General features: G+C 66.4%; 107 protein-coding genes, 1 tRNA gene and 1 riboswitch (2 of these 109 cut by a window edge). Of the genes, 44 read left to right on the forward strand and 64 right to left on the reverse strand.

The genetic code is table 11. The features are described 5' to 3' along the window. A protein-coding gene (gene metH / locus CAL26_RS24530; protein ID WP_094849268.1) for a methionine synthase crosses the window boundary here: on the reverse strand, nt 1-2,209 show its 5' portion. The gene continues 1,568 nt to the left of window position 1, outside the view; the window shows 2,209 of its 3,777 coding nt (coding positions 1-2,209); it begins with the start codon at nt 2,207-2,209; its stop codon lies off the left edge, out of view. Between the two features lie 86 nt (nt 2,210-2,295). Then, nucleotides 2,296-2,527: riboswitch (cobalamin riboswitch) on the forward strand. A gap of 103 nt (nt 2,528-2,630) precedes the next feature. Between metH and CAL26_RS24535 the strand changes: the two genes are divergently transcribed. After that, on the forward strand, nt 2,631-4,574 hold the full coding sequence (locus CAL26_RS24535) for a TonB-dependent receptor domain-containing protein (protein WP_094849269.1): 1,944 nt from the start codon (nt 2,631-2,633) through the stop codon (nt 4,572-4,574). 7 nt (nt 4,575-4,581) lie between these two features. Continuing rightward, nucleotides 4,582-5,463: a cobalamin-binding protein gene (locus tag CAL26_RS24540; protein WP_094849270.1), complete on the forward strand. Its 882-nt coding sequence runs from the start codon at nt 4,582-4,584 to the stop codon at nt 5,461-5,463. Nucleotides 5,464-5,553: 90 nt separating this feature from the next. Here the strand turns inward: CAL26_RS24540 and CAL26_RS24545 are convergent, their stop codons facing one another. Further along, on the reverse strand, nt 5,554-6,900 hold the full coding sequence (locus CAL26_RS24545; protein ID WP_143277494.1) for an XAC2610-related protein: 1,347 nt from the start codon (nt 6,898-6,900) through the stop codon (nt 5,554-5,556). A gap of 327 nt (nt 6,901-7,227) precedes the next feature. Here CAL26_RS24545 and CAL26_RS24550 point away from each other — a divergent pair, with 327 nt between their 5' ends. From CAL26_RS24550 to CAL26_RS24560, 3 genes are read left to right on the forward strand one after another with little or no spacing between them, the layout of a single operon-like run. After that, nucleotides 7,228-8,016 carry a thiazole synthase gene (locus CAL26_RS24550; protein WP_094849272.1) on the forward strand — a complete coding sequence of 263 codons (789 nt, stop codon included), beginning with the start codon at nt 7,228-7,230 and terminating at the stop codon, nt 8,014-8,016. After that, entirely contained in the window at nt 8,013-8,822 is an 810-nt protein-coding gene (gene thiD / locus CAL26_RS24555) for a bifunctional hydroxymethylpyrimidine kinase/phosphomethylpyrimidine kinase (protein ID WP_094849273.1), read from the forward strand. The genes CAL26_RS24550 and thiD overlap by 4 nt, the downstream gene beginning before the upstream one ends. A 57-nt stretch (nt 8,823-8,879) precedes the next feature. After that, a complete protein-coding gene (locus CAL26_RS24560; protein ID WP_094849274.1) occupies nt 8,880-9,560 on the forward strand; it encodes a protein-L-isoaspartate O-methyltransferase family protein in 681 nt (226 codons plus the stop codon). Nucleotides 9,561-9,603: 43 nt separating this feature from the next. On the opposite strand, the gene rfaE2 is transcribed toward CAL26_RS24560, so the two are convergent. The 6 genes from rfaE2 to ubiE form a co-directional block, all read right to left on the reverse strand. Continuing rightward, a complete protein-coding gene (gene rfaE2, locus CAL26_RS24565) occupies nt 9,604-10,089 on the reverse strand; it encodes a D-glycero-beta-D-manno-heptose 1-phosphate adenylyltransferase (protein WP_094849275.1) in 486 nt (161 codons plus the stop codon). A 70-nt stretch (nt 10,090-10,159) separates the two neighbouring features. Beyond that, nucleotides 10,160-11,071 carry a ferritin-like domain-containing protein gene (locus CAL26_RS24570; protein ID WP_256988580.1) on the reverse strand — a complete coding sequence of 304 codons (912 nt, stop codon included), beginning with the start codon at nt 11,069-11,071 and terminating at the stop codon, nt 10,160-10,162. 231 nt (nt 11,072-11,302) lie between these two features. Beyond that, the gene (gene ubiB / locus CAL26_RS24575) at nt 11,303-12,859 is read right to left on the reverse strand and encodes a ubiquinone biosynthesis regulatory protein kinase UbiB (RefSeq protein ID WP_094849276.1); all 1,557 of its coding nucleotides are present in this window, start codon (nt 12,857-12,859) and stop codon (nt 11,303-11,305) included. 3 nt (nt 12,860-12,862) lie between these two features. Continuing rightward, entirely contained in the window at nt 12,863-13,570 is a 708-nt protein-coding gene (locus tag CAL26_RS24580) for a ubiquinone biosynthesis accessory factor UbiJ (protein ID WP_094849277.1), read from the reverse strand. A gap of 324 nt (nt 13,571-13,894) precedes the next feature. Beyond that, entirely contained in the window at nt 13,895-14,908 is a 1,014-nt protein-coding gene (locus CAL26_RS24585; RefSeq protein WP_094849278.1) for a Tim44 domain-containing protein, read from the reverse strand. Nucleotides 14,909-15,144: 236 nt separating this feature from the next. Continuing rightward, nucleotides 15,145-15,933 (reverse strand): bifunctional demethylmenaquinone methyltransferase/2-methoxy-6-polyprenyl-1,4-benzoquinol methylase UbiE, encoded by a 789-nt coding sequence (gene ubiE / locus CAL26_RS24590; protein ID WP_094849279.1) that lies wholly within the window; start codon nt 15,931-15,933, stop codon nt 15,145-15,147. A 205-nt stretch (nt 15,934-16,138) separates the two neighbouring features. On the opposite strand from ubiE, the gene phoB reads away from it, so the two are divergent. The 3 genes from phoB (at nt 16,139) to serA (ending at nt 19,531) form a co-directional block, all read left to right on the forward strand. Beyond that, nucleotides 16,139-16,852, forward strand: a complete 714-nt coding sequence (gene phoB / locus CAL26_RS24595; protein ID WP_086067177.1) for a phosphate regulon transcriptional regulator PhoB — start codon at nt 16,139-16,141, stop codon at nt 16,850-16,852. Beyond that, nucleotides 16,849-18,153 carry a phosphate regulon sensor histidine kinase PhoR gene (gene phoR, locus CAL26_RS24600; RefSeq protein ID WP_094849280.1) on the forward strand — a complete coding sequence of 435 codons (1,305 nt, stop codon included), beginning with the start codon at nt 16,849-16,851 and terminating at the stop codon, nt 18,151-18,153. Before phoB ends, phoR begins: the two co-directional genes overlap by 4 nt. 178 nt (nt 18,154-18,331) lie before the next feature. Then, on the forward strand, nt 18,332-19,531 hold the full coding sequence (gene serA / locus CAL26_RS24605; RefSeq protein WP_094849281.1) for a phosphoglycerate dehydrogenase: 1,200 nt from the start codon (nt 18,332-18,334) through the stop codon (nt 19,529-19,531). Here the strand turns inward: serA and CAL26_RS24610 are convergent. After that, entirely contained in the window at nt 19,528-20,391 is an 864-nt protein-coding gene (locus tag CAL26_RS24610) for a LysR family transcriptional regulator (protein ID WP_094849282.1), read from the reverse strand. The genes serA and CAL26_RS24610 overlap by 4 nt on opposite strands. Before the next feature lie 129 nt (nt 20,392-20,520). On the opposite strand from CAL26_RS24610, the gene CAL26_RS24615 reads away from it, so the two are divergent. Genes CAL26_RS24615 through CAL26_RS24630 form a run of 4 tightly spaced genes read left to right on the forward strand, consistent with a single transcriptional unit; the run spans nt 20,521 to nt 23,609 of the window. Then, complete coding sequence (locus CAL26_RS24615) at nt 20,521-20,952, forward strand: VOC family protein (protein ID WP_094849283.1); 432 nt, start codon at nt 20,521-20,523, stop codon at nt 20,950-20,952. A gap of 13 nt (nt 20,953-20,965) precedes the next feature. Next, nucleotides 20,966-21,748 (forward strand): 5-oxoprolinase subunit PxpB, encoded by a 783-nt coding sequence (pxpB, locus tag CAL26_RS24620; protein WP_256988581.1) that lies wholly within the window; start codon nt 20,966-20,968, stop codon nt 21,746-21,748. A gap of 31 nt (nt 21,749-21,779) precedes the next feature. Next, nucleotides 21,780-22,817, forward strand: coding sequence for a 5-oxoprolinase subunit C family protein (locus CAL26_RS24625; protein ID WP_094849285.1), 1,038 nt, complete (start codon nt 21,780-21,782; stop codon nt 22,815-22,817). A gap of 12 nt (nt 22,818-22,829) precedes the next feature. Beyond that, the gene (locus CAL26_RS24630; protein ID WP_094849286.1) at nt 22,830-23,609 is read left to right on the forward strand and encodes a LamB/YcsF family protein; all 780 of its coding nucleotides are present in this window, start codon (nt 22,830-22,832) and stop codon (nt 23,607-23,609) included. Between the two features lie 118 nt (nt 23,610-23,727). Here CAL26_RS24630 and CAL26_RS24635 read toward each other — a convergent pair whose 3' ends face one another. From CAL26_RS24635 to CAL26_RS24645, 3 genes are all read right to left on the reverse strand, one after another. Beyond that, nucleotides 23,728-24,420 carry a GntR family transcriptional regulator gene (locus CAL26_RS24635; RefSeq protein ID WP_094849287.1) on the reverse strand — a complete coding sequence of 231 codons (693 nt, stop codon included), beginning with the start codon at nt 24,418-24,420 and terminating at the stop codon, nt 23,728-23,730. Nucleotides 24,421-24,556: 136 nt separating this feature from the next. Continuing rightward, nucleotides 24,557-28,522, reverse strand: coding sequence for a DUF3683 domain-containing protein (locus CAL26_RS24640; RefSeq protein WP_094849288.1), 3,966 nt, complete (start codon nt 28,520-28,522; stop codon nt 24,557-24,559). A gap of 174 nt (nt 28,523-28,696) precedes the next feature. Further along, the gene (locus tag CAL26_RS24645) at nt 28,697-29,227 is read right to left on the reverse strand and encodes a YqaA family protein (protein ID WP_094849289.1); all 531 of its coding nucleotides are present in this window, start codon (nt 29,225-29,227) and stop codon (nt 28,697-28,699) included. Between the two features lie 72 nt (nt 29,228-29,299). Here CAL26_RS24645 and ilvA point away from each other — a divergent pair, with 72 nt between their 5' ends. The 6 genes from ilvA to CAL26_RS24675 all read left to right on the forward strand — a co-directional run bounded on the left by ilvA (nt 29,300) and on the right by CAL26_RS24675 (nt 35,829). Continuing rightward, a complete protein-coding gene (gene ilvA / locus CAL26_RS24650) occupies nt 29,300-30,808 on the forward strand; it encodes a threonine ammonia-lyase, biosynthetic (protein WP_094849290.1) in 1,509 nt (502 codons plus the stop codon). Between the two features lie 88 nt (nt 30,809-30,896). Further along, on the forward strand, nt 30,897-31,793 hold the full coding sequence (locus CAL26_RS24655) for a LysR family transcriptional regulator (protein WP_094849291.1): 897 nt from the start codon (nt 30,897-30,899) through the stop codon (nt 31,791-31,793). 114 nt (nt 31,794-31,907) lie between these two features. Next, the gene (locus CAL26_RS24660; RefSeq protein WP_094849292.1) at nt 31,908-32,294 is read left to right on the forward strand and encodes a cupin domain-containing protein; all 387 of its coding nucleotides are present in this window, start codon (nt 31,908-31,910) and stop codon (nt 32,292-32,294) included. Between the two features lie 93 nt (nt 32,295-32,387). After that, nucleotides 32,388-33,443 carry a Bug family tripartite tricarboxylate transporter substrate binding protein gene (locus tag CAL26_RS24665; RefSeq protein WP_094850065.1) on the forward strand — a complete coding sequence of 352 codons (1,056 nt, stop codon included), beginning with the start codon at nt 32,388-32,390 and terminating at the stop codon, nt 33,441-33,443. Then, on the forward strand, nt 33,440-34,663 hold the full coding sequence (locus tag CAL26_RS24670; protein ID WP_094849293.1) for a CaiB/BaiF CoA transferase family protein: 1,224 nt from the start codon (nt 33,440-33,442) through the stop codon (nt 34,661-34,663). The genes CAL26_RS24665 and CAL26_RS24670 overlap by 4 nt, the downstream gene beginning before the upstream one ends. Beyond that, nucleotides 34,663-35,829, forward strand: a complete 1,167-nt coding sequence (locus CAL26_RS24675) for an acyl-CoA dehydrogenase family protein (protein ID WP_094849294.1) — start codon at nt 34,663-34,665, stop codon at nt 35,827-35,829. Before CAL26_RS24670 ends, CAL26_RS24675 begins: the two co-directional genes overlap by 1 nt. Nucleotide 35,830: 1 nt before the next feature. On the opposite strand, the gene CAL26_RS24680 is transcribed toward CAL26_RS24675, so the two are convergent. From CAL26_RS24680 to CAL26_RS24690, 3 genes are read right to left on the reverse strand one after another with little or no spacing between them, the layout of a single operon-like run. Continuing rightward, nucleotides 35,831-36,571, reverse strand: a complete 741-nt coding sequence (locus CAL26_RS24680; protein ID WP_094849295.1) for an IclR family transcriptional regulator — start codon at nt 36,569-36,571, stop codon at nt 35,831-35,833. Beyond that, nucleotides 36,572-37,123, reverse strand: coding sequence for an adenine phosphoribosyltransferase (locus tag CAL26_RS24685; RefSeq protein WP_094849296.1), 552 nt, complete (start codon nt 37,121-37,123; stop codon nt 36,572-36,574). It lies immediately after the preceding gene. A 54-nt stretch (nt 37,124-37,177) separates the two neighbouring features. Continuing rightward, nucleotides 37,178-38,167, reverse strand: coding sequence for a LysR family transcriptional regulator (locus CAL26_RS24690; protein ID WP_094849297.1), 990 nt, complete (start codon nt 38,165-38,167; stop codon nt 37,178-37,180). A gap of 367 nt (nt 38,168-38,534) precedes the next feature. Between CAL26_RS24690 and CAL26_RS24695 the strand changes: the two genes are divergently transcribed. The 7 genes from CAL26_RS24695 (at nt 38,535) to CAL26_RS24725 (ending at nt 45,761) form a co-directional block, all read left to right on the forward strand. Beyond that, nucleotides 38,535-39,548 (forward strand): succinylglutamate desuccinylase/aspartoacylase domain-containing protein, encoded by a 1,014-nt coding sequence (locus tag CAL26_RS24695; protein ID WP_094849298.1) that lies wholly within the window; start codon nt 38,535-38,537, stop codon nt 39,546-39,548. Between the two features lie 121 nt (nt 39,549-39,669). Then, nucleotides 39,670-40,647 carry an ABC transporter permease gene (locus CAL26_RS24700; RefSeq protein WP_094849299.1) on the forward strand — a complete coding sequence of 326 codons (978 nt, stop codon included), beginning with the start codon at nt 39,670-39,672 and terminating at the stop codon, nt 40,645-40,647. A gap of 80 nt (nt 40,648-40,727) precedes the next feature. After that, the gene (locus CAL26_RS24705) at nt 40,728-41,645 is read left to right on the forward strand and encodes an ABC transporter permease (protein WP_094849300.1); all 918 of its coding nucleotides are present in this window, start codon (nt 40,728-40,730) and stop codon (nt 41,643-41,645) included. Continuing rightward, the gene (locus tag CAL26_RS24710; RefSeq protein WP_094849301.1) at nt 41,642-42,643 is read left to right on the forward strand and encodes an ABC transporter ATP-binding protein; all 1,002 of its coding nucleotides are present in this window, start codon (nt 41,642-41,644) and stop codon (nt 42,641-42,643) included. The genes CAL26_RS24705 and CAL26_RS24710 overlap by 4 nt, the downstream gene beginning before the upstream one ends. Then, the gene (locus CAL26_RS24715) at nt 42,636-43,646 is read left to right on the forward strand and encodes an ABC transporter ATP-binding protein (protein WP_094849302.1); all 1,011 of its coding nucleotides are present in this window, start codon (nt 42,636-42,638) and stop codon (nt 43,644-43,646) included. The genes CAL26_RS24710 and CAL26_RS24715 overlap by 8 nt, the downstream gene beginning before the upstream one ends. Before the next feature lie 44 nt (nt 43,647-43,690). Continuing rightward, complete coding sequence (locus CAL26_RS24720) at nt 43,691-44,587, forward strand: alpha/beta hydrolase (protein ID WP_094849303.1); 897 nt, start codon at nt 43,691-43,693, stop codon at nt 44,585-44,587. Between the two features lie 25 nt (nt 44,588-44,612). Next, on the forward strand, nt 44,613-45,761 hold the full coding sequence (locus CAL26_RS24725; RefSeq protein ID WP_094849304.1) for a M20 family metallopeptidase: 1,149 nt from the start codon (nt 44,613-44,615) through the stop codon (nt 45,759-45,761). Nucleotides 45,762-45,820: 59 nt separating this feature from the next. Here the strand turns inward: CAL26_RS24725 and CAL26_RS24730 are convergent, their stop codons facing one another. From CAL26_RS24730 to CAL26_RS24835, 22 genes are all read right to left on the reverse strand, one after another. Next, nucleotides 45,821-47,332, reverse strand: coding sequence for a carboxylesterase/lipase family protein (locus tag CAL26_RS24730; RefSeq protein ID WP_094849305.1), 1,512 nt, complete (start codon nt 47,330-47,332; stop codon nt 45,821-45,823). Between the two features lie 26 nt (nt 47,333-47,358). Then, nucleotides 47,359-48,153 (reverse strand): ABC transporter permease, encoded by a 795-nt coding sequence (locus CAL26_RS24735; RefSeq protein WP_094849306.1) that lies wholly within the window; start codon nt 48,151-48,153, stop codon nt 47,359-47,361. Then, nucleotides 48,143-48,928 (reverse strand): ABC transporter permease, encoded by a 786-nt coding sequence (locus CAL26_RS24740; protein WP_094849307.1) that lies wholly within the window; start codon nt 48,926-48,928, stop codon nt 48,143-48,145. The genes CAL26_RS24735 and CAL26_RS24740 overlap by 11 nt, the downstream gene beginning before the upstream one ends. A gap of 10 nt (nt 48,929-48,938) precedes the next feature. Beyond that, nucleotides 48,939-49,931: an ABC transporter substrate-binding protein gene (locus tag CAL26_RS24745; RefSeq protein ID WP_094849308.1), complete on the reverse strand. Its 993-nt coding sequence runs from the start codon at nt 49,929-49,931 to the stop codon at nt 48,939-48,941. A gap of 10 nt (nt 49,932-49,941) precedes the next feature. After that, nucleotides 49,942-50,733: an ABC transporter ATP-binding protein gene (locus CAL26_RS24750; RefSeq protein WP_179283475.1), complete on the reverse strand. Its 792-nt coding sequence runs from the start codon at nt 50,731-50,733 to the stop codon at nt 49,942-49,944. Between the two features lie 167 nt (nt 50,734-50,900). After that, nucleotides 50,901-52,109 (reverse strand): DUF5621 domain-containing protein, encoded by a 1,209-nt coding sequence (locus CAL26_RS24755; protein ID WP_094849310.1) that lies wholly within the window; start codon nt 52,107-52,109, stop codon nt 50,901-50,903. 280 nt (nt 52,110-52,389) lie between these two features. Then, the gene (locus CAL26_RS24760) at nt 52,390-54,456 is read right to left on the reverse strand and encodes a UvrD-helicase domain-containing protein (RefSeq protein WP_094849311.1); all 2,067 of its coding nucleotides are present in this window, start codon (nt 54,454-54,456) and stop codon (nt 52,390-52,392) included. Nucleotides 54,457-54,462: 6 nt separating this feature from the next. Beyond that, nucleotides 54,463-56,589 carry a primosomal protein N' gene (locus CAL26_RS24765; protein WP_094849312.1) on the reverse strand — a complete coding sequence of 709 codons (2,127 nt, stop codon included), beginning with the start codon at nt 56,587-56,589 and terminating at the stop codon, nt 54,463-54,465. A 402-nt stretch (nt 56,590-56,991) separates the two neighbouring features. Then, the gene (hemE, locus tag CAL26_RS24770; protein ID WP_094849313.1) at nt 56,992-58,068 is read right to left on the reverse strand and encodes a uroporphyrinogen decarboxylase; all 1,077 of its coding nucleotides are present in this window, start codon (nt 58,066-58,068) and stop codon (nt 56,992-56,994) included. Between the two features lie 49 nt (nt 58,069-58,117). Further along, nucleotides 58,118-59,089: a hypothetical protein gene (locus tag CAL26_RS28755; protein ID WP_256988582.1), complete on the reverse strand. Its 972-nt coding sequence runs from the start codon at nt 59,087-59,089 to the stop codon at nt 58,118-58,120. 170 nt (nt 59,090-59,259) lie between these two features. Continuing rightward, the gene (locus CAL26_RS24780) at nt 59,260-60,429 is read right to left on the reverse strand and encodes a PepSY-associated TM helix domain-containing protein (RefSeq protein WP_094849314.1); all 1,170 of its coding nucleotides are present in this window, start codon (nt 60,427-60,429) and stop codon (nt 59,260-59,262) included. Between the two features lie 193 nt (nt 60,430-60,622). Continuing rightward, nucleotides 60,623-61,048: a F0F1 ATP synthase subunit epsilon gene (locus tag CAL26_RS24785; RefSeq protein WP_094849315.1), complete on the reverse strand. Its 426-nt coding sequence runs from the start codon at nt 61,046-61,048 to the stop codon at nt 60,623-60,625. A 9-nt stretch (nt 61,049-61,057) separates the two neighbouring features. Continuing rightward, complete coding sequence (gene atpD / locus CAL26_RS24790) at nt 61,058-62,458, reverse strand: F0F1 ATP synthase subunit beta (protein ID WP_086067216.1); 1,401 nt, start codon at nt 62,456-62,458, stop codon at nt 61,058-61,060. A 76-nt stretch (nt 62,459-62,534) separates the two neighbouring features. Further along, nucleotides 62,535-63,434: a F0F1 ATP synthase subunit gamma gene (atpG, locus tag CAL26_RS24795; protein WP_094849316.1), complete on the reverse strand. Its 900-nt coding sequence runs from the start codon at nt 63,432-63,434 to the stop codon at nt 62,535-62,537. A gap of 106 nt (nt 63,435-63,540) precedes the next feature. Then, nucleotides 63,541-65,082, reverse strand: coding sequence for a F0F1 ATP synthase subunit alpha (gene atpA / locus CAL26_RS24800; protein WP_094849317.1), 1,542 nt, complete (start codon nt 65,080-65,082; stop codon nt 63,541-63,543). 41 nt (nt 65,083-65,123) lie between these two features. After that, complete coding sequence (locus tag CAL26_RS24805; RefSeq protein ID WP_094849318.1) at nt 65,124-65,663, reverse strand: F0F1 ATP synthase subunit delta; 540 nt, start codon at nt 65,661-65,663, stop codon at nt 65,124-65,126. 12 nt (nt 65,664-65,675) lie between these two features. Further along, nucleotides 65,676-66,146, reverse strand: coding sequence for a F0F1 ATP synthase subunit B (locus CAL26_RS24810; RefSeq protein ID WP_094849319.1), 471 nt, complete (start codon nt 66,144-66,146; stop codon nt 65,676-65,678). Between the two features lie 183 nt (nt 66,147-66,329). Continuing rightward, complete coding sequence (atpE, locus tag CAL26_RS24815) at nt 66,330-66,572, reverse strand: F0F1 ATP synthase subunit C (protein ID WP_003815363.1); 243 nt, start codon at nt 66,570-66,572, stop codon at nt 66,330-66,332. Nucleotides 66,573-66,681: 109 nt separating this feature from the next. Next, nucleotides 66,682-67,563, reverse strand: a complete 882-nt coding sequence (atpB, locus tag CAL26_RS24820) for a F0F1 ATP synthase subunit A (protein WP_094849320.1) — start codon at nt 67,561-67,563, stop codon at nt 66,682-66,684. Between the two features lie 66 nt (nt 67,564-67,629). Then, the gene (locus CAL26_RS24825) at nt 67,630-68,079 is read right to left on the reverse strand and encodes an ATP synthase subunit I (protein WP_306437105.1); all 450 of its coding nucleotides are present in this window, start codon (nt 68,077-68,079) and stop codon (nt 67,630-67,632) included. A 141-nt stretch (nt 68,080-68,220) separates the two neighbouring features. Continuing rightward, nucleotides 68,221-69,774: a DUF1254 domain-containing protein gene (locus CAL26_RS24830; RefSeq protein WP_094849321.1), complete on the reverse strand. Its 1,554-nt coding sequence runs from the start codon at nt 69,772-69,774 to the stop codon at nt 68,221-68,223. 162 nt (nt 69,775-69,936) lie between these two features. Next, the gene (locus CAL26_RS24835; protein ID WP_094849322.1) at nt 69,937-70,713 is read right to left on the reverse strand and encodes an enoyl-CoA hydratase; all 777 of its coding nucleotides are present in this window, start codon (nt 70,711-70,713) and stop codon (nt 69,937-69,939) included. Between the two features lie 127 nt (nt 70,714-70,840). Between CAL26_RS24835 and CAL26_RS24840 the strand changes: the two genes are divergently transcribed. Together CAL26_RS24840 and mnmH are read left to right on the forward strand one after the other, a co-directional pair. After that, on the forward strand, nt 70,841-72,607 hold the full coding sequence (locus tag CAL26_RS24840; RefSeq protein ID WP_094849323.1) for a M61 family metallopeptidase: 1,767 nt from the start codon (nt 70,841-70,843) through the stop codon (nt 72,605-72,607). 23 nt (nt 72,608-72,630) lie between these two features. Continuing rightward, nucleotides 72,631-73,752: a tRNA 2-selenouridine(34) synthase MnmH gene (gene mnmH, locus CAL26_RS24845; RefSeq protein WP_094850066.1), complete on the forward strand. Its 1,122-nt coding sequence runs from the start codon at nt 72,631-72,633 to the stop codon at nt 73,750-73,752. Nucleotides 73,753-73,801: 49 nt separating this feature from the next. On the opposite strand, the gene CAL26_RS24850 is transcribed toward mnmH, so the two are convergent. Continuing rightward, nucleotides 73,802-74,701, reverse strand: a complete 900-nt coding sequence (locus tag CAL26_RS24850) for an NAD(P)/FAD-dependent oxidoreductase (protein ID WP_094849324.1) — start codon at nt 74,699-74,701, stop codon at nt 73,802-73,804. A gap of 166 nt (nt 74,702-74,867) precedes the next feature. Here CAL26_RS24850 and folB point away from each other — a divergent pair, with 166 nt between their 5' ends. Continuing rightward, on the forward strand, nt 74,868-75,227 hold the full coding sequence (gene folB / locus CAL26_RS24855) for a dihydroneopterin aldolase (RefSeq protein ID WP_094850067.1): 360 nt from the start codon (nt 74,868-74,870) through the stop codon (nt 75,225-75,227). A 24-nt stretch (nt 75,228-75,251) separates the two neighbouring features. Then, a complete protein-coding gene (gene ttcA / locus CAL26_RS24860) occupies nt 75,252-76,256 on the forward strand; it encodes a tRNA 2-thiocytidine(32) synthetase TtcA (RefSeq protein WP_094849325.1) in 1,005 nt (334 codons plus the stop codon). A gap of 84 nt (nt 76,257-76,340) precedes the next feature. Here the strand turns inward: ttcA and CAL26_RS24865 are convergent, their stop codons facing one another. From CAL26_RS24865 to hemA, 5 genes are all read right to left on the reverse strand, one after another. Next, on the reverse strand, nt 76,341-76,904 hold the full coding sequence (locus tag CAL26_RS24865; RefSeq protein ID WP_094850068.1) for a UbiX family flavin prenyltransferase: 564 nt from the start codon (nt 76,902-76,904) through the stop codon (nt 76,341-76,343). 8 nt (nt 76,905-76,912) lie between these two features. Next, complete coding sequence (gene grxD / locus CAL26_RS24870) at nt 76,913-77,239, reverse strand: Grx4 family monothiol glutaredoxin (protein WP_086067228.1); 327 nt, start codon at nt 77,237-77,239, stop codon at nt 76,913-76,915. Between the two features lie 69 nt (nt 77,240-77,308). Further along, complete coding sequence (gene prmC / locus CAL26_RS24875) at nt 77,309-78,121, reverse strand: peptide chain release factor N(5)-glutamine methyltransferase (protein WP_094849326.1); 813 nt, start codon at nt 78,119-78,121, stop codon at nt 77,309-77,311. Nucleotide 78,122: 1 nt separating this feature from the next. Beyond that, a complete protein-coding gene (gene prfA / locus CAL26_RS24880; protein WP_094849327.1) occupies nt 78,123-79,205 on the reverse strand; it encodes a peptide chain release factor 1 in 1,083 nt (360 codons plus the stop codon). Nucleotides 79,206-79,296: 91 nt separating this feature from the next. Further along, on the reverse strand, nt 79,297-80,571 hold the full coding sequence (hemA, locus tag CAL26_RS24885; RefSeq protein WP_094849328.1) for a glutamyl-tRNA reductase: 1,275 nt from the start codon (nt 80,569-80,571) through the stop codon (nt 79,297-79,299). 169 nt (nt 80,572-80,740) lie between these two features. Here hemA and CAL26_RS24890 point away from each other — a divergent pair. From CAL26_RS24890 to CAL26_RS24900, 3 genes are all read left to right on the forward strand, one after another. After that, nucleotides 80,741-80,816: transfer RNA gene (locus CAL26_RS24890), tRNA-Phe, on the forward strand. A gap of 355 nt (nt 80,817-81,171) precedes the next feature. Then, the gene (locus CAL26_RS24895) at nt 81,172-81,441 is read left to right on the forward strand and encodes a type II toxin-antitoxin system RelE/ParE family toxin (RefSeq protein WP_094849329.1); all 270 of its coding nucleotides are present in this window, start codon (nt 81,172-81,174) and stop codon (nt 81,439-81,441) included. After that, a complete protein-coding gene (locus tag CAL26_RS24900) occupies nt 81,422-81,757 on the forward strand; it encodes a helix-turn-helix domain-containing protein (protein WP_094849330.1) in 336 nt (111 codons plus the stop codon). Before CAL26_RS24895 ends, CAL26_RS24900 begins: the two co-directional genes overlap by 20 nt. Before the next feature lie 215 nt (nt 81,758-81,972). Here CAL26_RS24900 and CAL26_RS24905 read toward each other — a convergent pair whose 3' ends face one another. The 7 genes from CAL26_RS24905 to CAL26_RS24935 form a co-directional block, all read right to left on the reverse strand. After that, nucleotides 81,973-82,734: an amino acid ABC transporter ATP-binding protein gene (locus CAL26_RS24905; RefSeq protein ID WP_094849331.1), complete on the reverse strand. Its 762-nt coding sequence runs from the start codon at nt 82,732-82,734 to the stop codon at nt 81,973-81,975. Between the two features lie 10 nt (nt 82,735-82,744). Beyond that, nucleotides 82,745-83,389: an amino acid ABC transporter permease gene (locus CAL26_RS24910; protein ID WP_086067238.1), complete on the reverse strand. Its 645-nt coding sequence runs from the start codon at nt 83,387-83,389 to the stop codon at nt 82,745-82,747. Next, on the reverse strand, nt 83,382-84,038 hold the full coding sequence (locus tag CAL26_RS24915) for an amino acid ABC transporter permease (RefSeq protein WP_086067239.1): 657 nt from the start codon (nt 84,036-84,038) through the stop codon (nt 83,382-83,384). The genes CAL26_RS24910 and CAL26_RS24915 overlap by 8 nt, the downstream gene beginning before the upstream one ends. A gap of 26 nt (nt 84,039-84,064) precedes the next feature. After that, nucleotides 84,065-84,946, reverse strand: a complete 882-nt coding sequence (ehuB, locus tag CAL26_RS24920) for an ectoine/hydroxyectoine ABC transporter substrate-binding protein EhuB (protein ID WP_094849332.1) — start codon at nt 84,944-84,946, stop codon at nt 84,065-84,067. 88 nt (nt 84,947-85,034) lie between these two features. Then, nucleotides 85,035-86,207, reverse strand: a complete 1,173-nt coding sequence (locus CAL26_RS24925) for a mandelate racemase/muconate lactonizing enzyme family protein (RefSeq protein WP_094849333.1) — start codon at nt 86,205-86,207, stop codon at nt 85,035-85,037. Nucleotides 86,208-86,334: 127 nt separating this feature from the next. Further along, complete coding sequence (locus CAL26_RS24930) at nt 86,335-87,069, reverse strand: GntR family transcriptional regulator (protein ID WP_094849334.1); 735 nt, start codon at nt 87,067-87,069, stop codon at nt 86,335-86,337. A 46-nt stretch (nt 87,070-87,115) separates the two neighbouring features. Beyond that, nucleotides 87,116-87,910 carry a helix-turn-helix domain-containing protein gene (locus tag CAL26_RS24935; RefSeq protein ID WP_094849335.1) on the reverse strand — a complete coding sequence of 265 codons (795 nt, stop codon included), beginning with the start codon at nt 87,908-87,910 and terminating at the stop codon, nt 87,116-87,118. 180 nt (nt 87,911-88,090) lie between these two features. On the opposite strand from CAL26_RS24935, the gene CAL26_RS24940 reads away from it, so the two are divergent. The 5 genes from CAL26_RS24940 to CAL26_RS24960 all read left to right on the forward strand — a co-directional run bounded on the left by CAL26_RS24940 (nt 88,091) and on the right by CAL26_RS24960 (nt 92,327). Next, nucleotides 88,091-89,059 carry a tripartite tricarboxylate transporter substrate-binding protein gene (locus tag CAL26_RS24940; RefSeq protein WP_094849336.1) on the forward strand — a complete coding sequence of 323 codons (969 nt, stop codon included), beginning with the start codon at nt 88,091-88,093 and terminating at the stop codon, nt 89,057-89,059. After that, on the forward strand, nt 89,052-89,924 hold the full coding sequence (locus CAL26_RS24945) for a PhzF family phenazine biosynthesis protein (RefSeq protein WP_306437106.1): 873 nt from the start codon (nt 89,052-89,054) through the stop codon (nt 89,922-89,924). Before CAL26_RS24940 ends, CAL26_RS24945 begins: the two co-directional genes overlap by 8 nt. Before the next feature lie 89 nt (nt 89,925-90,013). Then, complete coding sequence (locus CAL26_RS24950) at nt 90,014-90,397, forward strand: BlaI/MecI/CopY family transcriptional regulator (RefSeq protein WP_094849338.1); 384 nt, start codon at nt 90,014-90,016, stop codon at nt 90,395-90,397. A 114-nt stretch (nt 90,398-90,511) separates the two neighbouring features. Continuing rightward, nucleotides 90,512-91,645, forward strand: coding sequence for a serine hydrolase (locus tag CAL26_RS24955; RefSeq protein ID WP_094849339.1), 1,134 nt, complete (start codon nt 90,512-90,514; stop codon nt 91,643-91,645). An 82-nt stretch (nt 91,646-91,727) separates the two neighbouring features. Beyond that, nucleotides 91,728-92,327, forward strand: a complete 600-nt coding sequence (locus tag CAL26_RS24960) for a DNA-3-methyladenine glycosylase I (RefSeq protein ID WP_179283527.1) — start codon at nt 91,728-91,730, stop codon at nt 92,325-92,327. A 15-nt stretch (nt 92,328-92,342) separates the two neighbouring features. Here CAL26_RS24960 and CAL26_RS24965 read toward each other — a convergent pair whose 3' ends face one another. Then, nucleotides 92,343-93,302, reverse strand: coding sequence for a cation diffusion facilitator family transporter (locus tag CAL26_RS24965; RefSeq protein ID WP_094849341.1), 960 nt, complete (start codon nt 93,300-93,302; stop codon nt 92,343-92,345). Between the two features lie 271 nt (nt 93,303-93,573). Here CAL26_RS24965 and CAL26_RS24970 point away from each other — a divergent pair, with 271 nt between their 5' ends. Further along, the gene (locus tag CAL26_RS24970; protein ID WP_143277495.1) at nt 93,574-95,982 is read left to right on the forward strand and encodes a hypothetical protein; all 2,409 of its coding nucleotides are present in this window, start codon (nt 93,574-93,576) and stop codon (nt 95,980-95,982) included. A gap of 36 nt (nt 95,983-96,018) precedes the next feature. Here CAL26_RS24970 and CAL26_RS24975 read toward each other — a convergent pair whose 3' ends face one another. The 4 genes from CAL26_RS24975 to CAL26_RS24990 form a co-directional block, all read right to left on the reverse strand. Then, the gene (locus CAL26_RS24975; RefSeq protein ID WP_094849343.1) at nt 96,019-97,041 is read right to left on the reverse strand and encodes a 2Fe-2S iron-sulfur cluster-binding protein; all 1,023 of its coding nucleotides are present in this window, start codon (nt 97,039-97,041) and stop codon (nt 96,019-96,021) included. A gap of 19 nt (nt 97,042-97,060) precedes the next feature. Beyond that, nucleotides 97,061-97,540 (reverse strand): GlcG/HbpS family heme-binding protein, encoded by a 480-nt coding sequence (locus tag CAL26_RS24980; protein ID WP_094849344.1) that lies wholly within the window; start codon nt 97,538-97,540, stop codon nt 97,061-97,063. Nucleotides 97,541-97,602: 62 nt separating this feature from the next. Next, nucleotides 97,603-99,063 carry an aldehyde dehydrogenase family protein gene (locus CAL26_RS24985; protein ID WP_094849345.1) on the reverse strand — a complete coding sequence of 487 codons (1,461 nt, stop codon included), beginning with the start codon at nt 99,061-99,063 and terminating at the stop codon, nt 97,603-97,605. A 99-nt stretch (nt 99,064-99,162) separates the two neighbouring features. Continuing rightward, nucleotides 99,163-100,698, reverse strand: a complete 1,536-nt coding sequence (locus CAL26_RS24990) for a hypothetical protein (RefSeq protein ID WP_094849346.1) — start codon at nt 100,696-100,698, stop codon at nt 99,163-99,165. A gap of 274 nt (nt 100,699-100,972) precedes the next feature. Here CAL26_RS24990 and CAL26_RS24995 point away from each other — a divergent pair, with 274 nt between their 5' ends. Beyond that, nucleotides 100,973-101,692 carry a GntR family transcriptional regulator gene (locus tag CAL26_RS24995; protein WP_094849347.1) on the forward strand — a complete coding sequence of 240 codons (720 nt, stop codon included), beginning with the start codon at nt 100,973-100,975 and terminating at the stop codon, nt 101,690-101,692. A gap of 25 nt (nt 101,693-101,717) precedes the next feature. Here CAL26_RS24995 and CAL26_RS25000 read toward each other — a convergent pair whose 3' ends face one another. The 4 genes from CAL26_RS25000 to CAL26_RS25015 form a co-directional block, all read right to left on the reverse strand. After that, the gene (locus CAL26_RS25000; protein ID WP_094850069.1) at nt 101,718-102,020 is read right to left on the reverse strand and encodes a 2Fe-2S iron-sulfur cluster-binding protein; all 303 of its coding nucleotides are present in this window, start codon (nt 102,018-102,020) and stop codon (nt 101,718-101,720) included. 85 nt (nt 102,021-102,105) lie between these two features. Beyond that, on the reverse strand, nt 102,106-102,432 hold the full coding sequence (locus tag CAL26_RS25005; RefSeq protein WP_256988583.1) for a ferredoxin: 327 nt from the start codon (nt 102,430-102,432) through the stop codon (nt 102,106-102,108). After that, on the reverse strand, nt 102,429-102,731 hold the full coding sequence (locus CAL26_RS25010; RefSeq protein WP_094849349.1) for a 2Fe-2S iron-sulfur cluster-binding protein: 303 nt from the start codon (nt 102,729-102,731) through the stop codon (nt 102,429-102,431). The genes CAL26_RS25005 and CAL26_RS25010 overlap by 4 nt, the downstream gene beginning before the upstream one ends. Nucleotides 102,732-102,745: 14 nt before the next feature. Continuing rightward, a complete protein-coding gene (locus CAL26_RS25015; protein WP_094849350.1) occupies nt 102,746-103,477 on the reverse strand; it encodes a TenA family transcriptional regulator in 732 nt (243 codons plus the stop codon). 170 nt (nt 103,478-103,647) lie between these two features. Between CAL26_RS25015 and CAL26_RS28205 the strand changes: the two genes are divergently transcribed. Further along, nucleotides 103,648-103,875 carry a hypothetical protein gene (locus tag CAL26_RS28205; RefSeq protein ID WP_143277496.1) on the forward strand — a complete coding sequence of 76 codons (228 nt, stop codon included), beginning with the start codon at nt 103,648-103,650 and terminating at the stop codon, nt 103,873-103,875. Between the two features lie 159 nt (nt 103,876-104,034). Here the strand turns inward: CAL26_RS28205 and CAL26_RS28420 are convergent, their stop codons facing one another. Then, entirely contained in the window at nt 104,035-104,205 is a 171-nt protein-coding gene (locus CAL26_RS28420) for a hypothetical protein (RefSeq protein ID WP_179283476.1), read from the reverse strand. Here CAL26_RS28420 and CAL26_RS28425 point away from each other — a divergent pair. The 4 genes from CAL26_RS28425 (at nt 104,204) to mdoH (ending at nt 109,136) form a co-directional block, all read left to right on the forward strand. Then, nucleotides 104,204-104,362 (forward strand): hypothetical protein, encoded by a 159-nt coding sequence (locus tag CAL26_RS28425; protein ID WP_179283477.1) that lies wholly within the window; start codon nt 104,204-104,206, stop codon nt 104,360-104,362. The two genes, CAL26_RS28420 and CAL26_RS28425, sit on opposite strands and share 2 nt — an antisense overlap. A 127-nt stretch (nt 104,363-104,489) precedes the next feature. After that, nucleotides 104,490-104,753, forward strand: coding sequence for a DUF1488 family protein (locus CAL26_RS25025; protein ID WP_094849351.1), 264 nt, complete (start codon nt 104,490-104,492; stop codon nt 104,751-104,753). Between the two features lie 338 nt (nt 104,754-105,091). Further along, complete coding sequence (locus tag CAL26_RS25030; RefSeq protein WP_094850070.1) at nt 105,092-106,621, forward strand: glucan biosynthesis protein G; 1,530 nt, start codon at nt 105,092-105,094, stop codon at nt 106,619-106,621. Continuing rightward, nucleotides 106,602-109,136 carry a glucans biosynthesis glucosyltransferase MdoH gene (gene mdoH, locus CAL26_RS25035; RefSeq protein ID WP_094849352.1) on the forward strand — a complete coding sequence of 845 codons (2,535 nt, stop codon included), beginning with the start codon at nt 106,602-106,604 and terminating at the stop codon, nt 109,134-109,136. The genes CAL26_RS25030 and mdoH overlap by 20 nt, the downstream gene beginning before the upstream one ends. 45 nt (nt 109,137-109,181) lie before the next feature. On the opposite strand, the gene CAL26_RS25040 is transcribed toward mdoH, so the two are convergent. The 4 genes in view from CAL26_RS25040 to mltA are tightly spaced (at most 48 nt apart) and all read right to left on the reverse strand, a layout consistent with a single transcriptional unit that may run on beyond the window. Continuing rightward, a complete protein-coding gene (locus tag CAL26_RS25040) occupies nt 109,182-110,132 on the reverse strand; it encodes a D-2-hydroxyacid dehydrogenase family protein (RefSeq protein WP_094849353.1) in 951 nt (316 codons plus the stop codon). Nucleotides 110,133-110,180: 48 nt separating this feature from the next. Beyond that, nucleotides 110,181-111,095, reverse strand: a complete 915-nt coding sequence (locus CAL26_RS25045; protein WP_094849354.1) for a DsbC family protein — start codon at nt 111,093-111,095, stop codon at nt 110,181-110,183. A 31-nt stretch (nt 111,096-111,126) separates the two neighbouring features. Next, complete coding sequence (locus tag CAL26_RS25050; RefSeq protein WP_094849355.1) at nt 111,127-112,296, reverse strand: UbiH/UbiF family hydroxylase; 1,170 nt, start codon at nt 112,294-112,296, stop codon at nt 111,127-111,129. Next, nucleotides 112,293-112,482 carry the final stretch of a murein transglycosylase A gene (gene mltA, locus CAL26_RS25055; RefSeq protein WP_094850071.1) on the reverse strand. It continues 1,124 nt past the right edge of the window, so only the last 190 of its 1,314 coding nucleotides appear in the window; its start codon lies off the right edge, out of view; the stop codon is at nt 112,293-112,295. Before mltA ends, CAL26_RS25050 begins: the two co-directional genes overlap by 4 nt.

Below are 112,482 nucleotides of genomic sequence, written 5' to 3' on the forward strand. Positions count from 1 at the left end.
TCTTGCCTTCGCCGAACAGGTCGCCCACGATGTTCATGCCGTCCATCAGCGGGCCTTCGATGACCTCGATAGGCCGGCCGCCGCGCGCCTCGATCTGCTGGCGCACTTCCTCGGTATCGTCGACGATGAAGTTCGTGATCCCATGCACCAGCGCATGCGCCAGGCGCTGTTCCACCGGCTGCGCGCGCCAGGCCAGGTCTTCTTCCTTCTTGGCGCCGCTGCCCTTGACGGTATCGGCGAACTGCACCAGCCGTTCGGTGGGCGTGCGCTCGTCGTCGGCTTCGGTCTTGCCGACGGGCTCGGCGCGATCCAACACCACGTCCTCGACCAGGTCGCGCAGCTTGGGATCCAGGTCCGCGTACACCCCCAGCTGGCCGGCATTCACGATGCCCATGGTCAGGCCTTCGCGGATGGCGTAGTACAGGAAGACGGTGTGGATGGCCTCGCGCATCGGCTCATTGCCGCGGAACGAGAAGCTCACATTCGAAATACCGCCGGACAGGCGCGCGTGCGGCAGGTTCTGGCGTATCCACGTCACGCCTTCGATGAAGTCGAGCGCATAGCGGTTGTGCTCCTCGATCCCCGTGGCCACGGCAAAGACGTTGGGATCGAAGATGATGTCCTCGGGATTGAAGCCTTCCTGATTGACCAGCAGATCGTAGGCACGGCCGCAGATTTCCTTGCGGCGCTCCAGCGTATCGGCCTGGCCCTGCTCGTCGAAAGCCATCACCACCATGGCCGCGCCATAGCGGCGGCACAGGCGGGCATGGTGCAGGAAGGGCTCGATGCCTTCCTTCATGGAAATCGAGTTCACCACCGGCTTGCCCTGCACGCACTTCAGGCCGGCTTCGATGACTTCCCATTTGGAGCTGTCTATCATCACCGGCACGCGGGCGATGTCGGGCTCCGACGCGATCAGGTTCAGGAAGCGCGTCATGCAGGCCACCGAATCCAGCATGGCCTCGTCCATGTTGACGTCGATGATCTGCGCGCCGTTTTCCACCTGCTGGCGTGCCACGGCCAGGGCCTCGTCGTATTTTTCCTCGCGGATCAGGCGCGCGAACATCTTGCTGCCGGTCACGTTGGTACGTTCGCCGACGTTCACGAACAGCGTGTCCTCGTCGATATTCAGCGGCTCCAGGCCCGACAGCCGCGTCTTGACCGGCACGTCGGGCACCACCCGCGGCGTCAGCCGGACGACTTTTTCGGCGATGGCGCGGATGTGGTCGGGCGTGGTGCCGCAGCAGCCGCCGGCCATGTTCACCAGCCCGGCGCGCGCGAACTCTTCCAGCAGGCTCGAGGTATCCGCCGGCGATTCGTCGAACCCGGTGTCGCTCATGGGATTGGGCAGGCCGGCGTTCGGATAGACGCAGACGTAGGTATCGCAGATCTTCGACAGCTCGGCGACATAGGGACGCATCAGCGCGGCGCCCAGCGCGCAGTTCAGCCCTATCGTCACCGGCCGGGCATGGCGCACGGAATTCCAGAATGCCTCGACGGTCTGGCCGGACAGGATGCGGCCGGAAGCGTCGGTCACCGTGCCGGAGATCATCACCGGCAGCCGCACGCCGCGCTGCTCGAAGACTTCCTCGACCGCGAAAATGGCGGCCTTGGCATTCAGCGTGTCGAAGATGGTTTCTATCAGGACGACGTCGATGCCGCCGTCCAGCAGGCCGTTCATCTGCTCGACATAGGCGGCGCGCAGCTCGTCGAACGTGACGTTGCGCGCGCCGGGGTCGTTGACGTCCGGGGAGATCGACGCGGTCTTGGGCTGCGGCCCCAGCGCGCCGGCGACGAAGCGCGGCCGTTCGGGCGTGCTGTAGGCGTCGCAGGCTTCGCGCGCCAGCCTGGCCGACGCCAGGTTCATTTCGTAGGCGAGTTCCGGCAGGTCGTAGTCGCCCTGCGCGATGGACGTCGCGCCGAAGGTGTTGGTTTCGATGACGTCGGCGCCCGCCTCCAGGTACTGGCGGTGGATTTCGGCAATCACGTCGGGGCGCGTCAACGACAGCAGCTCGTTGTCGCCCTTCAGGTCCTTGCCGTGGCCGGCGAAGCGCTCGCCACGGAAATCGGCCTCTGTCAGCTTGTAGCGCTGGATCATGGTGCCCATCGCGCCGTCCAGGATCATGATCCGCGAGTCGAGCGCGCGCACGAAGGCGGCGCCATGGGTATAGGAATCGATGGGATAAGGCAGCGCGGGATAGGACGGCACGGGCGTTCCTGCAGGGAAGGCGGATGGATTGCAAAGAAGCAACCTGGAATGGTAACAAAGCCCGCGAAATCCTGGGGCCGTGATACATTCCGGGCCCTCGAACCGGTGCTTTCAACGCAAACGCGCGCAAGCGCGCCGCGTGGTGAAAGGTAAACGGGAAACAGGAACGCGCCGCCGGACCGTCCATGAGACGGCCCGCGACGGCGCCAGGCCTGTGCTGCCCCCGCAACGGTCATCCCGCCCCATTATTCCAGGCCGCGCCACGGCGCCTGGAACCGGGTGGGACAGCCCGATACCGGCCGGTTCGTCCGGGGAAGACGACAAGTGACGCCAGCCTTGCCGTGCCTGCGGCGCCGGCCGCCAGCCGTCTTCCGCTTCCTTGAACGACGTGCGGGGTCGCGCGTCATCACCAGGTCTCGCTATGAAGCCCCTCTTTACCCGGCGCAGCGCCGGGCTGCTCGCCTGTCTGGCCCCCATGGGGTTGGCCCCGATGTGGGCCGCTGCTCAACAGAATCCGGCTGCCCAGCCGCCCGTCGCCCAGCTCGACACCGTGGTCGTCACCGCCACGCGGTCGCCCGAGCCGTTGAAAGACGTGCTGGGCGACGTCAGCGTCATCGACCGTGCCACCCTGGAAAGCGCCGGACAGAGCAGCCTGGCCGAAGTCCTGTCGCGCACCCATGGCATCGAGTACGCCAACAATGGCGGCCCGCAGACGGTCACCAGCCTGTTCATGCGCGGCGCCAACAGCAACCAGACGCTGGTGCTGGTCGACGGCCAGCGCGTGAACAACGCCACCAACGGCCTGGCGGCGCTGAACGCCATTCCGACCAACAGCATAGACCGCGTGGAAATCGTGCGCGGCGCGGCCAGCAGCCTGTACGGCGCCGACGCGCTGGGCGGGGTGATCAACATCATCACCAAGCGCGAAGCGGATCGTCCGCTGTCGGCCTATGCATCGGTGGGCGGCGGCACCTATGGCACGAGCAGCTACAGCGCCGGGCTGTCCGGCGCGGCCCAGGGCTGGACCTACAGCCTGTCCAGCAGCTACCAGCAGAGCCGCGGCTTCGACGCGACCAACGACAAGAACTTCCTGCACAACCCGGACCGGGACAGCTACTACGAGAACAACGTGGCCGGCTCGCTGGGCTATGAATGGATGCGCGGCCAGACGCTGACCGCGCAGTTCTACCAGACCCACGTGAACGGCGGCTACGACAACGGCACGCCGTATTTCAACGACCGCTCGATCCAGGACCTGCAGGGCTATTCGCTGACCAGCACCAACCGCCTGACGGACATCTGGACCAGCACCCTGCGCGTCGGCAGCACGCTGGACCGCAACCGCAACGAAAACGTCCCCGGCGACGAAAATCCGTTCAATACGCCCGACGGCAAGAGCACCTTCCGCACGCGGCAGAATCAGTACCTGTGGCAGAACGACCTGCAGCTGACGAAGGACCAGAAGCTGACCCTGGCCTACGAGCACCTGGAGCAGCGTGTCGAAGGCGACATCGGCAACTTCAACAACTTTCCGGTCACCTTCGGCGACTATGCGGAAACCCGCCGGCACGTGAATTCGTTCACCGGCGTCTACCTGGGCGATTTCGGCGCGCATCACCTGCAGGCCAGCCTGCGCAATGACGACAATTCGCAGTTCGGCAACCGCACCACCGGCGGCCTGACCTACGGCTACGACATCACCAACCGGATCCGCGCCACGGTAGGCGCCAACACCGGCTTTCGCGCGCCGAACTTCAACGAACTCTACTGGCCCAACGACGGCGGCTTCGTCGGCAATCCGGACCTGAAGCCGGAGACCTCGCGCAATATCGAGGCCAGCCTGCGTTACCGTGACGACGATAGCGAACTGGGCGCGACCTACTATCACAACAAGGTCAAGAACCTGATCATCAACCAGGCCATCGACCCGAACGATCCCTTCAGCGTGTTCCAGCCTTTCAACGTGTCGCACGCCCTGCTGGAAGGCGTCAGCCTGACCGGCATGAAGAAGTTCGGCGCCACCCGCCTGCGCGCCAGCGTGGACCTGAGCGACCCGCGCAATACGGATGAGGACACCCGCCTGCCGCAGCGCGCGCGCAAGGTGTTGCGCGTGTCGGCGGACCATCGCTTCGGCGACTTCCTGCTGGGCGCGGAAATGTATGCCAGCGGCGATCGCATCGATGCGCTGACCGGCGATCGCCTGGGCGGCTATACGCTGTACAACCTGTTGGCCTCCTACGACCTGACGCGCAACCTGCAGGTCCAGGTACGCTGGAACAATGTGTTCGACAAGGAGTACACCTTGGTCAAGGGCTACAACACGCCGGGTTCGAACGCCTTCGTGAACCTGACCTGGCGGATGTAGGACGGCGATGCGTGCGCACGGCCGCGTGATCGCGATCGCCGCCCTGCTACTGGCATGCGCGGTTGCCACGGCCGGCCCCATCGCGCTCAAGGACGATGACGGCCGTGCCGTCGATCTGCCGCATCCGGCCCGGCGCGCCATCTCGCTGGCGCCGCACGCCACCGAGCTGGCCTACGCGGCGGGCGCCGGCGACAGGCTGGTCGGCGTGGCGCGTGGCAGCGACTATCCGCCGCAGGCCCGCGCGCTGGCTTCCGTCGGCGACGGCCTGGCGCCCGATGCCGAACGGGTGGCGGCGCTGCGGCCCGATCTGGTGCTGGGCTGGCTGCCGGGCGGCGCGGCGCCCCTGCTGCCTGTCCTGCGCGCGCTGGACGTCCCGGTGTACTACAGCGACCCGCGCACGCTGCGCGACATCCCGCGCGCCGTCGAACGCATGGGCGTGCTCTTCGGCACGCAGGCGGTCGCCGCCCCCGCCGCCGCGGCCCTGCAGGCGCGCATCGACGCGCTGGCCGCGCGCTATGCCGGGCGCCCGCCGGTCCGGGTCTTCATCCAGGCCGGCCGCGATCCTGTCTACACCCTGAACGACAGCAGCATCGTCAGCGACGCCCTGCGCGTCTGCGGCGGCCTGAATGTGTTCGCCAACGCGCCCGTCACTGCGCCGCAGGTCACCCGCGAAGCCGTGCTGGCGGCGCGCCCCGACGTGGTGGTGACCGGCATGGCCGACGCGGCCAGCCTGGCGGCCACCGAGCAGGCCTGGCGCGCGCTGGGGCTGCCGGCGGCGCTGTCGGGCAATGTCGTCGGTATCGACGCGGACGTGCTGTATCGCCCGGGCCCGCGCCTGATCGAGGCTGCGGAAACGCTGTGCGCGGCCCTGGATCGGGCGCGGCATTGACCGCTCCGGCCAGGGACGGTCACCGTTGGCTGTGGTGCCCCGCGATCCTTGCGTGGGCCCTCACCTTCGGCCACCCGGCCGGCCCCAGCCTTACTTCGACGCCGTGCAGTAGTCCGGATCCTTGAGCGTGACGGCGGCGACACGGCCGTTGTCCAACAGCGGGACGTAGGGGCATTCCATGCGCTTGCCCTTGATCTCGACGGTCTCCATCTGCACTTTCTCGGAATACTCGTGGGATATGTCTCCGTTGCGGGTATCGCGCAGGTAGACCTCCATATGCACACGTTCCCAGGATTCGGGCGGATCGGCCTCGCATTCAGACGGGTTGCGCGGCAGCAACCGGTCACCCGCGTTCCAGGTGACGTCCGGATATTCGACGTGACCATTGCGATAGGTCGGCATCACGTAGCAATAACGGATCTTGCCGTTGGTCCGCACAGGCTGGAAAAAGCTCTCGCCCTGCTCCACCTGGACCAGTTCCTTGCCCTTCCATTTCGCGATGGTCACATAGTGATCGCAGCAACCGTCGCGTTGAAAATCCCACACCAGTTTGTTGGCGGCATCGAAGTTCGGCGACGTCATGTTTTCCATGGTGGCGCTGACGTCGTCGAACTTGCCCGTCGCGGGCTCGTAGATCCATGCGCTAGTGGGAATATTGGGACCGGCGGGCAGGAACTGGGCCAGCGTCAGATCCGGCCAGCCATCGAAATTGATGTCCGGGGTTTCCGGCACGAAGATGCGGCACGTGCCAACCGAATCGGTGGGCAGCGCCTGCACCAGCCTGCCGTCCTTGTACAAGCGGACCTGGGTCACATGCGGCACGTCGGTGGCGCAGCCGCCGCCAGAGTCGGGCATGCGGTCCGCGGCCAGGCGGATTTCATAAGGGAAGGCATGCGCGCCCGGCGCGGGGCCCAAGGTTAAGGGCAGACTGCGCTTGCCATCGGGGCTGGCCCAGGTTCCCGTCCAGCCGGCGCCATCGGGACGCATCTCCCAACGCCCGGTCACGGGCTCGTCCTTGCCGGCGGCGGTCTGGTCGTATTCCTGCATGCCCACGCCATTGGCTTGCCAGCTGCCATCGAGCCGCAGCTTCAATATCTTGTTCGAATCGCAAGGCTCGTAGCAGTAGTTGCCGGACACGTGATCGGCGACACGCTTGAATTCGACGCGGATCTCGCGACCGGAGATCGCGCCCTGATAAGACGCCGACCAGGCAGGGAATTCGACAGCCGGCGATGTGGGCATGGTCGTCGTCGCGGCCGGAACGACGGGAGGAGCAGCAGCCGGCGCCGTGGTCGGACCGGTGGGCGAGGCTGGAGCCGGCACATAGGCGTGAGCCGCCGCGCCCTGGGCCTGTGCATGCGCGGCCGGCAGTGCCAGCATGGCGGCGGCCAACAGCACCAGCTGGGCGCAACGGCCCGCGCGGCGTATTGGAGCCAAGTCCCGCCTGGAACGGCGGCGAAAAATCGGGCTGCTCATGGTGACTTATCTTTGTGGTTGAGCATGCGGATATATCACGCCGCCACTGTTGAGAGTTCGACAAATTGTCAGCGTTGCTGCGGACTGCGCCCACACACAGGTTGCCGCGTCCGGTTGGTCGGCCAACACCTGCGCCACGGGCTTCCTTGGCCTGCCGGTACCCCGAGCCTCCCAACTGTCTCGTATTTTGGCTGCGTGTCTCACCGCCCGTAGCCACGGACTGAGCTGCTTTATCATGGCGGTGTATGCCGCGCCATCCGGGCGACCGGCAGTTTTTCCTCATCCGCCATGCCATCACAAGACACCTTCACTGTCGCCGGCCGCACCTTCCGGTCCCGCCTGCTCGTCGGCACGGGCAAGTACAAGGATTTCGAGCAGACCCGCCAGGCGCTGGACGCCAGCGGCTGCGACATCGTCACGGTGGCCATCCGCCGCGTGAACCTGGGCCAGAACGCCAACGAGCCCAGCCTGCTGGATTTCGTGCCGCCGTCGCGCTTCACCTACCTGCCCAACACCGCCGGCTGCTACACGGCGGATGAAGCCGTGCGCACGCTGCGCCTGGCGCGTGAACTGCTGGACGGCCACGACCTGGTCAAGCTGGAAGTGCTGGGCGATCCGCACACCCTTTTCCCCAACATGCCGGAAACGCTGAAGGCCACGGAAGCCCTGGTCAAGGATGGCTTCAAGGTCATGGTCTACTGCACCGACGATCCCATCCAGGCCCGCATGCTGGAAGATCTGGGCGCCGTCGCCGTCATGCCGCTGGCGTCGCTGATCGGCTCCGGCATGGGCATCCTGAACCCGTGGAACCTGCGCCTGATCCTGGACCAGGCCCGCGTGCCGGTGCTGGTCGACGCCGGCGTCGGCACAGCATCGGACGCCGCCATCGCCATGGAGCTGGGTTGCCACGGCGTGCTGATGAACACCGCCATCGCCGGCGCCCAGGATCCCATTCTGATGGCCAGCGCCATGAAGAAAGCCGTGGAAGCCGGCCGCGAAGCCTTCCTGGCCGGACGCGTGCCGCGCAAGCTCTACAGCGCCGCGCCGTCTTCGCCGACGGAAGGCCTGCTGAAATGATCCCCAACGCGCTCTCCATCGCCGGCGTCGATCCTTCCGGCGGCGCGGGCGTGCTGGCCGACGTCAAGGCCATGAGCGCGCTGGGCGCCTACGGCTGCGCGGTGATCGCCGCACTGACGGCGCAGAACACCGAAGGCGTGAGCGAAGTCGCGCCGGTCCCGCCGGCCTTCGTGGGGCGGCAGATCGACACGCTGTTCGCGGACGTCCGCATCGATGCGGTCAAGATCGGCATGCTTGGCCAGCAGGCCGTCATCCAGGTGGTGGCGGAGAAACTGGCCCGCTGGCATCCGCCGCACGTGATCCTGGACCCTGTCATGGTCGCCAAGAGCGGCGACCTGCTGCTCGAAAAGGCGGCGGTGGGCACGCTGCGCGAAGCTCTGTTGCCCCAGGCGACGGTGCTGACGCCCAACCTGCCCGAAGCCGGCGTGCTGCTGGACGAACGCCCGGTGGAAACCGTCAAGGAAATGCGCCGCGTCGCCGAGCGCCTGCGCAACAGGATGGCCTACGACGGCCAGCGCTGGGTCATGCTCAAGGGCGGGCACCTGCCCGGCGAGGAAACCATCGACCTGCTGCACGACGGCGACCGCATGCTCGAACTGCCCGGCGGCCGCATCGCCACCCGCAACACCCACGGCACCGGGTGCACGCTGTCCGCCGCCCTGGCGGCGCTGATTCCGCAGACCGGCGACGTGCCGGAAGCCGCCCGCCGCGCCAAGGCGTATCTGACCGAAGCCATCCGCCACGCCGATCGCCTGGACGTGGGCAAGGGCCACGGCCCGGTCCATCATTTCCATGCGTGGTGGTAGGCCGGCGACGCAAATCGGTACAATTGCCCAGCCTCCGAACTCTTCATTCCCGCTGTCATGAACGCTTCCACTCTGCCCGACGTCGAAAAAGCCCGCTTCAATATGGTGGAACAGCAGATCCGTCCCTGGGACGTGCTGGACGAAACCGTGCTGGACGCCCTGTTCAAGGTGCGCCGCGAGCTGTTCGTGCCGCCCGCCCTGCGATCGCTGGCGTTCTCGGACCTTGAAATTCCCCTGCAGATCAACGCGGTGGACACCCGTGAAAGCATGCTGGCGCCCAAGGTCGAAGCGCGCCTGGCCCAGGAGCTGCTGCTGGCGCCCACCGATGCGGTGCTGGAAATCGGTACGGGCTCGGGCTACCAGGCGGCCCTGCTGGCCGAACTGGCGCAGCAGGTGACCACGGTCGAAATCGACAGCCGCCTGGCGGCCTTCGCCCAGCAGAACCTGCAGTTGAACAACATCGCCAACGTCAAGATCGAAACCGGCGACGGGCGCAACGGCTGGGGAACGACCGAATACGACGCCATCCTGCTGACAGGCTCGGTTCCGGTGGTGCCGGACGGGCTGAAATACCAGTTGCGCATCGGCGGCCGCCTGGTGGTGGTGGTCGGCACGGCCCCGGTCATGACCGCCTGTCGCATCACGCGCACGACGGCCGCCAGCTTCGAAACGGTGAACCTGTTCGAAACGGTCATCAAGCCGCTGCGCGGCGCGACCGTGTCGCAGTTCAAGTTCTAAGCGGCCTTGCGGGCGCCCCCCAGGCGCCCCTCCAGGCGGCCTGCTAAGCGCCCTGTATCTTGCGCACTAGCGACGTGGTCGATCGCTGGAATTCGAAGGGCACCGCCACCGCGCGGCCGCCCCAGCTCCGGACCAGCGCGGTTTCCGGCAGCGTCTCCATATCGTAGTCGCCGCCCTTGACGATGATGTCGGGCCGCAGCTGCGCGATCAGCGCCACGGGCGTGTCTTCGTCAAAGCACGTGACCGCGTCCACGCAGGCCAGCGCCGCCAGCAAGGCGGCGCGATCGTCCTGGCTGTTCAGCGGCCGCTCGGGCCCCTTGGCCAGGCGGCGCGCCGATGCATCCGTATTCACCGCCACGATCAGGGACGCGCCCAGCTGGGCGCTTTCGTCCAGATAGGTGACGTGGCCGCGATGCAGGATGTCGAACACGCCGTTGGTGAACACCAGCGGGCGCGGCAGGCGGCCGTCGGCAAGCGCGTCCAGGCATTGCCGAGGGGTCAGGATTTTCGATTCGAAGCGGGCTGTCATGCCCGCATTTTAGATCGGTCGGCGCCGCCGGTCGTCACCCACCCGACGGCGCAGCCGGCGGCGGCCGTCCTCAGCCGAGTACCAGCGAGGACATGCCGCGCGCGTCGGCAGCACGGTCCATCACCGCATCGCCGCCCCGCTCCACCAGCGCCACGACTTCCTTGCGATAGCGGTTCAGATCCTTCACCGATTCGAAGCTGCGGTCCAGCAGCCTGGAAAGGATATGCAGGATGCGGTCGCCGACCTTCTTTTCCCACACGCCGTCGAAGCGGATCTGCGTATCCAGCCAGCGCTCCAGCCAGCCCGGTTCGGGCAGGCGCGATTGCACCGTATCGTTGGGGAACAGGCCCTTGTTCACGTGCAGGTTGGTCGGGTGCATGGCCTGCGACGTGCGGCTGGCAGACGCCATCAGCATGCCGATCTTGGAAAAGGCCAGCCGCGCCTGCGCCTGCGTCGTCGCGCCACGTTCGAACAACGCGCGGCGCATGTACTGCAGGTAGGCGCCGGCATGGCGCGCCTCGTCCTGCGAGATGGTCTTGTAGATGGCCTGGATGACGGGTTCGGTGTGCCAGCTGGCGGCGCAGCGGTACCAGTGGTTCAGGCGTATTTCGCCGCAGAAGTGCAGCATCAGGGTTTCCAGCGGCGGCGCCGGATCGAATTCGAAGCGCACCTTGTGCAGCTCTTCCTCGGTCGGCATCAGGTCGGGACGGAAGCGGCGCAGGTATTCGATCAATACCAGGGAATGCTTCTGTTCCTCGAAAAACCACACCGACATGAAAGCGGAAAAATCGCTGTCGCCGTGATTGTCGCGCAGGAACATTTCCGTGGCCGGCAGGGCCGCCCATTCCGTGATGGCGTTCATTTTGATCGTCCGCGCCTGCTCATCGGACAGCTTGGCGCCATCGAAGTCATCCCACGGAATGTCGGTAGACATATTCCAGCGCACGGCTTCCATGGATTTGAAAAGTTGCGGATAAAGCATGGTCTTGGTCCGAAATTAATTTAAGTATCCCCCGCGCTCGTGCCGCCAGATTTAGGCTGGCGGCACGAGCGCGCCCCGTTTTTAGATTTGGCATGCGCACGCGAGACTAGGACGTGCACAAGGCGACGGCGCGAAAGCCCATACGCGGGTTTCCTTTATCGCCGTTGCATGCGAAGGCGTGATGACAGATTCATGGCAGAACCATGACGCGCACCCCACATGGAGGCGCGCTCAGCGCGTGGACAGCCAGATGATCAGGGCCACCCCGACAGCCAGCACGGCCGCGACGACCGACAGCAGCCGGTTCGTATGCTGTTGCGCCTTGCGCAGCTGGGCCAGCTCCAGCAGCACGGCCGGCTCCACATTGGGCCGGTTCAGGCGGTCATGCACCAGCCGTGGAATGGCCGGCAGGATCTGCGACCATTGCGCGGCTTCCTTCTCCATCTGTTTTTTCAGCCCGGCCATGCCGATCCGTTCGCGCATCCAGCGCTCCAGGTACGGTTTGGCGGTCTTCCATAGATCCAGGTCCGGATCCAGTTCGCGGCCCAGCCCTTCCACGTTCAGCAGCGTCTTCTGCAGCAGGACCAGTTGCGGCTGGATCTCCACATTGAAGCGCCGCGACGTCTGGAACAGGCGCAGCAACACCTGGCCCAGCGAGATCTCGGAGAGCGGCCGGTCGAAATAAGGTTCGCATACCGCGCGCACGGCGCCTTCCAGCTCTTCTTCGCGCGTGTCGGACGGCACCCAGCCGGATTCGATGTGCAACTGGGCGACGCGCCGGTAATCGCGACGGAAAAAGGCCAGGAAATTCTGCGCCAGGTAGTTCTTGTCGAACTCGGACAGGGAACCGACGATGCCGAAATCCAGCGCGATATAGTGGCCCAGCGTATCGGCCCGATCCGACACGTAGATGTTGCCGGGATGCATGTCGGCGTGGAAAAACCCGTCGCTGAAAACCTGCGTGAAGAAGATCTCCACGCCGGTGCGCGCCAGCTTCTGGATGTCGATGCCGGCGTCGCGCAGGCGTTCGATCTGGCCCACCGGAATGCCGTACATGCGCTCCATGGTGAAGACCGTGTTGGCGGTGAATTCCCAGATCACCTCCGGCACGATCAGCATGCTGCCGCGGCCGCTTTCCGGGCCGAAGTTGCGCCGCAGCTGGCTGCAGTTCGACGCCTCGCGCACCAGGTCCAGTTCATCGTGCAGATACTTGTCGAACTCCGCCACGACCTCGCGCGGCTTGAGCCGGCGGCCGTCCGGGCCCAGGCGCTCGATGACCGACGCCAGGGTGCGCAGCAGCGTCAGGTCTTTTTCGATGATGTCGAGCATGCCGGGACGCAGCACCTTGACCGCGACTTCGCGGCCATCGTGCAGCACCGCGAAGTGCACCTGCGCGATGGAAGCCGAGGCCACCGGATCGACTTCGAAATGCTTGAACAGCGTGGCCGGCGGCGCGCCCAGCGCGGCCTGTATGCACTGCGCCGCCTGTTCCGACGGGAACGGCGGAACGCGGTCCTGCAGGAGCGCGAGTTCCGCCGCGATGTCTGCGGGAATCAGGTCGCGCCGCGTCGACAGCACCTGGCCGAACTTGACGAAGATGGGCCCCAGCGATTCCAGCGCGCGGCGCAGCCGGACGCCGCGCGGCGCGGTCGGCTTGCGCCGGCCGAAGCGCGTGATGCGCAACAACAGCGTCGCCAGCGGGTGGTTCAGGCTGGACAGCACCAGGTCATCCAGGCCGTAGCGCATGGCCACGACAACGATGCGGATAAAGCGAAGGATGGTCAGCATCGTTCAGGCGCCGCCTTGACGCTGGACCGCGGCATGGTGTCTGTCCTCGATCTTGCCCAGGCGGGCCTGCAATGCGGCAACGCGCGCCTGGACGGCGTCCAGCGCCGCGGTCGCCCGGCCGATATCGGCCGGCAAGGCCTGCAGCAGCGGGCGCGGCGTCAGCACGGGCTGTTCGTGCCCCAGGTACTCCACCAGGTTGTTGCGCAGCCGCGTCGCAGCGCCGCGCAGCCCGGCGGACAGCGCGCGCGCGCCGGCGACCATGCGCCCAGCCGGGATATCGCCGAACCAGCGGGCCAGGTCGTCTTCCACGTCCCAGCGCAACTGCGCGGCCAGTTCGGCCACTACCTGCGCCAGGCCCGCGTCGCCGGAGATATGCATCATGTCGGCGACGGCATCGGCGCGTGCGCGGGCGGCCGCGGCGGCGTCACCGGGGCTGGCATCGGCGGCATCGGGCTGAAACAGGCGCGCGAAACTGAACCGCGCGGGATCCGCCGTCAGGGTGACGTCCGGAACCACCGCCGGGTCGGCCAGATCCGCATGGCCTTCGCTATCGATCGTCAGGGAAAGCTTGAAGGCGCCCACGGCCAGGCGTACCGTCTTGCCGGCGTGGCGGGCCAGGCGCGCGCGCGCCCAGTCTTCCCGCCGTAGCAGAGCGTTCAGCGCGCTGACGGCCGGGCGACCGGGGTCGGGCAAGGCAGGGATAGGCAGCATGAATATACGACGTGGCGCCAGCGCGCCATGGGTGATCAGACCACAAGTTTAACCGGCAGCCAGCGCCACTCAGTAGGGCGAGAAAATACCCCCACGCTGCGCCGGTAAACCGGCTCGCTGCCCCCCGAGGGGGCCTTTTCGCCTTGGGGCGGCCCGGCGGCGCATAAAACCCCCACGCTGCGCCGGTAAACCGGCTCGCTGCCCCCCGAGGGGGCTTTTTCGCCTTGGGGCGGCCCGGCGGCGAAAAAAAGCCGGCCCCAATGGAGCCGGCGTGAGGGCGGTTGCCCGAGCAAGGCGAACCGCGGAAGCACGGGAAAAACCGGATCAGCTGGCGTACTGGACAGGAATCTGCTGGATACCGGCCAGCAACCATCCGCCCTGCGTCGGTTTAAAGAGGTTCCACACTTCTTCGAAGCGGAAGGCTTCGGCGCCGGGTTCTTCGCGCAGCATGCCGGAGAAGCGCACGCTGGCAAGATGGCCATCCGATACGGCTTCGATGCCCAGCAGCTCGGCGTTGAGCAGCACCACTTCGGTCTGGTTGGCGGCGCCCTGGCGTTCCAGCAATTGCGGCTTGAGTTCGACGATCAGGTCGTCGGTCAGGTACTCGCGCAGGCGGTCGGTGTCGCCGCTGTCCCATACGCCCTGGATGCGAACGAACTGTTCCTTGGCCTGCTTCAGGAAACCCTGGGTGTCGAAATCGCCCGGCACGAACCAGTTGCCGTCCGCGTCGGCGCGCGGCACGGCGGCGGGCGCCGCGGCGACGGGCTGGGGCGCGGGCGTGCTGGCGGCGCCAGCCGCGCCGGCGGCCGGCAAGGCCTGGCGCCAGGCCGGCGCCTGCGTGGCCGCGGTATCACCCTGGCGCGCCATGCCGCCGTAGGCGCCCTGCATGGCCGGCCGCGGGCCGGCGCCGCGCAGGCGGCGGATGATGAACAGCACCGCGAAGACCACCAGGCCGATCAGCAACAGGCTGGACAGCATTTCGGCGAACGCGCCCGACAGGCCCATGTGCGACAGCAACGCCGCCAGGCCCAGGCCGGCGGCGATGCCGGCGATGGGCCCCAGCCAGCGCGAGGCGCCGCTGCGGCTGGCCGCGCCAGCGGCGGCACCCGCCGTCGCGGCGCCCGCTGCCGGCGCCGCGGCGGACGCCGCGGAATTGGCGCCGGACGCAGGCGGCGTGGTGGCCTGGCGCTGCATGGTCACGTTGGGGGATTGGCGTCCGACGCTGGCGCCGCCGCCCGCGCGGCGGGCTTCGGCGTCGAAGGAAGCGGCGATCATGGCCGTACCGGTCACGGCGATGAGCGCCGCGGCCAGGAATCGGCGGTAAGAACAGCCTGACATGGTGTGCTCCTGTAATGTCTATGGCGGTTTCCGCGTCGCCCTGCCCGCGGCGCGGCCCGCGCTGGAAGCGGGGCCGGAAAGACCGGGGGATGACCGCCAGGCTGTCGGCGAACCGCCGGACAAATCACCGGCGAATTCCCCGAAAAGCTTGGGGATCGGGCTTTCTTACAGAAACCTGAACAACTACAGGATATCCGACTTTTGCCTGAGTAACAAGCGAGCGGCGCCGGGGCCGCTCAGGCCAGGCGCACGCCCTCGTGCAGCGCGACGACGCCGGCGCTCAGATTGAAATACTGCACCCGCTCCAGGCCTGCGGTGCGCAGCATGCCCGCCAGCGTTTCCTGGTCCGGATGCATGCGTATGGATTCGGCCAGGTAGCGGTAGCTGGCTTCGTCGTTGGCGACCTTGCGGCCCAGCCAGGGCAGCACGTTGAAGGAATACCAGTCATAGACCGGCGCCAGCGGCTTGGCCACCCGCGAGAACTCCAGCACCAGCAGCTTGCCGCCCGGCTTGAGCACGCGCGCCATTTCAGCCAGGGCGCGGTCCTTGTGGGTCATATTGCGCAGGCCGAAGGCGACGCTGACGCGGTCGAAATACGCCGAGGGAAACGGCAGGCGCTCGGCGTCGCAGACGGCCAAGGGCAGCAGCAGGCCGTCATCCGCGAGGCGGTCGCGGCCGACCCGCAGCATGGAGCCGTTGATATCGGTCAGCCACACCTGGCCTTCCGGGCCGGCGCGGCGGGCGAAGGCGCGCGCCAGATCGCCCGTGCCGCCGGCGATGTCCAGCACCTTCATGCCGGGGCGCACGGCGGCGCGGCCGATGGTAAAGGCCTTCCACACGCGGTGCAGCCCCGCCGACATCAGGTCGTTCATGACGTCGTAGCGCGACGCCACGGAATGGAAGACTTCGGCGACCTTGCCCGCCTTTTCCGTTTCCTGGACTGTCTTGAAACCGAAATGGGTGGTGCCCTGCGACGAGGCGGACCCCGAGGTGGCCTCGCCCGGCGCGGAATGGGGGTTTTGCATAGTGGATTCCCGAAACAACCAGTTATGGTAGCCGATTGGGGATCGCCGGTCGGGGCCGGGGCAATCGGCGGATGCGGCCAAAGCGGACACGCCGGCCGGGCCGGCGGATGGCGCGCGTCACATACCTGAAATATTACGGCCATACTATCGCAACGTTCGCTGCCCCCCGCTCAACCCGAGCCCGCCACGCTACGTCGCAATCACCATGTCCAGCACCATACTAGTTGTCGAAGACGAACCCGCCATCCAGGAACTGATCGCCGTCAATCTGTCGTTCGCTGGCCACAAAGTGCTGCGGGCCTTCGACGCCGACCAGGCGCAGACGCTGATACGCGCGGAACTGCCCGACCTGATCCTGCTGGACTGGATGCTGCCCGGTACCTCCGGCCTGTCGCTGGCGCGCAAGCTGCGCGCGGAAGAGCGCACCCGCACGGTGCCCGTCATCATGCTGACGGCCAAGGGCTCGGAACAGGACAAGGTGGACGGCCTGGAAGCGGGCGCGGACGACTACATCACCAAGCCCTTTTCGCCGAAAGAACTGATGGCGCGCATCAAGGCCGTGCTGCGCCGGCGCGCGCCGCAGCTGACAGACGACGTCATCGACGTGGCCGGCCTGAAGCTGGATCCGGTCACCCATCGCCTGAACGGCGCCGGCCATCCCCTGCAGATCGGCCCGACCGAGTTTCGCCTGCTGCATTTCTTCATGACTCATCCCGAGCGGGTGTTTTCCCGTTCGCAGCTGCTGGACCAGGTGTGGGGCGACCACGTCTTCGTGGAAGAGCGCACCGTCGACGTCCATATCCGCCGCCTGCGCAAGGCGCTGGAGCCCACCGGCCACGATATGCATGTGGAAACCGTGCGCGGCAGCGGCTACCGCTTTACAGCGCAGCTGCCGGCCGGTAAAACCACCGCACAATGATTTTGTTGCGCACGATATTGGTGATCGCCGCCTGGGCGATCCTGGCGGTACTGGCCCAATGGCTGTTGGGCAATCCCTTGGGCTGGGCGTTGATGTGCGCCGGACTGGCGGTCACGCTGCTGGCCCGCAGCGCGCGCCTGCAGCGCGTATCGCTATGGGCGCGCAACCCCGAATCGGCGCCGCCCGCCGCCGTGGGTCCCTGGGACGACATCCTGGCCCCGCTGTACCGCTACCTGCGCGGCCAGGCGCGCCAGTTGATGGAAAGCCGCGACGCCATGCAGGGCATGCTGGCGGCGGCCCAGGCGCTGCCCGATGGCGCCGTCACGCTGAACCAGGATCTGCAGATCGACTGGTGCAACCGCGTGGCGCGCCAGCACCTCGGGCTGCGGCTGCCGGCCGATCGCGGCAGCAACCTGCTGAATCTGGTGCGCGCGCCCGAGTTCATCGAATACAGCCGCCAGGATGACTGGCCCGAGCCCATCCTGGTGCGCATGGCCGTGGGCAGCCAGGAGCGCCTGCTGATGATGCAGCTGACGGCCTACGCGCGCGATCAGCGGCTGCTGATCACCCGCGACGTCACCCAGATCGAAAAGCTGGAAACCACGCGGCGCGATTTCGTCGCCAACGTCTCGCACGAACTGCGCACGCCGCTGACGGTACTGGCGGGTTTCCTGGAAACCATGCGCGAGATGCCGGACGAGGCCCTGAGCCGCGACCAGCGCGAGCAATACCTGACGATGATGCACGAGCAGGCGCAACGCATGCAGGCCATCGTCGCCGACCTGCTCACGCTGTCGACGCTGGAATCCTCGCCCAACGCCGAACCGCATCGCGTGCGCATGACGACGCTGCTGCAGACGGCGCGCCAGCAGACCGAGGCGCTGTCGGCCGGACGGCATGCGCTGACCTGGCAGCTGGACGAAGGCGTGGACCTGCTGGGCGCCGAAAGCGAGCTGTCTTCGGCGATCTCCAATCTGCTGACCAACGCCGTGCGGTATACGCCGGAGGCCGGCACGATCACCGTACGCTGGGAGCGCCTGCCGGAAGGCGGCGCGCGCTACAGCGTGCAGGACACCGGCATCGGCATCGCCGCGCGCCACATTCCGCGGCTGACCGAACGCTTCTACCGCGTGGATCGCGGCCGTTCGCGCGCGGTGGGCGGCACCGGCCTGGGCCTGGCGATCACCAAGCACATCGCCATGCGCCACGATGCCGAACTGAGCATCGCCAGCGAAGTCGGCAAGGGCAGCACGTTTTCGCTGATCTTCCCGCCGGACCGCGTGGTCGACAGCGACGCCTGAGCGCCGCGCCCCGATTCGCCCTGACGCGGGTGGGGTTTACCCGGAGGTCGGCGCCGCTCCCTGGCATGATGGTTGCGAGATTTTCATCTCCGTCTCGCCCCACGGGGATCGCACGGCCCGTCCGGCCAGGCGATCCCGGATCGGGCACATCGAGCAACTCAAGCAGGGAGCCTGCAGCATGACGCGTATCGTCCTGTTCGAAAATATCCATCCCAGCGGCGTCGCGGTTTTCCGCGACGCGGGCTACACCGATATACAGACGTACGCGTCGTCCCTGCCGCCGGCCGAATTGCGCGCCGCGCTGGAAGGCGCCGAAGTCGTGGGCATCCGCTCGCGCACCCATCTGGACGCCGCCCTGTTCGAACAGCTGCGCGATCTGCGGGTGGTGGGCTGCTTCTGCATCGGCACCAACCAGGTGGACACGGAAAGCGCCATGAACCACGGCATACCCGTGTTCAATGCGCCGTTTTCCAATACGCGTTCGGTGGCCGAACTGGTGCTGGCGGAAGCCATCATGCTGCTGCGCCGGATCCCGGAAAAAAACGCCCGCGTGCACCAGGGCCACTGGGACAAGACGGCGTCCGGCGCCTTCGAGGCGCGCGGCAAGACGCTGGGCGTGATCGGCTACGGCAACATCGGTTCGCAGGTGGGCACGCTGGCCGAAAGCGTCGGCATGCGCGTCGTCTATCACGACGTGGAAGCCAAGCTGCCGCTGGGCAATGCGCATGCGGTCACCACCCTGGGCGAATTGCTCGCGCAGAGCGACGTGGTCACGCTGCACGTCCCGGGCGGCCGCAGCACGGAAAACATCATGAACGCCGAGACGCTGGCGCAGATGAAGCGCGGCGCGATACTGATCAACGCGTCGCGCGGGACGGTGGTGGACATCGACGCGCTGCATGGCGCCCTGGCCTCGCAGCACCTGGCGGGCGCCGCGCTGGACGTCTTCCCGGTCGAGCCCAAGAGCGTGGACGAACCGCTGGCCAATCCGCTGATCGGCTTGCCCAACGTGATCCTGACCCCGCACATCGCCGGCAGCACGCAGGAATCCCAGGAAAACATCGGCCGCGAAGTGGCGGAAAAACTGGTGCGCTACCTGCAGGCCGGCACGACGAAGTGGGCGGTCAATTTCCCGGAACTGCCCTTCACCGAACGGACCGGCAGCGCGCGCATCCTGCACATCCATCGCAACGTGCCCGGGGCGCTCGGCACGCTGGACAACCTGCTGGCGCAGCATGGGCTGAACATCGTCAGCCAGAACCTGCAGACCCGCGGCGATATCGGCTATGTGGTGACGGACGTGGACGGTGTCGTCAGCGACGACATCATGCAGACCCTGTGCGGCCACCCCGTGACGATACGCTGCCAGCGCATCTAGGCGGACAAGGCCGCCTTAAGGCAGGCCACCATGCGGGCGGCGACGCCGTTCGCATCGGCGGAACGGCGGATGACGATACCGATCTCCCGGTCGAAGCCCGCCGCGCCCAGGTCCAGCAGCCGCAGGCCCGTGGCGTCCATCTGGCGCGTGCGCGGCATCACCGCCACGCCCAGGCCGGCGCGGACCAGATTCGCGATGGCGTCGATCTCGTCCAGCTCCACGGCTTCATGCACCGTCAGGCGATGGCGCCGCAGAAAGGCATCGACGAGCCGGCCGCCGAAAGACGTCCGGTCATAGCGGATGAAAGGTTGGCTGGCCAGGGCCTCGCGCCATGGGATGTCCGGCAGGGAATCCGGCACCGCCAGCACCATGGGTTCGCTCATCAGGGGATGCCACGCCAGCTCGTGCGGCAGGTTGAAGGGCGGGCGGATCAGCACCGCCAGATCGACTTCCGCGGCATCCACCTGTCCCAGCAGGGACAGCGAGACACCCGGCACGATGCGCACGCTGACGTCGGGGAAATCGGCTCGAAACAGGCCCAGGGCGCGCACCAGCAGGTCCTGCTGCACCGAGGCGATGGCGGCCACCCGCAGGGATCCGGTGACGTGCCCGCCGCCCGCCTGCGCCACCATGCGGTTCACCAAGCCCAGTATTTCCTCGGCCTGCGCCAGTATTTCGCGGCCGGCGTCGTTCAGCTGGGCCGACCGCGCGGTGCGATCGAACAGCGACACGCCCAGGAATTCCTCCAGCCGGCGGATCTGCGCGCTGACCGCCGACTGCGTCAGGCCGAGCTTGCGCCCCGCCCCGGTAAAGGTACCGTCGCGGGCCACGGCGACGAAGGTTTGGAATTCAGTGAGCATGACGAGTAGGCAGCACGTTACGGCAGCATTTATAAAATTGATGCTAAGTCCCAAAAAATATCGTTTTTCAATCAAAAAAACAATTCATACACTAGCGTTTTCGTTTTTCCGATTCCTGGAGTGATCCGTATGAGTGCCCAAGCAGCCATGCCCCCTTTCCATCTGGCTTTCCCGGTTCGGGACATCGCCGAAGCGCGCCGCTTCTACGGCGAGCTGCTGGGCTGTTCGGAAGGGCGCAGCGCGCCGGAATGGGTGGACTTCAATTTCTACGGCCACCAGGTCGTCGCCCACCTGGCGCCGGACGAATGCGGCCACAAGCAGACCAGCTCGGTGGATGACCACGACGTGCCGGTGCGCCACTTCGGCGCCGTGCTGTCCATGGAGCAATGGCAGGCCATGGCGGACAAGCTGACCGCCGCCGGCACCAAGTTCGTGATCGAGCCCTATATCCGTTTCAAGGGCGAAGTCGGCGAACAGGCCACGATGTTCTTCATGGACCCGTCGGGCAATGCCCTGGAGTTCAAGGCCTTCAAGAACATGGATTCGCTGTTCGCCAAGTAAGGCGCGGCGGCACGTGGACGCAGCGCCCGATCACCCGGCGCCCTGGCGCATCCATGCGCAGGGCGATCGCTGCCTGTTGATCGTCCTGGGCGACGCCATCGATGCGTCGATCGGACGCCGCTGCCTGGCTGTGGCGCGGTTGCTGCGCGATGCCGCCTTGCCCGGCGTCACCGACGTCGTGCCGTCGTTCGCGGCGGTGGCGGTGCACTATGCGCCGCTGCCGGCGCATGCCGGCGTCGGCCAGGGTGGGTTCACCCAGGGCGGTCCCACGCAGGGCAGCCCCGTCCAGGGCGGCCCCACCTTCAGTTCGCTGGCCGGGGCGATCGAGCAATTGCTCTCGCAAGGCATTCCCGAAGACGACAGCGCCGCGCGCGACGTCGATATCCCCGTCTGCTACGGCGGCGAACATGGCCCCGACCTGCAGGACGTCGCCCGCGCCGCCGGGATGACGCCGGAAAAAGTCGTCGCCCTGCATACGCGCCCGGGCAGCATGGTGTTCATGCTGGGCTTCGCGCCCGGCCACCCGTACATCGGCGTCCACGACGCCCGGCTGGACCTGCCCCGCCGCGCGTCGCCGCGCACCGCCGTGCCGCAGGGATCGGTGGCCATCGCGAACCGGCAGACCGTCATCTATCCCAGCCGGCTGCCCGGCGGCTGGAACATCATCGGCGCCACCCCCTTGAAGCTGTTCGATCCGGCGCGCGAGCCCGCTTCGCTATTGCAGCCGGGCGATCGCGTCCATTTCGTGCCCATCGACGCCGCCACCTTCGCGCGCATGCAAGCGGAGCAATCATGATCATGGCCGCGCCGCGACAGGAGCCCGGGCGGTGACCGTGTCCGTACTGAAACCGGGCCTGCTGTCCTCGTTCCAGGACCTGGGGCGCCTGGGCTACCAGCATCAAGGCATACCCGCGGCGGGCGCCATGGATCCGCGCGCCCATCGGCTGGCCAGCCTGCTGGCCGGCAACGACCCCGCGCGCACGGCCTCGCTGGAAATCACCCTGCGCGGGCCGACGCTGCGCTTCGACCGCGCCGCCTGTTTCGCGCTGGGCGGCGCGTCGCTGGGCGCGGCGTTGAACGGCAAGCCCCTGCCGACGAACCGGCCCCTGCTCGCCCGCGCCGGCGATATCCTGTCTTTCGAAACGAGCGCCGGCGACGCGCTGCCGGCGGGCGCCGCGCCGGGCCTGCGCGCCTACCTGGCGGTCCACGGCGGCTTCGACCTGCCACGCGTGATGGGCAGCGAAAGCGCCTACCTGCGCAGCGGTTTCGGCGGCTATCAGGGCCGCGCGCTGGCCAGGGGCGATACGGTCGCGCTGCGCGCATGCCTGAAGACCGGCCACCTGGACGCGCTTGAAGACGCGCTGTGGGACACGCGCGTGTACCTGCCGTCGACGCTGGCCGCGCAATCCCGCGGCAGCGTGCGCGCGATGCCCGGACGCCAATGGGCGGACTTCACGGCCGCCGCGCGCGACGCCTTCGCCGGCGACGCCTTCCTGGTGACGCCGCAGTCCGAGCGCATGGGATACCGGCTCAGCGGCCCTGCCCTGGCCATGACCGCGCCCCGCCAGATGCTGTCGGAAGCCACCTGTTTCGGCACCGTGCAGGTGCCCGCCGACGGCGCGCCCATCGTATTGATGGCGGACCGCCAGACCACCGGCGGCTACCCGAAGATCGCCCAGGTCGCCAGCATCGATCTCCCGCTCTTGGCACAGACGGCCCCGGGTAGCACCATACGGTTTGCAATGATCACCCTGGAGGACGCGCAGCGGCTGGACGGCGAGCGGGAAACCGCCTTCGATCGCCTGGCCACGGCGCTGGCGCCTCTGCGCGCGCTCTACGCGCGCCACACAGCCGAATTGAACTGACGGAGCATGGCCATGGGTTTATCCATCGATCTGAACTGCGACATGGGCGAAAGCTATGGCGCCTGGAAAATGGGCAACGACGAAGACGTGCTGGAGTACGTGTCGTCGGCCAATATCGCCTGTGGCTTCCACGGCGGCGATCCGGGCACCATGCGGCGCACGGTGGCGGCGGCGCTGGCGCGCGGCGTGGCGTTGGGCGCCCATCCCAGCCTGCCCGACCTGGCCGGCTTCGGACGCCGCGTCATGCAGGTGAGCCCGGCCGAGGCCTACGACTTCATGGTCTACCAGATCGGCGCGCTGGCCGGCGTGGCGGCGTCCCAGGGCGCGCAACTGCACCATGTGAAGGTGCACGGGGCGCTGTACAACATGGCGGCCAAGGATCGTGCGCTGTCCGAAGCCCTGTGCCGCGCGATGCGCGACGTGGACAAGAACCTGGTGCTGTATGGCCTGGCCGGCAGCGAACACATCCGCGCGGCCGAAGCGCTGGGCGTTCCCGTGGCGCAGGAGGTGTTCGCCGACCGTTCCTACCAGGACGACGGTTCGCTGACGCCGCGCAGCCATCCCGGGGCCATGATCACCGACGTCGACAAGGCGATCGAGCAGGTGCTGCGCATGGTGCGGGATGGCAAGGTGCGCTCCGTCAATGGCAAGGACGTGCCGGTGCGCGCGGATACGCTGTGCATACACGGCGACCAGCCGAACGCGGTGGTGTTCGCCAGCGGCATCCGTCGCGCGCTCGAGACCGCCGGCGTCGTCGTGAAGACGGTGGCCGCGTCGGGCGCCACCGCCTGAGCCACCCGGCCTGACCGCGCCTGAGCCGGCCGCGCCTAAGCCGGCCGCGCCTAGCCGGCCGCGCCTAGCCGGCCACACATCAGCCGGCCGCGCGAGGCATGTCCTGCCCCTTACTTGATCAGGCGGACGCGTCGGCCGTGCCGCGCGTTTCGACTTCCTCCGCATAGGCGCGCAGCACCAGCGGCAATATCCATTCGGCGCATTCGCGCCGCACTTCGGCGGCGGCGCCGAAGTCCCGCCGCGCCAGGGCATCGACCACGCGGCCGAGATAACAGGCCGACGCGCCGACGTCGTAGAACCCCCGGCGGTACAGGTTGTAGCGCAGCGGCTCGCAGCGCTCGTTCAGGCGATGCACGGCCTCGCTCACCGGCTGGTTGCAGATGGCATCGACGATGGCCAGGAAGGCGCCGCGCACCGTCGACAGATAACTGAGCACGGCGCGGCCCGGATCGCAGCGGCGCAGCCTTTCGTGCGCATCGCGCAGGCGCGCCAGCAGCGGTTCGAGATCCTGCTGGTCGGCCAGGCCATTGATCGCGTAGGCCTCCAGTTCGGCCCGCAGCAGATACAGCTGGCGGATCTCGCGTTCGGTGTACAGCACCACCCGGAAACCGCGCCGCTGCGCATGGGTGGCAAGACCGCTCAGTTCCAGCAGCCGCAGCGCTTCGCGTATGGGACTGCGGCTGGTGCCGAAACGCCGTTCGAGCTCCTGTTCGCGCAGCGGTTGTCCCGGCGCCAGGGTCCCGTCGATGATCATCTGACGGAGTTGCTCGTACAGCATGTACGGGATGGTGGCAGGCGCCTTGATTTCCATTCGCTGTTTCCTGAAGGGCGATCATGTTGCACGCTTGTGGCGCATAACACAATGATACAACCGGACAGGAAACGAAACGGCGCCCTTGTCATTATTCAAAACATCGCGGCACCTGCCGCGATGTTTCGCGACGGCGCTACACCAGGACCCGTTCGATGCCGCCCGAGTTGGCCAGCTTGACGTAGTTCTCCATCCAATCCGCCCCCAGGATATGGCGCGCCATTTCAACGACGATGTAGTCCGCTTCCATCGCGGTATCGCCCTTGTAGCGCGACAGGCCCTGCAGGCAGGACGGGCACGAGGTCAGCACCTTGACGTCGCCGTCGAAGCCGTCGGCGCGCACCGCCGTGCTGCCCTTGCGCAACTCTTCTTCCTTGCGGAAGCGCACCTGCGTCGAGATGTCCGGCCGCGTGACGGCCAGCGTGCCGGACTCGCCGCAGCAACGCTCGCTCTTGATGGTCGCGTCGCCGACCAGCGACTTGACCGTCTTCATCGGGTCCTGCAGCTTCATCGGCGTATGGCAGGGGTCGTGGTACATGTAGCGCACGCCCTGCACACCGTCCAGCTTGATGCCTTTTTCCAGCAGGTATTCGTGGATGTCCACCAGCCGGCAGCCGGGGAATATCTTGTCGAATTCGTAGCCGGACAATTGGTCGTAGCAGGTGCCGCAGCTGACCACGACCGTCTTGATGTCCAGGTAGTTCAGCGTATTGGCGACGCGGTGGAACAGCACCCGGTTGTCCGTGATGATCTGCTCGGCCTTGTCGTTCATGCCGTTGCCGCGCTGGGGATAGCCGCAGCACAGATAGCCCGGCGGCAGCACCGTCTGCACGCCCGCATGCCACAGCATGGCCTGGGTGGCCAGGCCCACCTGCGAGAACAGGCGTTCGGAGCCACAGCCCGGGAAATAGAACACGGCCTCGGTATCGGCCGACGTCGAACGCGGGTTCCGGATGATGGGAACGTAGTTGGCGTCCTCGATGTCGAGCAGCTTGCGCGCGGTCTGCTTGGGCAGCCCGCCGGGCATCTTCTTGTTGATGAAGTGCACCACCTGTTCGCGCATCGGCGCCTTGCCCACGGTGGCCGGCGGATGCCGCGTCTGCTTGCGGGCCAGGCCCGACAGCAGGTCGTTGGCCGCGCGCTGCACCTTGTATCCGACACCCACCATGGCCTTGCGCGTGGCATTGATGGTGGCCGGATCCTTGGCGTTCAGGAAGAACATCGCCGCCGCGGTGCCGGGATTGAAGGACTTGCGCCCCATGCGGCGCAGCAGCGCCCGCATATTCATCGACACGTCGCCGAAATCGATGTCGACCGGACAGGGGTTGTAGCACTTGTGGCAGACGGTGCAGTGGTCGGCCACGTCCTCGAACTCTTCCCAGTGCTTCAGGCTGACGCCGCGGCGGGTCTGTTCTTCGTACAGGAAGGCTTCGACCAGCAGCGACGTCGCCAGGATCTTGTTGCGAGGCGAATACAGCAGGTTGGCGCGCGGCACGTGGGTGGCGCACACCGGCTTGCATTTGCCGCAGCGCAGGCAATCCTTGATCGACGACGAGATGGCGCCGATATCGCTCTGCTGCATGATCAGCGATTCATGGCCCATCAAGTTGAAGCTGGGCGTCCACGCATGCGTGAGATCGGCGCCCGGCATCAGCTTGCCGGCATTGAAACGCCCATGCGGATCGACGCGGCGCTTGTAGTCCTGGAAGGGCTGCAGCTCTTCCTGCGTCAGGAACTCGTACTTGGTCAGGCCGATGCCGTGCTCGCCGGAAATCACGCCATCCAGATCGCGGGCGATCTGCATGATGCGCGCCACGGCTTCATGCGCTTCGCGCAGCATGCCGTAGTCGTCCGAGTTGACCGGGATATTGGTGTGCACGTTGCCGTCGCCGGCGTGCATGTGCAGCGCGACGAACACGCGGCTCTTCAGCACCCGCGCGTGGATGGCGCACATCTCGTCCAGCACCTTCTTGCACGCCGAGCCGGAAAAAATGCCCTGCAGCTGCGCCAGGATTTCGGTCTTCCAGGACACCCGCACGGTGCGATCCTGCACGACGTCGAACACGCGCGCGCCGGGTTGCGCGGCGATGCGGTCGGCCAGCGTCGACTGCATATGGCCCATGCCCAGGCCCGGCAGATCCGGCAGCGCCTGCGTCAGGGGCTTGTCCAGTTCGTTCAGCAGGTAATGCCAGCGCGCGCGCGTCACGGCGAGCAGCTCATGCGCCTGGCGCGTCCGTTCGGCCAGCACTTCGGCGCGGGTGATTTCGGCGTCCTCGGCGTCTTCCGCCTTGCCCAGCGGCAGCGGCTGGTCCAGGAAAGCCTGCAGTTCGTCCAGCAGCCGCAGCTTGTTGCGCGTGGACAGCTCGATGTTGATGCGCTCGATATGGTCGGTGTATTCGCCCATGCGGCCGAGCGGGATCACCACGTCTTCGTTGATCTTGAAGGCGTTGGTATGGCGCGCGATGGCGGCGGTGCGCGAGCGGTCGGCCCAGAACTTCTTGCGGGCTTCCGCGCTGACGGCCACGAAGCCTTCGCCATGGCGGGTATTCGCCAGGCGCACGACTTCGCTGGCGGCGGTGGCGACCGCGGCTTCGTCGTCGCCGACGATGTCGCCGATCAGCACCATCTTGGGCAATACGCCGCGCTTGCTCTTGGTGGCGTAGCCGACCGCGCGCAGATAGCGTTCGTCCAGGTGTTCCAGGCCGGCCAGGATGGCGCCGCGCTGCTTGCCGTCGTGATCCAGGTAGTGCTTGACCTCGATGATCGACGGGATCGCGTCGCGCGCCTGGCCGAAGAATTCCATGCAGACCGTGCGCGTATGCGCCGGCATGCGGTGCAAGACCCAGCGCGCGGACGTGATCAGGCCGTCGCAGCCTTCCTTCTGCACGCCCGGCAGGCCCGCCAGGAATTTGTCCGTGACGTCCTTGCCCAGGCCTTCCTTGCGGAAACGGCGGCCTTCGATTTCCAGGGTTTCGCTACGCAGCGGCGTTTCGCCGGGCTTGCCGCGGCCGTCGAACCACTTCAGTTCGAAGCGCGCCACGTCGACGTCGTGGATCTTGCCGCGGTTGTGCTCCAGGCGGGTGACCTCCAGCCAGTTGCCTTCGGCGTCCACCATGCGCCACCAGGCCAGGTTGTCCAGCGCGGTGCCCCACAGCACGGCTTTCTTGCCGCCGGCGTTCATGGCGATGTTGCCGCCCACACAGGACGCTTCCGCCGACGTCGGGTCGACGGCGAACACGTAGCCGGCCTGCGCGGCGGCGTCGGCCACGCGCTTGGTGACGACGCCGGCGCCCGTGAACACGGTGGCTACGGGTTCGGCGACGCCGGGCAGCTCGGTCAGCTCGACCGTGCCCAGCGTTTCGAATTTTTCGGTGTTGATGACGGCCGACTTCCAGGTCAGCGGAATGGCGCCGCCCGTGTAGCCGGTGCCGCCCCCACGCGGGATGATGGTCAGGCCCAGCTCGAAACAGCCGCGCACCAGGGCGGCGATTTCGTCCTCGCTGTCCGGCGTGAGCACGACGAAGGGATACTCGACGCGCCAGTCGGTGGCGTCGGTCACATGGGACACCCGCGACAGGCCGTCGAACTTGATGTTGTCGCGGCCCGTGATGCGGCCCAGCACCTTCTGCGTCTGGCGGCGCAGCTGGGCGGTTTCGTCGAATTGGGCTTCGAAGCTGGCCACGGCCGCGCGGGCGCGTTCGATCAGCTGCAGCACCTTTTCGTCGCGGTACAGGTCATGCCCTTCCTGGAAATCGATGCGGCCGGGCTCGCGGCGCCTGTCGATTTCGCCCAGGCGATGATGCAGCGCCTCGATCAGCAGGCGGCGGCGCTTGGGATTGTCCAGCAGGTCGTCCTGCAGATAGGGATTGCGGCGAACGACCCAGATATCGCCCAGCACCTCGTACAGCATGCGCGCGGATCGGCCCGTGCGGCGCTCCCCGCGCAGATCGGTCAACAGTTGCCAGGCGTCGTCGCCCAACAACCTGCCCACGACTTCGCGGTCGGAAAACGATGTGTAGTTGTAGGGGATTTCACGCAGGCGGGTGCCTGGTGCCGGCGGAACCGCCGCGGTCAGTAGCTGGCTGGCGAGGGGGGCGTTCATGGAAGCGAAGGGTTGCCCTTAAAAAAATATTTTACGCCATGGCCGGGAACCGCCTGGAAATAACCCCAGGAGTGCGCCGACGCGGCGCCTGGCTGACGGAGAGCTGAAAAATGCCCGGGCACATGGCTGGCACATGGCCGGCAGATGGCCGGGGCAAGGCGCGACGGGCCGGCGTCAGACGTGGGGGAACATCCAGATCAGGCCGCCCGTCATGACGAGATAGCGCAGGAATTTTCCGATGGCCATATAGATCGCGCAAGGCCAGAAGGACAGGCGCAGCCAGCCCGCCACCGCGCACAGCGGATCGCCGACCGCGGGCACCCAGGACAGCAGCAGGGCCGGCGGCCCCATGCGATGCAGCCAGTCCTGGGCCTTGCGGTGCCAGCGTCCATCGCCGGCATGGGCGCGCGCCTCGTGGGCGCGATGCGGATGCTTTTCCTTCCAGCGCTCAGCGGCCCGCCAGGCGCCCCAGCCCATGGCGTAGCTGATCGCCCCGCCCACGGTGTTGCCGGCGGTGGCCACCAGGACGGCCGGCCAGAACATGTCGGGCATCAGCTTGACGTAGCCGAAGACCGCCGGTTCCGAACCCAGCGGCAGCAAGGTCGCGGACACCAGGCTCACGATGAAAATGGCGCTCAGCCCCACATTGGGCAAGGCCAGCGTGGCCAAAAGCCAATTCACGGCGGACGTCAGGGCAGCTTCCATCCCGCGCAGTGTAGCCGGGGGCGGCGTCCGTGGTAATCTGCCCGACGCTTTCCATCCCGCGCCCCGCAGTCCATGTCCACCGACTATCTGAAACGCATCCTGACTTCGAAAGTCTACGACGTCGCCGTCGAGTCTCCGCTGGAACCAGCGACTTTGCTGTCCCAGCGAATTTCGAACACGGTGCTGCTCAAGCGCGAGGACACGCAGCCGGTCTTCAGCTTCAAGCTGCGCGGCGCGTACAACAAGATGGCGAATATGGCGCCGGCGGCGCTGGCGCGCGGCGTGATCGCCGCGTCGGCCGGCAACCATGCGCAGGGCGTGGCCCTGTCGGCGCGCCGGCTGGGCTGCCGTGCCGTCATCGTCATGCCGACCACCACGCCCGACGTCAAGGTCGACGCGGTGCGCCGCCTGGGTGGCGAAGTCGTGCTGGCGGGCGAAAGCTTTTCCGACGCCTACGCCCACGCCCAGGAACTGGAACGCAAGCAGAAGCTGACCTTCGTCCACCCCTTCGACGACCCTGACGTCATCGCCGGCCAGGGCACGGTGGGCATGGAAATCCTGCGCCAGCACCCCGGCCAGCTCGATGCGGTGTTCGTCGCCATCGGTGGCGGCGGCCTGATATCCGGCGTCGGCGCCTACATCAAGCAGTTGCGCCCGGACGTGAAGATCATCGGCGTGCAGACCGAGGACTCCGACGCCATGCTGCGCAGCGTGCGCGCCGGCCGCCGCGTGGTGCTGAACGACGTCGGGCTGTTTTCCGACGGCACGGCGGTCAAGCAGGTGGGCGCCGAGACCTTCAAGCTGGTGCGCAAGTATGTCGACGACTTCGTCGTCGTCGATACGGACGCGATCTGCGCCGCCATCAAGGACGTGTTCCAGGACACGCGCAGCGTACTGGAGCCGGCCGGCGCCATGGCCGTGGCCGGGGCCAAGCAATACCTGGCCCAGCACAAATGGAAGAACAAGACCGTGGCGGCGATCGCCTGCGGCGCCAACATGAACTTCGACCGCCTGCGCTTCGTCGCCGAGCGCGCCGAAGTCGGCGAAATGCGCGAAGCGGTATTCGTGGTGTCCATGCCGGAACAGCGCGGCAGCTTCCGCAAGTTCTGCGAACTGGTGGGCGACCGCAGCGTCACGGAGTTCAATTACCGCATTTCCGACGCCGTGCGCGCCCACGTGTTCGTCGGCGTGCAGGTGACGTCCCCCGCCGAGCCGGAAAAACTGGCCAACAATTTCCGCCGCCACGGTTTCGACACGCTGGACCTCACCCACGACGAAATGGCCAAGACCCACCTGCGCCATATGGTGGGCGGCCGCTCGGCGCTGGCGCACGACGAATTGCTGTATCGCTTCGAGTTTCCCGAACGCCCCGGCGCGCTGATGCGTTTCCTGAGCGCCATGAATCCCAACTGGAACATCAGCCTGTTCCACTATCGCAACCAGGGCGCCGACTATGGGCGCATCCTGGTCGGCATCCAGGTGCCGCCGTCGGATAAAAAGCAGTTCAAGGACTTCATCGCCGAACTGGCATATCCGTGCTGGAACGAGACTGAAAATCCGGCATATAAACTGATACTCTGACTGCCCAGCCGTGGCGGCCCGGCCACGCCGGACGCCCCTGACGCCTGGTCTGGGCTCGAATCGCGAAAACAGCAGCGGAAGACGCCGGATGGACATCCAGCTCAATGACATCGCCTTGTTCGTCGAAGTGGCCAAGCGCAAGAACTTCAGCCATGCGGCCGAAGCATTAAGCATCCCGTCGGCGACGCTGTCCAAGCGGGTGACCGAACTGGAGCACCGCATCGGCTTGCAGCTGCTGACGCGCACGACCCGCCGCATCGACCTGACGGAAGCCGGCGCGCTGTACTTCGAGCGCTGCCGCCACATCATCGAGGAAGCCCGGGTCGCGCACGAACAGCTGCAGGATATGGCGGCCCTGCCGCGGGGCCGGCTGCGCGTGTCCATGTTTCCCAGCCTGGCGGCGCTGGTCCTGCCCGTGGTCATGCGCGAGTTCAACGATCAGTATCCCGACATCGAATGCGAATTCGACGTGACGGAGCGCCAGCTCGACCCGATCAGCAACCCCTTCGACCTGGTGCTGCGGATGGGTCCGCAGCCGGATTCCAGCCTGATTTCCCGCCAGCTCATGCTGATGGAACATCAGCTCTACGCGTCGCGCGCCTATCTGGAGCGGCACGGGCAGCCGCTGACGCCGGCGGACCTCAGCCACCACGATTGCCTGCGCTTTCCCGCCGGCGACGGCAATGCGTCGACCTGGATGCTGCATTCCGGCAACCGCGTCGAACGCGTATCGGTGTTCGGGCGGCTGGTCGCCAATAATGCGGGCATGCTGGGCCGGCTGGCCGCGCGCGGCATGGGCATCGTGCCGCTGCCGGTCTTCCATGCCATGGAAAAGGCGGTCGCCAATATCGGGCTGGTTCGGGTCCTGCCCGACTGGAGCCTGACGCCCCTGCCGCTGTTCGCGCTACTGCCGTCGCGCACCGTTCCGGCAAAGACGCGCGCCTTCCTGGATTTCATCCAGCCGCGGCTGCAATACCGCAGCTGATCCGCCTCCGCTACCCAAGGACAGGCCGCTTTGCGGCCAGGGGCGCTTTTTTGCCTTGACTCCAATTTTCATGGTTGTGAAAATAGATTCACATACAAAAAAACGGAGACAACGATGGCGTCCTCTACCCCCTCCTGGCTGGTCCGCGAAGCCGATGTCCCGGGTTACCACCCGGCCAACCACCTGGGCACCACCAACCGCCGCCTGATCGGCGCGCAGAACGTCGGGGCCCGCCACGTCGAGGTCATCCTGGGCGTGATCGACAAAGGCAAGGGCGCGCTCCCGCACGCCCACCCCGGGATCGAACAGGTCTGCTACCTGTTGTCCGGCACCGCGCGCGCCGAGGTGGACGGCGTGGCGGCCGATATGCAGGCGGGCGACTGCTGCTACTTCCCGCCCGATATTCCCCACGTGTTCACCGTCACCAGCGACGAGCCCGCCCGGCTGCTGGTGATCTATACGCCGCCCTACGAAGAGAACCCGGACCGCGTCATCCGCTGACGGCGTCCGCCATTGCAGTGGCCGCTGAATCCGGCCGGCACGCCCCGCGCGCTGGCCATCCGGCAGATAAAACAGAACCAGGAGACAAGCACCATGACACGCCCGACCTTCATCCCGACGCACAATGCGTCCCCCATACCGCCCCTGAAACGACCGGCCGGAGCGCCGCGGGCGGCGCGACGCGGTCTCGCCACCGCGGCCGCCGCGCTATGCCTGGCCGGCGCCAGCCTGCTCGCCCAGGGCCAGGCCGCGGCGGCCTATCCCGACCGGCCCATCACCCTGGTCGTCCCCTTCCCCGCCGGCTCCGGCACCGACGCCGTGGGCCGCATCTTCGCCATGGAACTGGGCCGCATCCTGAACGGCCAGGTCGTGGTGGAAAACAAGCCGGGCGGCAACGCCACGATCGCCGCGTCCTATGTCGCGCGCGCCAAGCCGGACGGATACACGCTTTTCGTCACCACCAACACGTCCCATTCGGCCGCGCCCTACCTGATGAAGAACGTCCCCTACGACCCGGTGAAGGACTTCACACCCATCGCACGCGGCGGCAACCTGCCATTCATCCTGGTGGTCAACCCCAAGCTGCCCGTCAAATCGGTGCGCGAGCTGGTGACCTATGCCAAGGCCCACCCCGGCAAGCTCACCTACGCCAGCGGCAACAGCACGGGCATCGTGGCGGGCGCCACCCTGGCCAGCCGCGCCGGCATCGACATCGTGCACATCCCCTACAAGGGCACGCCCCAGGCCATCACCGACGTGGTGGGCGGCCAGGTCGACATGATGTTCACCGACGTGGCGTCCGGACTGCCGTTCGTGCAATCGGGCAAGATGCGCGCCCTGGCCGTTTCCACCGCCGTGCGCAGCAGCGTGGTGCCCGACATTCCGTCGATGGAGGATTCCGGCGTTCCCGACTTCGACATCAACTCCTGGAACGGCTACTTCGGCCCGGCCGGCATGCCGCCCGACGTGGTGCATACGCTGAACGCGGCCATCAACAAGATCGTCGCCGACCCGCAGGCGCGCAAGCAACTGGCCGGGCTGGGCTTCGACGCCTTCAGCGGCACGCCCGAGGACTTCGCGGCGTTCGTCGCCCAGCAGTTGCAGCTGTGGGGCAAGCTGATCAAGGACGCGGGGATACAGCAGGAATGACACAGCAAGCAACCGCGCGCACCGGCCCGCTGGCGGGCGTGCGCATCCTGGACCTGACCGCGGTGGTCATGGGCCCCTACGCCACGCAGATCCTGGCCGACCTGGGCGCCGACGTGATCAAGGTGGAATCCCCGGCGGGCGACACCATGCGCGCGGTCGGTCCCATGCGCAACCCCGGCATGGGCCACCTGTACCTGCACCTGAACCGCAACAAGCGATCCGTGGTGCTGGACCTGAAACAGCCGGCGGCGCGCGATGCCTGCCTGGCGCTGGCGGCGGATTGCGACGCGGTGCTCTACAACATCCGCCCCAAGGCCATGGCCCGCCTGGGGCTGGACCATGCCGCCTTCGCGGCGCGCCAGCCGCGCATCGTCTACGCCGGCGCCTACGGGTACGCCGAGGCGGGCCCCTATGCGGGGCGACCGGCGTACGACGACCTGATCCAGGGGCAGACCGGCATCGCCGACCTGTTCCGCCGCCAGAGCCAGGACGAACCGCGCTATGCGCCGCTGACGCTGGCGGACCGCGCCGTCGGCCTGCACGTGGCCATCGCGCTGCTGGCGGCGGTGGTGCACGCGCGCGCGTCCGGCCAAGGACAAAGCGTGGAAATACCGATGTTCGAAGGCATGGCGCACATGGTGCTGGGCGACCACCTGGGCGGCTGGACCTTCGATCCGCCGCTGGGCGACACCGGCTATGCGCGATTGCTGGCGCCGCACCGCAAGCCCTACGCCACGCGCGACGGCCACGTCTGCCTGCTGATCTACAACGACAAGCACTGGCGCAATTTCTTCGACGCGATCGGACAGCCGGAGATGGCCGCCGACCCGCGCTTCGCCACCCATACCGCGCGCGCCGCGCATATCAGCGAGGTCTATGCCTACGTCGCCCAGGTCATGCTGACGCGCGACACGGCGGACTGGCTGGCGCTGCTGGCGGCCGCCGACATACCGGCTTCGCGCCTGTACGGCATCGAAGACCTGGTCGCCGACCCGCACCTGCAGGCCACGGGTTTCATCCGCACCATCGAACACCCCACCGAAGGCCGGCTGCGCACGCCCGCGCCGCTGGGCCGTTTCGACCGCACCCCGACGGATCTGCGCCGGGCGGCCCCCCGCCTGGGCGAACACAGCCTCGAAGTCCTGCGCGAGGCAGGCTACACCGAATCGGCCATCCAGGCCTTGCTCGACGCCCAGGCCACCCACGACGGAACACGCTGATGGACTTTAGCTTCACACCCGAACAACTGGCCATCCGCGACGCGGTCGAACAGATCTGCGCGCGCTATCCCGACGACTATTGGCTGGAGCGCGACCGCGAAGGCGGCTTTCCGCACGATTTCCATGCCTACCTGGCGCGCGACGGCTGGCTGGGCATCGCCATGCCGCCCGAGCACGGCGGCGCCGGACTGGGCATGACCGAAGCCGCGCTGATGATGCAGACGATCGCCGCGTCGGGCGCGGGTTTCGCCGGCGCGTCGGCCGTCCACATGAACATCTTCGGCCTGAACCCGGTCGTCGTGTTCGGCGACGACGCCCAGCGCGCGCGCTGGCTGCCGGACCTGATCGCCGGCCGCCACAAGGCCTGTTTCGCGGTCACGGAACCCGACGCCGGCCTGGACACCACGCGCCTGAAAACGCGTGCCGTGCGCGAAGGCGATCACTACGTGGTGCACGGCCGCAAGATCTGGATTTCCACCGCGCAGGTCGCCCACAAGATGCTGCTGCTGGCTCGCACCACGCCTTTGTCGGACGTGGCGAAGCCCACGCAAGGCCTGTCGCTGTTCTACACCGACCTGGATCGCGAGCGCGTGGAAGTGCGCGAGATCGACAAGATGGGCCGCAAGGCGGTCGATTCCAACATGCTGTTCATCGACGGGCTGCGCATTCCCGTGGCCGACCGGATCGGCGAGGAAGGCCGTGGCTTCGAATACATCCTGCATGGCTTGAATCCCGAACGCATCCTCATCGCGGCCGAGGCGATCGGCATCGGCCGCGCCGCCTTGTCGCGCGCGGTGCGGTATGCCAACGAACGGACGGTATTCGGCCGGCCCATCGGCCAGAACCAGGGCGTGCAGCACCCGCTGGCGCAAGCCTGGATGCAGCTGGAGGCCGCCGACCTGATGGTGTTCAAGGCCGCGTCGCTGTATGACGCCGGACAGCCCTGCGCGCCGTACGCCAACTCGGCCAAATACCTGGCCGCGGAAGCGGGCCACAACGCCTGCCAGACGGCGATACTGACGTTGGGCGGGATGGGCTACGCCAAGGAATATCACGTCGAACGCCTGCTGCGCGAAAGCTATATCCCGCGCATCGCGCCGGTCAGCCCGCAGTTGATCCTGTGCTTCATCGCCGAAAAGGTGCTGGGGCTGCCGAAGTCCTACTGATTCAGATCGCGTTCTGTTCCAGCGCCGCGCAGGCGGCGCGCAGGATGCGCGCATACGCATCCTGGTTGGGCTCGATGCGATACACCGGCGCGCCCACGGAAATGGCATAGTGTTCGCCGCCCAGCGACAGCGGCCAGGCGATGGCGCCGACCTCCGCCAGCGATTCACCCAGGTTGCGAAACCAGCCGCGCTGGCGCGACGCGGCGATTTCAGCGATGACCGCTTCCGGCTCCACCAGCGTCCTGTCGTTGTAGCGGGTCAGCGGTCCGCGCCGCAGCAGCTCCAGCTGCTTGGCGGGCGGCAGCGTGGACAGCAGCGCCTTGCCCAGCGAATTGGCATGCAACTCGCGGAATTCCCCGGCCACCGGTGCGTAGCGGATGGTGTGCGGCGAATCCAGGACTTCCAGGTAGACGACGCGGTGCTCCGGCGTGAGCTTGGCGAACACCACGGTTTCCTGCGTGGCCTCGCGCAATTCCAGCAGGCTGGGATAGACGCGGTCGCGCACCGGATCGTTGCGGGCGATCTGCTGCGCCATCGCCAGCAGCCGGCTGGTCGGGTAGTAGCCGTTGCGGCGGCCGACCTCGTACAGATAGCCGAGCTCGGCCAATGTGCGGATCAGCGCCAGGCAGCTGGAAACCGGCACCTGCAGCAGGCGCGCCAGTTCCGAAAGCGCCAGCGGACGCTTTTCGCGCGCATAGACTTCGATGATTTCGATGACCCGCAGGGCCGTCTTGACGCTCACTTAGTCGGCTTCGTTCTCGAACCGGCAAACGGAGTACAGCGGCGTGCCGGTCTCGGCCACCGCCGCCGCGCCGTGCAGGAAAGGCAGGTCGATGATGGTGGCCGCTTCGACCACGTTGGCGCCCAGGCGCTGCAACAGCTTGATGGCGGCGATCATGGTGCCGCCGGTGGCGATCAGGTCGTCGACGAGCAGCACGCGCTGGCCTGGACGCACCGCGTCCGCGTGCATTTCCACTGTCGCGTTGGCATATTCCATCGAATAGGATTCCGCCACTGTGCGGTACGGCAGCTTGCCCTGCTTGCGTACCGGGACGAAGCCCAGATTGAGCTCATAGGCCAGCACGCTGCCTATGATGAAGCCGCGCGCGTCGACGCCGGCCACCAGGTCCAGCCGCTGCCGCATATAGCGGTAGACGAAAAGATCGATCAGGACACGGAAGGTGCGCGGATCCTGCAGCACCGGCGTGATGTCGCGGAAAACCACTCCTGGCCGGGGCCAGTCGGGCACGCCGCGTATGGTGCGCCGGACGAGTTCGGCATAGTCGGTTTGCATGATGGCGTCCGCCGTGGGGAGTGTGGGCCAAAACTATAACCCGCGCAGGGGGTATCAAGCCAACGCCGGGGTCTTGCGCATGGAGGCTCCCAACCGCCGGCGCGGCTTGCCGAGCGCGCTTTCCGCCCCATGGGGACCGGCCGGGCCATCCACGACACTCGCCAGCGAGGCCGCGATATGGTTGATGAACTCCTCTACCATGCCGGGCAGCAGGCGGCCTTCCATGGTCTGCACCTGCAGGCGCCGCGTCGCCATCTCCGGGTGCGCCAGCGGCCGCGCGACCAGGCCGCCGCGCTGCAGCGCCGACGCCGCGGGCAGATAGGCGCCCAGCATCACACGATCCGAGTTGCGCACGAAGGACATCAGCGCGGCCGACAGATTGCTGGTGAAAGCGGGCTCGAACCGCAAACCGTCCAGCTGCCAGCAGCGCTCCAGCAGTTTGCGCGAGCCGGAGGCCGGATCCGCGCTGGCCAGCGGATACGGCAGCAGCTGATGCGGGGAGATACGAGCATGGCGCGTCAGCGGGTGCGACTCGCCCATCACCGCATATAACGGCACCGCCGCGGAATGACGCGTCACCGTGCCCGCGTCGGTTTCGGCGGCGCACGTCAGGGCCAGATCGGCGTGGCCTTCCGCGACGCGCCGCACCGCCTCGGCTTGCGAACAGACGTACAGGCTGAAGCGGGCATGCGGATGACGCGCGCAGAAAGCGGACATCAATTCCGGCAGGAAATGATGGGATGGCCCATCCGTCGCCACCACCCGTATCGTGCCGCTGGGCGCGCCCTTCAGGTGGTTGATATCCTGCAGCACGGCGTCGGCTTCCAGCAGCGTACGGCGTGCGTGGGTCAATAGCAATTCGCCGGCCTCGCTCAGCACCATGCCGCGCGCCACGCGTTTGAACAGGGGCGCGCCGACTTCGGCTTCCAGCTTGGCGATCTGGCGGCTGATGGCCGAAACCGCCACGTACAGGCGTTCCGACGCGGCGCTCAGGCTGCCGGTGGCGGCAACTTCGGCGAAATATTTAAGGGCGACACCGTGCATGGTCCACCTCGGCGGCAGCGGGACATTTGCCTTTTCGGCAATACAAGGACGAAATATTCTAATAGCCCTTGGCCGTACCTGCCCCTAGAATCCTCACAAAAAAGCCGGCAGGACGGGAACCGCACGCCTTGCCAGGCGCTCAAGGGACCCCACGCGGGGACCCACGCGATCGCGCGAGCCGTCCGGCCCCCGGGGCGATGCCGTTACATTGCATCGCCCCTATCATTGCCGAATGACTTCCCGGTTACCTGTTGCCGGTTGATTGCGTCGTCCGCTTCTGCTTTGCTTTTGGATCATGGCGTCACAGAATCCTCCATCCGACCCGCCGTCCGACTCCGGAAGGCGTCGCCCGCCCCTCGTATTCCCCATGCTGCCGAACCTGAACCGCGCGCCTGGCGCCTCGCTGCCCGAGAAAACGACCCTGCCGATCCGTCCCTTCGAACTGCCTTGTCCCGACTTGAACGTGGAGCGGGCGGGCAATACGGGCACGGAAGGCATCTGGCATTTCGATTCCGGCCTGCCGGGTCCGTCGGTCATGCTGACCGCCCTGATACATGGCAATGAACTGTGCGGCGCCTGGGCCCTGAAGGCGGTGCTGGCGCATGGCGTCCGGCCGCGCACCGGTTCCCTGACGCTGGCATTCTGCAATCTGGCCGCCTTCGACCGCTTCGACGCGAAGAACTACGTCGCGTCGCGCTACGTTGACGAGGACCTGAATCGTGTGTGGACCGATGACAAGCTGGCCGACGACAGCACGCAGGAACGACGCCGCGCGGCGGTCATTCTGCCCTGGCTGAAAAAGGCGGACTGGCTGCTGGACATCCACTCCATGAGCAATGCCACCGTGCCCCTGCAGATGGCCGGCATGCAGCAGCGCAACATCGATCTGGCGCTGACGCTGGGCAATCCCGCCAAGATCATCTCGGACGCCGGCCACGCCGCCGGCGTGCGCATGCGTGATTACGGCAAGTTCGGCGAAGAGCAGGACAACGGCACACGATCCCTGTTGATCGAATGCGGCTTCCACGGCGCGCTGGCGGCGCGCGAAGTCGCCATCGACCAGACCGCGCGTTTCCTGGTTGCATCCGGCATCGTCGAATCCACCGACCTGCCCGGCACCTGGTTCGCGCCCACCGCGCCCAGCCAGGAAGCCTTGCGGGTGACCCATGCGATCGCCGCGAAAAGCGCGGACTTCCGTTTTGCTCAGCCTTGGAAAGGGCTGGAAAAGCTGGCGAAGGCAGGCACCGTCATCGGCTGGTCGGAAGGCGAGCCGGTGGTCACGCCCTATGACGACTGCGTGCTCATCATGCCGTCGCTGGCCAACGTGCGGGCCGGCGTAACAGTGGTGCGCCTGGCCAGGCCGCTGTCCCAGCAGGCCTGAGGGCGCCGCGCCGGCGTCCGTAACCGCGCGATTCCCGGCTACCCCGCGCGCGCGGGCCGCAGTAAAGTAGCGGCCACGCGCTTGCGCGACATCCAAAAGACATCATCCGGGGAATTGCCGCGTGGCATTGTTCATCCTGCGCCGGCTCATCCAGAGCCTGTTCGTACTCATCGCGGTATCCATCGTCGTTTTCTTCGCCGTCTATGCGATTGGCGACCCCATCGAGCTTCTGGTCAGCCCCGAGGCCAGCCTGGCCGACCGCCAGCAGATGATCGCGCGCCTGGGCCTGGATCTGCCGGTATGGCAGCAGTACCTGGGCTTCGTGTGGCGCGCGCTCCACGGCGATATGGGCACCTCTTTCGTCCAGGGCGTGCCGGCAATCACGCTGATCCTGCAACGCCTGCCCGCCACCTTCGAGCTGGTCGTGGCCGCCATGCTGCTGACCTGTCTGCTCGGTATCCCCCTGGGCCTGCTGGCCGGGCTGCGCCGCGACACGGCGCTGGGAAGGGGCATCCTGGCGACGTCGGTACTGGGTTTTTCGCTGCCGGCCTTCTGGCTGGGCATGATGCTGATCCTGATGTTCGCCGTCTGGCTGGGATGGCTGCCCGCCTCCGGCCGCGGGGACACCGTCAGCGTGTTCGGCATTCCATTTTCCTTCCTGACGCGCGACGGCCTGGCGCATATGGCGATGCCGGCCCTGAACCTGGCGCTGGCCAACGTGGCGCTGGTGCTGCGCATGACCGCCTCGGGCGTGGCCGAAGCGGAAAGCCAGGAATACGTGAAGTTCGCGCGCGCCAAGGGCATACGCCCGGGGCGTATCGTCGGCCGGCACATCCTGCGCAACATCCTGATCCCGGTGGTGACCGTGGTGGGCATGGAATTCGGCCACCTGATCGCCTACTCCACCATCACGGAAACCGTGTTCGCCTGGCCCGGCATGGGCAAGCTGCTGATCGATAGCGTGTACCAGCTGGACCGGCCGGTGGTGGTGGCCTACGTGATGTTCGTCACCTTCCTGTTCGTCCTGATCAACCTGATCGTCGATATCCTGTATGCCGCGTTGGATCCGCGCGTGCAGCTGACGGCGCCGGCGCATTAGGACACGGCCCGCCGCCTGACCCGCACACGCATTTTTCGCACACGCATCTTTCGCATACGCTTTTTTCGCACACCCACGCCATGCCCGACTCCGCTTCTTCCGGCCGCACGCGCACCGTCCAGCCACTGGCCGATACGCCCCGCCGCGCGGCCATCCTGCGCAAGCTGCACGGCCGGCCCACCGCGCGCGGCACGCTGATCGTGCTGGCCGTGCTGGCGCTGGTCATCCTGATCGCGCCCTTCTTCGCGCCGCAGAATCCCTACGACCTGGCCAACCTGAGCATCATGGACGGCCGCCTGCCGCCACGGTCCGCGTCCATGGATGGGCACATGTACTGGCTGGGCACGGACGACCAGGGCCGCGACATGCTCAGCGCCATCCTGTACGGCGTACGCATCAGCCTGCTGGTCGGCCTGTCGGCCGTGGCCATCGCCACGGCGCTGGGCAGCGCGGTCGGCCTGCTGGCCGCCTACGCGGGCGGCCGCGTCGACGCGATGCTGATGCGCCTGGTCGATTTCGTCCTCGGATTTCCTTCCATCCTGGTGGCTCTGGTGCTGCTGGCCGTGCTCGGACGCGGCGTCGACAAGGTCATCCTGGCGCTGGTGCTGGTGCAATGGGCGAACTACGCGCGCATCATGCGCGGCCGCGCCTTGCAGGAAAGGCGCAAGGAATATGTCGAAGCGGCCATCAACCTGGGCTTTCCGGCCTGGCGCATCATGCTGGTCCACCTGCTGCCCAATTGCATCAGCCCGGTGCTGGTGTACGCCACGGTGCAGATCGCCCACGCGATCGCCCTGGAGGCCACGCTGTCCTTCCTGGGCGTGGGCGTGCCCATTACCGAACCGTCGCTGGGATTGCTGATCGCCAATGGCTTCCAGTACCTGCTGTCGGGCGATTACTGGATCAGCCTGTTCCCCGGGCTGGCCCTGCTGTTTCTTATCCTGACCATCAATATCCTGGGCGATCGCCTTCGGGAAAGCCTGGACCCGCGTCGATGAGCGAGCTTCTGTTGGACGTGCGCGGATTGCGCACCGCATTTCATACCACCGCCGGCGCCTGGCCGGCCGTCGACGGCGTGGACCTGACGCTGCGCCGCGGCGAAATCCTGGGGCTGGTGGGCGAGTCCGGTTCCGGCAAATCGGTGACCGGCTTCTCCCTGATGGGCCTGATCGATCCGCCCGGCGAGATCGTCGCCGGCGAAGTCCGCTTCAAGGGCGAGGACCTGCGCAAGCTGAACGAGGAAAGCATGCGCAGGCTGCGCGGCAATCGCATCGCGATGATCTTCCAGGATCCGCTGATGACGCTCAATCCCGTGCTGCGCATCGGCGAACAGATGGCGGAGACCATACTCACCCACGAAAACGTCAGCCGTGCGCAGGCCATGGCGCGCTGCGCGGAAGCCCTGGCCATGGTGGGGATTCCATCGCCGCAGGCACGGCTGCGCAGTTTCCCGCACGAGTTTTCCGGCGGCATGCGGCAGCGTGTCGCGATCGCCATCGCATTGTTGAACAACCCCGACCTGATCATCGCCGACGAGCCGACGACCGCGCTGGACGTCACGATCCAGGGGCAAATCCTCTACCGCATGCAGGAGATCTGCCGCACGCGCAATACGGCGCTGATCTGGATCACCCATGACCTGGGCGTGGTGGCCGAACTGGCCGATCGGATCGCGGTGATGTACGCCGGCCGCATCGTCGAAACCGGGCCGGTGGACCAGGTCCTGGATGCGCCGCGCCATCCTTATACGCAAGGCCTGCTGCGCTCCATGCCGGGCACCGCCCAACCCGGGACGCGATTGCGGCAGATCGACGGCATGGCGCCCAGCCTGGCGGCACGGCCGTCGGGCTGTCCCTTCCGTCCGCGCTGCGGCAACGCCGTCACGCGCTGTACGGAACAATTCCCGGGCGTCACCCGCGAAGGCCCCCCGGGGCTGGCGGGGCGCAGCTTCCATTGCTATGTGCCGGTGAATGCCGCGGGGTCGAAACATGAATAAGCCGGTGATCGAACTCCGCGACGTCCACAAGCGCTTCGAACAGCGGCCGGACCTGGCGCAGCGCCTGCTGGCGCTGACCGGCCGCCGCATCGACCGTGCCGTGGTGCACGCGGTCAACGGCGTGAACCTGACGATCGCGGCGGGCGAAGTCGTCGGCCTGGTGGGCGAATCGGGCTGCGGCAAGTCCACGCTGGGCCGCGTGGTGGCGGGACTCTACGAACCCAGCCAGGGCGAATTGCGCTACCAGGGCCGGCCGGTGAGCGAACTGCGCGGCCGCGAGCGGCTGGACTACGTGCTGGGCGTGCAGATGGTGTTCCAGGATCCGCAGGCGTCGCTGAATCCGCGCCATCGCGTGCGCCAGATATTGGGCGAGGCCCTCAAGGTCCACAAGCTCGCCCCCGTGGCCGACATCCCGGCGCGCGTGGACAGCGCCCTGGCCGATGTCGGCCTGGGCAGCGACTACCGCGACCGTTTCCCGCACCAGATTTCCGGCGGGCAGCGCCAGCGCATCGGCATCGCCCGCGCGCTGATGGTGCAGCCTTCCTTCCTGGTCTGCGACGAACCCGTGGCGGCGCTGGACGTATCCATCCAGGCGCAGGTCATCAACCTGTTCATGGACCTGCGCGAGCGCAACAACTTCACCTACCTTTTCATCAGCCATGACCTTGGCGTGGTGCGGCATATCTCCGACCGCGTCGCCATCATGTACCTGGGCCGCATCGTCGAAACCGCGCCGGCCGCGGAGATCTTCGCGCGCGCCAACCATCCCTATACGCAGGCCTTGCTGGCGGAAGTGCCCGACGTGAAGCGGCGCGGACGCCAGTTCACGCCCATCCAGGGCGAGATCCCTTCGCCGCTGGCGCCGCCGCCGGGCTGCGCCTTCCATCCGCGCTGCCCGCATGCCATGCCGCGCTGCCGGGAGCAGGTGCCGCCGCTGGCGGAGATCGCGCCGGGGCACTGGTCGGCCTGCCACCTGAACGACACGGGCGCGGGCGCCGCCTGACGCCCGGGCACGCACGCCTACCGATACCGACTACGCGGAACATCATGGAAACCTCCAACGCCGAACGCATCAGCCTGGACCTGAACCACGCGGGCCGCAACGCCATCCCGTACATCGACGAAGACCGCAACAGCGATCGCCCCTTCACGCTGAATACTTACCGGCCCTATGGCTACACGCCCGACCGGCCGGTGGTGTTCGTGCAGCACGGCGTGCTGCGCAATGGCGACGACTACCGCGATTTCTGGGTGCCGGCCGCCGACAGGCACAAGCTGCTGATCGTCGCGCCGACCTTCTCCAACGAAATCTGGCCAGGCGTGGAAAGCTATAACAACGGCCGGGTGTTCACGCCCAGCGGCAATGTGCGGCCGGTATCGGCGTGGACCTACGTGCTGGTGGAACGCATCTTCAACGACCTGCGCGCGGCGGGCGTCACCGAAACCGAACAGGCCTACCTGTTCGGCCACTCGGCCGGCGGGCAGTTCGTGCACCGGCTCATGAGCAGCCAGTCGCACGCGCCCTTCAAGGCGGTGACGATAGGCAATCCGGGCTGGTACACGCTGCCGACCTTCGATCATCGCTATCCGGAAGGCCTGGACGGCGTCGGCCTGACACAGGAACATCTGGTGCGCCTGCTGGGCTATCCCATGACGATCCTGGCGGGCGACCAGGATATCGCCACCGCCGACCCCAACCTGCCGTCAGAACCGGCGGCGAAGCGCCAGGGGCCGCATCGCTATGCGCGCGCGCACCACTATTTCGAAGCCGGCAAGCGCGAGGCCACGCGCCTGGGCGTGCCCTTCAACTGGACCCTGCAATCCGTGCCCGGCATCGGCCACGACGGCAAGGCGATGTCCGCCGTCTGCGCCAGCCTGTGGTTCGAAGGCTGCATGCCTGGCGATGCGGAAATGGCCAGGCTGGCCGGCAAGACCGTCGCGTAATCGTTATCAGCAACAAGGAATCATCATGTCAGCTCAACCCCAAGCATCCGCCCTGCCGGCATCGGCCGCCATCGCCGCCGGCCTGCGCCCGTGGATCGAATGCGAATCGCCCACCAGCTCGCCGGAAGGCGTCGCGGCCATGGCGCGCCTGGTGCAGGCCGAAGCCCAGGCCGCCGGCCTGCGCACCGAACTGAAGCCGCTGGGCGACCGCACCGGGCCGCTGCTGGTCGTCACCAACCGCGCGGCGGACGACACGCGGCCCGGCATCCTGATCCTGGCCCACATGGATACCGTGCATCCGATCGGGACGCTCAAGGAAACGCCCTATCGCATCGAAGGCGACAAGCTGTACGGCCCCGGCTGCTACGACATGAAGGCCGGCATCTACATGGCGCTGCTCGCCATGGGCCGCCTGGCGGCGCCCGGCTCGACGCGCCTGCCCATCGACATGGTGCTGGTGCCGGACGAAGAAACCGGCAGCCATGCCTCGCGCGCTTCCATCGAGGCCTATGCCCGCAACGCGCGCTATGGCCTGGTGTGCGAACCGGCGCGCGCCAACGGCGGCAAATGCGTGACGGCGCGCAAGGGCACGGGCATGGTGCGCCTGAGCGTCAAGGGCCAGGCTGCCCATGCCGGCGTCTCCCACGAGAAAGGCCGCAGCGCCATCCGCGAGATGGCCCACCAGATCCTGGCGCTGGAAAGCATCACCGACTACGAACGCGGCGTGACCGTCAGCGTGGGCACCATCGAAGGCGGCACCGCCACCAACACCGTCCCCGCCCTGTGCCGCTGCGTCGTCGACTTCCGCGTGCCCGACATGCCCGCGGCCGAAGACACGCTCAAGCGCCTGCGCGGCCTGCAGCCGGTCGGCCAGGACGTCAGCCTGGACGTCGACGTCGAACTCAACCGCCCGCCGATGGTGAAGACGGAAGCCACCTCGCAACTGCTGGGCAAGGCCCGCCTGTTCGCCACCGCCGCCGGCTTCACGCTGGAAGACGCACCCATGACGGGCGGCGGCAGCGACGCCAATTTCACCTCCGCCATGGGCGTCCCCACGCTCGACGGCCTGGGCGCGGACGGCGACGGCGCGCACACCCTGCACGAGCACATCCTGGTCAGCACGCTGGGCGCGAGGACGCAGTTCTGGTATTTGCTGTTGAAGGATCTGGAGTAGCCGACTTCGGCCACTTCAAATGAAGCGGCCCGCTCCAAGAGCGGGCCGTATGTCGAACATCAGAGCCCCGGCCAGGGCAGCCGGTAGGACAATCCCGCCAGGTCGTTGACCGGGCCGATCACGGTGTCGAAGCGCATCGTCGTTCGTTGGGCTTCGTCATACGGGGCCCAGCATGGCAGGCCCGCGTGGTTGGGGTTGCCGCTGCGCGCGAACGAGATCCAGGCCTCGTGCATCGCATTGGCGATGCCTTGGAACTCCGCTTCGTCGCAGCCTTTCAACATCGGCGAGTCGCGCCAGTTGTCGCGGTTGTTGAAGACGAAGGGAATCTCCAGGCAATGGCAGGACTTGAATCCCGGCGCCGGCGATTGCCAGTCGAATTGATAGACGTAGGCCGGATGGCCCGCCCTGGCCTGGCCTTCCGCCAGGCGCAGGCTGCCCATGCGGAACACCTGGTCGGTCGTCAGGTCGCCCAGCATGGCGGCGGGCGTCGGTACCGCGCGCATGCGGCGGAACTCGTCGAAATATTCGCCGTAATGCGGGCCGCAGAGACGCTCGAACACCTGCCGGGCCGTGGCTTCGTCGGCATTCAGTACAGCCTGGTCGACGCAATGGAAGGCGGCCATTTCCTCGCGCGTGGTGCCGACCATCACGTCGACGTGCGCGCCGGCGCCGGCCTGCAGGCGTTCGACGATATTGCCCTCGATGATGCGCCCGTCGCGCACCGGCGAAAACGGCAGCGACAGCACGGCGAAACCCGCCAGGCTGCGCGCCAGCTCGCCCTGCGCGGCCAGCAGCTTCTGCACCGGCGCCTGTTTCAGCGCGGCCTCGTCGCCCGGCTCGACGCCGACGAAGTGCGCATAGCGCGCGCCCAGTTCCGCGGCTTCCGCCGCACCGCGCGACGGCCGTCCCATGCCGGGACTCTGCAGGATGGCGCGCCGGAACAGCCCCTTGGCATGCGGCATGGTCATCATGGCCGCGATCGACCCACCGCCCGCCGACTGCCCCACCACGGTGACATTGTCCGGATCGCCGCCGAACGCCGCGATGTTGTCGCGTATCCAGCGCAAGGCCTGCATCTGGTCCAGCAGGCCCATATTGCCTTCGCTGGTACCCGGCAGATAGAGGAAACCCAGCGCGCCCAGGCGATAGTTCACCGACACGAACACCACGTCGCCATGGGCGGCAAATCGATCGCCCGCGTACCAGTCCACCGAACCCGCGCCGCTGGAATAGGCGCCGCCATGCAGCCACACCATCACCGGCCGGCCACGCGCGTCCGGGTTGGGCGTCCACAGCGTCAGCGTCAGGCAGTCCTCGCTTTGCGGGCGCTCGAAATCGCCCATGATATGCGCCAGCCGCGAACGCCCCTGCGGCGCGATGGGACCATCTTCCAGCGCGTCGCGCACGCCGCTCCAGGCGGCATGATCGCGCGGCGGCTCGAACCGCAGCTCGCCCACCGGCGGCGCCGCGTAGGGAATGCCGCGAAACACCGCGACGCCGTTTTCCACGCGGCCGCGCAGCTTGCCGGCGCGAGTGGCGACTTCCGGCATGGCCTGGCTTGCATCGTTCATCAAGGTCTCCCGATCCGGCGCCGCGCCTAGCGCGCGGCAAAGCGGCGTTCCAGCGGCAGTATCACCAGCCGTTCCCCCGCGACGAAAAGCAATACGATGGCGAAGCAGGTCGCCAGGAAAGTCACGCTATCCGCCGTGGTCTGCGCCCGCAACATCAGGTACCCGAGGCCGCTGGGCGCGCCCACCAGTTCCGACACCAGCGCGATCTTCCAGCCTATGCCGTAGGCGATGCGGATGGCGGACAGCAGGTAAGGCGCCAGCAGCGGCAGCGTGATACGCCACCACACCCGCAGCCGGTGGCGCGTGAAGCTGCGCCCCATTTCCATCAGCTCGCGATCGATGGCGCGCAGGCCTTCGCTGACGTTGACCAGGCAGAAGGGAATCAGGATCGCCACTTCCACGAAGATGACGCTGAAGTTACCCGCATCGAACCAGACGGCCGCCAGGATGGCCCAGCCTATGGAAGGAAAGGAATTCAGGACCGGCTTGATCCGTTCCTGGACGATGCCGTCCCACGCCGGCACGCCATAGGAAAGAAAGGCCAGCGCGCTGCCGATGACGCTGGCGATCAGCACGGACGCCACCACCCTCAGCGTGGATATCCCGGTATGGCCCAGGAACTCCGGATTGATGAACAGGTCCACCAGCCGGCGCCCCACCGCCAGCGGTCCGGGCAACACGAATTCCGGCAGGCCGCGCGCCATCAGCCACCATCCGGCCAACAGGGCCACGATCAGGCCTTCGCCCAGCAGGCGCGCCTTCCAGCCGGGCTTTCCGCCGGACACATCGGTGCCGTGCGCGGTCCAGGAGCTATTGCGCATAGTGTCGGGACAAGCGGTTCTGCAGCGGCGAAAACACCAGGCGGTCCGTGCCGTAGACGAACAGCACGATCAGCACGATGGCCACGAAGATGGTGGAGGTATCGAAATCCTGCCGCGCCATATTGATGACGTAACCCAGGCCGGAATTGCCGCCGAACAGCTCGGCGGTCAGCGTCACCTTCCAGGCCACGCCGAACATGATGCGCAGCGTGGCGAACACGAAGGGATACAGCAGCGGCACGATGACCAGGCGGAACTGGCGCCCGCGTTCGCGTGTATAGCTGCGCGACATTTCCAGCAGTTCGCCGTCCAGATTGTTCAGCCCCGCCCAGAGATTGACCAGCGCGAACGGCACCAGCACCGCACTGATGGCGAAAATCACCGCGCCCGAATTGATGCCGAACCACATCACCGCCAGGAGCGTCCAGCCCACGCCCGGAAACGCGTTCAGCAGCGGCGCCAGCCTGTGCTGGATCGCGAACCGCCAGACCGGAAAGTAGTACGGCAGCAGCGCCAGCAGCGCGCCGATGACGAAGGACAGCGCGATCGCGCCCAGCACGTGGCCGATCGATACCGCCAGGTGCCATAGCTGGTGGGGATTGGCCAGGAAGCGGTACAGCCCCACCGCCACTTCGCCGGGTCCCGGCAGCAGGAAAGGCGGCAGGACCCAGGAAGCGGCCTCCCACACGGCCAGGAAGGCCAGCGTGAAAACATGCGCGGCCCAGCGCCGCCGCGGCGCCGGCGCCACGGCACGCGCGCTGATGGTCGACGACATCGGCCAGGCCTCAGGCGCGCGGCGCCTTGTCCCACACCAGCGTGCGGATGTCCGGGAAGGACTTGAGCACGCCCAGGTCGCGCGCCTGCTCGTAGAACAGCGTGATCGCCTGCGCGTGCTCGTCGCTGAAATAACCCGGTACCTCGGAGTTCCGGGTGAACCACCATTCGAAGAAGTCCGGCTCCAGGCCGCTTTCCTTCCCGACGGCGCCGAACACCTCGGCCTTGTTCGCCATGGCGTACTTCAGCGATTCGCGGAATACGCGGCAGAACTCGACGTAGGCTTCCGGCTGCTTGGACAGGCGTTCCGGATAGCCGATATTGACGGCGCTGACGAAGCGCGTCTTGAAGATCTCGTTGTTGTCGCGCGCGGTCTCGGCGATCAGGCGATAGTCGCCCGACTTCATCGCGCGATAGGCCTGGCTGTGGATCAGGGTGGCGGCGTCCAGCTTGCCGGAGGCCAGCGCGCCGGGCAGGTTGGGCGCCTGGATTTCCACCTGGCTGACATCGCCGCCTTCCAGCGCCATGTTCAGGCCGTACTTCTTCGTCAGCGCGATGCGGATCTGCGTATAGCCGGTGGACCGCAGGCCATAGGAACCCAGGGTCTTGCCCTTCAGGTCCTGCGGCTTCTTCAGCGCGCTATCGCGCGGCACCCACACGCCGGCGCCTTCGCCGGCCGGCGCCGCCCGCAGCGACGTGGCCAGCACGCTGACCGACAGGCCGCGCTGCACGGCGGCCGGCAGGCTGACCACCGCCGCCATGATCACGTCATACTGCTTGGCCGAGGTGGCCTGGATCAATTGCGGAATGGCCAGCGCGCGCGCCTGCACGTCGATGGTGGAAGACGCCACCTTGCCGTTGCGCATCGCCCAGGTGACCACGTCATAGGCGGGATCGAGCAGGTAGGCATAGGTGATGACGGCGCGCTGCTGCGCCAGGACGGGCGCGGCGATGCCGTAAAGCGCGGGGAGCGCGGCCAGCTTCAGGACACTGCGACGATGCATGAGTAGGCTCCTAGGACACCGCGGCCGGGTCGCCGGCCGGCGTCGATTCCATGGCGCGGAACAGGCTCACCAAGTGATCGCGGTGCCCTGCCAGCACGGCGTCATCCAGGCGGCGTGGCCGCGGCGTGGCGATCGTGACGGTTTCCAGCACGGTGGTCGGCTTGCCGGAAAACAGCACGATGCGGTCGGCCAGCTGCAAGGCTTCGTCGATGTCGTGCGTCACGAACACGACGGTCTTGCCGGTGCGCTGCCAGATTTGTTCGATCTCGGCGCGCATGCGCTGGCGGGTATTGGGATCGAGCGCGGAAAACGGCTCGTCCATGAATATGATCTGCGGGTCCACCGCCAGTGCGCGGGCGATCGCCACGCGCTGCCGTTCGCCGCCGGACAGCGCCGACGGATACTTGTGGGCGTCCGCCGCCAGGCCCACCATGGCCAGCAGCGCCATGGCGCGTTCGCGGCGGCGGATTTTTTCCGGCTTGTCGGCCTTGCCGAAGCGCAGCTCCAACGCCAGCAGGATGTTGTCCAGCGCATCGCGCCAGGACACCAGCCGCGGCGACTGGAACACGAAGGCGATCTCCGCCCATGCCTGGCTGGGCGGCAGGCCGGCCACGCGGACGTCGCCGCCGGCGATGGGCAGCAGGCCGCCCATGACCCGCAGGGAAGTCGATTTGCCGCAGCCCGACGGGCCCAGGATGCACACGAACTCGCCGCGGCTGACCTGGAAACCGAGTTTGTCGTAGATGCGTTGCCCACCCAGTGCGACGTCCACGCGGTCGAACACGATGATGGGGTCCTGCACGGCCCCATTACGGATAGGCAAACTGGCGGAAACGTCGGTGGGCACGGAAGCGATCGAGCAAATAGGCTTGGTATCCGCTTGGATACAAAACGCGCGCCCCGCACCTTACCAGGGATGCCGGCGGCACGCCAGGGTGTTCCCCCTAGGCCGCGGCTTGAAGGCCCTTTTCAGATATAGAAACCCATCCGCGACATGCTGGCCGCCAGCTGGTCATGCGTGATCCCCACCGGCTGCCTTCCCGCGCCGCGCGTAAGAGGTGGCGCATTGCCCGCCTTGTCCGCCTTCTCCGGCCGGAAGCCCATATCCAGCAGCGTGCGATGCAGGCCCGTATAGAACTCCGTCTTCTTGAAGTCGCGGATCACCGCGGCGGCGTCGGTGTCACGGCCTTCGAATACCCAGTTGTAAAGATAGGGCAAGGTGCGCTTGAATACCCGACGATGATGCTCGTTGATGAAGAAGTCCGCGTACTTCACGTATTGATCGATACGATGGGCCAGGAAGTCGCGGGTGTAACCGCCCCCCATCAACAGGGCGGAGCCGAAGCCCGGACTGGTCTTCCGGTAATCCGCCATCTTGATGCGCATCCTGGCGTACAGATTGCATTGCGTCAGCCCGTCATAATCGGGCGACGGCGGCGCGGTGAAGCGGGTACCGAATTTTTGCAGGAATTTCCAGGCCAGGAACCACGTCATCTGCGCGGCTTCGCCCAGGTCCCTGGTCACGTTGCGGTCCAGGCCGACCTGGCCGGAATGGTTGCCGGGAAACGGCATGAAGATGGCATTGGTGCCGTGGTTCGTGAACTTGACCCGCTTGGCGTCCTGGGGCTTGAAGAAACCACGGGTCTCGTGCATGGACAGGACCGCGCAGTAATTCTTCACGTTGCCACGCAGGGTGCTGGCGTCGACCGCGCTTTTATTGCCGATACCGGCCACCGGATCGACGGCGAAGATATTGACGGCAATCTGCGGAAAGAACTCGCGCAGCTTGTATGCCAGTTTCGTGCAGGTCACCGCGCCCCGGCTCCATCCCAGCATGTTCACCGTGCGCGGCAGGGGATTCAATCCGGCGATGGTGGCGACGGCGTGCATGACGTTGTCGTCCCAGCCCGCGCCGGTCGCCATGCCCATGAATTGGCAATTGCCGGTCGTATTGCCCAGTTCCCGGTTGCCGAAAAGGGATTTCTTCTGCTTGTCGCGCGTAAAGGGATTGAACCGGCCGGGCATGACGGTGGTGGCCGGCGCGCTGCCAGGGCCGTCGCATATCAGGTAATCCCGGTATTCGACGCCGGCGGCCAGGCGGCCGAATTCCGCGACGATTTCTCCCTTGCCATCCCGGCTTGCGCTGGTCCCGTGGTTGAAAACCGTAAATACTGTCATTGGGGTCTCACTGCGACATTCAAAACGCCGCAGCGTAGTGGCTAGCCCCACGCCGCCCTAACCAGAAAAACCTCACCTCGCGGGGCCCTGTCCGGACGCACGGCGCCGGTGATTTCGCGCGATGGCCGGCGGCGGCGTAATCATTGTCCCGTCGATGGGGGAATCCGTCCGCATCGGCGGCGCGCCGATTCCGCCAGCAATGCGGGAAGCCCACCCGCCGAAGGCGCATCTCGACGCATTCAATGCGGCGATCGATACACCGGCCGCCCGGGCGGCTCGCCTAAGCCCCGCCCTTGTTCAACAAGGCTTTCAGCATGCCCAGGCGTTCCTTGGGACTCAGCGCGCGGGTCGCCTCGTCTTCCGGGAAACGCGCATCGCCCAGGCCCATTTCCTCGATGAAGCGCGACGGTTCGCGCACCAGGTCCTCGCGAGCACGGCGCCGCTTCCTGCACCAGCTCAGGGTCAGGCTGCGTTGCGCGCGCGTGATGCCGACATACATCAGGCGGCGTTCTTCCTCGATACGCGTGGCCAGCGATTCCGCGGCGCGCGCCGGGTCGCCGTCCTCTTCATCCTTGCCCAGATGGGGCAGCAGGCCTTCTTCAACGCCGACCATGTAGACGTGCGGATACTCCAGGCCCTTGGAGGCATGCAAGGTGGACAGCTTGACCGCGTCGGGTTCTTCTTCTTCGCCGCGTTCCAGCATGGTGACCAGGGCCACGTGCTGGACCAGCTCGAACAAGGTCATGCCGTCTTCCTCGGCCTTGCGCTTGAGCCAGCCAGTCAGTTCCAGCACGTTCTGCCAACGGGTCTGCGCCGGCTTTTCGTCGAACATGTCGTACAGATAGCGTTCGTACTGGATGGCGCCCAGCAGGTCGTCCAGGAGTACGCCGGCCGGTTCCGCGGACGCGGGCTTGCTGCCATCGGGCGCGCCGCGCCCGGCCCGCCACTGCATGCGCTGGATGAATTCCGCGAACGTGCGCAGCGAATCGAGCTGGCGCTGCTGCAGCAGCGTATCCACGCCATGCTCGAAGACCGCGGCGAACAGCGGGATCTGCCGCTCCGCCGCGTATTGGCCCAGCGTCTGCAGGCTGCCCTGCCCGATGCCGCGCTTGGGCGTGGTCGCCGCGCGGATGAAGGCGGGATCGTCTTCGTCATTGGCGATCAGCCGCAGGTAGGCCAGCACGTCGCGCACTTCCGCCTTGTCGAAAAAGCTCTGCCCGCCGGCGATGGTGTATGGGATCTTCAGGTTGCGCAGCGCCTGTTCCAGGATGCGCGACTGATGATTGCTGCGATAGAGAATGGCGTAGTCCTTCCACTGCCCCTGGCGCTCGAAGCGCGCCGCGGATATCCGCATGGCGATGGATTCGGCTTCGGCTTCCTCGCCGTCCATCGGCGTGATGACGATGGGCTCGCCCACGCCCAGGTCCGACCAGAGCTTCTTCTCGAACAGCTTGGGATTCTTCTCGATGACCTTGTTGGCGGCGGCCAGGATGCGCTGCACGGAGCGGTAGTTCTGCTCCAGCTTGATCAACTTCAGGTTGGGATAGTCGGTGGTCAGCTTGGCCAGGTTCTCGATGGTGGCGCCGCGCCAGGCATAGATGGCCTGGTCGTCGTCGCCCACCGCGGTGAACATGGCGCGGTCGCCGGTCAGCAACTGCACCAGGCGGTACTGGCACACGTTGGTGTCCTGGTATTCGTCTACCAGCAGGTAACGGACGCGGTTCTGCCAGCGCGTCCGCACTTCTTCGTTCTGCTCCATCAGCAGCGCGGGGATGCGGATCAGGTCGTCGAAGTCCACCGCCTGGTAGGCGGCCAGGGTGGCGGCGTAGCTGCGGTAGACGCGGGCGGACTCGACCTCGGCCTTGGTGGACGCGATGGCGGCGGCGCCGTCGGGGTCCAGCAGGGCGTTCTTCCACAGCGAAATCGTCGTCTGCACGGTGCGCAGCCAGCCGCGATCGGTCGTGGCCAGCAGGTCCTGGATGATGGCCATGGCATCGTCGGCATCCAGGATGGAGAATTGCGGCTTCAGGCCCGCGTGGCGCGCTTCCTCGCGCAGGAAACGCACGCCCAGCGCGTGGAAGGTGCTGATGGTCAGCCCCTTGGCGAGCTTGCGGTCCACCAGCGCCTTGACGCGCTCTTCCATCTCGCGCGCCGCCTTGTTGGTGAAGGTCAGCGCGACGATGTTGCGGCCCATGTAGCCGCATTCGCGCAGCAGGTAAGCGATCTTCTGCGTGATGACGCGCGTCTTGCCGCTGCCCGCGCCGGCCAGCACCAGGCAGGGCCCGCCCAGGTACAGGATGGCTTCGCGTTGCGGGGGATTCAGCCCGGCGGGCAGGGTCTCGGACATGGGACGTCAGATTTCCAGGGGATCGACTTCCAGCTGCCAGCGCACGCGGGACGCGGCGGGCAATTGCGGCAGCATCGCGGACCAGGCCGCCAGGAAACCCTGCAGCGCGGGCCGGCTGGCGCTTTCCACCAGCAGTTGCGCGCGCTCCATATTGGCGATGCGCACCACTCGCAACGGAACCGGATCGTAGCGCGTAACGGCGTCCGACGTGGGAAAACAATCGGCCAGCTCGCCGTCCGGCAGATCGCGCGCCGACTGCAGGAACTCCAGGGCCTGGGCCAGTTCGCGCGCTTCGGCGGTCAGCAGCGCCTGGTGCGCGAAAGGCGGCAGGCCCGTGCTTTCGCGCTCGGCCAGCGCCGGGCCGGCGAAACCGACGTAATCGTGGCGCAGCAGCGCCTGGTAGACCGGCTGTTCCGGATAGCCGGTCTGGACCAGGACCTCGCCGCCTTCGGTATGGCGGCCGGCACGGCCGGCCACCTGCATGAGCTGCGCGAACAGTCGTTCCGGCGCGCGAAAGTCATGGGCGAAGAGCATGGCGTCGGCGTTCAGCACGCCCACCAGTCCCAGCCGCGCGAAGTCATGGCCCTTGGCCACCATCTGCGTGCCCACCAGGATGTCGACCTCGCCGGCATGGACGCTGGCGAACAGCGTCTGCGCGCTGCCCTTGCGGCGCGTGCTGTCCGCATCGATCCGCAGTATCCGGGCTTGGGGAAACAGCTCGGACAGGTGTTCCTCGACCCGCTGCGTGCCACGCCCCATGGGCTGCAGATCCTGGTCGCCGCACTCCGGGCAGGCGCGCGGCACCCGTGCCTGGTAGCCGCAATGATGACACTGCAGGACGTGGCCGCCCGGCCCCGGGCCCCGATGCAGCACGGTAAACGCCGTGCAGCGCGGACAATGGCTGACCCAGGCGCATGAGGCGCAATGCAGCACGGGCGCATAGCCGCGGCGGTTCAGGAACACCAGCGACTGCTCGCCGCGCTCCAGCCGCTTGCCGATCGCGTCGATCAGTTGCGGCGACATGCCCTGCTTCATCGGCAGGCGGCGCGTATCCACCAGCCGCACCTTGGGCAGTTCGCTGGCCTTGGCGCGCGCCGACAGGGTCAGGCGCAGATAGCGGCCGCGTTCGGCCTGCTGCCAGGTCTCCAGCGACGGCGTGGCGGAACCGAGCAGCACCGGGATGTCCCGATCGCGGGCACGCCATACGGCCAGATCGCGCGCCGAATAGCGCAGGCCGTCCTGCTGCTTGTATGACGCGTCATGTTCTTCGTCCACCACGATCAGGCCCAGGTCCGGCAAGGGCGCGAAGATGGACATGCGCGTGCCCAGCAGCACGCGCGCCTGGCCGCGCTGGGCGCGTATCCAGGATTCCAGCCGTTCGCCGTCCGACAGGCCGCTGTGCAGCACCGCCAGCGCCCCGGGGCCCGCGACGGCGTCCAGGCGGGCGCGCAGCACGGCTTCCAGCTGCGGCGTCAGATTGATTTCCGGCACCATCAGCAGGACCTGCCGGCCCTGCATCAGGACGTCGCGCGCGGCGCGCAGGTAGACCTCGGTCTTGCCGCTGCCGGTGACCCCGTGCAGCAGCACGGGCTTGAAGCCGCGCAGGGCACGGACGGCATCGACGGCGGCTTCCTGTTCGGCGTTCAGGGTCGGCTCGGCCGGCGCCAGGGCGTCGCCGGCCGGCGGTGCCGCCTTGGCGGCCGCTTTCGCGAGCTTGGCGTCCAGCCGCGCCACCGGTCCGGCGCCCGAACGTTTGCCTTCATACGCGGACGGCTTGCGCAGCGGTGGCGGCAAGGCGGGCAGCATGACCTCGCCCAGGGGCCGCTGGTAATACGCGGCGGCGAAGCGTGCCAGCCGCAACCAGTCATCGCCGAAGGGCGGCAGGTCGTCCAGCACGCGTTCCACGGGCTTGATGAACGCCGGATCGATGGAAGGCTGTTCCAGCGACTCCGTCACGACGCCCACCAGCCGCCGGCGACCGAAGGGCACGATCACGCGCGTGCCGGGATCCAGAGGGGCGCCATGGCGGTAATCGAAGGGGCCCTGCAGCGGCACGTCCAGCGCGACGCGCACCCAGGCCGGGGCCTGCGACGCGGGGGAACTGGCCGGCGTTTCAGCACGGGTTTCGGTCATTACCATCCGTCAAAAGTATGAGCTGCCCGCCCATCCTATTTAAAGTGAATTCTCGAAGTTCCCGCTAAGCGCCTGTGGCGCCTGCAAATGAAAATGCGGGCGAAGCGCTCTGTGGATAACTTTGGGGAAAAAACCGTTGATTTTGGAATTACCCCGGCTTACCACAACCGCACCCATCTTGTAAGGGGCGAGATCAAATAGTTTTTCGCCATAAAATCAATGACTTGGCGGAGAACGCGCCAGAGCACAGACAACCCTGCGCTGTCAAGCGTCTTTGCTTCGTTGCTGTGCACAAGTGGGCTAAATGGGGGCACGGCTCGCGCGCCGCCAGGGGAAAAAAGCCATGCCGGGGCGCTGCGGGGAGCCTTCTCAAGGAGTCGCCCGCCTGGGAAAAACCCTGTTTCAAACGGCATGGAAAGCGCGGCTGTAGGCATGCACCTCATCCACCAGTTCGGCTACGGCGTCCGGCGGAGTGAACTGGGAAATGCCATGGCCCAGGTTGAACACGTGACCGCCCGCGCCCACCGGCCCGAAATCGTCGATGATGCGGCGAACCTGGGCACGTATCGCCGGCCCGCCGGCAAAGAGCGCCATCGGATCCAGGTTGCCCTGCAGCGCCACGGCGTCGCCGACGCGCGCCCGCGCGCGGCGCAGGTTGACGGTCCAGTCCACGCCCACGGCGTCCGCCCCGCAGCCGGCGATGTCCTCCAGCCACAGGCCGCCGCCCTTGGTGAACACGATGGCCGGAACCGGCTGCCCGTCCTGCTGCCGGGTCAGCCCCGCCATGACCTGCCGGGTATAGGCCAGCGAATACTCCTGGAACAAGCCGTCGGCCAGCACGCCGCCCCAGCTGTCGAACAGCATCACCGCCTGCACCCCGGCGGCGATCTGCGCGTTCAGATACTCGGTGGTGGCGCGCGCGTTGATGGCCAGGATGCGGTGCATCAGGTCCGGGCGCCCGTACGCCAGGCTCTTGATCAGCCGGTAATCGTCGCTGCCCTTGCCCTCGACCATATAACAGGCGATGGTCCAGGGGCTGCCGGCGAAGCCGATCAGGGGCACCCGTCCTTGCAGCTCGCGGCGGATGAGGCTGACGGCGTCGAACACGTAGCGCAATTTGTCCATGTCCGGCGGCGCCAGGGCATCGACGTCGGCTTCCGTGCGAACCGGACGCTCGAAATGCGGTCCTTCGCCGGCGCGGAAATCCAGGCCCAGGCCCATCGCGTCGGGCACGGTCAGGATGTCGGAGAACAGGATCGCCGCGTCCAGGGGAAAGCGTTCCAGCGGCTGCAGGGTTACTTCGGCGGCGTACGCGGGGTTCTGCGCCAGCCCCAGGAACGAACCCGCCCGCGCGCGCGTGGCGTTGTATTCGGGCAGATAGCGTCCCGCCTGGCGCATCAGCCACACAGGCGTGTACGGCACGGGCTGGCGCAGCAACGCGCGCAGGAATACATCGTTTTGCAAAGCGACGGCGGACACGGCTTTCCTCGAAAAATCCAAGCTGCCGATTTTACCCGGCGGGCTTCCCTCAGTCCGACTGCTCATTTCCGGCCTGGCGGGAGCGGTACGGCGCGGCATCGATATGGTGTTTGCGCATGAGTGCCCAGAAGGCGCGCCGGTGCTTGGCCGAGGCGCGCGCGGCGCGCGCGACATTGCCGGCATGGCGCGACAAGGCCGTGCGCACGTAATCGCGCTCGAAGCTGTCCACCACCCGCGACTTGGCGATACGGAAGGGCTCGTCGGGATGCACGCGGGGCGCCGCCTGGATGGCCAGCAAACCGCTGTCCAGCGCTTCCCGGGGCAGGCGCGGCCGTGCGTCCCCCAGGCCCATGGCCATGGTCGCGGCGCGCGCGGCCCGCGCGATCGCGGGCGGGACGGGACCGGTTTCGTAGTACGGCGCCATGGGCTCCCGCACCGCCCTGGGGGCGGTGGGCGTGGGCGGCCACGCGTCGGCGGTCGGGGTGGCGCCCTGGACCGCGTACGGAGCCGAGTATGGGGCTGCGTTGGGGGCTGCGTTGGGCGCTACGTACGGGGCGGCGTTCGGGATGGCGCGATCCCCGGCCACCCGGTCCACCCGCACGCGCAGCTCTTCAGGGCAAAGCGGATCGCGCACGAAGTCCTTCATGCCCAGCATCAGCAGGTCCTGCACGGCGGCCGCCTTCAGCCCGCGCGCCAGGCCGATCAGCGGCGTGAGCAGCCCGCCGCCGGCGCAGGACAGCGCCATGCGCGTCCATCCCAGCGTATCGGGCGTGATCGGCAACAGGCAGGCATCGAAGCGGCGCAGGGACAGGGCCAGCCGCGCCAGAACGTGCCCCGCCGCCTGCGCGCCGTGGCAAGCCGTGGCTATACCGTCGGCACCGACCACCAGCGTACCGTCGTCCAGCGTGACGGCATGCAAGCGCACGCGTGTCGCCTGGCCCGCATGCCGCTGCATCCAGGCATCCATCCAGCCGGCGTGCGCCGGCACCATGAGCACGCCGCAATCTAGCGTCTCGCGCATTGCCACTCCTTCGTATCCATCGAAGCAGCAAGGCTAAATAGCGCGTGGCGCCCCGGCAATTCGCAAAGTCCACACTGCGGCTTATACGTAGGGGCTTACCCGCGCGCCGAGCGGATATGCGTTGCGCGGATCAGTAGCGCGGATCCGTTGCGCACATCAACTGCCTGCCCTTACGCCTTGGCGCCCTGCGCCCAGGCCTTGTGCCGCGCCTCCAGTTCCGCGATGCGCGCGGCGGCCGACTTGCGTCGCGCGATCCACAGATACAGGCCGCTGCCCAGCACGATGATGGTGATCAGGTCCAGCACGGCCCAGATGACTTTCAAGGGAATGCCGGCGTAATCGCCGAAGTGCAGCGGCCGCGACACTTCCAGCGCGCGCAGATACCAAGGCATTTCGACCTGGGTGCCCAGGGCGCCGGTGCGGGCATCCAGCAGTACGGGACTGAACAGCCGCGACGTCAGCGCCGTATCGCCATTCAGCCACACCACGTAGTGGTAAGGACTGCCATACGGATTGCCGGGAAACGTGACGGTATTGACGGTCATGCCGGGCTGCGCCTTGCGGGCCGTCTCGTAGGCGGCGTCGACCGAACTCAGTTCGGCCAGTTGCGGCGTCGCCTTGCCCTTGTAGGGCGCCAGCAGCGCCTGCATCGCCGTGCCTTGCCAATACTTGAACATCGGCGTCGACAGCTCGTTGATCACGCCGGTGAAGCCGACGACGAACGCCCACGCCAGGGTCACGACGCCCAGCAGGTTGTGCAGGTCCAGCCACTTGATGCGCGTCGAGCGTTCACCACGCACGCTGCCGAACGGGATTTTCTTCATATAGGGTCCGTACAGGACCACGCCTGACACGACCGCCACGCAGAACAGCAAGCCCATGAAACCGAGGAAGAGCTCGCCCGCCAGGCCCGCGAACAGGTCCACGTGCAGATGCAGCATGATCTCCATGAAGCCATGGCCTTCCTGCTCCGCGGGAGGGAAGTGCTTGAGCATCTCGCCCGTATGGGCATCGAAGCGCAGCCGGTGCGCCAGATCCTGGTTGCCGGGCTGCGGATTCATGCCGATGACCACCTGCGGATCGTCGTCGTCGATCCACAGATACTCGATGCCCTCGTTCGGAAACAGGCGTTTGCCGTGGGCGATCATGCCATCCAGGCTGGCGCGCGGCGTACCGGGTTCGACCTGGGCATAGGGCTTGGCATCATCCAGCCAATGATCGATTTCATGCGCGAAGATCAGCGGCAGGCCGGTCAGGCACAGCAGCAGCAGGAAAACGGTGCAGACCAGGCTGCTCCATTTGTGTATCTCGAACCAGGTCTTGATGGACAGCTTCCCCATCTGTCGAACTCCAGTACGGCTCCCGCGCGCCGTGTATGCGTCGTTAATAATAAGAATCTATCTCACTATTGTACCCATTTGGGAATGCGCGACGCGTGACGGACCTGGACGCAAAAAAGCCAGGCAAAGCCTGGCTTTTTTTGAGCAACACTATCGCCCCGGGGCCGGGAACTGCCCGACGCGCCGGCGCGGATCAATGCCCGCGGTGGGGCGTCTTCAAACGACGCGCCGCGACGGCCTGGGCCGCCAGCATGGCGAGCTCGGCTTCCACGACGGCGATATCGGCCTTGTCCTTGGCGTTGCGCAGGGCTTCTTGCGCCTTTTGACGGGCGGCTTCAGCCTTGGCTTCGTCCAGGTCGGCGGCACGGATGGCCGTGTCGGCCAGCACCGTGACGCTGCCCGGCTGCACTTCCAGAATGCCGCCGGCGACAAAGACGTTTTCTTCGCTGTTGTCCTCGCGGACGATCTTCAGCGTACCCGGGCGGATACGCGAGATCAGCGGGGTGTGGCCGGGCAGGATGCCCAATTCGCCCGATTCGCCAGGCAGAACCACGAACTTCGCCTCGCCGGTGAAGATCGCCGATTGCGCGCTGACCACATCGACATGCAGGGTAGCCATACCGGATCCTTATTGCAGTTTCTTGGCCTTCTCGAAGGCCTCGTCGATGGTGCCGACCATGTAGAACGACTGTTCCGGCAGCGCATCGCATTCGCCGTCCACGATCATCTTGAAACCGCGGATGGTTTCGGCCAGCGGCACATACTTGCCCGGCGAGCCGGTGAACACTTCGGCCACGTGGAACGGCTGCGACAGGAAGCGCTGGATCTTCCGGGCGCGCGACACAGCGAGCTTATCTTCCGGCGACAGTTCATCCATGCCCAGAATCGCGATGATGTCCCGCAGTTCCTTGTAGCGCTGCAGCGTCTGCTGCACGCCACGCGCGACCGCGTAGTGCTCTTCGCCCACCACCTGGGGATCGAGCTGGCGGCTGGTGGAATCCAGGGGATCCACGGCGGGGTAGATACCCAGCGCGGCGATGTCACGCGACAGCACGACGGTGGAATCCAAGTGCTGGAAGGTCGTGGCGGGCGACGGATCGGTCAAGTCATCCGCCGGCACGTACACGGCCTGGATGGACGTGATGGAACCGGTCTTGGTGGACGTGATGCGTTCCTGCAGCTTGCCCATTTCTTCAGCCAGCGTGGGCTGGTAGCCCACGGCGGAAGGCATACGGCCCAGCAGCGCCGACACTTCGGTACCGGCCAGCGTGTAGCGGTAGATGTTGTCGACGAAGAACAGGATGTCGCGGCCTTCGTCACGGAACTTCTCGGCCATGGTCAGGCCGGTCAGCGCGACGCGCAGGCGGTTGCCCGGGGGCTCGTTCATCTGGCCGAACACCATGGCGACCTTGTCCAGCACGTTGGACTCTTCCATTTCATGGTAGAAGTCGTTGCCTTCGCGGGTACGTTCGCCCACGCCGGCGAATACCGACAGACCGCTGTGCTGCTTGGCGATGTTGTTGATGAGTTCCATCATGTTGACGGTCTTGCCCACGCCGGCGCCGCCGAACAGGCCGACCTTGCCGCCCTTGGCGAACGGGCAGACCAGATCGATAACCTTGATGCCGGTTTCGAGCAGTTCCACCGAAGGCGACAGCTCGTCGAAGCGCGGCGCGTTCTGGTGAATGGCGCGCTTTTCTTCGTGCTGGACGGGGCCGGCTTCGTCGATCGGACGACCCAGCACGTCCATGATGCGGCCCAGCGTGCCCGTGCCGACCGGCACGGAAATGGGCGCGCCGGTGGCGGCCACGACCATGCCCCGACGCAGGCCGTCGCTGGAACCCAGCGCGATCGTGCGGACCACGCCGTCACCCAGCTGTTGCTGGACTTCGAAGGTCAGCCCTTTTTCCGCGAAGGCGTTGCCTTCTTCGGTCAGCGAGAGCGCTTCGTAGATCTTGGGCATTTGATCGCGGGGGAACTGAATGTCCACCACGGCGCCGATGCACTGAACGATGGTTCCGTTGCTCATGTCGATTCCTTTGATAACTCTATGTCCTGTCAGGATGTCGCGTCCGCGGACGCCGGTGACGATGTCGAACCGGGCGTCAAACGGCGGCGGCGCCCCCCACGATTTCCGAAATTTCCTTGGTGATCGCGGCCTGGCGGGTCTTGTTGTAGACCAGTTGCAGATCGCCGATCACTTTCTTGGCGTTGTCCGAAGCGGCCTTCATGGCCACCATGCGGGCGGATTGTTCCGAAGCCATGTTTTCCGCGACCGCCTGGAACAGCACGCCTTCGACATAACGTTGCAGCAGATCGTCGATGACCGTGTGGGCATCCGGCTCGTAGATGTAGTCCCAGCTGTACTCGGACTTCAGCGCCGCCGTGCGCTCGCCGGCATGGAAGGGATCTTCCAGGTCGCCGCCGGGCAGCGGCAGCAGGCGCATGAAGATGGGTTCCTGCTTCATCGTGTTGACGAAGCGGGTGGTCGCGACATACAGCTCGTCGATGTGACCATCCAGATAGGCATCCAGCTGCACCTTGATCGCGCCCAGCAGGCGGTCCAGATGCGGCTGGTCGCCCAGGCCGACTTCCTGCGACACCAGGTTGGCGCTGATACGGGTCAGCAGGCCCAGGCCTTTATTGCCCAGCGCCGTGAACTGCACCTTGACGCCGCGTTCCTGGAATTCCTTCAGCTTGGCCAGCGTGACGCGCGACACGTTGGTGTTCAGGCCGCCACACAGGCCCTTGTCGGTCGTGACCAGCACGACGCCCACCGCCTTGACCTGTTCGCGCTCGACCAGGTAAGGGTGGCTGTATTCCGGATTGGCCTGCATCAGGTGCGACGCGATGGCGCGCACCTTGGTGGCGTAGGGACGGCCGGCGCGCATCCGTTCCTGCGCCTTGCGCATCTTGGACGCGGCGACCATTTCCATCGCCTTGGTGATCTTGCGCGTGTTCTGCACGCTCTTGATCTTGGTACGGATTTCCTTGATTCCGGGCATTGCGCTTTCCTGGTGAGACGGTCGGCGTGGGCGGCATCCGCTGCCCTCGCCTGGTCGGCCGGCCGCGGCGCTAGGCGCCCGCCGGCCTCGTCACAGTCAAAATGTCTTAAAAAGCACCGTGCTTCTTGAACTCCTGGATTTCCGCGGCCAAGACGGCTTCGTCATCCTTGGAGAGTTCCTTGGTATCTTCGATGCGCTGGATCAGCTCGGGCATCTTGGCCTTCAGGTGATCCTTCAGCGCCTTTTCGAAGCCCAGCACCTGCGCCACTTCGACGTCATCCAGGTAGCCATTGTTCACGGCGTACAGGCTGACCGCCAGTTCCCAGACCTGCAGCGGCTGGTACTGGGGCTGCTTGAGCAGTTCCACCACGCGCTTGCCGCGCTCCAGCTGGCGACGGGTCGCGTCGTCCAGGTCGGAGGCGAATTGCGCGAAGGCCGCCAGTTCACGGTACTGCGCCAGGTCGGTACGGATACCGCCGGACAGCTTCTTGACCACCTTGGTCTGCGCGGCGCCACCGACGCGCGACACCGAGATACCCGCGTTGATTGCGGGACGCACACCGGCGTTGAACAGGTCGGTTTCCAGGAAGATCTGGCCGTCGGTAATCGAGATCACGTTGGTCGGCACGAAGGCCGACACGTCGCCCGCCTGCGTTTCGATGATGGGCAGCGCGGTCAGCGAACCGGTCTTGCCTTTCACGGCGCCGTTGGTGAACTTCTCGACGTACTCTTCGTTGACGCGCGCGGCACGCTCCAGCAGGCGCGAGTGCAGGTAGAACACGTCGCCGGGGTAGGCTTCGCGGCCCGGCGGGCGGCGCAGCAGCAGCGACACCTGGCGATAGGCCCAGGCCTGCTTGGTCAGATCGTCATAAATGATCAGGGCGTCTTCGCCGCGGTCGCGGAAGTATTCGCCCATCGTGCAGCCGGCGTACGGGGCCAGGTACTGCATGGCCGCGGAATCCGACGCCGAGGCGGCGACGACGATGGTGTATTCCATCGCGCCGTGCTCTTCCAGCTTGCGCACCACGTTGTTGATCGTCGACGCCTTCTGGCCGATGGCGACGTACACGCAGGTGACGCCCTTGCCCTTCTGGCTGATGATGGTGTCGACGGCGACGGCGGTCTTGCCGGTCTGGCGGTCGCCGATGATCAGCTCGCGCTGGCCACGGCCGATGGGCACCATGGAGTCGATGGCCTTGATGCCGGTCTGCACCGGTTGCGACACGGAACGACGCGCGATCACGCCCGGCGCGACCTTTTCGATCACGTCGGTTTCCTTGGTGTTGACCGGACCACGGCCGTCGATGGGCTCACCCAGCGTGTTGACCACGCGGCCCTTCAGTTCGGGGCCGACCGGCACTTCCAGAATGCGGCCGGTCGTCTTGACCTGGTCGCCTTCCGACACGCCGGTGTAGTCGCCCAGAATCACGGCGCCGACGGAGTCGCGCTCGAGGTTCAGGGCCAGGCCGAAAGTGTTGTTGGGAAATTCGAGCATTTCGCCCTGCATCACGTCGGACAGGCCGTGGATGCGGGTAATACCGTCAGTCACGGAAACGACCGTGCCCTGGGTGCGAATATCGGTCGAAGCGCCCAGGCCCTCGATGCGGCTCTTGAGCAGTTCGCTGATCTCGGAGGGATTGAGTTGCATGTTCAGACTCCTGGAATCCTGTTAGTCGCCTGGCGATGGGCTTATGCCGCCAGCGTGTCGCGCATGCGGGCCAATTGGGCTTGCACGGATGTATCGAGTACCTGGTCCCCGACGGCCACGCGGACGCCCCCGATCAGGGAAGAGTCGACCGTGACTTGAGGCTTCAGCTTGAGGCCGAACTTCAATTCCAGCGCGCTGAGCAGGTCCTTGACCTGTTCGGGGGTCATCTCGAAGGCGCTGGTGATGTTGGCCTGCGCCGTGCCTTCGTGGCGGTTCTTCAGCGCCATGAATTGCTCGGCGATTTCCGGCAGCAACAGCAGGCGGCCGTTTTCGACCAGCAGGTCGACGAAATTGCGGGCGGCTTGCGGTACGTCACCTTGCAGCAGACCGGCGAAGGCCTGCGCGCGCTCGGCGTCCCCGAGGCGCGGGTCCGCCATGGCCTCACGGACGTCCGCGTTGGCGGCGACCTGGGCCATTTGATTCACCAGGCCGGCCCAGAGGTCCAGCCCGGCCTTGTCGTCGCAGGCGGCGGCGAACAAGGCTTCGGCATAAGGCCGGGCGACAGTCGATAGTTCAGCCATGACGTTTCCGGATTAAAGCTGGGCCTTGAGCTGGGTCAGCAGCTCGGCATGGGCGCGCGCGTCGATCTCGCGCCGCAGGATCTGCTCGGCACCCTTGACGGCCAGCGCGGCGACTTCGTCGCGCAGGCTGTCGCGTGCACGCTGCACTTCCAGCTCGGCGTCCTGCTTGGCTTGCGCCAGGATGCGGGCACGCTCGGCTTCCGCTTCACGGCGAGCCTGATCGAGCAGCAGGGCGGCCTGCTTTTCAGCTTCCACCATGCGGGCGTGGTTTTCGGACTTGGCAGAAGCCTCGATCAGACTGATGCGCGCCTGTGCCTGGGCGAGGTCGGCCTTGCCCTTTTCAGCCGCGGCCAGGCCGTCGGCGATTTTCTGGCGGCGCTCATCCATCGCCTTCGTCAGGGGCGGCCACACGAATTTCATCGTGAACCAGCCCAGAACGAAGAACACGAGCATCTGGAAAAAGATCGTCGCGTTCAGATTCACGGTCGTTTCCCTTTAACACCTTAAGGCTCGGGCGTTTCCATGGAAACGCCGACGAGCACTCGATACTTGCCGGAGGCAAGGCCTGTGTGCGGCATGCGGCAGCATCGGATCAGGCCCAACCCCGGCTTCTTCGACCCGCCGGACACCGGCGGGCATGCGCCATCAACTGACGACTTAGCCGAATTAACCGACGAACGGGTTGGCGAACGCGAACAGCATCGCGATACCGACGCCGATCAGGAATGCCGCGTCGATCAGGCCAGCCAGCAGGAACATCTTGGTTTGCAGGGCGTTCATCAGTTCAGGCTGACGAGCCGAAGCTTCCAGGTATTTGCCCCCCATCAGCGCGATACCGATGCAAGCGCCGATAGCGCCCAGACCGATGATGAGACCGCAGGCGAGAGCAACGAAAGCTACGTTGGTCATGACAACTCCTTGTTGAGAAATCTGAATGTCTAGAGATTGGAAGTGGTACAGCGCAATGCAAGAAGATCTTGCGTCCCGGCGCGGGCCGGAACCCACGCCGAAAAACCGGTCAATGTCCTTCGTGAGCCTGGCCGATGTACACCAGCGTCAGCATCATGAAGATAAAGCCCTGCAGCAGCACGATCAGGATGTGGAAGATCGCCCAGATCGAGCCGGCCAGCAGTTGGCCGATACCCAAGCCGATGCTGGTGCCGTTCAGGCCCGTCCATGCGCCGCCCAGCAGGGCGATCAGCATGAAAATCAGTTCGCCGGCGAACATGTTGCCGAACAACCGCATGCCCAGCGATACGGACTTGGCGGCGTATTCGATGATGTTCAGCAGCAGGTTGAAGGGGAACAGCAGCACGGCGGCAAAACCATGCGCATGGAACGGCGCGCTGACCAGATCCTTGAAGAAGCCGCCCGGGTGCTTGATCTTCAGCCCGTAATAGAACATCAGCAGCAGCACGCCCAACGACATGCCCATGGGCACGTTCAGGTCGGCGGTGGGCAGGATGCGGTGGTAGTACAGCAGGTCGCCGTGATGGGCGCCCCAGCCGGTCCAGCGCAGGACCGTGGCCAGCAGGTCGACCGGAATCAGGTCGAGCGCGTTCATCATCACGATCCACAGGAACACCGTCAGCGCCAGCGGCGAGACGAAGCGGCGCGAGACCTCGTTCGGGACGATGGACTTGGCCTGCTCTTCGACCATGTCGACCAGCGACTCCACGAACATCTGGAAACGGCCAGGCACCCCGGTGGTCGCGCGGCGGGCGGCGCGCCACAGGAAGAACACCACGACCAGGCCCATCAGGATGGACCAGAACAGGGAGTCGTAGTTGATGACACCGAAATTGGCGATCGCGGTCTGCTTTTCGCCAATATTGTTGAAGTGCACCAGATGGTGCTGGATGTATTCGGACTGAGGCGACACGCCGCTGGCAGCAGCCATTATTCCCTACCCTGTTTGCTGTCGCTGGCGCGTCACGCCAGCCATTTTGAACGATTAGTAGCGTCGCTACGACAACTTGCCGAACATCAAGAGCAGTACGTACCCCTTCAGCGTACAGATCAGGCCGACCAGCATGGCCGGCCAGACTATCCTGTCGCCCCCAAGGCGCACCGCCAGCCACAACAGCAATACCGTTGCGACAAGCTTGAACGCTTCGCCCAGGAAGAAGGTGAACGGATTGGTTTGGCCCGGCCGGTGAGTATCCAGCAGCAACCGTAGCGCAAACAAAGTGTTTGGCACTAGATACGCCCCCGCCCCCACCAGCGCCGAAATACCCGCCGCCGTCCCCGCTACTCCCCACGCGATGGCCGTTGCCAAGACCGCCATGACGCACTGCGCCAACACGGCCCTGCCCAGCCCTCGACTTGTTCTCGCACGCAACGCGGCCTGCTGTTCCGCACTGAGCACCAGCCTGGTCGGCTCAGTTTCGAACCCGTCCTCGGACGACCCGGTCACGATGCTATCCCGCAAGCGTCAAACTATTGGAGTATAGCTGGAATTCAGCTTGGCTCGCAAATAGACCAGGCTGACAAGTCCCTGAGCGGCGGGCAAAAAAATGGGGGCGGTTGCCCGCCCCCATTCCGGCCTGCTCCACCGTCAGTCACGCACCGGCGGCGGCGCCCATTGCTGGTCCAACGCGATGTCGCGCGGCCAGTACAGGCGCATGTTCAACATGAAGGGACCGCTCTCCGGCGTCGGCAGCCAGTTGGCCTGGCGGTCGCGGCTGGGCGCGCGCCGCTGGATGTAGATATCCAGCGAGCCGTCCGCGTTGTAGTGCAGCTTGTCGGTGCTGCGGATCGCGTAACGGCGGGCCTGGTTCTCCACGAAGGTCTGGTTGGGACCGTACAGGTTGATCGACCAGAACGCATTCACAGGCGGCAACTGCCCCTTGTCGAAGTGCAGCACGTAGTCGTCGTCGCCGGTCAGCATGTCGCCGTCGGAGTCGATCAGCGTCACCGGATACAGGATGTCCTCCGGCAGGCCCGCACCCAGCCCCGCGTAGGCCACCGCCGCGCGGCGCAGGTAGTTGGTGCCGTAGGTGCCGATGCCGCCGAACACGGTGTTCCAGCCGTTGATACCCGTCCCCAGGTGACTGACGTAGTCGGCGATGCGGCGGCCGGCTTCCGGGGCAGCCTGGGTCAGGGCCTGCTGCACGGCGGGATCCAGCTGCGAGAACACCATCGGCGCGTTGGTGCCCAGGCCGATGCGGCGCAGGCGGTCCAGCATGGGGTAGTCATTGGCGTGCGGGGGATTGTTGCGCACGGCATCGGCGAACACGCCGAAGAACGTGGCGGCGTCCATGGCGGCGACCTGCTCCACCGGCGGCGCGGAGCTGGGCGGCACCTGGGTGGTCGGCGTGTAGGCCGGCGGCATGGGCATCGGCACGATCGGCTGCGGACCCGCGCGGTTGGGGTACATGGGCGTCAACGATCCGGGTGCCGCCGGGCGGCCCGCCACCGGCGCCGGGGGCGGGGCCACGAAGGGCGTCACCGCGATATTGGCCTGCCATTGGTTGACGGCCGGATAATCCTGCTGGCCCATGGACTGCACATGGCCGACCACCCAGCCCATCGACGTGGGGCTGCGCACCACGTCGACGCCCGGCGGCAAGGTGCCGTTCCAGTACGGTCCGACGATGGCGAAGGTCTGCGCGCCGCCGCCGTTGGTGCGGGTACCCCGCGAGGCGAAGACGTCCGTCCACATATCAAGCAGGGACAGAACGTAGAAACGCTGGCCCGCGTCCGGCACCCGGACGATCAGCGGGCCGTTGCTGACGTCGTACCACATGCTGGAGTACAGCGTATCGGTGTTGGGCCAGCGCGCGTTGGGCGTGCCGGCGTCGGGAAACGATGTCTTGTGCCCGAACTGGTTCATGGGCGCCTTGCCATCCGCCGGCGAAGCCACGTTGGTGGTGTTGCGGCGGGTCAGCTCCATCAACACCATCGGATAGGCGTAGACGTAGGCATCGACAGCGGTGTCATGCAGCTCCTGCGCGGTCATCGGCGCGAGCGGCGCCGGCGCGCTGACGGGGGTCTGCGACACCATCCGCAGGGTGGGCTGGGGCGACTGCGCGGACGCGATGCCGCTGACGCCGAAGATGCAGGCCAGGGCGGCCAGCCGCCATTTGGCGGAATGGGGGGCAGTGCGCATGGGAGGGCTCCTTTGTTGTTGCCGGACGGGCCCCGTCAGCAACCGGCGCGCCTGCTCATCCGCACCAGGCCAAAGGCCCCGCCTTCGTTCGTAGGAACCCCAAGAATAGGCGTGTGCCCTGATACATCCCACGCAAGATCGTATCAGGGCGTAACCGTACGTTCAGCGGTGGTGGAAGTTCGGCTTGCGCTTTTCCACGAAGGCCGCCATACCCTCTTTCTGGTCCGGCGTGCCGAACAGGGAATGGAAGGAGCGGCGTTCGAACAGCATACCCTCGTTCAACGGCGCTTCGAAGGCGCGGTTCACGCATTCCTTGGCCATCATGGCGGCCTGCAGCGGCATGGAAGCGATGACGGTGGCGACCTCGATGGTTTCTTCCAGCAGCTTGTCCGCGGGGACGACGCGCGCCACCAGGCCTGCGCGCTCGGCTTCTTCGGCGCCCATCATGCGGCCGGTCAGCACCATGTCCATGGCCTTGGCCTTGCCTACCGCCCGCGGCAGGCGCTGGGTGCCGCCCGCGCCGGGAATGACGCCCAGCTTGATTTCCGGCTGGCCGAACTTGGCGGTGTCAGCGGCGACCAGGATGTCGCACATCATGGCCAGTTCGCAGCCGCCACCCAGCGCATAACCCGCCACGGCGGCGATCACCGGCTTGCGGATGCGTTTCAGGGTTTCCCAGTTGCGCGTGATGTAGTCGGTGCCATACACGTCCACATACGACCAGTCCTTCATCGCGCCGATATCCGCGCCCGCCGCAAAGGCCTTGTCGCTGCCGGTGATGACGATGGCGCCTATCGTGGCATCCTGTTCGAAGGCCAGGAGCGCCTGGCCCAATTCATCCATCAAGGCATCGTTCAAGGCGTTCAGGGCCTTGGGCCGGTTCAACGTCAATAAACCGACGCGGCCGCGCGTCTCGATCAGAACCAGCGATTCACTCATGGATGTCTCCTGTGGTCAAAAATGCTCAGGCCAACCAGGGCCGGACGGCAGGGCGAGCGCCGCGCCTCGGGCCTGGAACGGGTCTAACCATTAGAATGCGCCCATTTGATGACGCGCTATCGGAACAATGGACCCGCACCCCGTAATTTACCGCCTGCAACCCCGTGACCTGGCGGGTCATCGCTTCCATATCGTGCTTACGATCGAGTCGCCCGACCCGAACGGCCAGTCTCTGAGCCTGCCGGCCTGGATTCCCGGCAGCTACCTGATCCGCGATTTCTCCCGCCAGATCGAGACGCTGCGGGCCCACGCGGGCGGCCGCGCGGTCCCGGTGGCCAAGACCGACAACCATACCTGGAAAGCGGCGCCCGTGGGGGGACCGTTGACCGTGGAATACACGGTTTATGCCTGGGACCTCTCCGTGCGCGGCGCGCACCTGGACGAAACCCACGGTTTTTTCAACGGCACCAGCGTGTTCCTTTGCGTGGACGGGCAATCCCACCTGCCCTGCCTGGTGGACCTGCAGCCGCCGCCCGGCATCGACCACTGGAAGGTCTATACCAGCCTGCCGGAAGCGCGCGGGATCAAGGGCGCCGCCCGGCGCCATGGCTACGGCCTGTACCGCGCGCCCGACTACGACGCGCTGATCGACCACCCGGTGGAAATGGGCACGCCCCAGGTCGCGCGCTTCACCGCGCATGGGGCCGAGCATGAGCTGGTGTTCACCGGCGTCATCCCGCGCCTGGACCTGGCGCGCATCACGCGGGACGTCCAGCGCATCTGCGAAACGCAGATCGCCTTCTTCGAGCCGCAGTCGCGGCGCGCGCCCTTCCTGGACAGCAGCGACCGCTACGTGTTCATGACGATGGTGACGGGCGACGGCTATGGCGGCCTGGAACATCGGGCCTCCACGGCGCTCATGGCCGCCCGCAAGGACCTCCCGGTCAAGGGCCAGACGGGCCAGGGCGAAGGCTACCGGGGATTCCTGGGCCTGGTCAGCCACGAGTATTTCCATACCTGGAACGTCAAGCGCATCAAGCCGGCCGCCTTCGTGCCGTATGACCTGGCGCGCCCGGCCCTGACCCGGCTATTGTGGGTCTTCGAAGGCTTCACCTCTTACTACGACGACCTGTTCCTGCTGCGCGCCGGCACCATCACGCGTACCGACTACCTGCGCCTGCTGGGCAAGACCATCACATCCGTGGCGCGGGCGCCCGGCCGCGCCAAGCAGTCCGTGGCGGAAAGCTCCTTCGACGCCTGGACGCGGTATTACAAGCAGGACGAGAACTCGCCCAACGCCATCGTCAGCTATTACACCAAGGGCGCGCTGGTGGCGCTGGGCCTGGACCTGACCATCCGGCGCAGGAGCGGCGGCCGCCACACGCTGGACGACGTCATGCGGCTGATGTGGCGGCGCTATGGCCGCGACTTCTATCGCGGGTCGCCCGCGGGCATCCCGGAAGACGCCCTGCCGACGCTGGTACGCGAAGCCACCGGCGTGGATGCGCGCGCCTACCTGGCGCGCTACGCGGACGGCCGCGCCGATCCGCCGCTGGCCGAACTCCTGGCCGAGCACGGCATCACCCTGCAATGGAAGCCTTCCTCCCACTTGCCCAGCCTGGACGTGCGCACGCGCAAACAGGGTGACGGCGTGGCGCTGGCCAGCGTGCTGGAAGGCGGCGCGGCGCACAAGGGCGGGCTGTCCGCCGGCGACGTACTCGTGGCCATCGACGGCCTGCGGGTGGACGCGCCCGCCGGCATGGAGGTGCTGCTGGCCCAATACCGGCCCGGCGACGCCGTCACGGTCCATGTGTTCCGGCGCGACGAACTGCGGGCATTCCGCGTGCGGCTGGCCGCCCAACCCGCCCTGGATTGCGTCTTGAGCGCCGTTTGATTTCCGATTTAATGCCCGACTCGATGTCCGATTCCGACGTCCGCGAGGACGCCCGTTCCTTCCGCGACCTGTTCCTGTCCGGCGTGCCGCTGATGGATGTCCGGGCGCCGGTCGAATTCGGCCGGGGCGCCTTTCCGACAGCGGTGAATATCCCGCTGATGGACGACGGCGAACGCGAACAGGTGGGCCTGCGCTACAAGGAACAAGGCCAGCAGGCCGCCATCGCCCTGGGCACGCAACTGGTCTCGGGCGATATCAAGCAGCGCCGCATCCAGGCCTGGGCCGACTTCGCGCGGGCCCATCCTGAAGGCTATCTGTATTGCTTCCGCGGCGGCCTGCGTTCGCAGATCACCCAGCAATGGCTGCGGTCGGAAGCCGGCATCGCCTATCCGCGCGTGTTGGGCGGCTACAAGGCGATGCGCACCTATCTGGCGGACGCCATACGCGCGGCGGCCGCGACGCCCGGCCACCTGGTGCTGGGCGGCCTGACGGGCACCGGCAAGACCGACGTGCTGCGGGAAATCGACAACGCCATCGACCTGGAACGCCATGCCAACCATCGCGGTTCGGGCTTCGGCAAGCGCGTCACGCCGCAACCTTCGCAGATCGATTTCGAACATCGCGTGGCGATCGACCTGCTGCACAAGCAGGCGGCCGGCTGGCAAACCGTGGTGCTGGAAGACGAAAGCCGGCTGATCGGCGTCAACGCCCTGCCGCCGGAGCTCCTGCAGGCGATAGGATCCGCCCCGCTGGTCTGGCTGGACGCCAGCCTGGAAGATCGCGTCGAACGCATCCTGCGGGATTATGTCGTGGACCTGCGCGCTGAATTCGTGGCCCGGCATGGCGAGGCCGGCGACGCCCTGTTCGGCCAACGCCTGCAGGACAGCCTGACGGGCATCTCGCGCCGGCTGGGCGGCGAACGGCATGCCCGGCTGATCGCGCTGATGCGCGACGCCCTGACGCGCCAGATGGCGACCGGCGAGTGCGACGCGCATCGGGCGTGGATACAAGGGCTGCTGAGCGAATACTACGACCCCATGTACGCCAGGCGCATGGAGGAAAAGGCGGCGCGCATCGTCTTCCGGGGCGATGCCGTGGAAGTCGCCGGCTACCTGCGCGAACAGGCGGCGCGCGCACGCCGATAGGGTTCCCGATAGGGTTCCCGATAGGGTTCCCGAAGGATCTCCGGCAGGGTCAGCCCGCGCGCTCCAGCTCCGCCTGTATGGCCTTGGCGGCGACCACGCCGTCCGCCATGGACGTCACGACGCAGGGATGCATGCGATTGGCGACCTCGCCGATGGCATAGACGCCGGCGGCGCTGGTGCGCGCGGTCGCCGGTTCGGTGGTGATGTAGCCGCGCGCGTCGCGCTCCAGCTGCAGGCCGTCGGCGAAAGCGGCCTGCGGCTCCCAGCCATAAAACACCAGGATCAAATCGTAACGGCGGCCATTGACGCTGCGCGCGTTCGGCTCCACCACGTAGTCCCCCACGTGCAGATCCGGCGTCGCGGCCGCCGCGACCAGTTGCGACCGCGCGCGCACCGTGCGCGAATACAGATGCACTTCCCGCGCGCCGCGCCCGCGCACGTAGGCGTAGTTCTCGAAGCCGTTGTCGCCGCCGCCCAGGATCGCCACCGACAGGCCGCGGTAATCCTGTTCGTGGATCGCCACGCCCGGACCGACCAGCACGCCCGGCCATTGCTGGCCCGGCTCCGCGCCCGGCAGCCCGCGCGCCCGCACCCCGGTAGCGATGACCAGGAAACGGCCATGCAGCTGCGCGGGCGTCCCGTCCGCCGTCTCGAGCATGACGTCGAAGCCGCGGCCGGCGCGGGCGACCCGCCGCGCGCGATGCCGGGTCAATGCCGGCACGCGAGCGGCAGCCACGCTTTGCGCGATATTGGCGGCGACCTGCTGCCCGGTCACGCCGGGCAGCACGGCGATCCAGTCGTCCCGGAAAGGATTGTCGTTTTCCAGGCCGCCCAGGCGCACCCCGGCCTCCACCAGCACGGGCGCAAGGCCCAGCCGCGCCAGCCAGATCGCGCAGGAGGCGCCAGCCGGGCCGCCGCCTACAATGATGGCATCCGATGTATCCCGCATTCCCTAGCGATTTCCGTTCCGGTTAGCACGCGCCGATCGCGCCGTTTCGCAACGATTGTAGCGACAGGTTCGGCCGCGCAGTGTGGAACGGTACGCGGCATACAATGCGGCTCACATCCTGAACTCGACGCCGGACCCGCCTGCCGCGGACGCGTGCCTTCCGACCATGCCTACTCGCCGTATCATTTTTTCGCGCCTCGCCCTGGATGCCCGCATCGGCATCCTGGAGCACGAACGCCGCGCCACGCAGCCGCTGCACGTGGACGCCGAAATCGACGTGGACATCACGCGCAACGTGGACGACCACGATATCCATAGCGTGCTGGACTACCGCGCCCTGCGCGAGGCCATCGTCGAAGAATGCACCCACGCGCACGTCAACCTGATCGAAACGCTGACCGAGCGCGTGGCGGAGCGGCTGATGGCGGACTTCAAGGACATCCGGGCGGTGCGCATCCGCATCAGCAAGCCCATGGCATTTTCCGACTGCGCCGCCGTCGGCGTGGAGATCTACACGAGCCGTTGAGGCTCTCGCCGACCGCATTCCATCATGAACGCTCCCGATACCTCCGCCCTACGCTTCCAGACCGCAGACCCGGAAACCGGCACCCCGCCAGGCACGCGCGCCGCGCGGGACAAGGCCCGCGTGGATGCCAACAAGCTGGCCAAGCGGCTGGCCCGCGAAACCACGCGCGCCATCTCGGACTACAACATGATCGAAGCCGGCGACCGCGTGATGGTCTGCATGTCCGGCGGCAAGGATTCCTACGGGCTGCTGGACATCCTGATGCGGCTGCGCGAACGCGCGCCCTTTCCTTTCGAACTGATCGCGGTCAACCTGGACCAGAAGCAACCCGGCTTCCCGGACCACATCCTGCCCGAATACCTGCGCGGCCTGGGCGTGCCCTTCCATATCGAGACGCAGGACACGTATTCGGTCGTCACGCGCGTCATTCCGGAAGGCAAGACGATGTGCTCGCTGTGCTCGCGCCTGCGGCGCGGCATCCTGTATCGGGTGGCGGGCGAGCTGGGCGCCACCAAGATCGCGCTGGGGCATCACCGCGACGACATACTGGGCACGTTTTTCCTGAACCTGTTCTACGGCGGCAAGATCAAGGCCATGCCGCCCAAGCTGGTGTCGGATGACGGCAGGCACACGGTAATCCGTCCGCTGGCCTACATACCGGAAGCCGACATGGCCGCCTACGCCGAACAGCGCGGCTTTCCCATCATCCCCTGCAACCTGTGCGGTTCGCAGGAAAACCTCAAGCGCAAGGAAGTCGGCCGCATGATCCAGGAATGGGATCGCAAGCATCCGGGCCGGGCGTGGAATGTGTTCAATGCGCTGGCCAACGTGGTGCCGTCGCACCTGATGGACCGCCAGCTGTTCGATTTCGTGGGGTTGCGGCCGACCGGACTGGCCGACGCCAACGGCGACACGGCCTTCGACCACGAAGATCCGGGCAGCCCGGAAACCGCTTGCGGCGACCCCTCGGGCGCTACTGGCGCCGGGGCCGGCCGCGAACAGAGTTTGAGCTTCGTCCGCTTCGAATAGTAGCGGGACCAGAGTTGGGGCCAGAAGCGGGACCGGCGGCGCGCGGCCGTGCCGCCACGACGGCACGCGTCGATCAGCCAGCCTTCAGCGGGCGCCTTCCCAGGTCGGCCCGGGAACGTCGATGCCGAACAGGCCCAGCACCCGGACGATGCTCTGGTCCACCATTTCCTGGATGGACCCCGGCCGGAAATAGAAGGCCGGCAATGGCGGGAAGATGATCCCGCCCATCTCCGTCACCGCGGTCATATTGCGCAGGTGGGCCAGGTTGTAAGGGGCCTCGCGCACCATCATCACCAGCCGTCGGCGCTCTTTCAACGTGACGTCGGCCGCCCGCGTGATCAGGTTGTCGGACAGGCCATGGGCCACCGCCGCCAGCGTGCGTATGGAGCACGGAACGATCACCATGCCGGCGGTCGGAAACGCGCCGCTGGCCAGGGCGGCGCCCACGTCGCGCACGCTATATACCTGATCCGCCAGCGTCTGCACCTGCGCCCGGGTCATGTCGAGCTCGTGCTTGATATTCAGAATGCCGGCCGCCGAGACGACCAGATGCGTTTCCACATCCGGCACGTCGCGCAGCGCCTGCAGCAGCCGGATCGCGTACAAGGATCCGGTCGCCCCCGTCACGCCGACAACCAGCCGGCGCACGGCCATCGTCATGCAGTGGCTCCGACGCCATCCAGCAGCGACTTCAATTCGCCGCTTTCATGCATCTGGCCCAGGATGTCCGAACCGCCGACGAACTCACCGCCCACGTACAGCTGCGGGATGGTCGGCCAGTTGGAGAACTCCTTGATGCCCTGGCGGACTTCGTCGTCGTCCAGCACATTGACGGTGACCAGCTTCTTGACGCCACAGCTCTTCAGCAGCTGGATGGCCTTGCCCGAGAAGCCGCATTGCGGAAACTGCGCCGTGCCCTTCATGAAAAGCACGACCGGATGTTGCGTCACGGTCTCGCGGATGAATTCTTGAACGTCGCTCATGGTGTACTCACAAAAGTGATTCTTCCGATCAAGGAAGTGATTCTTCCATTATAGGTATCCGCCAGCATTTCACAGATACCCCCCAGAAATCCTCTCTATGCCGGCCAGGTCGCGCCGGCTGTCCACCCCGCGCAGGCCCGCCGCGGCCAGCAGGCCGCGTACCGCCTCGGCCTGGTCCCAGCCATGCTCCACCCACAGCATCCCGCCGGGCTTCAGGTGGGCCGGGGCGCCGCCGATGATGGCGCGCAGCGCCTTCAGGCCGTCGGCGTCATCGGTCAGCGCCTGGCGCGGCTCGAACCGCAGGTCGCCCTGCTCAAGATGGGGATCCTGCGCGCGGATGTAAGGGGGATTGGACACGATCACGTCGAATTTCTGCGCGGCGCTCAGCGCGCCGTACCAGTCGCCCTCGGCGAAATGCAGGTGGGCCTCCAAGCGAATGGCGTTTTCGGCCGCCACCTTCAGGGCCTTCATGCTGCGATCGGTGGCCAGCACCGCGACGTCCGGCCGCGCCAGGGCGATGGAGATCGCGATCGCCCCGCTGCCGGTGCCCAGGTCCAGCACGGATAGCGACTCGAAGCCCGCCAGCCATTCCAGGGCCGCCTCGACCAGCAGTTCCGTCTCGGGCCGCGGGATCAGCACGTCGGGCGTGACCTTGAACATGCGGCCCATGAATTCGCGCTCGCCCACCAGGTAGGCCATGGGCTCCCCGGCGGCGCGACGGGCCGCCAGCACGGTGAAGGCGCGCACGGCCTGCGGCGGCAGGGGGTCGGTATCGTGCGCCAGGATCCAGGCGCGCGGCTTCTCCAGCACGTGCTCCAGCAGCATGCGGGCTTCCAGCCGGGGCAGGCCCGACGCGAACAGGATGTCCTTGGCGCAGGCCAACTCAGACCTCTTCGCCCAAGGCGGCCAATTGCTCGGCCTGGTGTTCGGCGATCAGGGCGCCCGTCAGTTCGTCCAGGTCGCCTTCCATGATCTGCTGCAGCTTGTACAGCGTCAGGTTGATGCGATGGTCGGTCAGGCGGCCCTGCGGGAAGTTGTAGGTGCGGATGCGTTCCGAACGGTCGCCGGTGCCCACCAGGCTCTTGCGTTCGGCCGCTTCCTTGCTCTGCCTTTCGCGCTGCTGCTTGTCCTTCAGCCGCGCAGCCAGCACCTGCATGGCCTTGTCCTTGTTGCGGTGCTGCGAACGATCGTCCTGGCATTCCACCACCAGCCCGGTCGGGATGTGCGTGATCCGCACCGCCGAATCGGTTTTGTTGATGTGCTGCCCGCCGGCGCCGCTGGCCCGGAAGGTGTCGATGCGCAGGTCGGCCGGGTTGATGACGATCTCGCTCACCGCGTCGGCTTCCGGCATGACGGCCACCGTGCAGGCGGACGTGTGGATGCGGCCTTGCGCCTCGGTGGCGGGCACGCGCTGCACCCGGTGCGCGCCGGATTCGAACTTCAGCCGGCCGTACACGCCTTCGCCTTCGATGCGGACGATGACTTCCTTGTACCCGCCCAGCTCGGACGGGCTTTCGGACATCAACTCCACCCGCCAGCCCTGGCGTTCGGCATAGCGCGAATACATGCGCAGCAGGTCGCCGGAGAACAGCGCGCTTTCGTCGCCCCCCGTGCCGGCGCGGATTTCCAGGAAAACGCTGCGGCCGTCATCGGGATCGCGCGGCAGCAGCAGGCGCTGCAAGGCAGCGTCCAGTTCTTCCAGCTTGGCCTTGGAGATCTTGATTTCGTCTTCCGCCATGCTCTTCATGTCCGGATCGGACAGCATTTCCTGGGCGGTCGCCAGGTCGTCTTCCGCGCCGCAATAGGAGGCGAAGGCGGTGACGACGGGCTCGACCTCGGCGCGCTCGCGCGACAGTTTGCGGAAGCGGTCCATGTCGGAGGCCGTATCGGGCTCGGCCAGCATGGCATCCACTTCGACCAGGCGGCGGGACAATTGCTCCAGCCGGTCACGCATGGAAGATTTCATAAACGATGGGAATGAGAAAGTGGGACGGGCGCGGGCGCTGCAAGCCAGGGCCGGCGCGTCGGCGCGGCATGGCGGTATCGAGGAAGCGTCGCTAACGCCGCGAATCGCGGCCGGGGAACAGGCGCGGGACCATGGCCAGCAGCTGGTCGCGATCGGCGCCTTCGCTGCGATTGAGCGCGGCCATGGGGCCGTGCAGGTATTTTTGTGTCAGGCCGTGGGCCAGCTGTTCCAGTACGGCTTCCGGCGACTCGCCCCGCGCCAACATGCGGCGCGCACGTTCGAGTTCCGCGGTACGGATCGCGTCGGCGCCCTGCTGCAGCTCCTGCACCACCGGCACGATGGCGCGCGACGCCATCCACTGCATGAAATTGCGCACGCGGGCGTCGATGATGGCTTCGGCCTGCACCATCGCCGCACGGCGCGCGTCGGTCCCGCTTTGCACCAGCCGGCCCAGGTCGTCCACGGAATACAGATAGACGTCGTCCAGGCGGCCGACTTCGGGTTCGATATCGCGCGGCACGGCCAGGTCGATCATGACCATGGGGCGGTGGCGGCGCTGCTTGGTGGCACGCTCGACCATCCCCAGCCCGAGGATGGGCAGGGAACTGGCCGTACAGGAGACGATGACGTCGAATTCGTGCAGCCGTTCCGTCAGGTCGGCCAGGCGCATGGTGCCCGCCGAAAAACGGCCGGCCAGCGTTTCGGCGCGCTCGACGGTACGGTTGGCCACCACCATTTCGCGCGGCCGCTGGGCCGCGAAGTGGGTGGCGCACAACTCGATCATTTCACCCGCGCCGATGAACAGCGTGCGCGCGTCGGCCATATCGCCGAACACCCGCTCGGCCAGGCGCACCGCGGCGGCGGCCATGGAAACCGAATGCGCGCCGATTTCGGTGGTCGACCGCACTTCCTTGGCGACGGAGAACGTGCGCTGGAACAGCTGATGCAGCAAGGTGCCCAGCGAACCGGCCTCATCGGCGGCGCGCACGGCGTCTTTCATCTGGCCCAGGATCTGCGGTTCGCCCAGCACCATGGAATCCAGGCCGCTGGCCACGCGGAAAGCGTGGCGCACCGCGCCGTCCTGCTGGTGCTGATAAAGATGCGGCCGCAGATCGATGGCCTGTACCTGATTGACGTCCGCCAGCCAGGCCGGCAGATGCTCGGCCACATGGGGCTCGGCCGCGCAATAGACTTCGGTGCGATTACAGGTGGACAGGATGGCCGCTTCGCGCACGGAGCCGCCGAAGGCGCTCCGCAATCCTTCCAGGGCCGGACGCAGCAGATCGACAGGCATGGACACGCGTTCGCGCACCGACACGGGCGCGGAAGTGTGATTCAAGCCGAAAGTAAGAACGTCGACCGACATTTGCCATTGCCTGCGTCGCGCCGCAGGGCCGGGATAGTGAGGGCAGTCCCGGGGGCGCTGAAGCAGGCTCGCCGAGGCTGGAACGCGTTGAATTATAGCGCTTTGCTACCGAACGGTACCCAAGCTGAGCACGGCCTCGAAAAAGTGTGTATAGTAGCGGGCTCACGTTGGCCTGGTAGCTCAGTCGGTAGAGCAGAGGATTGAAAATCCTTGTGTCGGTGGTTCGATTCCGCCCCAGGCCACCAAGAATATAAATGGAATGCCCAGTTGCGTATGCAGCTGGGCATTTTTCATTTGCGCGGCCGCGCGCCGTGGGGTGCTGGCGACGAGCCTGTTTGCTGTCACGCACCATCCATCTGCCTCCTTGTCATCCTGCCAGGAACCATCACCGGTCAAGCGTCACTTGGCACACTCGTCCCACGGCGAACTCGATAGCCGCTGCATCTCGGCTGATCCATAGCCTGCGTATAGCGGCCGCCCAACAAACCCGGAATGCCCGAGACGGAACCGCGTCATCGCAGACGCCTGCGAAAGCTATGGGCACCGATATACTTGAAATGGTATAAACTGCATGACTGATGATCGTGAACGGCCGCTGCTTTGGGTAGGAAGCAGCACGATGCAGCAAAGGTCCTGAAGGGTTTCGGCAGCGCGGGCGTGCTGGAAGTGGTCGAGGACGACGCTGACGGCACCTATCGTGCGGTGTACACCGTGCGCTTCCGAGTAGCGGTGTTCGTGCTTCACGTCTTCCAGAAAAGGAGCAAACGGGGCATTGCAACCCCTCAGGCAGATATGGAAATCATTCGGCAGCGGTTCAAGGTGGCCGCGATCTTGGCACAGGAGTTGAAAGATGATAAAGCACATCGTTGAAGGGATCGAGGTCGAGACCGGCACCGGTAATGTGTTTGCCGATCTCGAACTGGCCGACGCTGAAAAGCTGAAGATAAAGTCTGGCCTGACCATCGAAATCACCAGGGCCATCCGGGAGCGTGGATTGACGCAAGTTGAGGCTGCGCACCGCATGGGCCTGACCCAACCGAAGGTGTCCGCGCTCCTGCGTGGCGAGTTCTCCAACTTTTCCGAACGCAAGCTGATGGATTGCCTGAACAGACTGGGCTATGACATCGAGATTCGAGTCCACCCCACGCGGGCGGCGGTCGGGCACCTGACGCTTATCCATGCTTGATCGCCAACATCGACACTCGCAGTCATGGCCAGAGATGGCGACGGGGCACTCGGACCGAATTCCGTAAAGACCCGGCTATCGACGGCCGGACCTTTGATGTCACGCGCGTTGGCCAACCGTTGCCGCGGTCTTGCCAGCTACGCAGACTCAGGTGCACTTCCGCTATCCGGCCACATCGATATGGCCCGCGGCTATTGACGCCGCGGCGACCGCGGTCAGTGCAGCAGCTGGGCCAGGAAGCGCTGGCTGCGTTCGTGCTTGGGCGAACCGAAGAAGGATTCCGGCGTGTCCTCTTCGACGATCGCGCCGCCGTCCATGAAGACGACGCGGTCGGCCACCTCGCGGGCGAAGCCCATTTCATGCGTGACGCAGATCATCGTCATGCCATCGTTGGCCAGTGTCCGCATGACGTCCAGGACTTCCTTGATCATTTCCGGATCCAGGGCGGAAGTCGGTTCGTCGAACAGCATGATGCGGGGTTTCATGCATAGCGATCGCGCGATGGCGACCCGCTGTTGCTGGCCGCCCGAAAGCTGGCTGGGGTATTTGTGCGTGTGATCGCCCATGCGCACCCGTTCCAGCAAAGCGTTGGCGATATCCTCGGCTTCGGCGCGCGCAATGCGTCGCACCCGCGTCAGCGCCAGCGTGCAGTTCTGCAGCACGGTCAGGTGCGGGAAAAGATTGAAATGCTGGAACACCATGCCGGTGTTCTTGCGTATCTCGCGCATCGTCCTGGCGTCTTCGCCGACCGCCAGCCCGTTGGCCAGGATGGTGCCCTGGTGATGCCGTTCCAGCCCATTGATGCACCGTATCAGCGTCGACTTGCCGGACCCCGAAGGCCCGCAGATGACGATGGTCTCGCCGGGCGCCACCGTCAGGTTGACGTCGCGCAATGCGTGGTACTTGCCGTACCACTTGTTCAAACCGTCGATTTGTACGGCGGGGCCGGAGGCTGCCACGCGCTGATCTTGTGTCATGGAGTTCCCCTCAGCGCTTTGCCGAGCGCATCATGTGAAGTTCGAGCAGGCGCACCAACTGCGCGATAGCGATCGCCAGCACCAGGAAAATGACCTCAGTGGCGACCATGGGTTCCGCGTAGCGGAAGCTGTCGGAACCCAGCTCCAGCGCCGCCCCCAGCATTTCCGGCACGGCGATCACGGCCAGATAGGGCGTGGCCTTCAGCAGCGACACGAAGTAGTTGCCCATGGGCGCGGCCACGTGCCGCAGCATCTGCGGCATGATGATGCGGATCACCTGGTCCGCCCAGGACAGGCCCAGGCTCTGCGCCGCCTCGGTCTGGCCGCGCGGTATCGCATCGATGCCCGCCTTGAAGACTTCCGCCAGATAAGCCGAGTAGTACAGACCCAGTGCGAATACGCCGATGACCAGCGCGGGCAAGGTAATGCCGAACCTGGGCAGAACGAAATAGAAGAAATAGATCTGCACCAGGATGGGCGTGGACCGGATGAAGTCCGTGATGAAGCCGAACCACTTGTTGGCGCGACGCAGGAGCTCCAGCGCGAAGCCCAGCACCGTGGCGAGGATGCAGGAAGCGACCGTGATCCACAACGTCGTTCCCAGCGATTCCAGGATGACCGGGAACGCCTTGATCAGGAATTGGGCGTCAAACATCCTGCTTGCGCTCCCGCATGCCATGGTGCCTTTCCAGGTAGCGGCCCAGGATCGTCAATGGATAACAAAGGACGAAGTACGACAGCAGCAAGGCCGTGTATGCCGTGGTGGGCATGAAGGTGACTTGCGCGATTTCCTTCGCCCGGAAGGTCATGTCCGCCAGGCTCAACAGCGAGACCAGCACCGTACCCTTGATCAGCTGTATCAGCAGGTTGATGTAGGTGGGGATGCCGGCGCGCAGGGCCTGGGGCAGCTGTATCAGCAGCAGGTTTTCCAGCGGCGACAATCCCAGCGATATTCCGGCTTCCTTCTGCCCCGGATCCAGCGCCTGCAATCCGGCGCGCACCGCCTGGGTCCCGTAGCCGCCGATGTTCAGGCCCAGCACCATGCAGCCCACCGCCAGGGCGCTGAGCTCGATGTGGATCATGGGCAGCGCATAGTAGAAAACAAACAGCAGCACGATGATCGGCGAGCTGCGCCAGAACTCGATGATCGAGGTGACGACGAACCGCTTCCAGCCCGTCAGCTCGTGCTGCAAGGTGCCGAACACCAGGGCGAACGGAATCCCGTACAGCAGCGCCAGCGCCACTACGCTGGCCGTGATGCCGAAGCCGCTCCAGACATTGCCGAGAATAGCGAAGAAATCCATGGCACGAGATCCTGGTCCCCGGGGGTTCAACCGGCGGCGCAGATCTGGCTGCTGGTCAGCCCGTCAGGAGCCTTCTCTTCGATGCTGAAGCCGTATTTCTCGGCGATCTTGTTGATGGCGCCGCTGGCCTTCAGCTTCGCCAACTGCTGGTTGTAGGCGTCGCGCAGCGGCTGGCTGTCCTTGCGGAAGGCCGCGCCGATATAGGACTGCACGACCTTGCCGGTCTTGGGATCCATCAGGCCGGTGAACGGCTTGGCGCGTTCGATCTTGTCGCCCACGTTCGGGCCGTCGAGCAGCGCGTTGGCGGTCCCGGAGGTGAACACGATGCCGTCGACCCGATTCGCCAGCAAGGCGGAGACGGTCGACTCGGTATTCTGGAACTGCTGCAGCTGGTCGCCGGTCACGCCCGCCGATGCGGCGTTCTTCGTCTGCTGGCCGCCGCGGCTGCCGCCGATCTTCAGCGCGGGATTCTTGACCACGTCGTCGAAGCTGTGGATGTTGCGCGGGTTGCCCTTGAGCACCAGCAAGGCGTCCAGGCTGGTCAGCTCGGGATCGCCGAACAACACCAGTTCGCAGCGCTGCGGCGTGATCACCACGCCGGAGTCGACCACGTCGAAGCGCCGGGATGCCAGCCCCGGGATGAGCGAGCCGAAATCACCGATGGTGAAGTTGAATTGCTTGACGCCCAGCGGTTCGAACACGGCGCGCAGGATGTCGATGTTGACGCCTTTATAGGCGCCATCCGTGTCCCGATAAGCCCAGGGCTTGTTGTTGGCGATGCCGACCGTCAACGTATCCTTGTCCAGGGCTGGCGACGTGTCGGCCGCCAGGCTCGTCGCCGTCACGCCCAATCCCGCGGCGGTCACGGCCAGCATGCCGGCGAGTTTTTTCAGATCGATGCGTTTCATGTTTTCCCCTTTTTCTTTGGAGTGAGCAACTGATCAGGCACCGCCGCGCTTCGCGACGGGCGTGCACGAATGAATCTGGAACGAAGGCTCAGGCGGCGGTGACGGTGTGCGCCAGGAAGGACTTGATTGCATCCGTCCTCAGGTTCACGCCCCAACCGGGCTTGTCCGAAATGGCCAGGCGGCCGCCCTTGATGCGAGCTTCCGGAGGTTCGTCCAGGATCTCGATGTAGCCGGGCATGGTTTGCCAGTACGGGTAGATTTCCTGGATGGCGAAGTTGGGAATGCAGGCATCCAGGTGCAGCGCGATGGCGGTCGACAGCGGACTGCCGCACACATGCGGCTGCACGCGGACGTCGTAGGCTTCGGCCATCGCGGCGATTTTCTTCGCTTCCATGATGCCGCCCGTCAGCGCGATATCCGGCTGGATGACGTCCACGGCATGGGCCTCCAGCATGGGCCGGAAGCCATAGCGGGTGTAGACCCGCTCCCCCGCCGCGACGGGGATGCGGACGTGGTCGGAAATTTTCTTCAACGCGCCGACGTCGAACGGATCGCAGGGTTCTTCGATGAAGAAGATGTCCAGCTCCTCGGCCCGGCGGCAGAAGCGTATGGTCTCGTCGCAGCTCAGGCCGCCGCTCAGGTCCAGCATGATGTCGACGTTCGGCCCCACGGCCTGCCGCGCCGCTTTCAGCTTGTCATAGGCAAGGTTGAGGATGTCCTTGTCCAGGCTGCGCATCGACGGATGGCGGGACGTCGCGCGCGGATCGGGGTCGCGATAGGCAAAGGGATAGCACTTGAGCGCGTCGAAGCCTTCGCTGACGGCCTTTTCCGCGGCATCGGCGAACGGCTTCACCTCTCGATGGGGCTGCCCCCAGCCATTGGAATACAGGCGCACGTCTTCGCGCATCTTGCCGCCCAGCATCTCGTACACCGGAACGTTCAGGGCCTTGCCCTTGATGTCCCACAGGGCCGTTTCGATCGCGCTGATGGCGCCGTAGACGATGGCCCCGCCATTGCCCTTGGCCCAGAACGTGTGGTCGTACATCTCGGACCACAGCGCTTCGATGCGGAAAGGGTCCTTGCCGATGAGGATGCGCTCCGCGATGTCCTTCACCATGCCGGCCGCCGCCGTCTGTCCCAGCCCGTAGGCGATGCCGGCTTCGCCTATGCCGATTATTCCCTCGTCGGTTTCGACTTCGACCACCACCGGGTGCAGGCGGGCGGTATGGATGACGTAGACGCGTACCTCACGGACCTTCATTGGCTGAACCTTGAAAAGTTAGGGGCGCCCATGGAACGCGCGCCTTGCAGCCGGCGCTTGATAGTCGATGGGCGATAGTCGATGGTCGACCATATACGGCGAAGTATGAAACGTGATTCTGGTCGCGTCAAGAAGAAAGGATGCCCAGCTTGCCGTCCGCGGAACCAGCTTTCGGCTCGGCGCCAGCAACTTGGCGCGTTTCCAGCGCGCGCAGATGCGCCACCAGCTTTTCGCCCGCGGCGACGTTGTGCTCGGCCGACAGCCGCGCCGCGGTCTCCGCGTCGCCGGCCAATATGGCCTTCACGATGGGGCCGTGATGCTTGGGCACGGTGGCATAGACATTCTTCGGTATGAAGTCGCTCCACGTGATGTACAGCGAGATCTGCTGTTCGACCACCTTGTACCACTGGGCCAGCCGCGCGTGGCCGCTCAACTCGATGATGGTCTGGTGCAGGCCGAAGTCGGCGCGCGAGACCGCGCGGTTGTCCTCGGCGGCACAGGCGTCCACCAGGCGCTTGTACGCCGCCTCCAACGATCCCCTGCCCTTATCATCCAGGCTGGCGCAGGCCAGCCGCGCCGCCAGCGACTCCATGCTGGCGCGCAAGGTGTAGAGCTCCCATGCGTCATGGGACGTGATCCTGATCGTTTCCCATCCCGTGTACGGCACGAGCTGCACCAGGCCTTCCTGCGACATGCGCTGCAGGGCGCCGCGCACCGTCGCCCTGGACAAGCCGAAACGTTCCGCCAGGAAAGCCTCGGTCAGCTTGGACCCGGGCGAAATCTGGCCGCTGAGGATGTATTCGCGTATGGCGTCAGCGGCCAGCTGCTCGGCCGACTGTTTTTCGATCTTGTCCAATGCCATCGCTGCGTCCTCATGCCAATTCCGCCGCGAAGTTTAACCGGTCCGCTCATGCGGCCGGCGGGGTGGCTGGCAGCGGCGCGGGCACTTCCCTCAGCAGACGGCCGAGGTGGCCGCTGTTGGCAAAGCCCAGCTCCACGCTGACGCGCGCCAATGGTTCGCCGGCGGCCAGCCTGGCTCGGGCGGCTTCGGCCAGCGCCAGGCGCCGCAGCGCTATCGGGGCGAGACCGTATTCCTGCATGCAGGCGCGCTGCAGGGCGCGCACGGATACACCGAGCCGACTGGCGGACTGGGCGATCGACGGCGATGCCCCGCCACCCTGCAGGCTCGCCTGTATGTGGCCCAACCAGCGGCGCGCCAACTGCCCCGCCGGCTCCGGCGAACTCGCGGCGGAGTGGCTGGCGCCCAATTGTTCGATCAGCGCGCGCACCAGGCCCGGCATGGCACCGGGCGTCAACGCGGGCATCCATAACGCGTCCAGCATCGCTTGCGCCGCGCCATCCAGTTGCAGAGCACCGCCACGGCCCAGCGCGCCGGGCAGGCACCGCACCAGTTCCGGCGCCAGATAGAGTTCTCCATGCTGATGCGTGCCCACGCCCGAACGCGTGCTGTGCGACACATAGGCCGGCAACAGCAGCGCCTGGCCGCGCACCAGCCGGCCGCGACGACCGCCGCCCGCCATTTCCCACGCGCTGTCCAGCGCGCCCGCGCGCGGCCACAGCAACATGGCGCAATCGTGGGCGTGCCAATGGAAGGTATAGCCGGGTTGGCGGCTGGCGGCCAGCGCGTAGCCGTCGCGCGCAATCAGGTCTAGCTTGGAAGATAGCGGGACATGCCGAACCATGCGATTACTCCGATCCTGCGACTATGCTAACTCGCGCCTGCGTCGGCGACGGCCTGGCGCGCCGTAGGCGTTTTCCCGCAAGCAGGCGCCGCTGTCGCGAATCGGATCGCGCCATGTCGCATGCCGGTTCGCCGGCAGCGGCACGGGCCCCTAGGATGGGCGCTTCCAACAGGAGTCGCCATGTCCCCAAGCACCTGGTATCGCCTTGCCGGCGCAATCGCGCTGGCGATCGCCGCGCCGGCCGCGTCCGCGCAACCCGCCTGGCCGCAGAAGCCGGTGACCATCGTCGTCCCCTTCCCGCCCGGCGGCGGCACCGACCTCGTCGTCCGCGCGCTGCAGCCCATGCTCTCCAGCAAGCTGGGGCAGACCGTGATCATCAACAACGTCGGCGGCGCCGGCGGCACCATCGGATCGGGGCAGGCCGCCCGCGCGCCGGCGGACGGCTATACGGCGCTGGCGGTCACCACCAGTACCCATGCGGTCAGCCCCAGCCTGTACAAGAACCTGCCCTACGATCCGGCGCGCGACTTCGCCTATGCCGGCTTCATCGGCACGTCGCCCTATGTGCTGGCCGCCAATCCGGCGCTGAAGGCGGACTCCCTTGCGGCGCTGACCCAGGCTTTGAAAACGCGCGGTCCGAGCACGTTCGCATCCGTCGGCGTCGGCACCGTATCGCACCTGCTGGGCGAGATGTTCCGCAAGGACCAGGGCCTGAACCTGACCCACGTGCCCTATCGCGGCGCGGCGCCCGCCTATACCGATCTGATCGGCGGACAGGTGGACATCATGTTCGACAACCCCGTGGGGCTCGCGCCCTTCGTCCGCGCCGGCAAGCTCATCGCCGTCGCCACGACGGCGGCCACCCCCATCCTGCCCGATGTCCCGACGTTCGCGCAGCAGGGCATGCCGTCGTACACGCAGCAGCTGTGGTACGGACTGGCCTTTCCCAAGGGCACGCCGCCCGCCATCGTCACGCGCATGAATGCCGCGCTGAATGAGGTGCTGCGCGATCCCGCCCTGGCGGCGGATCTGGCATCCAAGGGCGTGGACGTTCGCCCCGACACGCCCGCCGCCCTGGGCCAGGCGGTGGCCCGCGACACGCCTTTCTGGGGCGACATCGTGCGCGCCGTGGGAGCCCGGCTTGATTGATGCTTCGAATGCGCGCCCGGCGCCAGGCACGGCCGCGATGCTGGACGTGTTCGTCGATCCGGACGCGGGCGCTCGTGGCGGCAACCCCGTGCCGCTGGTCCTCGATGCCCGCGGCATGTCGGCGGGCCGGATGCAGGCGCTGGCGGGCGCGCACGGCCACGAGTCCGCCTTCGTGCTGCCGCCGGACGATCCCGCGACCCATGATTGGCGGCTGCGCTTCTTCGTGCCCGACCATGAAATGGAAATGTGCGGCCACGCGACCGTGGGCACGCTGTGGGCGCTGCGGCAATGGGGGCTGTGGTCCGCGCCGACCGCCCGCGTTCAAACCCTGAGCGGCAGCGTCGACATCGAATGGGATGACGCGCGGCAGTGGGCCTGGGTCTCGCAACCCGGCGTGTCCCTGCAGGCCTTGTCGACGGCGCAGATCGAGCACATCGCCCGCGTCCTGCGCATCGATCCCGCGACGCCGGGCCTGCATGCCGTCAACGCCAGCACCAGCCGCGTAAAGACGCTGGTGCGCCTGCCCGACGTCCAGGCGCTGGACGCGCTGGCCCCTGACTTCAGCGCCATGGCGACGCTGTGCGAAGCGATAGGCTCCACGGGCCTCTATCCCTATGCCTTGCAGGAAGGCGGCGCCTGCGCCAGGCAATTCCCCAAGGCATCCGGTTATCCCGAGGACGCCGCCACGGGCATCGCCGCCGCGGCCCTGTGGGGCTATCTGCGAGCAGAGGACCGGATACCGGCAACCCGGATCTACACCGTGCGGCAAGGCGTGGCGATGGGCGCGCCGTCCGCCATCCATCTGCGGGCCCGCGGCGCGCAGGCCGGCTGCTGGCTGGGCGGCCAGGTGCGATGGCGGCGCTGATCGGAGCGCTCAGGGCAAACCCTGAAGTAGACGGATCTTTCTAGAAAAAGTATTCTACGCGGCAATTTTGTTCTTCAAGCCCGCGTTCCGTGACCCTCGCCGCCCTTTCCGCCAAGCCCACCGCAGCCGAGCTCCAGGTCCTGCGCGCCCTGTGGACGCTCGGCCCCGCGACGGTCAAGCAGGCCCACCTGGCCATGCAGGCGGAACGTCCGGACCTGACCTATGCCGCGGTCCTGCGCCAGATGCAGATCATGCACGCGAAGGGACTGCTGACGCGCGACGAAAGCGAACGGTCGCATGTGTATGCGCCCGCCCACACGCAGAACGCACTGCAAAGCAGGCTGCTGAAAGACCTGATCCAGAAGGTCTTCTCGGGATCCGGCAAGGCCCTGGTGCTGGCGGCCCTGAGCGGCCACGTCACGCGTGAAGAACGCGCCGAAATCGAAGAATTCCTGCAGGGGCAGCAGCCATGACCGCACGCGGCCTGCTCGCCGTCCCCGCATTCCAGACGAACACGACGATGTCCCCGGCCGCGAGCTCCGCGCCCGCGCAGGCCATCGTCCCACCATGGCTCCATTCGCTTTCCCATGCCTGATTTCCTGCCCCCCTTGCGCGTCCTGGCGCGCCGCGTCTCAACCGGCCTGATACTACGGACCGCCGCGGCAACCTTCCTGGCGCTGCCGTTCGCCTCCCATGCCAACGCGGCCGACGCGCCGCAAACGGACAAGACGTCGACGGCCAAAAAGCCCGCCGCCAAGAAACCGGCCGCCAAGCCGGTCGCGACCAAGAAGAAAACCAGCAAGATCGTCTACCGATCCCGCTCGCGCGAAGCCACGACCGTTCACGGCCGCGCCGTGACGCATAAAGCCGTGGCCACCCGCACGGCGCTCGAGCTCGATCGCTACGCCAAGCTGCCCTTCGCGCCGGACGGCAGCACGCTGCACTCAGAAGTCGCCTACATGGTCGACGAAAGCACCGGCCAGACGCTGGTCGACAAGGACGCCGACGCCGTCGTCCCCATCGCGTCGATCACCAAGTTGATGATGGCGATGGTGGTGCTGGATTCCGGCGCCTCGCTGGCCGAACCGATCCGCGTCACCGAAGAAGACCAGGACTTCGAGAAACATACGGGATCGCGCCTGCGCATAGGCTCGGTGCTGTCGCGCGAGGACATGCTGCACATCGCCCTGATGGCATCCGAAAACCGCGCGGCGGCGGCGCTATCGCGCTACTACCCCGGCGGACGTCCGGCCTTCATCGCCGCGATGAATGCGAAGGCGCAGGCGCTGGGCATGACGCACACGCGTTTCGAGAACGTCGCCGGCCTGTCCAAGTACAACGTGTCGACGGCGCGCGATCTGGTACGGATGGTGCAGGCGGCCGCGCATTACCCCCTGATCCGCCTGTACTCGACAGATCAGGCCTATACGGTGAACACCGGCAAGGGCGTGCTGGACTATCGCAGCACCAACATCCTGGTGGGCAAGCCGGACTGGGACATCGGCCTGCAGAAGACCGGCTTCATCAATGAATCGGGGATATGCCTGGTGATGCAGACCACCGTGGAAGGCCGCCCGGTGGTCATGGTGCTGCTGAACTCCAGCCGGCGCCACGCGGATTTCATGGACGCCGAGCATCTGCGCACCGCCATGTTGAACAACACCTTCCCCGTGCCCAGTCTGCAACGCAACTACGCCAACGCCGACGCGCGCCCGATGTAAGCGGACGGCGCCGTTGGCTACCCGTGGCAAACCCCGTGCACCGGCGACAGCATCAACGTCGCCGGACGTCGCCGACAGCGGCCTGATCGTCGGCGCCGACGGACTGGCGCGCCCGCCCTGGGCGGCGGTCGATCCGCTGCTGCAGGCCTACTACGACACCGAATGGGGCATGCCCGTGCGAGACGAGCGCGGCATGTTCGAACGCCTGGTGCTGGAAGGCTTCCAGTCAGGCCTGTCCTGGGCCACCATCCTGCGCAAGCGGGAGGCCTTCCGGGCCGCCTTTCATGGCTTCGATCCGGACACCGTCGCGACCTACACGGATGACGACGTCCAGCGCCTGATGGCCGACGCGGGCATCGTGCGCAACCGGGCCAAGATCCTGGCCACGATCAACAACGCCGCCGCCACGCTCCGGCTGCGCGAGGACGGCGGACTGGCGGACTTCATCTGGTCGTTTCAGCCGGTGGAAACGCCGGCGCCGCGTACGCTCGCGGAAATCCCCACGATATCGGCCGCCTCGATCGCCTTGAGCAAGGCCTTGCGTGCCCGCGGCTTCGGCTTCGTCGGTCCCACCACCATGCACGCGCTGATGGAGGCCACCGGCATGATCGATACGCACCTGCTGGGCAGCCATCGACGCGGCTGCTCCGGCATCTGGTCCCCGGCGCATAAGGCGGCGTAGCGCCGCCCGGGCCGCTCAGGTCTCCGCGTCGTGGTGCTCGGAATCTTCTACCTGCACCGTCACATGCGAGATGTTGAATCGCTCCGCGACGCGCTTGCGCACCGCGTCGATGACGTCGCGCACGGCCGCGCCTTCACGCGGCACGACGTGCAGCGTCAGCATGTGCTGCTCCGCGGTGATGGACCAGGCGTGGATATGGTGTGCGACGCGCACCAGGGCGACGTTCTCCTCCAGATCGGCCTTGATCGCATGCGGCTCCAGGCCGCCCGGCGTGCCCTCCAGCAGGATGTGGCCGGATGATCGCACCAGGCGCCACGCGCCTTTCAGCACGATGGCGGCGACCAGCACCGACAGGAGGGGATCGATCGGCGTCCAGCCCGTCCAGATGATCACCACCGCCGCCACGATGGCCGCCACGGAGCCCAGCAGATCGCCCATGACATGCAGCAGCGCGCTGCGCATGTTCAGGTTTTCCTGGCTGCCGCCGGTCAGGATCAGGAAACCGACGATATTGGCCAGCAGGCCGGCGACGGCGATGGCCAGCATGGTGCCCGCCATGACCTGTACCGGCTGCCAGAATCGCTGGATGGCCTCGACCGCGATCCAGATCGCGATGGCGAACAAGGCCAGGCCGTTCACGAAAGCCGCCAGTATTTCCAGGCGTCGATAGCCGTACGACATGCGCGGTGTCGCGGAGCGGCGGCCCACGCGCAGGGCCACCAGGCTGAATGCGAGGGCTGCCGCGTCGCTGACCATATGGCCGGCGTCCGCCAGCAGCGCCAGCGATCCCGATAGGACGCCCCCGACGATTTCCACGACCATGAATACGGTGATGATGGCCAGGGCCCAGGCCAGCCGGCGTTCATCGGCGGCGCCGTGGCTCGAATGAGCATGGCCGCCGGGACCGTGGCTGTGCCCGCCGCGGCCGGCAGGGGCGGCGTGGTCATGGTCATGATGGTCGTGGTCGTGCGGCATCGAAGCTCTCGGCTGAACGTGGTCGCGACGAATATACCGCCGGATGTTGACCGGCGGTCATCGCCGTCCAGCGCGGCGCGCGGACGAGCAAGTGGCCGACATGCCATCGTAAGTTGCAAGCCATCACTTGAATCATCCATATCCGAGACGCATAAGCTCGAACCGACTGGGCGGGACCAGTCACCGATCTGCCGGTAAATGCCGATACGGCAGCACCCCGGCCACCGCGGCGGCGGTTCCGGCTCTTCAATACCAAGCAGAGTGATGCACCATGACAGCAGGCACAGCAGCCGTCCAGGCAACCTACACCCACACAGACCCGCACGCGTTCGACACGCAGGCCCGCTCCGGCAGATTGGGCGGCCACTCCTTCGAACCCGGCCCGCTCGGCGAGACAGGCCGGGCCAGCCACCGGCACACGCCCGGTGAAAAGCCGGTCCCGGCAGTTCGCAAGCTCAGGCTGGTCGCCGGGGGCGTCGCACAGACCGAAATGCCGCGCGCCACGACGCGCGACGGCAGCGGCAATGCCGACACCGTTTCCCTCGCATCGACCCATACGCCGGATTCGGGCCTGCCCCGCACCCTGTCCAATGGCATCGGATCATCGGATTCGCTCTTCAGCGGGCTCGACGGCCTCGACGCCCTCGACACCCTCGACGCCCTCGATGCGCTCGATGCGCTCGATGCGCGCGAGACACGTGATACGCGTGATCCGCGCGAAGCCCTGGCAGCCCCTGTCACGCGTCCTCGGACCAGCATCCAGGCGCCGGACAACCCGCGAAGCACCGCCAACACCACCGACACCGCCGACATCGCCGACATCGCCACGCAAACGGATAGAGAGGCCGGCTTGCCCCTGGCATCCACGCTGACGGCGAATGCCAGGCATCATCCGGACGTCGACCTGGTCATCGCCAAGCTGCGGCAAGCCTTGACGCCCACCCCGTCGACGGACGATGCGTTCGCCACCCCCGCCGCCCGGACAAAGTTCAAGCCCGCGGGCGCGTCCATACTGCGCCGCATCGCGCGCACGGAACGCCGCATGCCGGACGCCCTGCACTATCGCGCCCTGGACTTCTACAAATCCTTGATCGCGCTGACCGAAACCGATGGCAACCCGAAAGCCGTCCGCCGCGTCGCGCTGATGGTGGCCGCCCTGGCGCAACGTGGCCATGCCGAAGGCTACGACGCCGTCGACAGGCAGTTCGTAAAACGCATCCTCGACCCGCTGATGCATAGCCTGCCGCTGGAAACGCTCAGCGGCGTGGCGCGCTTGAACGATCGCACCGACGACATGGGCGACGACATCCTGCGCGAGGCGGGCAAGCTGCTCGCCGTACGTGCGCCGTCGGACCGAAAAGCCGGCACGCCCAAGGCGCGGCAAGCCGCCCGCGAGCACAACGCTGCCTCGCTCCTGCTGGGCACGGTCGCGGAACTGGCGCGGGAACACATACGCGCGGCATCCTGGGATCGGCCGGGCGCCGCCATACTGCAAGCAGCCGCCAACGGGCAAGCCCAGCAGATCGATGCCAGCATCCGGGAAATGGTCTACGGCGACCTCCTGTCGGGCGAAGTAGACCTGCCTCGCGTGGAACGCCTGATGGACTTGATGAGCCGGCTTTCCCCCAGGCAGCAGTACGCCATGGCAACCATGCTCGGCGAAACGCCGGAAAGGAATGCGGATACTCGCACGTTCGACAGGTTCATGGCCGAACAACTGGGCGATTTCGAACGTGATGCGGCCATACGCGATCAGATGGCCCGCTTCGTCGACGACCTGCGTACCGCCTGCCGCGGCCTGTTGGCGGGCGCCGCGCGGGCACCTGCCTTCCGTACCCGCGGCGCGAACATCCGGGCCATCCCCGGCGCTGCCCTGCCGCCGTATGCCGCCAGCGGCAGCGCGTCCGCCATGGATGTGCGGGCCGAACGGCAGGGATATCCGCCAGTGGTCACGCCGTACACGACGCTGCGCATGTCCTTCCGCAACGCCCGCCACAGCATCGCGGCAAAGCTGCGCTGGACGCCGACGCCACAAGACGCCGCCAAGGCGCTGATCAAGGACGCGGTGAACGCGTTGATCGCCGGCGACCGGCTGAGCCACAAGCAGCTGCAGGCGCTGCAGGACCTGACGCAACGCCTGGACGGCAAAGGCCGCGCCGTTGCCACCAGCGTTTCCTTGAACGCACTGGTGCGCGAGCGCATCGCCAAACTGGACCCCGCCAGATTGGCCCGGCTGCACGACAACCTGGCGACGGCCCGCCATGAACTGCAGTCGGCCGTGGCGCCGGACGCAGGCCTGGTGGCGCTCTACCGCGCGCTGCACCTGCGCCTGGAAAAGGAAGCCGGCGTCAGGAAAGGCGCCGTGGCGCTGGCAGGCGTCATCGCTGCGCTGCCCGGGAAAAAACAGGCCGAGGCGCTGCTCGATGCCCTGGACACGCTGGCCGACGCCCAATGCCAGTCCCTCAAACACCAGAGCGAGATGGATTTCCACGAAGAAGCGCTCGACCGCCTGGGTGCGCCGGCACGCAAGGCCCTGCACAAGCTGCTGAGCGGACGCGACGACGTCCGCCGCCATAGGGACCGCCTGCGCGGCCAGATCAGCTATATGCCCAAGGTATGGCAGCAGTACCGCCAGAGCCAGTTGGAAATCCTCTCCCGCCTCGCACCCGGAAGAGGCTAGCCAGGCGGGGAGGCCGCCAGATTCCGGCAGGCCGGGCTACCCGCATGCGGCCGATGCGGATTCCTGGAACGTAAAGCTGTCCGCATACACGTGCGCCATGCTGGCGCCCAGCATGGCGAAGACCGCTTTCGCCTCCGTCACCATGGCAGGCGATCCGCACAGGTATATCGCGTATTCGGACAGGTCGTCATGGTCTTCGGCCACCACGTCCTGGACATGGCCACGCCGGCCCTGCCAGGACGGGTCGGGACGCGATAGCACGGGCACGAACTCGAACTCGTACAGCCTGTCCTTCCAGCTTTCGATGACGTCGCGCATATACAGGTCGGCCTCGGTGCGGACGCCCCAGTACAACTTGATGGGAGGACAATCGGCGTCGTCCAGCAGCGACTCCAGGATCGCCTTGATGGGCGCCAGTCCGGTGCCGGTCGCGACCATCAACAGCGGCCGGTAGTCTTCTTCGTGATAACAGAAGCCACCGAGCGGCGCCTCTATCCGCAGCGGCATGCCTGGCGCCGCCTGGGCCAGGAACGTATCCGTGAAGCGGCCGCCGGGTATGCGCCGGATATGCAGGTCGATCTCCCCGCCACGGCCGCGCGCCGGCGACGCCATCGAAAAGCTGCGCTTGCTGCCATCGGGCAACAGGATATTCATATGCTGGCCCGGCCGGTATTCCGGCAGGCCGTCCTCCGGCACCGCAAGCGTGACGTGCAGCACGCCGTCGCAGGCACTGCGTACCTGCAGCAGCGACGCGCTGGTGGTCATCGGCTCGGCCAGGATGGGGCCACGCGCGGGCAGGCTCAGGACGAGATCGGAAACCGCCCTGGCCTGGCAAGCCAGGGCGTATCCCTGGGCATGCTCCGCTTCGGTCAGGGCCGGGGGTATCTCTTCATACGCGACGGCGCCCTCCTGGATCCTGACCCGGCAACTGCCGCACGCGCCGAAGGTGCATTCGTGGGGCATCGCCACGCCGGCACGTCCCGCCGCGTCCAGGATGGATTCGTCGTCTTCCGCCGTGAAGGTGGCGGCAGGTTCCAGTATCACCACGCGGTAGGTCATGGCAGGCCTCCCTGGGGTATCACTTCTTGATGTCGGCGGCGACCAGCACTTTCATGCCCTTCTCCGCCAGAAGGTCGGCGAGCGCCTGCAGCGCCGCCAGGCCGGCCGCCGTATCCTGTTCGCCGTTGCCGCCGCTCAGGCCCACGCCGCCGATGACTTCGTCGTCGACCACGATGGGAAAGCCGCCGACGAAGACGGCGAACTTGCCGTCGAAGCTCCACTGGATGCCGAAGGCTTCGTTGCCGGGCAGCGCGGGACCATTCGGCGCCGTGTTGAACAGATGCGTGGATCGCTTGTGGCCGGCCGCCGTGAATGCCTTGTTCCACGCGATCTGCGGGCCCGTGATCCGTGCGCCGTTCATGCGCTCCATGGCGATCGGATAGCCGCCATCGTCCACCACGCATACGGTTTCAAGCACGCCGATTTCGCGCGACCTGGCGATGGCCGCGGCGATCATGGCGCGTGCTTCCTCGAGTTCCAGCCTGTATACCTGCTTCATGGGATGCTCCTGCTGTGTTGCGGTCGTTCAAGCGCGTGTGTGCCGCGCCTAGGCGGCCCCGCCTAGGCGGCCCGGTACACCGTCTTGATCTGCGTATAGAACTCCAGCCCTATCCTGCCGGACTCGCGGAAGGTCGACGTGCTGGAGCGTTTCAACCCACCGAATGGGGCGTTGATCAGGTTGCCGGTCGTCGTTCGATTGATCTTGACTGTCCCGGCCTGGATGTCCTTGGCGAATCGATGCGCGTAGGCGGCATTCGTGGTGGCGATCGCCGCCGACAGCCCGTATTCGGTGTCGTTGGCCTTGGCGATCGCGTCCTCGTAGCCGTCGACCTCGATGATGGCGATGACCGGCCCGAAGATCTCTTCGCGCGCGATGCGCATCTGCTGCGTGACGTCGGTGAAAATGGCGGGTGACACGTAGTACCCCTTGGCCAGGCCGCCTTCCATCAGGCGATCGCCGCCATACAGGTGAGTCGCCTCGCTTTTTCCCAACGCGATATAGGACAGCACATTGTCCAGCTGGCGCGCGGTGGCCAGCGGTCCAAGCTCGCAGCCGGGCTCCAGCCCGCTGCCGATCTTCATCGTCTTTACCTTGGCCAACAGCTTTTCCGTATAGGCGGCCTTCACGCCGCGATCGACCAGCACCCGGCTGGTGCCGGTGCAAGCCTGCCCGGTCAGGGAAAATCCCCCTTTGACGGTCAGGTCCACCGCCTTGTCCAGGTCGGCATCCGCCAGCACGATCAGGGGGTTCTTGCCGCCCAGCTCCATCTGCGTGCGCGTGGTCAGCCCGACCGAGCGATGGATCTGTTCGCCCGCCTGGGTGGACCCGGTGAAGGAAATGGCCTTGACGTACGGCGACTCGGTGATCGCCGGCCCCACCGCCGCGGCGGGCCCGGTCAGGAAGTTCAATACGCCGTCCGGTATGCCCGCTTCGACGAAAGCTTCCGTCAGGCGGTAGCCGCTGAGTGGCGCATCGGATGACGGCTTGAACACCACCGTATTGCCCATGATCAACGCCGGCGCGATCTTGCGAGCCGGGATGGACACGGGGAAATTCCAGGGTGAAATCACGGTCACCACGCCCAATGGCTCCAGCTGGCTGTAGACGACCATGTCCGGATCGTCATTGGGAAACGTCTCGCCGGTGAAGGACTGGCCTTCCGCCGCATAGAAACGCAGGGTCTGGGCGGACCGCAGGATCTCGTCGCGGCTGAGTCCGACCGCCTTGCCCTCCTCGCGCGTAAGTTCTTCGGCGAACTGGCTGGCGTGGGCTTCCAGATAGTCGGCCGCACGGAACAGGATCTGCGCCCTTTTGGAGATGGGCGTTGCCTTCCATTTCTCGAAGGCGGCTTGCGCCGCCGCCACGGCCGCTGTGCCATCCACGGCGGCGGACGCCTGGAAATGGCCGACGATGTCGTCGGTATTGGCGGGGTTGATGTTGGGCACCGTCTTGCCGCTGGCGCAGGGCGACCATTTGCCCGCCACGTAATTCATAAATTCGGTGTTTTTCAGGTCTTCCATGCTCGCTCCGAATTCACCAGGCCAGCGCCCGATGGTTTTGAGTGAATATTGTATACCGTCAACAGTGATTAAAAAGGCGGCGCTTCGCCGCCTTTTTCGTCACTGCCAGATCAGGATGGCGCAGATGGTCGACACGAACAGCGCCAGCACCACGGGCAGCAGCAGCGCGCGCACCATCTCCAGCACGTGCACGCGCGCGAATCCGGCGACGGCGATCAACGATGACCACGCGATCAACGTCCCACCGCCCGTCCACACCGCGCCCATCTGGCCCACGGCCGCCAGGGTGGCGGGATCGATACCCACCACGGGCCCCAGCGCGCCCGACAATGTTCCTGTCAGCGGCAGGCCGGCGAAACCCGAACCGTCGATGCCGGTCACCATGCCGACCAGCAGCACGCCGAACGCCACCAGGAAATGATTCGACGGGATCAGGTGCTGCGCGGACGCGATGATCTCGAAAAGCAACCCTGGAGCCTGCGCGCTGTCCATGCCCAGGATCTGGGCCGCGGTATCGTGCGCGCCGATGAAGAAGAAGCCCGCGATCGGCAGCACCGACCCCATGGCCTTGAAGGCGAACACGAATCCGTCGGTGATGTGGTCCGGACAGACGTCCAGCATGCGGCGCGGGCCTTCCGCTGCCAGCGTGACCAGCATCATCAGCGCGACGGCGACTCCCCCGACCAGCGCGGCCGCGTCGCCGCCGCGCAGCGCCGGCAGGCCAGGCACGATGCGCGGCAGCACCATGATCGCGATGACGCCCAGGAACGCCACCGGCGTGATCACCGCGAAGGCGCGCGACCATTTGATGCGGCGGGCTTCCTCCGGGGTGGCGGCGCGGCGCGGCGGCGTGCCAGGGGGCTCGTCATAGCTCGTGCCGCGCGCCAGTTCCGCCTTGTCGAAGCTGCCCTCGGATTCGATCTGCGCCAGCGTGCCGTCCTGCGCGCGTGCCTGCCACGCGCTCAGCAACGCGGCGTTGCCGGGAACGATATGGCGGCGAATCATGAAGTAGGTGACCAGCAGCGCGATCCCGCCAGTGATCAGGGACAGGACCAGCGCGCGATCCGCCACCGTGGCGGCGCTCACCGCCGCGCCAGCGGCCTTCGCGCTGATGCCGGGCGCGACGCCGATGACGTAATCCGAGGACAGCGCCATGCCCTGGCCCGCGATGGCGATGGCCATGGCGCCCGCCAGCGGCGGCAGTCCCGCGGCGATCGCCGCGGGCAGCAGGATGGCCGATACCAGCGGCACCGCGGGCGTCGGCCAGAAGAACAGCGAGATAACGTACGTACACGCGGCGATGATGAAGTAGGAAACGTGGCCGCCCCGCATGATGCGACGCATGGGCTGCACCATGCGCACATCGGCCTGTATGGACTTCAGCGCATTCAGCAGCGCCGTCATGAAGGTGATCACCAGGAAGATGTTGAACAGCTCCTTGGCGGCCACGAAGCTGGCGTTGAAGATGCCGATCAACGCGCTGATGGGGCTCCCGGTAATGGCCAGGACCACCAGAAAGGTGCCGATCACGGACGGCACCACGACATTGGCGCGCAGGATCATCGTCAGGATGATCGCGGCCACGCTTATCAAATACACCCAATGCGAAGCATTGAGCACCACGTCGGTATGCATCACTTTCCCCTTGCTGCCATGCCGGCAGTTCATAGTCGCGACGAACTGTATACTATATGGCGAACTCGACGCCGCCAACGGCATTCTTGCTCTACTAGGGAATACGATATGCAGGGCGGGCTGGGCCGGCCCCTGGGAAGCATCTCGATTTGCAGGGACAGAACTGGGATACCATATACATTCTCGCCGCGCCTATCGCCCTCGCCGCCCGGAGACACCGCCCTGGGGTAATACAATCAACCCGACACCCATACGCTTGCTCGCACCCGCCGCCATGTCCATACAGAATCCATCACCGGCAACGAACAACCCCGCGGCGGCAGCCGCCCGTCCGCTCAAGATAGGCGAACAGCATCCGCAACTGTTCGCCGTGGTTCGCGATCAATTGCGGGCACGCATACTCAGCGGCGAATTCACGCCCGGCGACCGCCTGGTCGAAGGCCGGCTGTCCGACGAAATGGGCGTGTCGCGCATTCCCGTCCGCGAGGCATTGCGTGCCCTGGCCGCCGAAGGCCTGGTCACGATCGAACCGCGGCGGGGCGCGTCCGTATCCATATTGTCGGACGACATGGCCAACGACATGATCGAGGTTCGCGCCACGCTCGAAGGCCTGAACGCGAAACTGGCGGCGCAGCGCCGGGACCAGGGTACGGTGGCGCGGCTGCAGAACTTCCTGGACGAAGGCAACATGGCCGCGCGTGCCGATACGCTGGAACGCTTCCTGGCCTTGAATTCCGAGTTTCATGAAATGCTGGCGACCATCGCCGGCAACGTAGTGCTGACCGACCTGATGCGCTCGCTGCGCGATCGCACCGCCCTGCTGTTCGCGCCCAGCAACATGCGGCGCGCCAGGCAGAACTGGGACGAACATGCACAGATCCTGAACGCGGTGATCGCGGGCAACGGCGATCTGGCCGCGCTGCTGGCCAGCCAGCATGTCCACAACGCGGCCAAGGCCTACGTCGAGGCCCAGCAATCCCGCACGGGCGCCTAGGCGCGTACGGCGCCGAGCGGCCCCGCTATTCCGGGCGTCCGGCCCACGAGACCTTGATGTCGCCGTTGACGAAGGTCTGGCACGCCATCCTGTAGCCTTTTTCGAAGTCCTCCGGCTTCAGGTGCCGGCGCTCCTTCGGCTTGACCGCGTCGGTGTTTTCCAGGCCTTCTTCGATCAGGCATTTGCAGGTGCCGCACAATCCGCCACCGCACTTGAACGGTATGCCCCCCTTCTCTTTCAGGGATACACGCAGCAGATTGCTATTGGGCGCCGCGGTCACCACCTTGCCGCCATTGGTTATGAATGTGATTTCGACCATGATGAGAATAAGCCCCGGTTGAACACGGGATGGTTGAACGCGGATGTCGAACGCCGGATAACCGCGATGAACGCGATGAGCGCGATGAACGCGGTCAGCGCCTGACCAGCGTTGCCTGCAGCGTGCCGAAGTTGGCGAGCTGACGGATCGCGGTACGCGCATCGTCGAGCGACGCGTAGCGCTCCATGATGCGCATCGGGACCAGGTTCACGGTGTGGGGCGGAGCGTCTTCGACGATCCTGACCCGCCCACCCGCGATCAGGCTGACGATCTGGAAGACGGCCTTGGGTTTGCCGTAGAACAGGTAGTCATAGGTTTCAGCGATGCCGGCTTCGGCCGGCGGCTCGCTGCGATAGACCCCCGGCCTGCTGGTCAGGACCACGTAGCCATCGGCGTCCCCGCCCGTCGACGTACCCATCATGCTTCGCCGTCGTCCTGGGCCAGCTCGATGTCGGCCGTCAGCCAGAGCTGGCAGGCCAGGCGGTAGCCCTGGTCCAGCCGCTCGCCCAGCTGTTTTTTCTCCTTCCAGTTCGGCGGCGGCAGATGTTCGGCGCCCGTCAGCACCCGGCAGGCGCACTTGGCGCACTTGCCCATGCCGCACTCATAGCGCAGATGCGGATAGGGAAAGCGCTTGATACCCGCGCGCACGACCAGGTTGGCGTTGTCCTGGACGACGTCCGTATAGCTGCGGCCGGCTTTATGGAATACGACGGTGGGCATGGCTGATCCGCGGCTCAGGCGGCCATCTGCAACTCAGGCAGCGGGATATCCTGCTGGACGTAGTCGGTGTACAGCGCCGTGGTGTACAGCAGGCGCATCTGCGCGCCGATTTCACAGATCTTCAGGCAACGCTGCTGCAGCTCCACCGTATTGGCGTGCTCCAGGACGATCTGGTAACCCCGTTCGCCGTGGATCTCGTCCGACACGATGTGCAGGTCGAAGAACTCGACTTCTTCGTCGCTGAAGCCGTATTTGTCCCGCAGCGTGGGCGTCTGCTTGCGATAGATCGACGGCACCTGCGACTCCAGGCCGACGACCAGGCCCGCCACGGCCACGATGGGGTCCTCGCGCATGGCGACGGCATAACACCAGCTTTGCAGCGCCCGCGTGGTCGGCGACATATTGTCGGGGTTGGTGACCCGTTCACGCGTGGTGCCGCAGGCTTCGGCGAAACGAATCAACAGATCGGTATGGCGATCCCCGCCGATTTCCTCTTCGTACATATTGGCGAGCAGGAAGTCCTTGGCCTCGGTATAGCCGTCCGGCGTCCTGGCATACAGGTATCCCAGATAATCGGCGAAGGGACCGACGTAGTGGTAGTGGTTCTCGGCCCAGCGGCAGAGATGCTCGCGGGTGAGCTTGCCGCTCGCCCAGGCGATGCTGAAGGGCGACGCGTTCGCGCTCTTTCCCTTGATGGCGTTTTCCAGGGCAGTTCGGAATGCGTCTCGGCTCATGAGTTCGGCCATGGCAGGCTCCTGATTCGGCGTTGGGCTGGCCCACCGGGGTGTGGATCCATTACGGAACATTGTATACCGTATTCTTTAGGCAACACCTAGGGGAAACGCGTAGCAGAAGCACCCCGAACCAGGAGGCGCGGGCTATAATGACAGCAACTTGAACGCAATTAGTATTTACCATGAGTAACCTCGACACCCCCCGCCAGACTCCTTCGGAGCAATACCAATCCGTACGCATCGGTGAACAAATGCGTGTGCACCTGGAACGCCGGGCAGCCATTCGCCGCGCGGTCCCGCTGCTGCCGCGCCGTTGGGCGGAACTGTTCGCCCTGTGGCGCCGTCCCGCGGGTGGCGACTCGGGCAAGGCGGGCGCGCCGGAAGGAAAGCTGGCGCCGCACGCCCGCTGATATCGCGACTGAATATAGAGTGCAGGCTCGCCCCGCCGGCTGGCGGGGCACGGCGCTTGCTCCTTCGTCGGTTCCAACAACCGGCAAGGAGATTCACATGAAGCTACGCCGTCTCACGCCCGCCTTGACTCTGGCAGCCCTGCTCGCCGCTGGTGGTGCTTACGCCCAGTCGTCGGCTCCGACTACGCCTTCCACGACGCCGAACGACTCAACCGCGACCCCGCCGAACAACCCCAAGGTTCCCCCGGGCACGGCGTCGCCCCCGGTAAATTCGACCGCCACGCCGCAGTCGAACACGGGCATGGGCACCAGCACCAAGAAGAACGGCATGCACAATGGTTCCCACACCAAGAGCAAGAGTGGCACCACGCATCACTCCGGCACGCGGAATTCCACCGGCAACTCCAGCTCCATGAGCGGCGATACGTCGACCTCGGGTTCGGCTCAACCGTCGAAGTCGGTCCCCGCGACGGGCTCGGGCAAGTAATTCCGCCCGGCCTCGCAGGCCACCGGCCGGCCGATTCCGGCCGGCTCTTCATTTTCGCCACCGCTACGCAAAGCCGGGCAAGGCCACTTGCCTGGCAGCGGTGCGCGTAACGTGCAGGAGGGCAAGCATGGGGACGTTTGCGCACAAGACCCACGCCCGGGTCGAAGACGACGTCATCGTCTTTTCCCTGTCCCTGAATGGGGAAGAACGCCAGTTCGAGATTTCCGGAGACGCGCTGCGTGAATATTTCGGCGCGGAAGATAACTCCGGCAGCGCATTGTTGCGCGCGTTCGAACGCGGCTGCGACAAAATCCAGTCTGTCGCCGAGGCCGCGTTCAACACCCCGACAGATGGCGTGACCACGCTGGGTACCGGCGATTTCGACAATTGAACGCACCGGACCTGCCTGCCGCGCCTGGCGAAATACCCGACAGGCGCGGCGGGGCGCCAAATAACCGCCACCGATCCCGGCCACAATAACAATACGTGACCGTATTTTGACGGCGAGAGCGGCGCAGGAAACCGGAGAAAATCGGCCCGCGAACGCATGATGCCGCGCAAAAAATTATTTCAGGTTTGACAGGACGCCGACCCAATCGGAGGGGACATTGTGCAAAAATCGCGCTGTCACATCGCATTCCGCCCCACCCTTGGAGCCAGAGGCAATCCCACGTGTTTGCGTATTCTTCCCGCCGGTTGACCGGCGCACTGTCCGCGCTTTGCGTGTCGATGGCCGCCTTTGCCGGCATGGGCATCGGCCAATCCGCCCACGCGTTTTCCTTCTTCGATGTCATGAAGCAGGCCCGCGACCTGGCGGACCAAAGCTACAAGGCGCCGGAACCCAATCTTCCCGATTCCCTGCAGGAATTGAAATTCGCCGGTTATCAGCAGGTGCGGTTCAAGAATGACCACCTGTACTGGGGAAACGCGGGGACCAAATTCACGCTGGGTTTCTATCACGAGGGCATGCATTTCAATACGCCGGTCAAGATCAATGAGATCGACGCGGCCGGCGTGCATGAAATCAAGTTCAATCCCGACGACTTCGATTATGGCAATCTGAAGCTCGATGCCGCGGCGCTGAAAAACCTGGGCTTCGCGGGATTCCGCGTGCTGTATCCGGTCAATAGCAAGGACAAGAAGGACGACGAACTGGCCTCGTTCCTGGGCGCCAGCTATTTCCGCGTGATCGGCAAGGGCCAGAACTATGGCCTGTCCGCCCGCGGCCTGGCCATCGATACCGCGCTGCCGTCGGGAGAGGAATTCCCCCGCTTCCGCGAATACTGGATCGCCCGGCCGTCGCCGGAAGACACCACGCTGACCATCTACGCCTTGCTGGATTCGCCGCGCGCGACGGGCGCCTTTCGTTTCCTGTTGCGTCCCAATGACGCGAATACCATCGTCGATGTGAAGTCGCGCATCTTCCTGCGCGATCAGGTCGGCCGCCTGGGTATCGCGCCGCTGACCAGCATGTTCCTCTTTGGCTCGAACCAGCCGTCCCAGGTGGTGAATTACCGCCCGGAAATGCACGACTCCGATGGCCTGGCCATACACACCGGCAACGACGAATGGCTGTGGCGCCCCCTGGTCAACCCGCGCCGTCTCGCCGTCAGCGCCTTCAGCGTGGAAAACCCGCGCGGTTTCGGCCTGCTGCAGCGCGGCCGCGATTTCAGCCGCTATGAAGACCTGGACGACCGCTACGACAAGCGCCCCAGCCTGTGGATAGAGCCGCAGGGCGATTGGGGCAAGGGCAGCGTCCAGCTCGTGGAAATTCCCACAAAAGATGAAACCAACGACAACATCGTGGCCTTCTGGGTGCCGGACAAGCAGCCGGCCAAGGGCGACCCGCTGGATCTGACCTACCGGATGGTCTGGACGTTGGACGAAAAGAAAGTGCACGACACCCCGCTGGCCTGGGTGATGCAGACGCGCCGTTCGCGCGATGAAGTGAAAGGCCCGGATCTTATCCGCCGCTCCGACGGCAGCATCGCCTACATCATCGACTTCGTCGGGCCGTCCCTGCAGTCGCTGCCGGCCGATGCCACCATCACGGCGGATACCTGGGTGGATGGCAATGGACAGATCGTGGAAAACAGCGTGCGGCCCAACCCCGTGACGGGCGGGCGCCGCCTGACGCTGCGCGTGAACGTCAAGGATCCCACCAAGCCGGTGGAAATGCGGGCTTTTCTGACGAACGGTCAAGCGCCCCTGTCGGAAACCTGGACTTATCGCATTCCGAATGAACCTGAAGCCAAATAACAGCCTGCCCGGCGCCGACGCGGTCGAAGACTACCTCGCGCGTCTGGCGCTTCCGCCCGAAACCCGAGCCGCCACGCAGGAACGCGCGGCGGCGGCGGCGGAAGAAGGCCGGTCCGCCCTGGACGCGATCCACCGATCCCTGGCCGGCGACGATACGCTGGGCGGCGATCCGGTGCTGGCGTCGGGCATGGAACGCTTGCGGGTCGCCGAAGGCAACGATCCCGATATCGCCGGCATGGCCCGGCAGCTGCCTGATTCGGGCGTCTGCCTGGCATCAGCGCCGCCGCTGAACCGCACGGCGATGTCGCCGGAACCCTGGGTACCCAATCCCATTGCGCGTTTCTGGCGTCGCCTGCGCGGACAGGGCCCGCATATGTCCGACGACTATATGGCGACCGCGCCGCGCATGGATCCGCGCTGGCGCCAGGCCGGCAGCCGGCGCCGGATGTGCCTGGTGACCATGGTGGCGCTGCAGACCGTGATCGCCACGTATTACATGAAGGGCGTGCTGCCCTATCAGGGCAAGCAGATCCTGGAAGTCGGCATCCTGTTCCTGTTCGCCCTGCTGTTCTGTTGGGTGTCGGCCGGCTTCTGGACGGCCATGATGGGCTTCCTGCAGCTGCTGATCGGCCGCGACCGCTACAGCATTTCGGCGCGCGGCACGGAAGACGCCCCCATCGACCCGTCGGCGCGCACGGCGATCGTCATGCCGATCTGCAACGAGGACGTCTCGCGGGTATTCGCGGGCCTGCGCGCGACCTATGAATCGCTGGCCCAGACCGACGCGATGGACCACTTCGATATCTTCGTCCTGAGCGACAGCTACAAGGCCGATATCTGCGTGGCGGAACAGCGTGCCTGGGTGGACCTGTGCAAGGCGGTCAAGGGCTTCGGGCGCATCTTCTATCGGCGCCGCCGGCGGCGGGTCAAGCGCAAGAGCGGCAACATCGACGATTTCTGCCGCCGCTGGGGCGGCAACTATCGCTACATGATCGTGCTGGACGCGGACAGCGTCATGACCGGCGAGTGCCTGAAGCGGCTGGTCCAGCTGATGGAAGCCAGCCCGGACGCCGGCATTATCCAGAGCGCGCCGCAGGCCAGCGGCATGGACAGCCTGTATGCGCGCATCCAGCAGTTCGCCACGCGGGTCTACGGGCCCCTGTTCACGGCCGGCATGCATTACTGGCAGCTGGGCGAATCGCACTACTGGGGCCATAACGCCATCATCCGGCTGGCGCCGTTCATGCGGCATTGCGTACTGGCCCCGCTGCCGGGCAAGGGCGCCTTCGCGGGCGCCATCCTGTCGCACGATTTCGTCGAAGCGGCGCTGATGCGGCGCGCGGGCTGGGGCGTGTGGATCGCCTACGACCTGCCGGGCAGCTACGAGGAATTGCCGCCCAATCTGCTGGAAGAGGTGCAGCGCGACCAGCGATGGTGCCACGGCAACCTGATGAACTTCCGGCTGTTCTTCATCCAGGGCTTCCATCCCGTGCACCGCGCGGTGTTCCTGACGGGCGTGATGTCGTATCTGTCGGCGCCGCTCTGGTTCCTGTTCCTGCTGCTGTCCACGGCCCTGCTGGCGGTGCATACCCTGACGGAGCCGCAGTACTTCGTCGAACCGCGCCAGTTGTTCCCGATCTGGCCGCAATGGCATCCCGACAAGGCCATCGCGCTGTTCTCGACCACCTTCGTGCTGCTGTTCCTGCCCAAGGTGCTGGGTGTGGTGCTGGTGTGGGCGCGTGGCGCGCGCCTGTTCGGCGGTCGCCAGAAGGCCTTGGCCAGCATGCTGATGGAAGTGCTGTTCTCCATGTTGCTGGCACCGGTGCGGATGCTGTTCCACACGCGTTTCGTGGTGGCGGCATTCCTGGGACTTTCGGCCAAGTGGATCTCGCCCGCGCGGGACAACGACCGAACCACCTGGGGCGACGCTTTCAGGCGCCACGGTTCGCAGACCTTGCTGGGCATATGCTGGGCCGGGCTGGTGGCGTGGCTGAACCCGGTTTTCCTGCTCTGGATGGCGCCCATCCTGGCGGCGCTGCTGCTGATCATTCCGCTGTCGGTCTATTCGAGCCGGGTCGACCTGGGCCGGCGCGCCTACCTGGCGCGGTTCTTCCGGATTCCGGAGGAAACCCAGCCGCCGACCGAATTGCAGGCGACGCGCCGCTATACCGCGCAGAACCGCAGCGGGCAGCATGCGCCGGACTTCGAGGATGCCGTCGTGGATCCGGGCGTCAACGCGCTGGCCTGCGCGATGGCGACCGCGCGGCACAAGCCCAATCCGCTGAACGAAGCGTTCCGCCGCCAGCAGGTCGAGCACGTGATGGAATATGGGGTGGATGCCCTGTCCGAGCCGCAGAAGATCAAGCTGCTGGACGATCCCGTGGTGTTGAGCCATGTCCACGAGGCAATCTGGCGCAGCCGGGAAGAACACGCGGTGCAACTGCGCGAACGCACCGCTCCGCGCGAAACACCCGCCGCGACGCTGGAATCCGTCGAAACGGCGCCGGCGCTTTGAGTCGCCACCGGCGGCCGGCGTCAGCCGGGCCGCCGGCCGCGCTTGTCACAGGGTGCGGATGGGCGCCCCGGCGGCCCAGGCCTTGATGGCCTCCAGCACATTCCGATAGAAGGCCTTGAAGTTGTCGGCGCTGACATAGCCCAGATGGGGCGTCAGCACGACGTTCTTCAATTGGCGCACGGGGTCGTCCGCCGGCAGCGGTTCGACCGGGAAGACGTCCAGGCCCGCACCACCGATGCGCCGGTTGCGCAACGCATCCATGAGCGCGTCCTGATCCACCAGCCCGGCGCGCGAGGTATTGACCAGGAAGGCGGTGGGCTTCATGGCGGCGATGCTGGCCGCATCCACCACGCCGCGCGTGGACGCCGACAGGATCAAATGCACGCTGATGACGTCGGCGGTCGCGAAAAGCTCCTGCTTGTCGACGTAGCGCGCGCCGCCCTGCTCGGCACGCTCCGGCGTCAGGTTCGGGCTCCAGGCCACGACGTCCATGTCGAAGGCGCGGCCGACGCGGGCCAGCGCGCTGCCCAGCTTGCCCAGGCCGACGACGCCCAGGCGCAGGCCCTTCAGCGAGACCGGCATGCCGGTCTGCCACAGGCCGCGGCGCATGTTGGCGTCTTCCGTGCAGATATTCTTGAACAGCGCCAGGATCAGCGCCCAGCTGAGCTCGGCGGTGGCATTCAAGCCGTTTTCCGAGCCCGGGGCGCCGGACACGACGATGCCCCGCGCCTTGCAGGCCGCCAGGTCGACGGCGTTGTTGCGCAGGCCGGTCGTGACCAGCAGGCGCAGGTTCGGGAGGGCATTGACCAGTTCCGCCGGGAACGGCATGCGTTCGCGCATGATCACGATGACGTCGAAAGGCTGCAGCGCGGAAACGCGCTGGGACTCGGGCAGATGCTCGCGGAACACTTGCACGTCGGCCTGCGGCCCGAGCGATGCCCAGTCAGCGTAGTCCTGCGACACGCCGTGGTAGTCGTCAAGAATGGCAATCTTCAATGCCGTCTCCTGGTGGATGGATGGGGAATTCCGGAGCAGCGTGCCCGCTCAGCCGCCCTTCTTCGATGATTTGTCCAGATGCGCGAGCAGTTCGTCCTGCGGCAGCGCGCCGCTGACCCGGCTGCCGTCCGGGAAAAACAGCGTGGGGGTTCCACGCACCATCAATCGTTGTCCCAACGCCAGCACCTGGTCGATCGGCGCGTTGCAGTTGGCGGTCGCGGCGCCGGCCGGCGGCATCTTGCCGCGCACCATCCAGTCATCCCAGGCCTGTCCGGGCTTCTGCGCGCACCAGATATCACGGGCCTTGGTGCGCGAGTCGGGCGCCAGGATGGGGTAGATGAAGGTGTAGACGGTCAGGTTGGGGATGCCTTCCAGCGTATGGCGCAGCTGCTTGCAGTAACCGCAGTTGGGATCCTCGAAGATCGCGACGGCGCGCGAGCCGTCCCCGGTCACCCGCTTGACGGCCAGCTTCAAGGGCAACTGGTCGAACGAGATCGCGCCGATCTGCTCCTGCCGTTCACGCGTCACGTCCTGGCGGGTGGCCGCGTCGATCAGCGGGCCTTCCATCACCCAGCCCACTTTCGCGTCGGTGTAGATCAGGTCCATGCCGACCTGCACTTCGTACAGGCCGTAGGGCGTACGGTGCACGGCGGTGACGGTCAGGTCCGGGAAGCGCTGGCTGAACAGCGCGCCCACCTGATCGGTGTCGGCGGAGCCGCCCTGGCCGGTCGCGGTGCTGGTCACTTTCTCACCGGGGTTGGCGCCAGCGGTGCTGGTGACCTTGGCGGCGGGACCGCCGCCCGACGTACTGGTGACCGTTTCCCCCGGCTGGGGCTGCCCCGCCGACTGGGTGGAAATCACCTTGTCCGCCGCGCTGGCTGAAGCCGGCGCGACGACCGCCGCCACGATGGTGGCCGCGGCGGCGGCAGCGCGAATGGCGGAAAGCCAGGCTGGGTTGTTCATGTGGGAGACTCCTTGACACTCACCGGCGCGTTCAACGCCCAGAAGCTTGCTCGATCAGCAGCCGTTTGAAAAGAGGGACGGCATCCACCCAGCGCATGCCCGTATTGCGCAGCCAGGCAGCGGGGGCGGCCCGGCTGGTGAAGAGCTTGTGCAGGCCGTCCGTCGCCAGGCGCATGGCCAGCACCGGTTCGGCGCGGGCACGCTGGTAGCGCCGCAGGACCCTTGGATCGCCCGCGCTGCGATAAGGTTCACGCCCCGCGACGATGGTCGCCAGGGTTTCGGCGTCCCCCAGTCCCAGGTTCAGGCCCTGTCCCGCCAGGGGATGCACGCGATGCGCCGCGTCCCCCACCAGGGCCACGCCGGGCGCGGTCATGGGGCCGTGCTCCAGGAACAGCGGAAAACCGTGCAGGCCGATATTCATGCGCAGCGCACCGAGACGCCCTTGCGTCACCGCCGCCAGGTGCGCGGCCACGGCGGCCGCCTGCGCGTCGGCGGGCAGCGCCTGCAAGGCCTGCGCGCGCGCGGAAGGCGCCGACCACACCATGGACACCTGAGGACCACGCGCCGTGTCGGGCAAGGGCAGCAGGGCCAGCACGCCTTCGTCGTGGAACCACTGCATGGCGGCGCCGTGGTGCGGCAGCGCCGCGTCCAGGTTGCTCACCAGGCCAACCTGGCCGTAGGGCGTGGAATGCTGCTTCAGGCCGGCCGCCGTACGCAGCGGCGACCCGGCGCCGTCAGCGCCTATCGCCAGGTCCGTACGCAGCTGGGCGCCGTTTTCCGTGAGCACGGCGCCGGCCTGGAAGCCGGCGCAGCGGTCGGCGATCCACGGAATGCCGGACAGGCGTACCGCCTGGGCCAGCACCCGCTCGATTTCGGCGGCCTCCACGATCCAGGCCAGGTGCGGCTGGGCGGCCTGCCAGGCGTCCAGGGTGACGGAGCCGTCCGCGTCGCCATGAATTTCCATGGTGTCGACCGGTGCGATGCGCGCCGCCGGCAGGGCATCCCAGATCCCGAGGGCGGCCAGGAAACGCTGGCTGGCCGGCGACAGCGCATACACGCGGGGCGCGTAGTGCTCTGCCTGGGCCGGCGGCACGGCCGCGGCGGGCGCCAGTACCGTGACCGGCTGCTTCCGGCGCGCCAGCGCCAGGGCGGTCGCCAGGCCGACGATGCCGGCGCCGCAGACAAGAATTCCCTGTTTCATCGCGCGCTGGGCTCCCCGGCCTGCTTGGGCCACAAAATCCACATCTGGCCGCGCTGCTTCATGCGGCCCGCCATCTGGCCGGCGGCATCGCCGTAGCCCCAATAGAAATCAGCGCGCGCGGCGCCGCGGATGGCGGTGCCGGTGTCCTGCGCGAAGACCAGCCGGTCCAGCGGACGGTCCGTTCCG

This window comes from Bordetella genomosp. 9, assembly GCF_002261425.1.
GTDB lineage: Bacteria > Pseudomonadota > Gammaproteobacteria > Burkholderiales > Burkholderiaceae_B > Bordetella_C.

What these genes read in the sequence shown, in the direction of transcription:
- CAL26_RS24535 (WP_094849269.1), top strand. Translation starts at nt 2,631, where the DNA reads ATGAAGCCCCTCTTTACCCGGCGCAGCGCCGGGCTGCTCGCCTGTCTG.
- CAL26_RS24540 (WP_094849270.1), top strand. Translation starts at nt 4,582, where the DNA reads ATGCGTGCGCACGGCCGCGTGATCGCGATCGCCGCCCTGCTACTGGCA.
- CAL26_RS24550 (WP_094849272.1), top strand. Translation starts at nt 7,228, where the DNA reads ATGCCATCACAAGACACCTTCACTGTCGCCGGCCGCACCTTCCGGTCC.
- thiD (WP_094849273.1), top strand. Translation starts at nt 8,013, where the DNA reads ATGATCCCCAACGCGCTCTCCATCGCCGGCGTCGATCCTTCCGGCGGC.
- CAL26_RS24560 (WP_094849274.1), top strand. Translation starts at nt 8,880, where the DNA reads ATGAACGCTTCCACTCTGCCCGACGTCGAAAAAGCCCGCTTCAATATG.
- rfaE2 (WP_094849275.1), bottom strand. Translation starts at nt 10,089, where the DNA reads ATGACAGCCCGCTTCGAATCGAAAATCCTGACCCCTCGGCAATGCCTG.
- CAL26_RS24570 (WP_256988580.1), bottom strand. Translation starts at nt 11,071, where the DNA reads ATGCTTTATCCGCAACTTTTCAAATCCATGGAAGCCGTGCGCTGGAAT.
- ubiB (WP_094849276.1), bottom strand. Translation starts at nt 12,859, where the DNA reads ATGCTGACCATCCTTCGCTTTATCCGCATCGTTGTCGTGGCCATGCGC.
- CAL26_RS24580 (WP_094849277.1), bottom strand. Translation starts at nt 13,570, where the DNA reads ATGCTGCCTATCCCTGCCTTGCCCGACCCCGGTCGCCCGGCCGTCAGC.
- CAL26_RS24585 (WP_094849278.1), bottom strand. Translation starts at nt 14,908, where the DNA reads ATGTCAGGCTGTTCTTACCGCCGATTCCTGGCCGCGGCGCTCATCGCC.
- ubiE (WP_094849279.1), bottom strand. Translation starts at nt 15,933, where the DNA reads ATGCAAAACCCCCATTCCGCGCCGGGCGAGGCCACCTCGGGGTCCGCC.
- phoB (WP_086067177.1), top strand. Translation starts at nt 16,139, where the DNA reads ATGTCCAGCACCATACTAGTTGTCGAAGACGAACCCGCCATCCAGGAA.
- phoR (WP_094849280.1), top strand. Translation starts at nt 16,849, where the DNA reads ATGATTTTGTTGCGCACGATATTGGTGATCGCCGCCTGGGCGATCCTG.
- serA (WP_094849281.1), top strand. Translation starts at nt 18,332, where the DNA reads ATGACGCGTATCGTCCTGTTCGAAAATATCCATCCCAGCGGCGTCGCG.
- CAL26_RS24610 (WP_094849282.1), bottom strand. Translation starts at nt 20,391, where the DNA reads ATGCTCACTGAATTCCAAACCTTCGTCGCCGTGGCCCGCGACGGTACC.
- CAL26_RS24615 (WP_094849283.1), top strand. Translation starts at nt 20,521, where the DNA reads ATGAGTGCCCAAGCAGCCATGCCCCCTTTCCATCTGGCTTTCCCGGTT.
- CAL26_RS24630 (WP_094849286.1), top strand. Translation starts at nt 22,830, where the DNA reads ATGGGTTTATCCATCGATCTGAACTGCGACATGGGCGAAAGCTATGGC.
- CAL26_RS24635 (WP_094849287.1), bottom strand. Translation starts at nt 24,420, where the DNA reads ATGGAAATCAAGGCGCCTGCCACCATCCCGTACATGCTGTACGAGCAA.
- CAL26_RS24640 (WP_094849288.1), bottom strand. Translation starts at nt 28,522, where the DNA reads ATGAACGCCCCCCTCGCCAGCCAGCTACTGACCGCGGCGGTTCCGCCG.
- CAL26_RS24645 (WP_094849289.1), bottom strand. Translation starts at nt 29,227, where the DNA reads ATGGAAGCTGCCCTGACGTCCGCCGTGAATTGGCTTTTGGCCACGCTG.
- ilvA (WP_094849290.1), top strand. Translation starts at nt 29,300, where the DNA reads ATGTCCACCGACTATCTGAAACGCATCCTGACTTCGAAAGTCTACGAC.
- CAL26_RS24655 (WP_094849291.1), top strand. Translation starts at nt 30,897, where the DNA reads ATGGACATCCAGCTCAATGACATCGCCTTGTTCGTCGAAGTGGCCAAG.
- CAL26_RS24660 (WP_094849292.1), top strand. Translation starts at nt 31,908, where the DNA reads ATGGCGTCCTCTACCCCCTCCTGGCTGGTCCGCGAAGCCGATGTCCCG.
- CAL26_RS24665 (WP_094850065.1), top strand. Translation starts at nt 32,388, where the DNA reads ATGACACGCCCGACCTTCATCCCGACGCACAATGCGTCCCCCATACCG.
- CAL26_RS24670 (WP_094849293.1), top strand. Translation starts at nt 33,440, where the DNA reads ATGACACAGCAAGCAACCGCGCGCACCGGCCCGCTGGCGGGCGTGCGC.
- CAL26_RS24675 (WP_094849294.1), top strand. Translation starts at nt 34,663, where the DNA reads ATGGACTTTAGCTTCACACCCGAACAACTGGCCATCCGCGACGCGGTC.
- CAL26_RS24685 (WP_094849296.1), bottom strand. Translation starts at nt 37,123, where the DNA reads ATGCAAACCGACTATGCCGAACTCGTCCGGCGCACCATACGCGGCGTG.
- CAL26_RS24690 (WP_094849297.1), bottom strand. Translation starts at nt 38,167, where the DNA reads ATGCACGGTGTCGCCCTTAAATATTTCGCCGAAGTTGCCGCCACCGGC.
- CAL26_RS24695 (WP_094849298.1), top strand. Translation starts at nt 38,535, where the DNA reads ATGCTGCCGAACCTGAACCGCGCGCCTGGCGCCTCGCTGCCCGAGAAA.
- CAL26_RS24705 (WP_094849300.1), top strand. Translation starts at nt 40,728, where the DNA reads ATGCCCGACTCCGCTTCTTCCGGCCGCACGCGCACCGTCCAGCCACTG.
- CAL26_RS24710 (WP_094849301.1), top strand. Translation starts at nt 41,642, where the DNA reads ATGAGCGAGCTTCTGTTGGACGTGCGCGGATTGCGCACCGCATTTCAT.
- CAL26_RS24715 (WP_094849302.1), top strand. Translation starts at nt 42,636, where the DNA reads ATGAATAAGCCGGTGATCGAACTCCGCGACGTCCACAAGCGCTTCGAA.
- CAL26_RS24720 (WP_094849303.1), top strand. Translation starts at nt 43,691, where the DNA reads ATGGAAACCTCCAACGCCGAACGCATCAGCCTGGACCTGAACCACGCG.
- CAL26_RS24725 (WP_094849304.1), top strand. Translation starts at nt 44,613, where the DNA reads ATGTCAGCTCAACCCCAAGCATCCGCCCTGCCGGCATCGGCCGCCATC.
- CAL26_RS24730 (WP_094849305.1), bottom strand. Translation starts at nt 47,332, where the DNA reads ATGAACGATGCAAGCCAGGCCATGCCGGAAGTCGCCACTCGCGCCGGC.
- CAL26_RS24735 (WP_094849306.1), bottom strand. Translation starts at nt 48,153, where the DNA reads ATGCGCAATAGCTCCTGGACCGCGCACGGCACCGATGTGTCCGGCGGA.
- CAL26_RS24740 (WP_094849307.1), bottom strand. Translation starts at nt 48,928, where the DNA reads ATGTCGTCGACCATCAGCGCGCGTGCCGTGGCGCCGGCGCCGCGGCGG.
- CAL26_RS24745 (WP_094849308.1), bottom strand. Translation starts at nt 49,931, where the DNA reads ATGCATCGTCGCAGTGTCCTGAAGCTGGCCGCGCTCCCCGCGCTTTAC.
- CAL26_RS24755 (WP_094849310.1), bottom strand. Translation starts at nt 52,109, where the DNA reads ATGACAGTATTTACGGTTTTCAACCACGGGACCAGCGCAAGCCGGGAT.
- CAL26_RS24760 (WP_094849311.1), bottom strand. Translation starts at nt 54,456, where the DNA reads ATGTCCGAGACCCTGCCCGCCGGGCTGAATCCCCCGCAACGCGAAGCC.
- CAL26_RS24765 (WP_094849312.1), bottom strand. Translation starts at nt 56,589, where the DNA reads ATGACCGAAACCCGTGCTGAAACGCCGGCCAGTTCCCCCGCGTCGCAG.
- CAL26_RS28755 (WP_256988582.1), bottom strand. Translation starts at nt 59,089, where the DNA reads ATGCGCGAGACGCTAGATTGCGGCGTGCTCATGGTGCCGGCGCACGCC.
- CAL26_RS24780 (WP_094849314.1), bottom strand. Translation starts at nt 60,429, where the DNA reads ATGGGGAAGCTGTCCATCAAGACCTGGTTCGAGATACACAAATGGAGC.
- CAL26_RS24785 (WP_094849315.1), bottom strand. Translation starts at nt 61,048, where the DNA reads ATGGCTACCCTGCATGTCGATGTGGTCAGCGCGCAATCGGCGATCTTC.
- atpD (WP_086067216.1), bottom strand. Translation starts at nt 62,458, where the DNA reads ATGAGCAACGGAACCATCGTTCAGTGCATCGGCGCCGTGGTGGACATT.
- atpG (WP_094849316.1), bottom strand. Translation starts at nt 63,434, where the DNA reads ATGCCCGGAATCAAGGAAATCCGTACCAAGATCAAGAGCGTGCAGAAC.
- atpA (WP_094849317.1), bottom strand. Translation starts at nt 65,082, where the DNA reads ATGCAACTCAATCCCTCCGAGATCAGCGAACTGCTCAAGAGCCGCATC.
- CAL26_RS24805 (WP_094849318.1), bottom strand. Translation starts at nt 65,663, where the DNA reads ATGGCTGAACTATCGACTGTCGCCCGGCCTTATGCCGAAGCCTTGTTC.
- atpE (WP_003815363.1), bottom strand. Translation starts at nt 66,572, where the DNA reads ATGACCAACGTAGCTTTCGTTGCTCTCGCCTGCGGTCTCATCATCGGT.
- atpB (WP_094849320.1), bottom strand. Translation starts at nt 67,563, where the DNA reads ATGGCTGCTGCCAGCGGCGTGTCGCCTCAGTCCGAATACATCCAGCAC.
- CAL26_RS24830 (WP_094849321.1), bottom strand. Translation starts at nt 69,774, where the DNA reads ATGCGCACTGCCCCCCATTCCGCCAAATGGCGGCTGGCCGCCCTGGCC.
- CAL26_RS24835 (WP_094849322.1), bottom strand. Translation starts at nt 70,713, where the DNA reads ATGAGTGAATCGCTGGTTCTGATCGAGACGCGCGGCCGCGTCGGTTTA.
- CAL26_RS24840 (WP_094849323.1), top strand. Translation starts at nt 70,841, where the DNA reads ATGGACCCGCACCCCGTAATTTACCGCCTGCAACCCCGTGACCTGGCG.
- mnmH (WP_094850066.1), top strand. Translation starts at nt 72,631, where the DNA reads ATGTCCGATTCCGACGTCCGCGAGGACGCCCGTTCCTTCCGCGACCTG.
- CAL26_RS24850 (WP_094849324.1), bottom strand. Translation starts at nt 74,701, where the DNA reads ATGCGGGATACATCGGATGCCATCATTGTAGGCGGCGGCCCGGCTGGC.
- folB (WP_094850067.1), top strand. Translation starts at nt 74,868, where the DNA reads ATGCCTACTCGCCGTATCATTTTTTCGCGCCTCGCCCTGGATGCCCGC.
- ttcA (WP_094849325.1), top strand. Translation starts at nt 75,252, where the DNA reads ATGAACGCTCCCGATACCTCCGCCCTACGCTTCCAGACCGCAGACCCG.
- grxD (WP_086067228.1), bottom strand. Translation starts at nt 77,239, where the DNA reads ATGAGCGACGTTCAAGAATTCATCCGCGAGACCGTGACGCAACATCCG.
- prfA (WP_094849327.1), bottom strand. Translation starts at nt 79,205, where the DNA reads ATGAAATCTTCCATGCGTGACCGGCTGGAGCAATTGTCCCGCCGCCTG.
- hemA (WP_094849328.1), bottom strand. Translation starts at nt 80,571, where the DNA reads ATGTCGGTCGACGTTCTTACTTTCGGCTTGAATCACACTTCCGCGCCC.
- CAL26_RS24900 (WP_094849330.1), top strand. Translation starts at nt 81,422, where the DNA reads ATGATAAAGCACATCGTTGAAGGGATCGAGGTCGAGACCGGCACCGGT.
- CAL26_RS24905 (WP_094849331.1), bottom strand. Translation starts at nt 82,734, where the DNA reads ATGACACAAGATCAGCGCGTGGCAGCCTCCGGCCCCGCCGTACAAATC.
- CAL26_RS24910 (WP_086067238.1), bottom strand. Translation starts at nt 83,389, where the DNA reads ATGTTTGACGCCCAATTCCTGATCAAGGCGTTCCCGGTCATCCTGGAA.
- CAL26_RS24915 (WP_086067239.1), bottom strand. Translation starts at nt 84,038, where the DNA reads ATGGATTTCTTCGCTATTCTCGGCAATGTCTGGAGCGGCTTCGGCATC.
- ehuB (WP_094849332.1), bottom strand. Translation starts at nt 84,946, where the DNA reads ATGAAACGCATCGATCTGAAAAAACTCGCCGGCATGCTGGCCGTGACC.
- CAL26_RS24925 (WP_094849333.1), bottom strand. Translation starts at nt 86,207, where the DNA reads ATGAAGGTCCGTGAGGTACGCGTCTACGTCATCCATACCGCCCGCCTG.
- CAL26_RS24930 (WP_094849334.1), bottom strand. Translation starts at nt 87,069, where the DNA reads ATGGCATTGGACAAGATCGAAAAACAGTCGGCCGAGCAGCTGGCCGCT.
- CAL26_RS24935 (WP_094849335.1), bottom strand. Translation starts at nt 87,910, where the DNA reads ATGGTTCGGCATGTCCCGCTATCTTCCAAGCTAGACCTGATTGCGCGC.
- CAL26_RS24940 (WP_094849336.1), top strand. Translation starts at nt 88,091, where the DNA reads ATGTCCCCAAGCACCTGGTATCGCCTTGCCGGCGCAATCGCGCTGGCG.
- CAL26_RS24955 (WP_094849339.1), top strand. Translation starts at nt 90,512, where the DNA reads ATGCCTGATTTCCTGCCCCCCTTGCGCGTCCTGGCGCGCCGCGTCTCA.
- CAL26_RS24965 (WP_094849341.1), bottom strand. Translation starts at nt 93,302, where the DNA reads ATGCCGCACGACCACGACCATCATGACCATGACCACGCCGCCCCTGCC.
- CAL26_RS24970 (WP_143277495.1), top strand. Translation starts at nt 93,574, where the DNA reads ATGACAGCAGGCACAGCAGCCGTCCAGGCAACCTACACCCACACAGAC.
- CAL26_RS24975 (WP_094849343.1), bottom strand. Translation starts at nt 97,041, where the DNA reads ATGACCTACCGCGTGGTGATACTGGAACCTGCCGCCACCTTCACGGCG.
- CAL26_RS24980 (WP_094849344.1), bottom strand. Translation starts at nt 97,540, where the DNA reads ATGAAGCAGGTATACAGGCTGGAACTCGAGGAAGCACGCGCCATGATC.
- CAL26_RS24985 (WP_094849345.1), bottom strand. Translation starts at nt 99,063, where the DNA reads ATGGAAGACCTGAAAAACACCGAATTTATGAATTACGTGGCGGGCAAA.
- CAL26_RS24990 (WP_094849346.1), bottom strand. Translation starts at nt 100,698, where the DNA reads ATGCATACCGACGTGGTGCTCAATGCTTCGCATTGGGTGTATTTGATA.
- CAL26_RS24995 (WP_094849347.1), top strand. Translation starts at nt 100,973, where the DNA reads ATGTCCATACAGAATCCATCACCGGCAACGAACAACCCCGCGGCGGCA.
- CAL26_RS25005 (WP_256988583.1), bottom strand. Translation starts at nt 102,432, where the DNA reads ATGATGGGTACGTCGACGGGCGGGGACGCCGATGGCTACGTGGTCCTG.
- CAL26_RS25010 (WP_094849349.1), bottom strand. Translation starts at nt 102,731, where the DNA reads ATGCCCACCGTCGTATTCCATAAAGCCGGCCGCAGCTATACGGACGTC.
- CAL26_RS25015 (WP_094849350.1), bottom strand. Translation starts at nt 103,477, where the DNA reads ATGGCCGAACTCATGAGCCGAGACGCATTCCGAACTGCCCTGGAAAAC.
- CAL26_RS28205 (WP_143277496.1), top strand. Translation starts at nt 103,648, where the DNA reads ATGAGTAACCTCGACACCCCCCGCCAGACTCCTTCGGAGCAATACCAA.
- CAL26_RS28425 (WP_179283477.1), top strand. Translation starts at nt 104,204, where the DNA reads ATGCACAATGGTTCCCACACCAAGAGCAAGAGTGGCACCACGCATCAC.
- CAL26_RS28420 (WP_179283476.1), bottom strand. Translation starts at nt 104,205, where the DNA reads ATGCCGTTCTTCTTGGTGCTGGTGCCCATGCCCGTGTTCGACTGCGGC.
- CAL26_RS25025 (WP_094849351.1), top strand. Translation starts at nt 104,490, where the DNA reads ATGGGGACGTTTGCGCACAAGACCCACGCCCGGGTCGAAGACGACGTC.
- CAL26_RS25030 (WP_094850070.1), top strand. Translation starts at nt 105,092, where the DNA reads ATGGCCGCCTTTGCCGGCATGGGCATCGGCCAATCCGCCCACGCGTTT.
- mdoH (WP_094849352.1), top strand. Translation starts at nt 106,602, where the DNA reads ATGAACCTGAAGCCAAATAACAGCCTGCCCGGCGCCGACGCGGTCGAA.
- CAL26_RS25045 (WP_094849354.1), bottom strand. Translation starts at nt 111,095, where the DNA reads ATGAACAACCCAGCCTGGCTTTCCGCCATTCGCGCTGCCGCCGCCGCG.
- CAL26_RS25050 (WP_094849355.1), bottom strand. Translation starts at nt 112,296, where the DNA reads ATGAAACAGGGAATTCTTGTCTGCGGCGCCGGCATCGTCGGCCTGGCG.